Source organism: Variovorax sp. 38R (assembly GCF_014843395.1).
Taxonomy (GTDB): domain Bacteria; phylum Pseudomonadota; class Gammaproteobacteria; order Burkholderiales; family Burkholderiaceae_C; genus Variovorax; species Variovorax paradoxus_H.
Genome location: NZ_CP062121.1, coordinates 1306541 through 1421883, shown reverse-complemented (window position 1 = coordinate 1421883; position 115343 = coordinate 1306541). Strand labels below are relative to the sequence as shown.

98 protein-coding genes (2 of these 98 running past the window's edge) are annotated in these 115343 nt (G+C 68.5%); 50 read left to right on the top strand and 48 right to left on the bottom strand.

The window, feature by feature from the left end:
• The 11 genes from IG196_RS06310 to accD all read left to right on the top strand — a co-directional run.
• Positions 1–425, top strand: the 3' end of a protein-coding gene (locus IG196_RS06310) for a LysR substrate-binding domain-containing protein (RefSeq protein WP_192195454.1). The gene continues 529 nt to the left of window position 1, outside the view; 425 of the gene's 954 nt are visible here — the last part of the coding sequence; the start codon falls outside the window, past its left edge; it ends in the stop codon at positions 423–425.
• Positions 426–471: 46 nt separating this feature from the next.
• Positions 472–1893: a 3-isopropylmalate dehydratase large subunit gene (gene leuC / locus IG196_RS06305; RefSeq protein WP_192195453.1), complete on the top strand. Its 1422-nt coding sequence runs from the start codon at positions 472–474 to the stop codon at positions 1891–1893.
• A gap of 16 nt (positions 1894–1909) precedes the next feature.
• Positions 1910–2560 (top strand): 3-isopropylmalate dehydratase small subunit, encoded by a 651-nt coding sequence (gene leuD, locus IG196_RS06300; RefSeq protein WP_101493321.1) that lies wholly within the window; start codon positions 1910–1912, stop codon positions 2558–2560.
• A 43-nt stretch (positions 2561–2603) separates the two neighbouring features.
• Positions 2604–3692, top strand: coding sequence for a 3-isopropylmalate dehydrogenase (leuB, locus tag IG196_RS06295; protein WP_192195452.1), 1089 nt, complete (start codon positions 2604–2606; stop codon positions 3690–3692).
• Positions 3693–3782: 90 nt separating this feature from the next.
• The gene (gene asd / locus IG196_RS06290; RefSeq protein WP_070062265.1) at positions 3783–4928 is read left to right on the top strand and encodes an aspartate-semialdehyde dehydrogenase; all 1146 of its coding nucleotides are present in this window, start codon (positions 3783–3785) and stop codon (positions 4926–4928) included.
• Between the two features lie 181 nt (positions 4929–5109).
• Positions 5110–7899, top strand: a complete 2790-nt coding sequence (locus tag IG196_RS06285; RefSeq protein ID WP_412556370.1) for a FimV/HubP family polar landmark protein — start codon at positions 5110–5112, stop codon at positions 7897–7899.
• 31 nt (positions 7900–7930) lie between these two features.
• On the top strand, positions 7931–8755 hold the full coding sequence (gene truA / locus IG196_RS06280; protein ID WP_192195450.1) for a tRNA pseudouridine(38-40) synthase TruA: 825 nt from the start codon (positions 7931–7933) through the stop codon (positions 8753–8755).
• Entirely contained in the window at positions 8752–9495 is a 744-nt protein-coding gene (locus IG196_RS06275) for a phosphoribosylanthranilate isomerase (RefSeq protein ID WP_192195449.1), read from the top strand. Before truA ends, IG196_RS06275 begins: the two co-directional genes overlap by 4 nt.
• A gap of 48 nt (positions 9496–9543) precedes the next feature.
• Positions 9544–10830 carry a tryptophan synthase subunit beta gene (gene trpB / locus IG196_RS06270; protein ID WP_101493316.1) on the top strand — a complete coding sequence of 429 codons (1287 nt, stop codon included), beginning with the start codon at positions 9544–9546 and terminating at the stop codon, positions 10828–10830.
• Positions 10830–11675, top strand: a complete 846-nt coding sequence (gene trpA / locus IG196_RS06265) for a tryptophan synthase subunit alpha (RefSeq protein ID WP_192195448.1) — start codon at positions 10830–10832, stop codon at positions 11673–11675. The genes trpB and trpA overlap by 1 nt, the downstream gene beginning before the upstream one ends.
• A gap of 24 nt (positions 11676–11699) precedes the next feature.
• Positions 11700–12572, top strand: a complete 873-nt coding sequence (accD, locus tag IG196_RS06260) for an acetyl-CoA carboxylase, carboxyltransferase subunit beta (RefSeq protein ID WP_101493314.1) — start codon at positions 11700–11702, stop codon at positions 12570–12572.
• Positions 12573–12654: 82 nt separating this feature from the next.
• Here accD and IG196_RS06255 read toward each other — a convergent pair whose 3' ends face one another.
• Positions 12655–13215, bottom strand: coding sequence for a YggT family protein (locus tag IG196_RS06255; protein ID WP_056572059.1), 561 nt, complete (start codon positions 13213–13215; stop codon positions 12655–12657).
• A gap of 49 nt (positions 13216–13264) precedes the next feature.
• Between IG196_RS06255 and IG196_RS06250 the strand changes: the two genes are divergently transcribed.
• The 4 genes from IG196_RS06250 to IG196_RS06235 all read left to right on the top strand — a co-directional run bounded on the left by IG196_RS06250 (position 13265) and on the right by IG196_RS06235 (position 19709).
• Complete coding sequence (locus IG196_RS06250; RefSeq protein WP_192195447.1) at positions 13265–13909, top strand: LON peptidase substrate-binding domain-containing protein; 645 nt, start codon at positions 13265–13267, stop codon at positions 13907–13909.
• 13 nt (positions 13910–13922) lie between these two features.
• Complete coding sequence (locus tag IG196_RS06245; RefSeq protein ID WP_192195446.1) at positions 13923–17195, top strand: glycosyltransferase family 2 protein; 3273 nt, start codon at positions 13923–13925, stop codon at positions 17193–17195.
• A gap of 151 nt (positions 17196–17346) precedes the next feature.
• Positions 17347–18894: a lysine--tRNA ligase gene (gene lysS / locus IG196_RS06240; RefSeq protein ID WP_192195445.1), complete on the top strand. Its 1548-nt coding sequence runs from the start codon at positions 17347–17349 to the stop codon at positions 18892–18894.
• A gap of 20 nt (positions 18895–18914) precedes the next feature.
• Complete coding sequence (locus IG196_RS06235) at positions 18915–19709, top strand: class I SAM-dependent methyltransferase (RefSeq protein WP_192195444.1); 795 nt, start codon at positions 18915–18917, stop codon at positions 19707–19709.
• Between the two features lie 49 nt (positions 19710–19758).
• On the opposite strand, the gene IG196_RS06230 is transcribed toward IG196_RS06235, so the two are convergent.
• Positions 19759–21096 (bottom strand): galactosyl transferase GMA12/MNN10 family protein, encoded by a 1338-nt coding sequence (locus IG196_RS06230; protein WP_192195443.1) that lies wholly within the window; start codon positions 21094–21096, stop codon positions 19759–19761.
• Positions 21097–21195: 99 nt separating this feature from the next.
• Between IG196_RS06230 and IG196_RS06225 the strand changes: the two genes are divergently transcribed.
• The 3 genes from IG196_RS06225 to IG196_RS06215 are packed head-to-tail and all read left to right on the top strand — an operon-like array spanning position 21196 to position 24919.
• Positions 21196–22461: an Hsp70 family protein gene (locus tag IG196_RS06225; protein WP_192195442.1), complete on the top strand. Its 1266-nt coding sequence runs from the start codon at positions 21196–21198 to the stop codon at positions 22459–22461.
• 7 nt (positions 22462–22468) lie between these two features.
• Entirely contained in the window at positions 22469–22996 is a 528-nt protein-coding gene (locus IG196_RS06220; RefSeq protein ID WP_101493307.1) for a YgjP-like metallopeptidase domain-containing protein, read from the top strand.
• Between the two features lie 24 nt (positions 22997–23020).
• Complete coding sequence (locus IG196_RS06215) at positions 23021–24919, top strand: glycosyltransferase (protein ID WP_192195441.1); 1899 nt, start codon at positions 23021–23023, stop codon at positions 24917–24919.
• On the opposite strand, the gene nagZ is transcribed toward IG196_RS06215, so the two are convergent.
• The 23 genes from nagZ to IG196_RS06100 form a co-directional block, all read right to left on the bottom strand.
• Entirely contained in the window at positions 24889–25986 is a 1098-nt protein-coding gene (nagZ, locus tag IG196_RS06210) for a beta-N-acetylhexosaminidase (protein ID WP_192195440.1), read from the bottom strand. The genes IG196_RS06215 and nagZ overlap by 31 nt on opposite strands.
• 48 nt (positions 25987–26034) lie before the next feature.
• Positions 26035–26427, bottom strand: a complete 393-nt coding sequence (acpS, locus tag IG196_RS06205; RefSeq protein ID WP_101493304.1) for a holo-ACP synthase — start codon at positions 26425–26427, stop codon at positions 26035–26037.
• Positions 26424–27203: a pyridoxine 5'-phosphate synthase gene (locus tag IG196_RS06200; RefSeq protein ID WP_192195439.1), complete on the bottom strand. Its 780-nt coding sequence runs from the start codon at positions 27201–27203 to the stop codon at positions 26424–26426. The genes acpS and IG196_RS06200 overlap by 4 nt, the downstream gene beginning before the upstream one ends.
• A gap of 26 nt (positions 27204–27229) precedes the next feature.
• Positions 27230–28105 carry a hypothetical protein gene (locus tag IG196_RS06195; RefSeq protein ID WP_192195438.1) on the bottom strand — a complete coding sequence of 292 codons (876 nt, stop codon included), beginning with the start codon at positions 28103–28105 and terminating at the stop codon, positions 27230–27232.
• 44 nt (positions 28106–28149) lie between these two features.
• Positions 28150–28920 carry a DNA repair protein RecO gene (recO, locus tag IG196_RS06190; protein ID WP_192195437.1) on the bottom strand — a complete coding sequence of 257 codons (771 nt, stop codon included), beginning with the start codon at positions 28918–28920 and terminating at the stop codon, positions 28150–28152.
• A gap of 132 nt (positions 28921–29052) precedes the next feature.
• Entirely contained in the window at positions 29053–30018 is a 966-nt protein-coding gene (gene era / locus IG196_RS06185) for a GTPase Era (protein ID WP_101493300.1), read from the bottom strand.
• 7 nt (positions 30019–30025) lie between these two features.
• On the bottom strand, positions 30026–30712 hold the full coding sequence (rnc, locus tag IG196_RS06180; RefSeq protein ID WP_101493344.1) for a ribonuclease III: 687 nt from the start codon (positions 30710–30712) through the stop codon (positions 30026–30028).
• 20 nt (positions 30713–30732) lie between these two features.
• Entirely contained in the window at positions 30733–31104 is a 372-nt protein-coding gene (locus tag IG196_RS06175) for a DUF4845 domain-containing protein (protein WP_192195436.1), read from the bottom strand.
• Between the two features lie 41 nt (positions 31105–31145).
• The gene (gene lepB, locus IG196_RS06170; protein WP_192195435.1) at positions 31146–32111 is read right to left on the bottom strand and encodes a signal peptidase I; all 966 of its coding nucleotides are present in this window, start codon (positions 32109–32111) and stop codon (positions 31146–31148) included.
• Positions 32112–32122: 11 nt separating this feature from the next.
• On the bottom strand, positions 32123–33934 hold the full coding sequence (gene lepA, locus IG196_RS06165; RefSeq protein ID WP_099795567.1) for a translation elongation factor 4: 1812 nt from the start codon (positions 33932–33934) through the stop codon (positions 32123–32125).
• 522 nt (positions 33935–34456) lie between these two features.
• Complete coding sequence (locus tag IG196_RS06160; RefSeq protein WP_192195434.1) at positions 34457–35935, bottom strand: DegQ family serine endoprotease; 1479 nt, start codon at positions 35933–35935, stop codon at positions 34457–34459.
• Between the two features lie 108 nt (positions 35936–36043).
• Positions 36044–37123 carry a MucB/RseB C-terminal domain-containing protein gene (locus IG196_RS06155; RefSeq protein WP_192195433.1) on the bottom strand — a complete coding sequence of 360 codons (1080 nt, stop codon included), beginning with the start codon at positions 37121–37123 and terminating at the stop codon, positions 36044–36046.
• A gap of 23 nt (positions 37124–37146) precedes the next feature.
• The gene (locus IG196_RS06150; protein ID WP_192195432.1) at positions 37147–37821 is read right to left on the bottom strand and encodes a sigma-E factor negative regulatory protein; all 675 of its coding nucleotides are present in this window, start codon (positions 37819–37821) and stop codon (positions 37147–37149) included.
• 17 nt (positions 37822–37838) lie between these two features.
• The gene (gene rpoE, locus IG196_RS06145; protein ID WP_225616939.1) at positions 37839–38513 is read right to left on the bottom strand and encodes an RNA polymerase sigma factor RpoE; all 675 of its coding nucleotides are present in this window, start codon (positions 38511–38513) and stop codon (positions 37839–37841) included.
• 9 nt (positions 38514–38522) lie between these two features.
• Positions 38523–39005 carry a hypothetical protein gene (locus tag IG196_RS06140; protein WP_192195431.1) on the bottom strand — a complete coding sequence of 161 codons (483 nt, stop codon included), beginning with the start codon at positions 39003–39005 and terminating at the stop codon, positions 38523–38525.
• A 13-nt stretch (positions 39006–39018) separates the two neighbouring features.
• Entirely contained in the window at positions 39019–40263 is a 1245-nt protein-coding gene (gene fabF / locus IG196_RS06135) for a beta-ketoacyl-ACP synthase II (RefSeq protein WP_099795561.1), read from the bottom strand.
• A gap of 96 nt (positions 40264–40359) precedes the next feature.
• The gene (gene acpP / locus IG196_RS06130) at positions 40360–40599 is read right to left on the bottom strand and encodes an acyl carrier protein (protein WP_007830471.1); all 240 of its coding nucleotides are present in this window, start codon (positions 40597–40599) and stop codon (positions 40360–40362) included.
• Between the two features lie 100 nt (positions 40600–40699).
• Positions 40700–41443: a 3-oxoacyl-ACP reductase FabG gene (fabG, locus tag IG196_RS06125; protein ID WP_153282465.1), complete on the bottom strand. Its 744-nt coding sequence runs from the start codon at positions 41441–41443 to the stop codon at positions 40700–40702.
• 32 nt (positions 41444–41475) lie between these two features.
• Positions 41476–42429: an ACP S-malonyltransferase gene (gene fabD, locus IG196_RS06120; RefSeq protein ID WP_192195430.1), complete on the bottom strand. Its 954-nt coding sequence runs from the start codon at positions 42427–42429 to the stop codon at positions 41476–41478.
• Positions 42430–42480: 51 nt separating this feature from the next.
• Complete coding sequence (locus IG196_RS06115; RefSeq protein ID WP_099795559.1) at positions 42481–43458, bottom strand: beta-ketoacyl-ACP synthase III; 978 nt, start codon at positions 43456–43458, stop codon at positions 42481–42483.
• Entirely contained in the window at positions 43458–44555 is a 1098-nt protein-coding gene (gene plsX, locus IG196_RS06110) for a phosphate acyltransferase PlsX (protein ID WP_192195429.1), read from the bottom strand. The genes IG196_RS06115 and plsX overlap by 1 nt, the downstream gene beginning before the upstream one ends.
• A gap of 61 nt (positions 44556–44616) precedes the next feature.
• Positions 44617–44799 (bottom strand): 50S ribosomal protein L32, encoded by a 183-nt coding sequence (gene rpmF / locus IG196_RS06105; protein WP_007830466.1) that lies wholly within the window; start codon positions 44797–44799, stop codon positions 44617–44619.
• A 173-nt stretch (positions 44800–44972) separates the two neighbouring features.
• The gene (locus IG196_RS06100; protein WP_192195428.1) at positions 44973–45530 is read right to left on the bottom strand and encodes a YceD family protein; all 558 of its coding nucleotides are present in this window, start codon (positions 45528–45530) and stop codon (positions 44973–44975) included.
• 86 nt (positions 45531–45616) lie between these two features.
• Here IG196_RS06100 and IG196_RS06095 point away from each other — a divergent pair, with 86 nt between their 5' ends.
• From IG196_RS06095 to IG196_RS06085, 3 genes are read left to right on the top strand one after another with little or no spacing between them, the layout of a single operon-like run.
• On the top strand, positions 45617–46198 hold the full coding sequence (locus tag IG196_RS06095; RefSeq protein WP_101493289.1) for a Maf family protein: 582 nt from the start codon (positions 45617–45619) through the stop codon (positions 46196–46198).
• Positions 46195–46962 carry an SAM-dependent methyltransferase gene (locus tag IG196_RS06090; RefSeq protein WP_101493288.1) on the top strand — a complete coding sequence of 256 codons (768 nt, stop codon included), beginning with the start codon at positions 46195–46197 and terminating at the stop codon, positions 46960–46962. Before IG196_RS06095 ends, IG196_RS06090 begins: the two co-directional genes overlap by 4 nt.
• A gap of 2 nt (positions 46963–46964) precedes the next feature.
• Positions 46965–48131, top strand: coding sequence for an MFS transporter (locus tag IG196_RS06085; protein WP_192195427.1), 1167 nt, complete (start codon positions 46965–46967; stop codon positions 48129–48131).
• A gap of 12 nt (positions 48132–48143) precedes the next feature.
• On the opposite strand, the gene IG196_RS06080 is transcribed toward IG196_RS06085, so the two are convergent.
• The 4 genes from IG196_RS06080 to IG196_RS06065 are packed head-to-tail and all read right to left on the bottom strand — an operon-like array spanning position 48144 to position 51341.
• On the bottom strand, positions 48144–49184 hold the full coding sequence (locus IG196_RS06080; protein ID WP_192195426.1) for a S49 family peptidase: 1041 nt from the start codon (positions 49182–49184) through the stop codon (positions 48144–48146).
• A gap of 1 nt (position 49185) precedes the next feature.
• Positions 49186–49554: a Rieske (2Fe-2S) protein gene (locus IG196_RS06075; RefSeq protein ID WP_192195425.1), complete on the bottom strand. Its 369-nt coding sequence runs from the start codon at positions 49552–49554 to the stop codon at positions 49186–49188.
• 10 nt (positions 49555–49564) lie between these two features.
• Positions 49565–50248 carry an HAD family hydrolase gene (locus IG196_RS06070; RefSeq protein WP_101493285.1) on the bottom strand — a complete coding sequence of 228 codons (684 nt, stop codon included), beginning with the start codon at positions 50246–50248 and terminating at the stop codon, positions 49565–49567.
• Complete coding sequence (locus IG196_RS06065; RefSeq protein ID WP_192195424.1) at positions 50241–51341, bottom strand: RluA family pseudouridine synthase; 1101 nt, start codon at positions 51339–51341, stop codon at positions 50241–50243. Before IG196_RS06065 ends, IG196_RS06070 begins: the two co-directional genes overlap by 8 nt.
• A 547-nt stretch (positions 51342–51888) precedes the next feature.
• Here IG196_RS06065 and IG196_RS06060 point away from each other — a divergent pair.
• Positions 51889–55143 carry an Rne/Rng family ribonuclease gene (locus tag IG196_RS06060; protein WP_192195423.1) on the top strand — a complete coding sequence of 1085 codons (3255 nt, stop codon included), beginning with the start codon at positions 51889–51891 and terminating at the stop codon, positions 55141–55143.
• Positions 55144–55203: 60 nt separating this feature from the next.
• Here the strand turns inward: IG196_RS06060 and IG196_RS06055 are convergent, their stop codons facing one another.
• On the bottom strand, positions 55204–56082 hold the full coding sequence (locus IG196_RS06055; RefSeq protein WP_192195422.1) for a LysR family transcriptional regulator: 879 nt from the start codon (positions 56080–56082) through the stop codon (positions 55204–55206).
• A gap of 110 nt (positions 56083–56192) precedes the next feature.
• On the opposite strand from IG196_RS06055, the gene IG196_RS06050 reads away from it, so the two are divergent.
• Positions 56193–57761 carry an MFS transporter gene (locus tag IG196_RS06050; RefSeq protein WP_192195421.1) on the top strand — a complete coding sequence of 523 codons (1569 nt, stop codon included), beginning with the start codon at positions 56193–56195 and terminating at the stop codon, positions 57759–57761.
• A 31-nt stretch (positions 57762–57792) separates the two neighbouring features.
• Here the strand turns inward: IG196_RS06050 and IG196_RS06045 are convergent, their stop codons facing one another.
• From IG196_RS06045 to hemC, 4 genes are read right to left on the bottom strand one after another with little or no spacing between them, the layout of a single operon-like run.
• Positions 57793–59079 (bottom strand): heme biosynthesis protein HemY, encoded by a 1287-nt coding sequence (locus tag IG196_RS06045; protein ID WP_192195420.1) that lies wholly within the window; start codon positions 59077–59079, stop codon positions 57793–57795.
• 7 nt (positions 59080–59086) lie between these two features.
• Positions 59087–60193 carry a uroporphyrinogen-III C-methyltransferase gene (locus IG196_RS06040; protein WP_192195419.1) on the bottom strand — a complete coding sequence of 369 codons (1107 nt, stop codon included), beginning with the start codon at positions 60191–60193 and terminating at the stop codon, positions 59087–59089.
• Positions 60190–60960, bottom strand: a complete 771-nt coding sequence (locus tag IG196_RS06035; protein WP_192195418.1) for a uroporphyrinogen-III synthase — start codon at positions 60958–60960, stop codon at positions 60190–60192. The genes IG196_RS06040 and IG196_RS06035 overlap by 4 nt, the downstream gene beginning before the upstream one ends.
• A 19-nt stretch (positions 60961–60979) precedes the next feature.
• On the bottom strand, positions 60980–61933 hold the full coding sequence (hemC, locus tag IG196_RS06030; protein WP_192195417.1) for a hydroxymethylbilane synthase: 954 nt from the start codon (positions 61931–61933) through the stop codon (positions 60980–60982).
• A gap of 57 nt (positions 61934–61990) precedes the next feature.
• Here hemC and ppc point away from each other — a divergent pair, with 57 nt between their 5' ends.
• From ppc to IG196_RS06005, 5 genes are all read left to right on the top strand, one after another.
• The gene (ppc, locus tag IG196_RS06025; RefSeq protein WP_192195416.1) at positions 61991–64837 is read left to right on the top strand and encodes a phosphoenolpyruvate carboxylase; all 2847 of its coding nucleotides are present in this window, start codon (positions 61991–61993) and stop codon (positions 64835–64837) included.
• 166 nt (positions 64838–65003) lie between these two features.
• Entirely contained in the window at positions 65004–65222 is a 219-nt protein-coding gene (locus IG196_RS06020) for a hypothetical protein (RefSeq protein ID WP_153282450.1), read from the top strand.
• Complete coding sequence (locus IG196_RS06015) at positions 65219–73441, top strand: GH36-type glycosyl hydrolase domain-containing protein (protein ID WP_192195415.1); 8223 nt, start codon at positions 65219–65221, stop codon at positions 73439–73441. The genes IG196_RS06020 and IG196_RS06015 overlap by 4 nt, the downstream gene beginning before the upstream one ends.
• A 35-nt stretch (positions 73442–73476) precedes the next feature.
• The gene (locus IG196_RS06010) at positions 73477–74019 is read left to right on the top strand and encodes a hypothetical protein (protein ID WP_192195414.1); all 543 of its coding nucleotides are present in this window, start codon (positions 73477–73479) and stop codon (positions 74017–74019) included.
• A 211-nt stretch (positions 74020–74230) separates the two neighbouring features.
• The gene (locus tag IG196_RS06005) at positions 74231–75490 is read left to right on the top strand and encodes an MFS transporter (RefSeq protein ID WP_192195413.1); all 1260 of its coding nucleotides are present in this window, start codon (positions 74231–74233) and stop codon (positions 75488–75490) included.
• A 16-nt stretch (positions 75491–75506) separates the two neighbouring features.
• Here IG196_RS06005 and IG196_RS06000 read toward each other — a convergent pair whose 3' ends face one another.
• On the bottom strand, positions 75507–76433 hold the full coding sequence (locus IG196_RS06000) for a LysR family transcriptional regulator (RefSeq protein ID WP_192195412.1): 927 nt from the start codon (positions 76431–76433) through the stop codon (positions 75507–75509).
• Positions 76434–76481: 48 nt separating this feature from the next.
• Between IG196_RS06000 and IG196_RS05995 the strand changes: the two genes are divergently transcribed.
• On the top strand, positions 76482–77006 hold the full coding sequence (locus IG196_RS05995) for a GNAT family N-acetyltransferase (protein ID WP_192195411.1): 525 nt from the start codon (positions 76482–76484) through the stop codon (positions 77004–77006).
• Positions 76993–78312 carry an MFS transporter gene (locus IG196_RS05990; RefSeq protein ID WP_192195410.1) on the top strand — a complete coding sequence of 440 codons (1320 nt, stop codon included), beginning with the start codon at positions 76993–76995 and terminating at the stop codon, positions 78310–78312. The genes IG196_RS05995 and IG196_RS05990 overlap by 14 nt, the downstream gene beginning before the upstream one ends.
• Here IG196_RS05990 and IG196_RS05985 read toward each other — a convergent pair.
• Complete coding sequence (locus IG196_RS05985; protein WP_192195409.1) at positions 78230–79159, bottom strand: nitrilase family protein; 930 nt, start codon at positions 79157–79159, stop codon at positions 78230–78232. The genes IG196_RS05990 and IG196_RS05985 overlap by 83 nt on opposite strands.
• 121 nt (positions 79160–79280) lie before the next feature.
• On the opposite strand from IG196_RS05985, the gene IG196_RS05980 reads away from it, so the two are divergent.
• On the top strand, positions 79281–79739 hold the full coding sequence (locus IG196_RS05980) for a winged helix-turn-helix transcriptional regulator (protein ID WP_192195408.1): 459 nt from the start codon (positions 79281–79283) through the stop codon (positions 79737–79739).
• A gap of 9 nt (positions 79740–79748) precedes the next feature.
• Here the strand turns inward: IG196_RS05980 and IG196_RS05975 are convergent, their stop codons facing one another.
• Genes IG196_RS05975 through IG196_RS05965 form a run of 3 tightly spaced genes read right to left on the bottom strand, consistent with a single transcriptional unit; the run spans position 79749 to position 82857 of the window.
• Entirely contained in the window at positions 79749–81026 is a 1278-nt protein-coding gene (locus tag IG196_RS05975; protein ID WP_192195407.1) for an AI-2E family transporter, read from the bottom strand.
• Entirely contained in the window at positions 81023–81775 is a 753-nt protein-coding gene (locus IG196_RS05970) for a LytR/AlgR family response regulator transcription factor (RefSeq protein WP_192195406.1), read from the bottom strand. The genes IG196_RS05975 and IG196_RS05970 overlap by 4 nt, the downstream gene beginning before the upstream one ends.
• Entirely contained in the window at positions 81772–82857 is a 1086-nt protein-coding gene (locus IG196_RS05965; RefSeq protein ID WP_101493340.1) for a sensor histidine kinase, read from the bottom strand. The genes IG196_RS05970 and IG196_RS05965 overlap by 4 nt, the downstream gene beginning before the upstream one ends.
• A gap of 57 nt (positions 82858–82914) precedes the next feature.
• Between IG196_RS05965 and argH the strand changes: the two genes are divergently transcribed.
• Positions 82915–84312 (top strand): argininosuccinate lyase, encoded by a 1398-nt coding sequence (argH, locus tag IG196_RS05960; RefSeq protein WP_153282438.1) that lies wholly within the window; start codon positions 82915–82917, stop codon positions 84310–84312.
• Between the two features lie 33 nt (positions 84313–84345).
• Complete coding sequence (locus tag IG196_RS05955) at positions 84346–85824, top strand: rhomboid family protein (RefSeq protein ID WP_192195405.1); 1479 nt, start codon at positions 84346–84348, stop codon at positions 85822–85824.
• Positions 85825–85870: 46 nt separating this feature from the next.
• Here IG196_RS05955 and IG196_RS05950 read toward each other — a convergent pair whose 3' ends face one another.
• From IG196_RS05950 to IG196_RS05925, 6 genes are all read right to left on the bottom strand, one after another.
• On the bottom strand, positions 85871–87217 hold the full coding sequence (locus IG196_RS05950) for an MFS family transporter (RefSeq protein WP_192195404.1): 1347 nt from the start codon (positions 87215–87217) through the stop codon (positions 85871–85873).
• A gap of 145 nt (positions 87218–87362) precedes the next feature.
• Positions 87363–87983: a response regulator transcription factor gene (locus tag IG196_RS05945; RefSeq protein ID WP_101493265.1), complete on the bottom strand. Its 621-nt coding sequence runs from the start codon at positions 87981–87983 to the stop codon at positions 87363–87365.
• Positions 87980–90172, bottom strand: a complete 2193-nt coding sequence (locus IG196_RS05940) for an ATP-binding protein (protein ID WP_192195403.1) — start codon at positions 90170–90172, stop codon at positions 87980–87982. The genes IG196_RS05945 and IG196_RS05940 overlap by 4 nt, the downstream gene beginning before the upstream one ends.
• Positions 90173–90243: 71 nt before the next feature.
• Positions 90244–91545 carry a hypothetical protein gene (locus tag IG196_RS05935; RefSeq protein ID WP_192195402.1) on the bottom strand — a complete coding sequence of 434 codons (1302 nt, stop codon included), beginning with the start codon at positions 91543–91545 and terminating at the stop codon, positions 90244–90246.
• Positions 91546–91570: 25 nt separating this feature from the next.
• Entirely contained in the window at positions 91571–92110 is a 540-nt protein-coding gene (locus IG196_RS05930; protein WP_192195401.1) for a hypothetical protein, read from the bottom strand.
• A 97-nt stretch (positions 92111–92207) separates the two neighbouring features.
• Positions 92208–92768 carry a DUF3455 domain-containing protein gene (locus tag IG196_RS05925; protein ID WP_192195400.1) on the bottom strand — a complete coding sequence of 187 codons (561 nt, stop codon included), beginning with the start codon at positions 92766–92768 and terminating at the stop codon, positions 92208–92210.
• Positions 92769–92955: 187 nt separating this feature from the next.
• Here IG196_RS05925 and IG196_RS05920 point away from each other — a divergent pair, with 187 nt between their 5' ends.
• The 3 genes from IG196_RS05920 to IG196_RS05910 are packed head-to-tail and all read left to right on the top strand — an operon-like array spanning position 92956 to position 95122.
• Complete coding sequence (locus IG196_RS05920; RefSeq protein ID WP_225616938.1) at positions 92956–93531, top strand: RNA polymerase sigma factor; 576 nt, start codon at positions 92956–92958, stop codon at positions 93529–93531.
• 16 nt (positions 93532–93547) lie between these two features.
• Positions 93548–94306: an anti-sigma factor domain-containing protein gene (locus IG196_RS05915; protein ID WP_192195399.1), complete on the top strand. Its 759-nt coding sequence runs from the start codon at positions 93548–93550 to the stop codon at positions 94304–94306.
• Positions 94307–94348: 42 nt separating this feature from the next.
• On the top strand, positions 94349–95122 hold the full coding sequence (locus IG196_RS05910) for an SGNH/GDSL hydrolase family protein (protein WP_192195398.1): 774 nt from the start codon (positions 94349–94351) through the stop codon (positions 95120–95122).
• On the opposite strand, the gene IG196_RS05905 is transcribed toward IG196_RS05910, so the two are convergent.
• Both IG196_RS05905 and opgC read right to left on the bottom strand, forming a co-directional pair.
• Entirely contained in the window at positions 95123–95947 is an 825-nt protein-coding gene (locus IG196_RS05905) for a hypothetical protein (protein WP_192195397.1), read from the bottom strand.
• A 47-nt stretch (positions 95948–95994) separates the two neighbouring features.
• The gene (gene opgC, locus IG196_RS05900) at positions 95995–97137 is read right to left on the bottom strand and encodes an OpgC domain-containing protein (protein ID WP_192195396.1); all 1143 of its coding nucleotides are present in this window, start codon (positions 97135–97137) and stop codon (positions 95995–95997) included.
• Between the two features lie 183 nt (positions 97138–97320).
• Here opgC and IG196_RS05895 point away from each other — a divergent pair, with 183 nt between their 5' ends.
• The 8 genes from IG196_RS05895 (at position 97321) to IG196_RS05860 (ending at position 107341) form a co-directional block, all read left to right on the top strand.
• Positions 97321–103311 carry an alpha-2-macroglobulin family protein gene (locus tag IG196_RS05895; RefSeq protein ID WP_192195395.1) on the top strand — a complete coding sequence of 1997 codons (5991 nt, stop codon included), beginning with the start codon at positions 97321–97323 and terminating at the stop codon, positions 103309–103311.
• Positions 103312–103405: 94 nt separating this feature from the next.
• A complete protein-coding gene (locus tag IG196_RS05890) occupies positions 103406–104050 on the top strand; it encodes a hypothetical protein (protein ID WP_192195394.1) in 645 nt (214 codons plus the stop codon).
• A gap of 42 nt (positions 104051–104092) precedes the next feature.
• The gene (locus tag IG196_RS05885) at positions 104093–104605 is read left to right on the top strand and encodes a tyrosine-protein phosphatase (RefSeq protein ID WP_192195393.1); all 513 of its coding nucleotides are present in this window, start codon (positions 104093–104095) and stop codon (positions 104603–104605) included.
• Positions 104602–105438: a hypothetical protein gene (locus tag IG196_RS05880; RefSeq protein WP_192195392.1), complete on the top strand. Its 837-nt coding sequence runs from the start codon at positions 104602–104604 to the stop codon at positions 105436–105438. Before IG196_RS05885 ends, IG196_RS05880 begins: the two co-directional genes overlap by 4 nt.
• Before the next feature lie 19 nt (positions 105439–105457).
• Positions 105458–105805: an NIPSNAP family protein gene (locus IG196_RS05875; protein ID WP_192195391.1), complete on the top strand. Its 348-nt coding sequence runs from the start codon at positions 105458–105460 to the stop codon at positions 105803–105805.
• 75 nt (positions 105806–105880) lie between these two features.
• Entirely contained in the window at positions 105881–106246 is a 366-nt protein-coding gene (locus tag IG196_RS05870; RefSeq protein ID WP_101493252.1) for a nuclear transport factor 2 family protein, read from the top strand.
• 114 nt (positions 106247–106360) lie between these two features.
• Complete coding sequence (locus IG196_RS05865; RefSeq protein WP_192195390.1) at positions 106361–106651, top strand: DUF2277 domain-containing protein; 291 nt, start codon at positions 106361–106363, stop codon at positions 106649–106651.
• A gap of 63 nt (positions 106652–106714) precedes the next feature.
• Positions 106715–107341, top strand: coding sequence for a LysE family translocator (locus IG196_RS05860; RefSeq protein WP_139702390.1), 627 nt, complete (start codon positions 106715–106717; stop codon positions 107339–107341).
• An 80-nt stretch (positions 107342–107421) separates the two neighbouring features.
• On the opposite strand, the gene IG196_RS05855 is transcribed toward IG196_RS05860, so the two are convergent.
• Positions 107422–107628, bottom strand: coding sequence for a hypothetical protein (locus IG196_RS05855; protein WP_056572175.1), 207 nt, complete (start codon positions 107626–107628; stop codon positions 107422–107424).
• A 182-nt stretch (positions 107629–107810) separates the two neighbouring features.
• Here IG196_RS05855 and IG196_RS05850 point away from each other — a divergent pair, with 182 nt between their 5' ends.
• The 6 genes from IG196_RS05850 to IG196_RS05825 form a co-directional block, all read left to right on the top strand.
• Positions 107811–108257 (top strand): helix-turn-helix transcriptional regulator, encoded by a 447-nt coding sequence (locus tag IG196_RS05850; RefSeq protein WP_192195389.1) that lies wholly within the window; start codon positions 107811–107813, stop codon positions 108255–108257.
• Between the two features lie 28 nt (positions 108258–108285).
• Entirely contained in the window at positions 108286–108696 is a 411-nt protein-coding gene (locus IG196_RS05845) for a VOC family protein (RefSeq protein WP_192195388.1), read from the top strand.
• Between the two features lie 90 nt (positions 108697–108786).
• Positions 108787–111189, top strand: a complete 2403-nt coding sequence (locus IG196_RS05840; RefSeq protein WP_192195387.1) for an ATP-binding cassette domain-containing protein — start codon at positions 108787–108789, stop codon at positions 111187–111189.
• Positions 111190–111278: 89 nt separating this feature from the next.
• Positions 111279–113540, top strand: a complete 2262-nt coding sequence (gene pbpC, locus IG196_RS05835; RefSeq protein ID WP_192195386.1) for a penicillin-binding protein 1C — start codon at positions 111279–111281, stop codon at positions 113538–113540.
• Positions 113540–114994, top strand: a complete 1455-nt coding sequence (locus tag IG196_RS05830; protein ID WP_192195385.1) for a TPM domain-containing protein — start codon at positions 113540–113542, stop codon at positions 114992–114994. The genes pbpC and IG196_RS05830 overlap by 1 nt, the downstream gene beginning before the upstream one ends.
• A gap of 113 nt (positions 114995–115107) precedes the next feature.
• Positions 115108–115343, top strand: partial view of a FadR/GntR family transcriptional regulator gene (locus tag IG196_RS05825; RefSeq protein ID WP_192195384.1) — the 5' end (the start) only. It continues 445 nt past the right edge of the window; the window shows 236 of its 681 coding nt (coding positions 1–236); the start codon lies at positions 115108–115110; the stop codon falls past the right edge of the window.

Sequence of the window (115343 nt, the reverse complement as noted above, 5' to 3'; positions counted from 1 at the left end):
CGCTGATCGTGCCCGAGGGGCACGCGCTGGCCGCACAGGAAGCGATCGATTTCATCGACTCGCTGGCCTTCGACCATGTCGGCCTGCACACCAACAGTTCGATCTACGTGGCGATGCACGAAGCGGCGCTCAGTGCCGGCCGCAGCGTCAAGCTACGCATCCACGTCACGGGCCTGGACGCCATGTGCCGGATGATCGAAAACGGCCTGGGCATCGGCGTGATGCCGCAGCGCGCCTTCGAACTCATGCACAACGGCATCGGCCGCGGCCTCGTGAGCGTGACGCTCAACGACGCCTGGGCCGCGCGCGAAATCCGGCTGGTGGCGCGCGACTTCTCCACCTTGCCGGTGGCGGCGCGCACGCTGGTGAACCACCTGCACGCGGCGGCCGATTCGGCCGACGCCACCGAACGACTCGCGGCCTAGACCGCGTCGACAGACAATCCATTTCCCCACGAAAGAAGAGACCGACATGGCACGCACGCTCTACGACAAGATCTGGGACGAACACGTCGTCCACACCGAGGAAGACGGCACCGCGATCCTCTACATCGACCGCCACCTTGTGCACGAAGTGACCAGCCCGCAAGCCTTCGAAGGCCTGCGCGAAGCCGGCCGCAAGCTGTGGCGCATCAGTTCGGTGGTGGCCACCGCCGACCACAACACGCCGACCACCGGCTGGGAGCTGGGCTACGAAGGCATTGCCGACCCGACCAGCAAGGAGCAGGTCACCACGCTGGACCACAACATCGCCGAGTTCGGCGCCGCCGCGTTCTTTCCGTTCCTGAGCAAGCGCCAGGGCATCGTGCACGTGATCGGCCCGGAAAGCGGCGCGACGCTGCCGGGCATGACCGTGGTCTGCGGCGACTCGCACACCTCCACGCATGGCGCGTTCGGCGCGCTGGCGCACGGCATCGGCACCAGCGAGGTCGAGCATGTGATGGCCACGCAGACGCTGCTGGGCAAGAAGGCCAAGAACATGCTCGTGAAGGTCGAAGGCAAGCTGCCGCTCGGCTGCACGGCCAAGGACATCGTGCTGGCCATCATCGGCAAGATCGGCACCGCCGGCGGCACGGGCTACACCATTGAATTCGCGGGCTCGGCCATTCGCGACCTGAGCATGGAAGGCCGCATGACGGTCTGCAACATGGCCATCGAAGCCGGCGCGCGCGCCGGGCTGGTGGCGGTCGATGAGAAGACCATCACCTACGTGAAGGGCCGTCCGCTGGCGCCCACGGGCGTTGAATGGGACCAGGCCGTGGGCTACTGGCGCACGTTGCAGTCCGACCCGGGCGCGGCCTTCGACGCCGTGGTCGAGCTCGACGCCGCGCAGATCCCGCCGCAGGTGACCTGGGGCACCTCGCCCGAGATGGTGGTCGACATCAACGGCCGCGTGCCCGATCCCGACAAGGAAAAAGACGCGAGCAAGCGCGGCGCCATCGAGCGCGCGCTGGTCTACATGGGCCTGGAACCCAACAAGGCCATGAACGACATCTTCATCGACAAGGTGTTCATCGGTTCGTGCACCAACAGCCGCATTGAAGACATGCGCGAAGCCGCCGCCGTGGTGAAGAAGCTCGGCCAGAAGGTCGCGAAGAACGTGAAGCTCGCGATGGTCGTGCCCGGCTCGGGCGTGGTGAAGGAACAGGCCGAGCGCGAAGGCCTCGACCTGATCTTCAAGGCCGCGGGCTTCGAATGGCGCGAACCCGGCTGCTCGATGTGCCTGGCGATGAACGCCGACCGGCTCGAGCCCGGCGAGCGCTGCGCATCGACCAGCAACCGCAACTTCGAAGGCCGCCAGGGCGCGGGTGGCCGCACCCACCTCGTGAGCCCGGCCATGGCCGCCGCTGCTGCCGTGCACGGCCACTTCGTCGACGTCCGTACGTTCGCCTGAACCCAGAGAGATTCACATGCAGAAATTCACCGTGCACAAGGGCCTCGTGGCCCCCATGGACCGCGAGAACGTCGACACCGACGCGATCATTCCCAAGCAGTTCCTCAAGTCGATCAAGAAGACCGGCTTCGGCGTGAACCTGTTCGACGAATGGCGCTACCTGGACGCCGGCTTTCCGGGCCAGGACCCGGCCAGCCGCAAGCCGAACCCCGACTTCGTGCTGAACCAGCCGCGCTACGCCGGCGCCTCGGTGCTGCTGGCGCGCAAGAACTTCGGCTGCGGCTCGTCGCGCGAACACGCACCGTGGGCGCTCGACCAGTACGGCTTTCGCGCGATCATCGCGCCAAGCTACGCCGACATCTTCTTCAACAACAGCTTCAAGAACGGCCTGCTGCCGATCGTGCTGTCCGAGGCGCAAGTGGCCCAGTTGTTCGATGAAGCGCTGGCCTTCCCCGGCTACGCGCTGACCATCGACCTGGAGCGCCAGGTGGTCGTGAAGCCCGACGGCGGCGAGCTCGCGTTCGACGTGCAGGCTTTCCGCAAGTACTGCCTGATCAACGGGCTGGACGACATCGGCCTGACGCTGCGCCACAAGGACAAGATCAAGGCCTTCGAGACCGAGCGCCTGGCGCAGAAGCCCTGGCTCGCGCACACGATGATCTCGTGATCGCTCACCGCATTTCCGCTTTCAAAAAAACTCAGACCAACTTATGAAAATCGCAGTTCTCCCGGGTGACGGCATCGGCACCGAAATCGTGGCGGAAGCCGTCAGGGTGCTCGAAGTCCTCGACCTGAAGTTCGAGATGGAGTCGGCGCTGGTCGGCGGTGCGGCCTACGAGGCGCACGGCCACCCGCTGCCCGAAGCGACACTGAAGCTCGCGAAGGAATCCGACGCGGTGCTGTTCGGCGCCGTCGGCGACTGGAAGTACGACAAGCTCGACCGCCCGCTGCGTCCCGAGCAGGCCATCCTGGGGCTGCGCAAGAACCTGGGCCTGTTCGCGAACTTCCGTCCGGCCATCTGCTACGAGCAGCTGGTGGACGCCTCGAGCCTGAAGCCCGAGCTGATCGCGGGCCTGGACATCCTCATCATCCGCGAACTCACCGGCGACATCTACTTCGGCCAGCCGCGCGGCCGCCGCATCGCCACCGACGGCCACTTCCCGGGCGCTGAAGAAGCCTTCGACACGATGCGCTACTCGCGCCCCGAGGTCGAGCGCATCGCACGCGTCGCCTTCGAAGCGGCCCGCAAGCGCAGCAAGCGCGTGACCAGCGTGGACAAGGCCAACGTGCTCGAGACCTTCCAGTTCTGGAAGGACATCGTGACCGAGGTCGGCAAGGAATATCCGGACGTCGAACTCGACCACATGTATGTCGACAACGCGGCCATGCAGCTCGTGAAGGCGCCCAAGAAGTTCGACGTGGTCGTCACCGGCAACATGTTCGGCGACATCCTCTCGGACGAGGCCGCGATGCTCACCGGCTCCATCGGCATGCTGCCCTCGGCGTCGCTCAATGCGAGCAACCAGGGCCTGTACGAGCCCAGCCACGGCAGTGCCCCCGACATTGCTGGCAAAGGGGTTGCCAATCCTTTGGCTACAATCCTGTCCGCTGCCATGATGCTCCGCTTCTCCCTGAACCAACCCGAAGCTGCCGACCGAATCGAGTCGGCGGTCAAGCACGTGCTCGCCTCCGGGCTGCGCACGGGCGACATCTGGTCCGAAGGCACGAAGCGCGTCGGCACCCGCGAAATGGGCGACGCGGTCGTAGCAGCCATCACCAAAAAGACGATTACCGGCTAACCGCAGCCCGCTTCGTCACGCCCTCCCCCGGCCGACGAGTCGGGGGCAAAAAAGACTGATTTTTTCTTTCTTCACTAAGGGCAAACTGAAATGGCGAACGCATCCAAGCAACCTCTGGTCGGCCTCGTAGGCTGGCGCGGCATGGTCGGCTCGGTCCTCATGGACCGCATGCAGGCCGAAGGCGACTTCGGCCTCATCGAGCCGGTCTTCTTCTCGACCTCCAACGCCGGCGGCAAGGCCCCGGCGATGGCCAAGAACGAAACCGCGTTGAAGGATGCGAACGACATCGAGGCACTGAAGAAGTGCGACATCGTCATCACCTGCCAGGGCGGCGACTACACCAGCGAGGTGTTCCCCAAGCTGCGCGCCGCGGGCTGGAACGGCCACTGGATCGACGCGGCCTCCACGCTGCGCATGAACGATGACGCGATCATCGTGCTCGACCCCGTCAACCTGCCCGTGATCCAGAACGCGCTCGCCAAGGGCGGCAAGAACTGGGTCGGCGGCAACTGCACCGTGAGTTGCATGCTCATGGGCGTGGGCGCCCTCTACAAGGCCGGCCTGGTCGAGTGGATGACCAGCATGACCTACCAGGCGGCCTCGGGCGGCGGCGCGCAGCACATGCGCGAGCTGCTGACCCAGTTCGGCACCCTGAACGCCGAAGTGCGCGCCCTGCTCGACGACCCGAAGTCGGCCATCCTCGAGATCGACCGCAAGGTGCTGCACAAGCAGCAGAACCTGAGCGCCTCCGAAATCGCCAACTTCGGCGCGCCGCTGGGCGGCTCGCTGATCCCCTGGATCGACAAGGACCTGGGCGACGGCATGTCCAAGGAAGAGTGGAAGGGCGGTGCCGAGACCAACAAGATCCTCGGCCAGGGCGCGGGCTTCGGCACCGCTGCCACGCCGGTCGACGGCTTCTGCGTGCGCATCGGTGCGATGCGCTGCCACAGCCAGGCGCTGACCTTCAAGCTCAAGAAGGACGTGCCGGTGGCCGACATCGAAGCGATGATCGCCGCCGACAACCCCTGGGCCAAGGTCGTGCCGAACACGCGCGAAGCCACGGTCAAGGACCTGACGCCAGTCGCCGTGACCGGCACCATGGACATCCCGGTCGGCCGCATCCGCAAGCTGGCGATGGGCCCCGAGTACGTCGGTGCCTTCACCATCGGCGACCAGCTGCTGTGGGGCGCGGCCGAACCGCTGCGCCGCATGCTGCGCATCCTGCTCGAAGCCTGATGCGGGTTGCTCAGGCCTTGAAATACAAAAATGTTGCCAAAAGGCAACAAAGGATGTCATCGGAAGTATGCGCGCACTGGGTAGATCAGGCGCATTGCCTTGTCAGTGCATGTTGATGATGCTAACGTCCTCTTACAAATTCAGGGCCTGAGCCGCCCCTATCAGCATGACAAGACATCTGTTGCCCGCGGCCCGCCCTTCGGCCGCCCGCCCCGCCCTGCCGTCAAATGGCTGGCGCCTTTCCATCCTGGGCGCTGCCGCCGCCCTGACGCTGGGGCTCGCCAGCCCTGACGCCAGCGCTTTCGCGCTCGGGCCGCTGCGGGTGCAGTCGGCACTGGGCGAACCCTTGCGCGCCGAGATCGATGTCACCGAAATGGCCGCCAATGAAGCGGACGGCCTGAAGATCAACATCGCCACGGCCGAAGCCTTCAAGAACGCGGGCATCCCGTACAACGCGGCCCTGGGCGACGTGAAAGCCACGCTGCAACGCCGCGCCGGCGGTCAGTACGTCGTGCGCCTGGCCGGCAACCGCCCGCTCAACGACCCCTTCATCGACCTGCTGCTCGAAGCCAATGGCGCCTCGGGCCGCATCGTGCGTGACTACACCGTGCTGCTCGATCCGCCGGCCACGCGCCAGGCGGCAGCCACGCCGGTGACGCCCATCGCGCCGCAGATCGCCACGCCGGTCGAGCGCCCCGCGCCGGCCCCGCGCGTGCGCCGCGAACCCGCGCCCGCAGTTGCCGCAACGCCCGCACCCGCTGCGACTGCGCCGGCCCCTGCTGCCGCACCGGCTCCTGCGCCGACACGTGCCGCCGTCGCCGCGCCCAGCGGCGGCAGTGGCGAGCAAGTCACAACGCGCCGTGGCGACACCGCCGGCAAGATCGCCTCCGCTCACAAGCCCGCCGATGTGTCGCTCGACCAGATGCTGGTCGCACTGCTGAACGCCAACCCCGACGCCTTCGTCGGTGGCAACGTCAACCGGATGAAGGCCGGTGCCGTGCTCGACCTGCCGAACGCCGCCGCAGCGAGCGCCGTGCCGGCCGCCGACGCGCGCCGCACGATCACCGCGCAAAGCCGCGACTTCGGCAGCTACCGCCAGCGCCTCGCCGAGAACGCCCCGACCACCAACGTGGCCGCCGCAAGCCGCCAGGCCTCGGGCAAGCTGCAGGCCAGCGTGGAAGACCGCAATGCCGCCGCCAGCGCACCCGACAAGCTCACCGTGTCGCAAGGCAACGCCGCCGCGCGCGCCGCTGACGAAAAGGTCGCGCAGGCCCGCCAGGCGCAGGACAGCAGCAACCGCGTCGCCGAACTCGCGAAGAACATCAACGAGCTGAACAAGCTCAAGGCCGGTGCGGGCACCGGCACCGCCGGATCGTCCGCTGCTGCCGCAGCGCCGGCCGCCACCACGCCCGGCATCGCCGTTCCCGCGCCGCTGACCGGTGCCACGACGCCGTCGCCGGCGGTCACGGCCGGTCCTGCGCCCGTCGCAGCACCTGCAGCCGCTGCCACCGCACCGGCAACGCCAGCTCCGGTCGCTGCACCAGCCGCTCCCGCTGCAACGGCCCCTGTCGCCGCTGCCTCTGCTGCTGCACCCGCTGCAGCAGCCGCACCGTCCGCCACAGACGCGGCCGCCCTCCCCGTGGCAGCCGCTGCCAGTGCCGCGGCCGCCGCAGCCCCCGTCGTCGCGCCCAAGCCTGTGGTGAAGGCCGCTCCGCCGCCGCCCCCGCCGGAGCGCAGCTTCCTCGACGAACTGCTCGACAACCCACTGATGCTCGCCGGCGCCGCGCTGATCGCGCTGCTGATCGGCTTCCTGCTGTACCGCGTGCTGGGCCGCCGTCGCGAAGAGATGAGCGAAAGCGTGTTCCTCGAGAGCCGCATTCCCAAGGACTCGTTCTTCGGCGCCAGCGGCGGCGAATCGGTCGACACCAAGAACCGCGGCGATTCCACCGTGTCGTCGCTGTCGTACTCGCCGAGCCAGCTCGACGCGGGCGATGTCGACCCGGTCGCCGAAGCCGACGTGTACCTCGCCTACGGCCGTGATCTGCAGGCCGAGGAAATCCTGCGTGAAGCGCTGCGCCTGAACCCGGACCGCACCGCGATCCACCTCAAGCTGCTCGAGATCCACGCCAAGCGCCGCGACGTGCGCGCCTTCGACGGCCTCGCCACCGAAGTGCACAAGCTGACCAACGGCGCGGGCTCCGAATGGAACCGCGTGGTCGACATGGGCAAGGACCTCGATCCGGGCAACCCGCTGTACGAATCGGGCACGGGCACCGCGCGCGGCGCCAGCCAGGCCGAAACCGCCGCATTCGCCGGCGCGCTGGCAGCCGCGGCCAAGCCGGCTGTCGCAGCCGCAGCAGCCGTCGTGGCACCGCCGCCCCCGGCCGCACCGCCCGTCGCGTCGGCCCCGCCGGCCTTCATGCCCTCGGTCGCGCCGCTGGACTTCGACCTCGACCTGACCCAGCCGCCCGCACCGGCGCCTGCCCCCGTGGGCGCCAGCCTGCCGAAGTCGGTCTACGCGCCGACGGCCGCACCGGCCCCGCTGAGCAACGGCCACGCCGCGGCCCCTGTCGATCTCGAAAACGACTTCGACACGGCCCCCGGCGCATTGACCGCCCACACGCGCCCCTCGTCGCTGAACGATGCGGAGCACAACACCCGCCCGGCCATGCTGCGCGACACGCTGCCCGCCGATTCGGGCTTCATCGAGTTCGACATGAGCGCCCTCGCCGGCCTGCCGGCCCGCTCGGCTGCCGCCGAAGCACCGCGTTCTGCGGCTGTGGCCACCTCGCCGTCCGCACTGGACGACGACGGCGACGACAACCCGCACGCCGTGAAGCTCTCGCTGGCCCGTGAACTGCAGGCCATCGGCGACGTCGAAGGCGCGCGCTCGCTGGTCGAGGAAGTCGAAGCCGAAAGCGCTGGCGACCTCAAGTCGCAAGCCAAGCAGCTGCTCGCCGAACTGCGCTGAGCCGGTTGCCGACTGCCCTTCTGATCGCTTCGTGAGGCTGGCACTCGGCATCCGCTACAACGGCCAGGCATACGAGGGCTGGCAGAGCCAGCGCTCGGGCCGCACGGTGCAGGACAAGCTCGAAGCCGCCCTCGCGAAGTTCGCCGGGCTGCCCGCCGGCAGCAGGGTCAGCACCCTGTGCGCCGGCCGCACCGACGCCGGCGTGCACGGGCTCATGCAGGTGGTGCACTTCGACACCGACATCGAGCGCGACCCGTTCTCGTGGATGCGCGGCACCAACCGCTACCTGCCCGACGACATCGCAGTGCAGTGGGCGCACCCGGTGCCCGCCGAATTCCATTGCCGCGCCAGCGCCCTGGCGCGTCGCTACGTCTACGTGCTCTCGCAGTCGCCCGTGCGGCCCAGCCTCGATGCGGGCCGGGTCGGCTGGTCGATGTACCCGCTCGATGGCGATGCGATGCGCACCGCGGCGGCGCTGTTGGTGGGCCGGCACGATTTCAGCTCGTTCCGCGCCTCGGCCTGCCAGGCCCTCTCGCCGGTCAAGGACCTGCGGCGCCTCGAAATCACGCGCGTGGGCGACGGCGAACGCTGCCGCTGGCACTTCGAGTTCGAGGCCGACGCCTTCCTGCACCACATGATCCGCAACCTGATGGGCAGCCTGGTGCGCATCGGCCGCGGCGACGAGCGGCCCGAATGGATCACCGAGGTGCTCGAGGCGCGCAGCCGCAAGGTCGCGGCGCCCACCTTCTCCGCCGATGGCCTCTACTTCCTCGGCCCGTTGTACGACGCCAAGTGGGGTCTGCCGGCCGAGGCCACGTTCCAGGGCGACCGGGCTTCGTATGATGGCCCGCCATGACATCCCCCGCTCCCCTCGCCCCGCGCACCCGCATCAAGATCTGTGGCCTCACGCGTGAGGCCGACGTGGACGCGGCCGTCGAGGCCGGTGCCGACGCGATCGGTTTCGTGCTTTATCCGAAGAGCCCGCGCGCCGTGAGCGCCGAGCGCGCCGCCGAACTGGCCTCGCGCCTGCCGCCCTTCATCACGCCCGTGCTGCTGTTCGTGAATGCGGATGCTCCCGAAGTCATAGCATCGCTGGCCCGTGTGCCGGGCGCCATGGCGCAATTTCACGGCGAAGAGACGCCTGCCCAATGCGAGGAAGCCACCGGTCCGGGGCGCTTTCGCTACCTGCGCGCCGCCCGCATTCCGCTCGGCGCAGCCGGGGCCGGCTTCGACCTCGTAAAATACGCGTCCGATTACTCCCACGCCCAGGCCATCCTGCTCGACGCCCATGTCGAAGGTTATGGTGGAGGCGGCAAGGCTTTCGATTGGTCACTTCTTCCACCCGCCGTCGACGCTCACCTCGTCTTGAGTGGTGGGCTCACACCTGCAAACGTGAGCGATGGCATTCACAGCCTGCGGACGCGCTGCAAGACGCTGTCCGTTGATGTGAGTTCGGGCGTCGAAATCGACGGTCCCGGGCACAAGGGCCTCAAGGACGCCGGAAAGATCCGGGCATTCGTCGCTGCCGTGAGAGCCGCAGATGCGGCGAACACTGTCAAAGCCTCGGCAGCCGACGCTTCGTCCTTCTCCAGTTAGCCGCCGCACCCGATCGCAATTCGGGCTGCGGCCCATCGATCGAGAACCATGCAAAGCCAATTCCAGGACTACCAGCAACCCGACGCCAGCGGCCACTTCGGCCCCTACGGCGGCACCTTCGCGAGCGAAACGCTCACCCACGCGATCAACGAGCTGCGCGACGCGTATGCCAAGTTCAAGGACGACCCGGCCTTCCTCGCCGAGTTCCACTACGAGCTGAAGCACTTCGTCGGCCGTCCCTCGCCGATCTATCACGCCGCGCGCACCAGCCGCGAAATGGGCGGCGCGCAGATCTACCTGAAGCGCGAAGACCTGAACCACACCGGCGCCCACAAGATCAACAACGTGATCGGCCAGGCGATGCTCGCGCGCCGCATGGGCAAGCCCCGCGTGATCGCCGAGACCGGCGCCGGCCAGCACGGCGTGGCCACCGCCACGATCTGCGCGCGCTACGGCCTCGAATGCGTGGTCTACATGGGCAGCCAGGACGTGAAGCGCCAGAGCCCCAACGTGTATCGCATGAACCTGCTCGGCGCCACCGTGGTGCCCGTCGAATCGGGCAGCAAGACGCTGAAGGACGCGCTCAACGAGGCCATGCGCGACTGGGTCACGAACGTCGAAAACACCTTCTACATCATCGGCACCGTAGCCGGCCCGCACCCCTACCCGACCATGGTGCGCGACTTCCAGAGCGTGATCGGCACCGAGTGCGTCGACCAGATGCCTGCCATGCTCGCGGCCAACGGCATCACCGGTGAAGCCGAGGGCAAGCAGCCCGATGTGGTGGTCGCCTGCGTGGGCGGCGGCAGCAATGCGATCGGCATCTTCCATCCCTACATTCCGTTCGCGGGCACGCGCCTCATCGGCGTGGAAGCGGCCGGCGAAGGCCTGGACAGCGGCAAGCACGCCGCCTCGATCCTGCGCGGCAGCCCCGGCGTGCTGCACGGCAACCGCACCTACCTGCTGCAGAACGACGACGGCCAGATCACCGAGACGCACAGCATCAGCGCCGGCCTCGACTACCCGGGTGTGGGCCCCGAGCACGCCTACCTGGCCGACATCGGCCGCGCCGAGTACGTCGGCATCACCGACATGGAAGCGCTCGAAGCCTTCCACTACCTGTGCCGCACGGAGGGCATCATTCCCGCGCTCGAATCCAGCCATGCCATGGCCTACGCCATGAAGCTCGCCAAGACCATGCGCCCCGACCAGTCCATCCTCGTGAACCTCTCAGGCCGCGGCGACAAGGACATCGGCACAGTCGCCGACCTGTCGGGTGTCGACTTCTACGACCGGCCCTCGATGCGCGGTCTGAGCGTGAAGGGAGGCAAGTGATGAGCCGCATTGCTGCCAAGTTCCAGGCCCTGCAAACGCAAGGCCGTCGCGCGCTGATCCCTTACGTCACCGCCGGCTTCCCCTTTGCCGACATCACGCCCGAACTCATGCACGGCATGGTCGAGGCCGGTGCCGACGTGATCGAGCTGGGCGTGCCCTTCTCTGACCCGATGGCCGACGGCCCCGTGATCCAGAAGGCCGGCGAGGCCGCGCTGGCGCTGGGCGTCGGCATGAAGCAGGTGCTCGCCATGGTGGCCGCGTTCCGCGCCCAGGACACGACCACGCCGGTCGTGCTCATGGGCTACGCCAACCCGGTCGAGCGCTACGACCTCGTGCACGGCAAGAAGGCCTTCATCCGCGACGCGGCGGCGTCCGGCGTCGATGGCCTGCTGGTCGTCGACTACCCGCCCGAGGAATGCGAGGACTTCGCCGCCGACCTCAAGGCCGCCGGCATCGACCTGATTTTCCTGCTGGCCCCCACCAGCACCGCCGAGCGCATGGCGCAGGTGGCGCGCATCGCGAGCGGCTACGTGTACTACGTGTCGCTCAAGGGCGTGACCGGTGCCGGCCACCTCGACACCGAGGCGGTCGGACGCATGATCCCGCGCATCCGCGAGCACGTGAGCATCCCCGTCGGCGTGGGCTTCGGCATCCGCGATGCGCGCACGGCGCAGGCCGTCGGCTCGGCGGCGGACGCCGTGGTCATCGGCACCAAGATCATTCAACTCATCGAAGACCAGCCCCGTGAAAACGTGGTGCCCACGGTGCGCGAATTCCTGGCCGGCATCCGCGAGGCGCTCGACGCCCTGCCGGCTGCCACGGCCAAGAACGCGGCTGGTCGATAATCACTGCCCTCACAAGGAGCCCCCATGAGCTGGCTTGAAAAACTGCTACCCGCCAAGATCGCACAAACCGACCCGTCCGAGCGCCGCCAGGTGCCCGAGGGCCTGTGGATCAAATGCCCGGCCTGCGAGACCGTTCTGTACAAGACCGACCTCGAGCACAACCAGAACGTCTGCCCGAGCTGCAGCCACCACCACCGCATCGGCGCCCGCGCGCGCCTGGATGCCTTCCTGGACGCCGAAGGCCGCTACGAAGTCGGCCAGGAAGTGCTGCCGGTCGATGCCCTGAAGTTCAAGGACAGCCGCAAGTACCCCGAGCGCCTGAAGGAAGCCCTGGAGAACACCGGCGAGACCGACGCACTGGTCGTGCTGGGCGGCTCCGTCCACAGCATCAGCGTGGTCGTGGCCTGCTTCGAGTTCGAGTTCATGGGCGGCTCCATGGGCAGTGTGGTCGGCGAGCGCTTCGTACGCGGCGTCGAGACCGCCATCGAGCAGAAGGTGCCCTTCATCTGCTTCACCGCCACCGGCGGCGCGCGCATGCAGGAAGGCCTGCTCTCGCTGATGCAGATGGCCAAGACCAACGCCGCGCTCACGCGTCTGGCGAAGAAGGGCCTGCCCTACATCAGCGTGCTGACCGACCCGACCATGGGCGGCGTGAGCGCCGGCTTCGCCTTCGTGGGTGACGTGGTGATTGCCGAGCCCAAGGCTCTGATCGGCTTTGCCGGCCCGCGCGTGATCGAATCGACCGTGCGCGTGACCCTGCCCGAAGGCTTCCAGCGCGCCGAGTTCCTGCAGACCAAGGGCGCGATCGACTTCATCAGCGACCGCCGCGAACTGCGCAAGACCATCGCCAGCACGCTGGCCATGCTGCTGCGCCAGCCCGCCGACGCGGTGCTCTGACCGCTACAGGCCTCGGCCTGAACGCCCGCACGCTGTGAAAGGCGATGCGGGCGTTTTGCTGTCTGGGGTGAACGCCCTCAGGTCAGGCGCCGAGCCTGAACGCGAAGACCAGCAGGTTGCCCAGCACGATCGCCACCACCTGCAGCACCACGATGGCGGCCAGCGGCGACAGGTCGACGCCGCCGATCAGCGGAATGAAGCGGCGAAAGGGCCGCACCAGCGGCTCGGCCAGGCGCGAGATCAGGTCGAGCAGCATCGGCGAGGCGCCCGGAATCCACGACAGCACCGCGTACACCACCAGCAGCGCCGTGAGGCCCGACACCGCCAGCTGCAGCAGGCCGACCAGCGACACCAGCGGCAGCGCCGTGATCCGCGCCAGGCTGCCGGCCAGCAGCCACAGCACCAGGAACTTGAGCATCACCAACAGCCAGGCCGCGATCAGGCTCGCGAGGTCCCAGCGCTTCACGGCGGGCACGATGCGCCGCAGCGGCAGCACGATCCAGTCGGTGATGGCGAACACGAAACGCCCCAGCGGATTGCCGAAGGGCACGCGGTGGTACTGCATGTACAGGCGCAGCAGGCAGGCGCCGCCGAGCAGGCCGACGATCACGTCGAGAAGGAACGAAGGAATCTGATAGAGCATGGGACGCAGCCGTGAGCGGAATGCGATGATAGCCACGCAAGGTTCTTAGATGACGACACCACCCCTTCTGTACTCACTGCCATTGTTCCCGCTCGGCACGGTTCTCTTCCCCGGTGGACTGCTTCCTTTGCGCATCTTCGAGGTCCGCTACCTCGACATGATCGGCAAGTGCCGCAAGGCCGGCACCCCGTTCGGCGTGGTCAGCCTGACGAGCGGCGCCGAGGTGCGCAAGGCCGGCGCCGAGGCCGAAAGCTTTGCCGCCGTCGGCACGCTCGCCGACATCCGCGCGTTCGACGCGCCGCAAAGCGGCCTGCTGCAGATCGAATGCGTCGGCACGCAGCGCTTTCGCGTGCGCAGCAGCGAGCTGCAGAAGCACGGCCTGTGGATCGCCGAGGTCGACGCCATCGCCGACGACGTCGCGCTCGAGATTCCCGACGACCTGCAGCACACCGCCACCGCGCTGCGCCGCCTGCTCGACACCCTCGAAGAGCGCCGCCGCGCGCAAGGCGACACGGTGCGCCTGCCGATCGGCGCGCCCTACCGCCTCGACGACTGCGGCTGGGTGGCGAACCGCTGGTGCGAGCTGGTGCCGATGCAGCTCACGCTGAAGCAGCGCCTCATGGAACTCGACAGCCCGCTGATGCGCCTGGAGCTCGTGAGCGACCTGCTGACGCGCACCGGCATCACCGAATGAATCGGTCGGCGAGATGAGCCCGGCGCCGGTCCGCTTCCACTCGATCATGCTGCGCGCGGGTTCGGACGCCTTCGCGGACAACCACCGCGCCTACTGCGCCCGCTGGGGCTACGCGCACCGCCTGCACGCCATCGGCACGCCGCACAACAGCGCGCGCACGCTGCTGGTCTACAAGTACAGCGTGGTGAGCGCCGCGCTGGCCGATGCACCCGACGGCACGCTGCTGGTCTTCGCGGACGACGACGCGGCTTTTCTCGCCCCGCTGCCGGCGCCGGCCGTGATCGGCGACGCAGCGCACTGGATCGCCGAGAACGAGCACCACCACCGCCCCGAGGGCAGCTGCTTCATGCTGCGCGCCGGCCCCGAGGCCACGGCCTTGGTGGCTTCCGTGCTCGACCGCCTGCGCATCGCGCCCGACGCAGGCGCCGACCGCTGGGCACACCGCGAACTCGAAGGCCTCACCGCCCATCCGCACCACCAGCTCATCGACGGCCGGCACTACCCCAACCTGCTGTTTGCCCGCTTCGGCCACTACCTGCCAGAAGTTTCGGCTTTCGTGCTCTCGTTCAACCCGGCGGTCCACGTCGATGTCCAGGACTGGCGGGTGCGGGGCCTCTTCGTGGCCTACCTCAACACGGTGCTGGCACGCGACGGCCAGCTCTACGACGACCTCCCGACCGCGCCCACGGGCCAGCCTGACTACGAGGTGCGCAACGCCGGCCGCCCTGTCGCCTTGCTGACCAGCTACACGCCCAACATTGCCGCGTACGCCCACCTCGGCGAGCGCAACATCGCCGCATACGCCGACCACCATGGCTACGCCCACCACGTTTACCGCGACCTGCCTGCCGATCTGCGGGGCCGGGTGGCCGGCAACTGGATCAAGCCCCGGTTGCTGCTCAAGCACCTGGCCGAGCACGAACAGGTGGCGTGGATCGATGCCGACATCCTGATCCACGACCGCACGCGGCCCATCGCTTCCCTGCTGCGCGGCCGGCCGGTGGCGCTGGCGCGCGACGTGTCGGACTACGCGTTCAACAGCGGCTTCATGGTGTTCTCGAACACGCCGGCCTGCATCGCGTACCTGCAACGCGTGCAAGCCTTGATCGACGAGGTCACCGACAAAAGCGGCATCTACCTGTCCGGCGGCGATCAGTCGTTCTTCGTGGCCGCCTGGCGGGAAGCCGGCGGCGAGGCGGCGATGCCGCTGTCGGATGGCGTGTCTTTCAACTCGCACCCCGCGCTGCATGACGCCGACAGCTTCATGCTGCACTACATGGGGTACCCGGATCGCTTTCGCGCGCTGGTCATGCGCCATGACGCCCAGCAGATCGAACGCCGGGCCAGCGGCCCGCACGGCACGACAGCCCTGGTGCCCTTCCGGCCCGCGCGCCCCAAGCAGCGGCTGCATTTCACGCACCTGCACGGCATCCCGGACGTCGATCAGTTCGACGACATCGTCGAGTCGTACCGGCTGGCGGCGGAAGCGCTCGGCTACGAAACGAGCTTCACGCCGCACCAGCTCGATCCCGAGGTCGTGAACGTCGTGTTCTTTGCCTGGCGCACCAACTGGCAGTGGTTCGACAAGCTCCATCCGCGCTGCATCATCGTCAACTTCGAGCACCTGACGCCGGGCAATTTCTGCTTCTCCGAGGCCTACCAGGCGACGCTGCGCAACTGCTATCTGTGGGAGTACAGCCTCGCCAACTTCCAGAAGAACGTCGAGCTGGGCTTCACGGCGTCCGACCACGTGCCGCTCGCCTACCAGCGCGGCGCCGGTGCCGAGCCGGCCGCGGAAACCGTGCTGCCCGATGCGCAGCAGGACATCGACGTCGTCTTCTTCGGCGCCACCACGCCACGCCGCGTGCAGGTGCTGGAAGCGCTGATCGCGCGGGGCGTTCGTGTGGTCCTGCCCATGCCGCGGCCGTGGCGCAATGCCGAGCGCGATGCCCACCTGCGGCGGGCCAAGGTCGTGATCAACATGCACCAGCTGGACAACTCGCGCATCGTCGAGATACCCCGGCTGACGGTCCTGCTGCGCAACCGCAAGGCAGTGGTCTGCGAGCTCTACCCGGACAGCGACATCGACCCCAGCTTGCGCGGCGCGGTGGAAGGCGCGCCGTGGGAAGGCCTGGTCGATGCCACGCTTCGCCTGCTGGCCAACCCGGCACGGCGGGCCGAGCTGGAACGCGTCGGGTACGAACGCCTGACCGCCCGGGCGCAGACACACTGGCTCGGACCGGCGCTGGACCGCTACTTCCAGTGGCAAGCGCAGCAGCCCGGCACCTGGAGCGAGGCGACGCAGACGCAGCGATTCCGGGTGGCGGTCGTGATTGCGGCGGCGCACGCAGCGCCCCAACCCCTGCCCAGCCTCGTGGCACAAGAACAATGCGAGCTGGCGGTCATCCGTTTCACCGCCGCTGTGCGCGTCGGCGAGATGGCGGCTCACCCCGACGACACCCTCATCCTGCTGCCCGGCAAGTTCAGCCGGGCCAGCGCCCGCGACGCCGCCATCCGCCAGGCCGATGCCGACTACCTCGTGTTCTGGGACGAAGGCGACACCGCCAGTCCCGACCGGCTTCACCGCCAAGCCGCCTTCCTGGCCGCGCACCCGGAGATCGACATCGTCGGCAGCTGGCTCGAGGAAGGCACAGGCGAGGCGATGCAGCTGCACCGCGCGCCCGAACTCGACCACGAAATCCGCGCCGAGTTTCTCGGCACCGACCGCGTGCTGCGCGCGCGTACGTGCATGTACCGACGCGAATTCCTCCTGCGGCACCGCCTGCACCACGACGATGCCTTCGACGGCGACCTCGAAGCGCAGTACTTCCTGCACCGCTGCGCCACGGCGGGCGCCCGCCTGGCTGCCATCGCAGCACCGCTGTGCCGACGCGTCGTATCGATGCCGAGCGACGACGAGGCGCTCGCAGCCAGCGATGCCGCTGTTCGCTCGCAGCACGCCTTGCTGCGCGGGTACTTTCCGTCGCTCGCTGCCCACGAACACGAACAGCTGGCGCAGATGCGCGCCGCCTACTGGCCGCCCGGTGCCGCGTTTGCCGCATCCGCGCTAGCGCTGATGGCGCAGGTGGCCGCAGGGCCCGCGCTCTCCCCGGACCTGGAGCGCGCCACGCTGGCACGCGTGCTCCGGCGCGAGGCCGTGCGGTTGATCCTTCGCTACCGCATGGCCGGGCTGATCGACGCCGCCTGGCTGGCGCAGCGCATGGACACCCCGGAAGTCGCGTACTTCCTCGCCCCCGCGCGCGATCAACTGATCGGAAAAATCTGACCCGCGCAGGGAGCACCGTTGACTACGGCGCTCCTTTTTTAGTAGCGCGTTGCGCAGAACCGACGGGCGCTCGCTGCGGCTTTTGCGCAAGGCCTATCGGCTAAAATGCCAACCCCCGCGCACGCTCCCGGTTGCGCCTCACCCGCCTCCCATGTCCGACTCACAGACCCCCCCCGTTTCCACGCCCGCCGTCGACGACAACCAGCTCATCGTCGAACGCCGCGAAAAGCTCAAGCTGCTGCGCACGGCGCAGACCGAAGGCAAGGGGGTCGCGTTCCCGAACGACTTCAAACCCGGCCACCGCGCTGCGGCGCTGGTCGCGCAGCACGACGGCACCGAAGCCGAGGCGCTCGAAGCGCAGGCCGTTTCCGTGAGCGTGGCCGGCCGCATGATGCTCAAGCGCGTGATGGGCAAGGCCAGCTTCGCGACCGTGCAGGACGCCACCGGCCGCATCCAGCTGTACGTGACGCGCGACGCCATCGGCGAAGAGGCGTACGCCGACTTCAAGCGCTGGGACCTCGGCGACATCCTCGGCGCCGAAGGCATGCTGATGAAGACCAAGACCGGCGAGCTGTCGGTCAAGGTGACCAAGCTGCGCCTGCTCACCAAGAGCCTGCGCCCGCTGCCCGACAAGTTCCACGGCATGGCCGACCAGGAGCAGAAGTACCGCCAGCGCTATGTCGACCTGATCACCGACGAATCGGCCCGCGTGCGCTTCACCGCGCGCAGCAAGGCCGTGAGCGCACTGCGCGAGTTCATGGTGTCGCACGACTTCCTCGAGGTCGAAACGCCCATGCTGCACCCGATTCCGGGCGGCGCCAACGCCAAGCCCTTCAAGACGCACCACAACGCGCTCGACCAGGAAATGTTCCTGCGCATCGCGCCCGAGCTGTACCTCAAGCGCCTGATCGTCGGCGGCTTCGAGCGCGTGTTCGAGATCAACCGGAGCTACCGCAACGAAGGCATCTCGGTGCGGCACAACCCCGAGTTCACGATGATGGAGTTCTACGCGGCCTACTGGAACTACCGCGACCTGATGGACTTCACCGAGACGCTGATCCGCACCATCGCCGACAAGGCCGTGGGCACGCAGCAGCTCACCTACGGCGGCAAGCCGGTCGACCTGACGCAGCCCTTCGAGCGCCTGACGATCCGCGAAGCGATCCTGAAGCACACCGATGCCGAGGGCGTGGCTCAGGGCGTGGACGACACCACCTGGCTCATCAACGCCCTGCGCAAGCTCGGCCTGAGCGAAGAAAAAGACAAGCTCTCGCAGCGCAGCCTCGCGAGCCTGCAGGTGATGTACTTCGAGGAAACCGTGGAAGAGAAGCTCTGGCAGCCGACCTTCATCATGGAGCACCCGACCGAGATTTCGCCGCTGGCGCGCGCCAACGACGATCGCCCCGAGGTCACCGAGCGCTTCGAGCTGTACATCACGGGCCGCGAATTCGGCAACGGCTTCAGCGAGCTGAACGACGCCGAAGACCAGGCCGCGCGCTTCAACGCGCAGGTGGCCGCCAAGGACAGCGGCGACGACGAAGCCATGTTCTACGACCACGACTTCGTGCGCGCGCTCGAATACGGCATGCCGCCCACCGGCGGCTGCGGCATCGGCATCGACCGCCTCATGATGCTGCTGACCGATTCGCCGAGCATCCGCGACGTGATCCTGTTCCCGGCGCTGCGCCGCGAACTCTGACCCACCCACACGGGGACGCTGTGACCGCCTTTCTCTGGCAAGACCGCGACAAGAAAGAGTACGTCTACCCGTTCAACCCCAGGCCCGAGTGTCTGGCCATGATCCAGCGTCCTCCAACGGTCGCCCTCGACATCGGTTGCGGTTCCGGCGGCGTCGGCCACGCGCTGCGCCAGCGCTTCCCCGACTGCCAGCTCTGGGGGTGCGAGTTCAACGCCACGGCGGCGCAGGTGGCGCGCGAACACTTCGACCAGGTCGTCGAGCAGGACGTGGAAACCGTCGACTTCGCCGCGCTGGGGCTCACCCACCCCTTCGACCTCGTGTGCCTGTTCGACGTGCTCGAGCACCTCGTCAATCCGTGGCAACTGCTCAGCGGCCTGAAGCGCATCGTTGCGCCCGATGCGCACGTGCTGGTGAGCCTGCCGAACGCGTCCAACCTGCCCATGCTGTACGACGCCCTGCGCGGGCACTGGCGCTACACCCACTGGGGCCTGCTCGACTTCACGCACCTGCGCTTCTTCACCGATTTCGACGCGCGCAAGATGTTCTATCAAACGGGCTTTCGCGTGATCGACCACCGGTTCAGCTTTCCCGGCCCCGGCCGCGACATCTACGAACGCCACCAAGCGGATGCATTTCCAGCCACCCTGTCGCTCGAAGGCCTGACGCTGCAGGTGCAGTCCGCGGCCGACCTGGCCCGGCTGTGCGCCGAACAGAACCTCTACGTGCTGAGTCCGCACCACGGCGAGTTCCGCGATGCGGCCGAGCAGGAGATGGCGTCCAACGCCTATCCGCCGACCTACGCCTACGGCGGGTGATGCGCCGACGCATCCCGCTCGCGCCGCAGCGCAGGGGATGCCGCGTCGATCAGCCGGCCAACCGCTTGGACCGCGCGTCAACGTCCGCCATGTACACCGACCGGTAGGGCTCGCCGAGCCCCACGAAGTGCACCAGCAGGCTGTCATCGCCCGCCAGGTGCGGCGGCGTGTTGATGCTCAGGAGATCGGTCACGGTCGCATCGCCGATGAGCCCTTGTTGGGACAGCACCTCGTTCGTGTAGTACTGGTCGCCCTGGCTCGCGTACACGGTCGACTTGTCGTCGACGCGCGTGATGCGCTCCCACAGCATCGTGAGCAGTTCGAGGTTGCGCTCGGTGTTGCGGAACGCCATCACGCCCGAATTCACGTCCCACGCGCCGATGTCCTTGGCGAAGAGCAGGTCGCGGCCTTCAAGCAGCGGCTCGATGCGTTTCGCCTGGTTGACGAACAGGGTGTCGGCGTCGACCCACACCACCCACTGGTGCTGCGCGAGGTGCCGCTTCACGAGCCAGCTCTTCACCCAGGCGCCGCTGATCGACGGGTCGAGCTCGTCCGGGATGGCGCGGTAGACGTGGTAGCCGTGGCCGTGCCGCTCGCAGTAGCGCCGCACGTTGTGCTCCGACACGCGCGCATAGACGTTGATGTGGTGCGTGTAGAGCGTGACGAAGGCGATGGGCGCCTGCGGGTTGAGGCACGAATACGCATCCTCCGAGATCGCCGGGTAGGCCGGCGGCGGCAGCACGGGCTCGCCGTCGATCAGGGCCGCGTTCACGCGGCGCACCAGCAAGCGCTGCAGGTTGGCATCGTGCAGCAGCTCCTGCGTCACGCGGCCTTCGGCGTCCAGCGCGCGCAGACCCGCCAGGTGAACCACGAAGATGCGCGCGTTGAACCAGGTCGCGACCCGCCACGAGATGTTCACATAGCAATCGCCGATCTGTCCGTAGCACGGCAGCATGCCCGCCGGTCGCAGCAGTTCCGCCTCGTCGAGGTGGGGCGTGACGAGCGCAACGACCCGGCTCGCCGCCTGGATGAACGCGTGCAGCAGCGCGCGGTTGGCCGCCGTGTTGCGCAGGATCATCAGGTTGCCGAGCGCGAGGCCTTTGGGGCCATCCACCGCGAGCAGGTCGCGGCCTTCCATCAGCACCTCGACAGCCACAGCGTGAAACACCACCGAATCGCCGTCGAGAAAAAGCAGCCAGTCGCCCTCGTCGAGCCCGCGCAGGCGGCGCAGCATCTCGGCGTACTTCGCGCAGTCGCGCAGCGCGGGGTGCGCGAGGCGGTCGCTCTCCACCCAGGCATGGGGATAGCCGAACTGGCGGCAGTAGTGCCCGTGGTTGCGCAGGACCGGCTCGTCGAAGCGGTCGAAGAAAGTCAGGCACAGCGGCATCGGCGGCGTCCCGTGTCCAGAGGTAGGTGATTGGGCCGCAGTCTATCGTGCCCCCCGCCCGACCCTCTACACTCTTGGGCCCTGCGATTTCCTGCTTGAATGAATCCCCTACGCACCCCGGCCATCGGCATCGATTTCGGCACGTCGAATTCCGCGGTCTCCTACGCCTCCCCCGGCGAGGCCGCGCGCCTGCTGCCCATCGAAGGCAGCGCCACCACCCTGCCGACCGCCCTCTTCTTCAACGCCGAGGACCGCAGCACGCACTTCGGCCGCGACGCCATCGCGCTGTACCTGTCCGGCATCGAAGGCCGGCTCATGCGCTCGCTCAAGAGCCTGCTCGGCAGCCCGCTGATGCAGGAAAAGACCGCCGTCTATGACGGGCTGGTCAGCTTCGAGGACATCATTGCGCGCTTCCTGCACGAGCTGGTGTCGCGCGCCGAACGCGAGCTGGGCACGCGCCCCGAGCGCGTGGTCATCGGCCGCCCGGTGCACTTCGTCGACGACGACGCCAAGCGCGACCAGCGTGCCGAGGAAAGCATGCGCCACGCCGCGCGTGCCGCCGGCCTGCGCGACGTGTCCTTCCAGTACGAGCCCATTGCCGCGGCCTTCGACTACGAGCAGCGCGTCACGCGGGAGTCGCTGATCCTGATCGTCGACATCGGCGGCGGCACCTCCGACTTCACCGTGGTGCGCCTGGGCCCCGAGCGCATGGCACGCGCCGACCGTGCCGACGACGTGCTGGCCACCAGCGGCGTGCACATCGGCGGCACCGACTTCGACCAGCGCCTGAACCTGGAGCGCGTGATGCCGATGCTCGGCCTGCGCCACCTCGGCCCGGCCGGGCGCGAGGTGCCCAGCAAGGTGTTCTTCGAGCTGTCGTCCTGGCACCTGATCAACTGGCTCTACGCCCCGAAGGCCGTGCGCCAGGCGCGCGAGCTGCGCACCAGCTACAGCGACCGGCAACTGCACGACCGCCTGATGACGGTGCTCGAGGAGCGCCACGGCCACCGCATCGCCAGCGAGGTCGAACAGGCCAAGATCAATGGCTCGGTCAGCGACGCCGAGGTGCAGATCGACCTGTCGTGCATCGAAGCGGGGTTGGTTTCGGCGCTGACGCCGGCCGACATGGCGCAGCAGCTCGCGGCGCCGCTCGAGAACGTGGTGGCCTGCGCCCACGCCTGCGTGAAGCGCGCCGGCCTGCGCAGCGGCGACCTGGACGCCATCTATCTCACCGGTGGTTCGTCGGCCCTGCGCCCGTTCCAGCGGGCGCTGCGCGCGAGCTTCGCCGGCGTGCCGCTCATCGAGGGCGATCTGCTCGGCGGCGTGGCGGCCGGGCTCGCCTATTCAGCGCGCACGGCGGGCTAAGCCACAGATGAAGTACCTGTCCGCGTACCCGCCCGCGCTGCTGGCGCAGGTGAGCGAGCTGATGGCCGCCGACAAACTCGGCGCGCTGCTGCGCGGACGCTACGCCGGACTGCACGACATCCGCACCGACCGCGCGCTGTACGACTACGCCTGCGAGCTCAAGGGCGAGTACATGCGCAAGGCCGAGCCGCTGGCCAAGGCGGTGTTCGACAACAAGCTGCACGTGGTGCGCCATGCGCTGGGCACCCACACCACCATCGCGCGCGTGCAGGGCAGCAAGCTCAAGACCAAGCGCGAGATCCGCGTGGCCAGCCTGTTCAAGACCGTGCCGCTCGAATGGCTGCGCATGATCGTCGTGCACGAACTGGCCCACTCGCGCGAGAAGAACCACGACAAGCCCTTCTATGCGCTGTGCACGCACATGGAGCCCGAGTACCACCGCTTCGAGTTCGAGCTGCGGCTGTACCTGACGCACCTGGAGGCAGGCGGCGCACCGCTGTGGCCTTCTGCGGTGGGCGCGCCGGGTTCGGATTGACCTGACCCGCTACAGTCGTCGCTCATGACCCTGCCACGGCTGCACTTCACGTCACTGTCCGAGGACGCGGTCTGCGGCGACATCGTGCAGACCTACCGGCTGGCGGCCGAACGGCTGGGCTACCCGACGACGTACACCCGGAACAACATCGATCCGGGCGCAATCAACATCCTGTTCTTCTTCTGGGACATTCCGTGGAAGAACATCGCGCCGTTTCACCCGAACTGCATCGTCGTCAACTTCGAACCGATGGTCGAAGGCTCGCATGCCTGGAACGCCAACTACCTCGACCTGCTCCCGCGCGCCTACCTGTGGGAGTACAGCAAGACCAACTTCCATCGCCACCGCGAGCTCGGCTACCAGAACGCCGACTACGTGCCGCTCGGCTGGGAACCTGACGCGGCGCGCATCCTGCCGTTGTCGGAAGTGCTGCCCGAGGTGGAGCGCGACATCGACGTCTGCTTCTTCGGCTCGTTCACGCAGCGCCGGATCGACGTGCTCGAGGCGCTGATCGCACGCGGTCTGCGCGTCGAGACGACACGCGGCGGGTTCTGGACCCAGGCCGAGCGCGAAGACCGCATGCGCCGCGCCAAGGTCATGCTGAACCTGCACAACTGGGAAGACTCGCGCGTGGTCGAGACGCCGCGGCTGTCGATCCTGCTGCGCCACCGCAAGGCCGTGGTCTGCGAGCTCTATCCCGACAGCGAGGTCGATCCCGCCTTCCGCGATGCGGTGGTGGGCGTGCCCTACGACCAGCTGGTCGACACCGTGGTGGCATTGGTCGCCGATGCGCCGCGCCGCGCGCAGCTTGAGCACGACGGGCTCGACAAGCTCCAGCGGACCTTCGCGCCGCCGGACATCGGCCCCGCGCTGGAGCGCTACTTCGCCTGGCGCGCCCAACAGCCCGACCGCGTGCCGCCCGTGGCGATGCCGCGCGTGACGGTCTGCCTCACCGTCAGCCTGGCGCCCGACGGCACCCGCGACGACTGGCTGCAGGACCTGCGCGACTGGACGGCGCAGGCCGACGTGGCGCTGGAGCTGGTCGTGGTGGCGGCGGGTCTGCCTGCGGCGGCCGAAAGCGAGGCCCGCGCCATCGCCCCCAACCTGCGATGGATCGCACTGCCCGTGGCCTGCGACCGCGCCACCTTGCGCAACCTCGCGCTCGCACAGGCCACCGGCGACCACGTCGTCTTCACCGCTGCAGGCGACCGTGCCCTGCCCGGCCGCCTGCAGCGGCAGGCTGCGCTGCTCGCCGCCTGCCCGGACCTGGACATCGTCGGCTGCTGGAGCGAGACGCCAACCGGCCCGCTGAAATACGCCCAACGCCACGACGAGATCGTGGCCGAAGCCTTGGGCTCCGAGCCGCTGCGGCTGTCGACTTGCCTGGTCCGCCGCCATTTCCTGCAACGCACCGGCGTGCGCCACGACCCCGAGTTCGCGGTGCACGACGACCTGCAGATGCTCTGCCGCTGCATCGTGGCCGGCGCGCGCTTCGCGGTCGTTCCGGAGCTGCTGCACCGCGCAGCACCGGTCGCGCCGCCGGCCGATCTCGCACAGGCCGCCTCGCTCGCCATGCGCGCGCGGCGCGCGGTGCTGCGTCACCTGCTGCCGCGCAGCCGCGTGGAAGACATCGATCGGATCGCCCAGCTCTACGCCCACCTGTGGCCGCCGCAGCGCGACTTTGCCGAGCAGTTGCTGCGCACTGTGGCGCAGGCCTGCGCCGCGCCTGCTGGCGCGCCGCGGATCGACGCTGAAATGCTGGCGCGCGCGCTGCGCACCGAGTCCTTGCGGCTGCTGCAGGTGTTCTTCCAGGCCGGCCTGGCCGACAAGCCCTGGCTGGAGTCGCTGTTCGAGACGCCCGAGGTGGCCGCGTTGCTCGGCCCCGCGGCGAATCAGCTGCCGGCGCGGCCCTTCCGGGGCTGAGCGCCGGCCAGCAGGCGTTGTGCCTGCACGTAGCGCGTCGAGGCCGTGAGCGCCAGCCAGTCGAGTGATTCATCGCCCGGCAGCAGCGACCGGCGCCGCGCTTCGCTGGCCGCATCGCCCTGCCAGCGCCCACTGGCTGCCGCCGCGGTGAAGCCATCGAGCATCTCGTCCAGCGGACGGCCTTCGCCGATGCTCTGGTTGCACAGCAGTGCCAGGTCGCAACCCGCCGCGAGGGCCGCCAGCACGGCGTCGGTGTAGCTCAGCAGTTCACCGTCGATGTAGCGCCCCGCCTCCATGCTCAGGTCGTCGCTGAACACGGCACCGTCGAACGCGAAGCGCTGGCGCAGGATGTCCTTCAGCCATTTCTCGGAGAAACCCGCCGGCCGCTTGTCGACCTTCGGGTAGATCACGTGCGCGGGCATCACGGCCGCGAGCGTACCGGCCAGCCAGTCGTAGGGCTGCGCGTCGTCGGCCAGGATGGCCTTCAGGCTGCGCCGGTCGACCGGGATCTCGACGTGCGAATCGGCCTGCACGAAGCCGTGCCCCGGAAAGTGCTTGCCGCAGTTGCGCATACCCATGTGCAGCATGCCGTGCATCACGCTCTTGGCGAGCAGCGCGACCACGCGCGGGTCGCGGTGAAAGCTGCGGTCGCCGATCACGCTGCTGCCGCCGTAGTCCAGGTCGAGCACGGGCGCGAAGCTGAAGTCGACGCCGCAGGCGCGCAGCTCGCCGGCCAGCACCTGCCCGGCGGCGGTGGCGACCTGCGTGGCACGCAGGGCATCGCGCATCCACAGTTCGCCCAGGCTACGCATCGAAGGCAGCCGCGTGAACCCGTCGGTGCGAAAGCGCTGCACGCGGCCGCCTTCGTGGTCAACGCAAATCAGCAGGTCAGGCCGGATCGCCTTGATCTCGGCGTTGAGCGCTGTCATCTGCGCGCGGTCCTGCCAGTTGCGGGTGAAGTGGATCACGCCGCCCACATGCGGGTTGGCGAGGCGCCGGCGGTCGGCGGCAGTGAGTTCGGTGCCGGCCACATCGATGAGGAGCGGCGCGTGGTTCAGTTCGGTCATGTCTGTCGATCGATCAGTCGGCAAGGCGCGACGGCGCCGGAGATTCGTTCAGGCCTTTTCCACCACCACGAAGCTGGCGGCGTATTCGGTTTCGTCGGTGACGGTCACGTGCGCCGTCAGGCCCTGCGCCTCGAACCAGTCTTTCAGCTCGCCGTGGAGCACGATCACTGGCTTGCCGCTGCGCAGGTTGGCGATCTCGCACGAGCGCCAGGTCATCGGCATGCGCATGCCCAGGCCAATGGCCTTGCTGAAGGCTTCCTTGGCGGAAAAACGCGTGGCGAGGTAGCTCAGGCCGCGCTTGGGCCAGCGCGCGGCGCGGGCCTGCCAGATGGCGAACTCGGCATCGCTCAGCACCTTGCGGGCAAAGCGCTCGCCCTGGCGCTCGAAGGTGGCCGCGATGCGACGCACGTCGCAGATGTCGGTCCCGATGCCGTAGATCATGCAGCGTCGGCGATGCAGCGCAGGTAGTCGCGCGTGGTGGCGGCGTACCCGAGTTCGAGTGCATCGGCGACGAAGGCATGGCCGATCGACACCTCGTGCACGCCGCGCACTGCACGCAGGAACGGCGTGAGGTTGTCGCGGCTCAGGTCGTGGCCGGCGTTGACGCCCAGGCCCGCCGCATGCGCGGCCTGCGCCGTGGCCACGTAGCGCGCGAGCACGGCGGCTTCCTGCGGCGTGCCGCGCGAGGCGGCGTAGCCTTCGGTGTAGAGCTCGACGCGGTCGGCGCCCACGGCCTTGACGGCGGCCATCATCTCGGGAACCGGGTCCATGAACAGGCTCACGCGCACGCCCAGCGCCTTCGCCTCGGCGATCAGCGGGCGCAGGCGCTCGGCGTCTTCGGGGAAGCTCCAGCCGTGGTCGCTCGTCGACTGGGTTTCGCTGTCGGGCACGAAGGTGGCCTGGTGCGGCTTGAACTCGCGCACGAAGTCCATCAGGTTGTGGAAGGGGTTGCCTTCGATGTTGAACTCGATGGCCGGCCAGTCGCGCGCCAGCAGTTCCGACAGGTCGCTGACGTCGTGCGCGCGGATGTGGCGCGCGTCAGGCCGCGGGTGCACGGTGATGCCCTGCGCGCCCGCGGCCAGGCAGGCCTGGGCGGCGCCCACCACGCTCGGGATGCCGAGGTGGCGCGTGTTGCGCACCAAAGCCACCTTGTTGAGGTTGACCGACAGGGCCGTGGTGGCGCGAGGGAGGGAGGAGGTGCCGGAGGTATCGCTCATGGACGCAATCGCTTTCTTCTCTTCGTTCATGCGCCGCCCGCGCCGGCCCGGAGGTCGTCGGTGGGGGTGACGGCAAGCCAGTGACAGTAGCCGCCGAGCGTCGTCCTGTCGATGTCGCCGGGCGCCATGTGGTCGTAGGCGCCGGCACGGAAATGATGCTTCGACCAGTACTGGTCGGTGTGCCAGCCGTGGATGTGCAGCACGTCGCCGCCCAGGGTGCGGTCGGCGTACGGCAGGTGGTCGAGCAGGCCCAGCGAGCAGCGCTGCGGGTAGGTGCGCCGCAACGCCAACTCGCCGGCGTACATGGTGAGCACGTTCTTGCACCAGCCGGGCCACTCGCCCTGGACGTCGCGAAACTCCTCGTCGAGCAGCTTGTGGCAGTAGTCCAGCTGGGCCTGCACGAAGTTGCCCACGAACTCGGTCGGCCCGAGCACCGACGCGCCCACGTTGTGCAGCCCAGAATGCGGAAAGCCCCAGCGCGCGCTGCACTCGGACAGCTTGCGGCGCACCTCTTCCTGGTACGCGTAGGCGCCGAAGCCGAAGCACAGGCCGGTCGGCTCGAAGCTGGCCAGCGCCGGCGCGACGAAGGTGTCGCAGTCGGTCTTGAGAATGGCGTCGTAGCTGCGGCACACGGCGAGCACCGCCGGGTCGCACAGGTTCGCGATCGAATTGATGTAGCCGTAGCCTGCCCACTCGGCGTGCTGGTCGGCGAAGGGCAGGCCCGGAATCACGACGATGCGGTCGTCGGTCGGCAGCTGCGCGATGACGTTCGGGTGGCACACCGCAATCAGCTCGCCACCACGCGCAAAGACGCCGGAGACGATCATGCTCCGGTACAGCCAGTGGAACTCGTCGACGATTTCTTTCTTGTCGTCGACGTAGACAAGGACACCCAGACGCATGGCTTCGGTTCTCAGGTTGGCGGTTCGATCGATCGTGCGCCGGGCTAGAGCGCTTGCAGATCTCTCATCATTTGCCGCGTGCGCAGCGTGGTCACGCCGCAATGGTAGTTGAGCAAGGTGCGCAGCTGGTTTCGCAGGGCACTGTTGCTGCCGACGCTCATCGTCGCGACCTCGCGCAGGGTGGCGGTGAACGGCGTGCGATCGTCGAGCACGTCTTGCAGCGCCCGCCAGTCGGCGCCGGCCAGCGCGGCCTCGTCCTTGGCTGCCTGCCGCAGGCCGGCTTCGGGCACGAGGCTGTAGCGGGTGCGGGCCGCCAGGGGTTCCAGGGTGAGCGTCTGCACGTCGAGCGAAGGCAGCAGGCCGACCGAACGCAGCAGCAGCAGCTCGAAGGCACGCAGCGCGGCGGCCTGCGTCGCCGCCTGGGCGCCCGCGTGGTCGCCGGCCAGCACCTGCACCACGCCGGCATAGGCGTCGAACAGCGCCTCGTGCGCATCGTCGCGCGCCAGCAGGCGCAGCAGCAGTTCGTTGACGTAGTAGCCCGAGAGCAGCGCCTCGCCGGTCGGCATGACGTGGCCGCCCATCCACTCGGCGCCTTTGAGCGTGCGGATCTCGGCGTCGCCGCCGTAGTTGAGCTGCAGCGGCTGCAGCGGCAGCAGCACCGGTCGAAAGTTGGAACTCGGCCGCTTCGCCCCCTTGGCCACGAGCGCGATGCGCCCGTGGTGGCGGGTGAAGACTTCGAGGATCAGGCTCGACTCGCTCCAGTCGTAGCGATGGAGCACGTAAGCCGGTTCATGCGAAACGCGGTGGGTGGCCATGTCAGTGCACTAAGGAACATCGAGGCTTGAGGCCAGCAAACGCCGCGGAACCGGCTTTGCCGGGCCGCTGGCGTTGCCCCCTGCAGGGGGTTGGAGGCTTCGCGAAGCGAGCAAGCCTGGGGGTGTGCCTGCTTATTCGTAGCCGAAGGAGCGGACGCGCGCCTCGTCGTCGGCCCAGCCCGAACGCACCTTCACCCACAGCTCGAGGAACACCTTGGCATCGGCCAGCTTCTCGAGCTCGACGCGGGTTTCCATGCCGATGCGCTTGATGCGTTCGCCCTTGTCGCCGATCACCATGGCCTTGTGGCCGTCGCGCTCGACCACGATGGTGGCGGCGATGCGCAGCAGGCGCTTCTGGCCCTTCTTCTGGGGTGGCTCTTCCTCGAACTTGTCGATGATGACGGTCGAGGTGTAGGGCAGCTCGTCGCCCGTGAGGCGGAAGAGCTTTTCGCGCACCAGCTCGCCGGCAAGGAATTTCTCGCTGCGGTCGGTGAGTTCGTCCTCGGCGTAGAACCAGGGCTGCTCGGGCAGGTACTTCTCGCAGATGCCGAACAGGCGCTCGACGTCTTTCGCGTTCTTGGCCGACATCGGCACGAACTCGGCGAAGGCGTGCTTGGCCTGCATGGTCTGCAACCAGGGCGCGATGTCACCGCGGCGGTGCACGTTGTCCAGTTTGTTGGCCAGCAGCACGGTCGGGATGCCCTTGCCGAGCAGCTTGAGCACGCGCTCGTCGGCCGGCGTGAAGCTGCCGGCTTCGACCACGAAAAGAATCAGATCCACATCGCCGACCGCGCCCTGCACGGTCTTGTTCAGCGACTTGTTCAGCGCGTTGGCATGCAGGGTCTGGAAACCCGGCGTGTCGACGAACACGAATTGCGTGGCGCCCAGCGTGCGCATGCCGGTGATGCGGTGGCGCGTGGTCTGCGCCTTGCGCGAGGTGATGCTGATCTTCTGGCCGACCAGCGCATTGAGCAGCGTCGACTTGCCCACATTGGGCTTGCCGACGATGGCGATCAGGCCGCAGTGCTGCGGCCCGGTGGCAGGCGTGTCGCCTGCGGTGTCTTCGGGTCCCGTTTCGGGATGGGTCACATCGTTCATTCTGATTTCACGCGGCGCCGCGTGCCTTGAGCCGGATCAACATGGCGGCCGCGGCAGCTTGCTCGCCGGCGCGGCGCGAGCCGCCGATGCCGCGCTCGCGAAGGCCCAGCTCGGGCACCTCGCACTCGACATCGAAAGTCTGCTTGTGCGCTGCACCCAGCGTCGCTGCCACGCGGTACACCGGCAGCTTCATTTTGTGGCCCTGCAGCCATTCCTGCAATTCGGTCTTCGGGTCCTTGGCGGCGGCTTCCATGCGCGGATTGATCGCGACCGCCTCGTAGAGCCGGTGCACCAGCGATTGCGCAGCAGCGAAGCCGGCGTCGAGGTAGACCGCACCGATCAGCGCTTCGAGCGCGTCGGCCAGGATCGAAGGACGGTTCGGGCCGCCCGAGCGGGCCTCGCCCTCGCCCAGGCGCAGCAGCGGCGACAGCGCCAGCCCCAGCGCGAGCTGGTGCAGCGTGTCCTGCTTGACCAGGTTGGCCCGCACGCGCGACAGGTCGCCCTCGGGCAATTCCGAGAGACGGATGTACAGCAGGTGCGAGACGGCCAGGTTCAGCACCGAGTCGCCGAGAAACTCGAGGCGCTCGTTGTGGTCGGCCGAGAAACTGCGGTGCGTGAGCGCGAGCTGGAGCAGCCGCGGGTCCGAGAACGTGTACTGAAGGCGCGCCTGCAGCGCGACGAGGCTGCCGTCCACCTTCTTATTCGACACCGCGGTCAGCGGGTCTGGCCCTTGTATTTGAGCGTCAGGTAGGCCGGCCCAAACAGGGGAATCTCGCGTTCGTACGCATATCCCACGACGACCTTGTCGCCCACCTTCTTGATCTCGAGGTCCCGGCCGCTGACCGACTTGAAGTCGTCGATGGCCTGGGCACGGTCGAAGATCGCGCGGATCTCGGGCACCGTGGCGCCTTCCTTGGCCTTGTTGGCGGCCTTGTCGATGGCTTGCCATTCGATCAGCGTCGGAATGACCTGCGCGACCACAACGCCGAGGCAGCCCAGCACCGCCGCGACGAACACCAGGCCAATGAACGAGATGCCGCGCTGGTGCGCAGCACTGCCACGGACGGACCGACTGTTGGTTCTCATGCCCTCTTACCCCTCGAACAGTAACGTTGACTGTTGATTAATTATTGAAACGGACCGATGCGACCGAGATCGCCGAAGTTCATCCAGACAAAGAAGGCCCTGCCCACGATGTTCTTGTCCGGTACGAATCCCCAGAAACGGGAGTCGGCCGAATTATCGCGGTTGTCGCCCATCATGAAGTAGTTGCCTTCGGGCACCTTGCAGACCACGCCCTCGACCGAGTAGCGGCAGTTCTCGCGGAACGGGAAGTCGCTGGCGCCCGGCACGAAGGCGGGGGCGTTCTCGTCGTTGAGGATCTTGTGCTGCTTGCCGCCGAGGTCTTCGTCGAACTGCTTCAGGATGCGCATCGACTCGCCATCGAGGTAGTCGGCGATCGGAGCCTTGCCCACCGGCTGGCCGTTGATCGTGAGCTTCTTGTTCAGGTAGGCCACTTCGTCGCCCGGAATGCCGACCACGCGCTTGATGTAGTCCATGCTGGGCTTGGGCGGGTAGCGGAACACCACCACGTCGCCGCGCGCCAGCGGCGTGCCGTCGGTGAGCTTGGTGTTGATGACCGGCAGGCGCAGGCCGTAGGTGAACTTGTTGACCAAGATCAGGTCGCCGGTCAGCAGCGTGGGCATCATCGAGCCCGAGGGAATCTTGAAGGGCTCGTACAGGAACGAGCGCAGCAAAAACACCACCAGGATCACAGGGAAGAGGCCGGCGGTCCAGTCGAGCCACCAGGGCTGCATCAGCAGACGCTCGCTGGCCTTGGCGTCGGTGGTGTCGACCTGGGTGATGCCCTGCCCCGCCAGCCGCGTGTTGCGTTCGGCGATGGAGCTGTCGAGTGCGGCGGCGGCGCGTTCGCGCGCCGGCAGGAAGTAGAAGCGCTCGGCCAGCCAGTAGACCCCGGTGACCACCGTGGCCACGAACAGCAGCAGCGCGAAGTTGCCTTCGAGCGCGCCGAAATACCAGGCGCCGACATAGCTGGCGAACGCCGCGAGAACCAGGGTGGTGAGGTATGCCATGTTCGTGGTGATCAGTCTTCGACTTGCAGAATCGCGAGGAAGGCCTCTTGCGGGACTTCGACGGAGCCGATCTGCTTCATTCTTTTCTTGCCCGCCTTCTGCTTCTCGAGCAGCTTCTTCTTGCGGGAGATGTCGCCGCCGTAGCACTTGGCGAGCACGTTCTTGCGAAGCGCCTTGATTGTCTCACGCGCAATGATCGTGACCCCGATGGCCGCCTGGATCGCCACGTCGTACATCTGGCGCGAAATGATCTCGCGCATCTTCGACACCACGGCCCGGCCACGGTACTGCGACTGGCTGCGGTGCACGATGATCGACAGCGCATCGACCTTGTCGCCGTTGAGCAGGATGTCGACCTTCACCACGTCGGAGGCGCGGTACTCCTTGAACTCGTAGTCCATGGAGGCGTAGCCACGGCTCACCGACTTCAGCTTGTCGAAGAAGTCGAGCACGATTTCGCCGAGCGGCATCTCGTAGGTCAGCATGACCTGGCGGCCGTGGTAGGCCATGTTCAGCTGCACGCCGCGCTTCTGGTTGGCCAGCGTCATGACGGAGCCGACGTATTCCTGCGGCATGTACAGGTGCACCGTGACGATGGGCTCGCGGATTTCCGCCATCTTGCCGACGTCGGGCATCTTGGACGGGTTCTCGACCATGATGACTTCGCCGTCGTTGCGCACCACTTGGTAGACCACGCTCGGCGCGGTCGTGATCAGGTCCTGGTCGAACTCGCGCTCCAGGCGCTCCTGCACGATCTCCATGTGCAGCAGGCCGAGGAAGCCGCAGCGGAAGCCGAAGCCGAGCGCCTGGCTCACTTCGGGTTCGTAGCGCAGCGACGAATCGTTGAGCTTGAGCTTCTCGAGCGCGTCGCGCAGCGAGTCGTACTCGCTGGCTTCGGTCGGGTACAGGCCTGCGAACACCTGCGGCTGGATTTCCTTGAAGCCGGGCAGCGCCTCGGTGGCCGTGGCGGCCGCACCGCCGGTGCCGGGCCGGATCAGCGTGACCGTGTCGCCGACCTTGGCCGCCTGCAGCTCCTTGATGCCCGCGATGATGTAGCCCACCTCGCCGGCTTCGAGCGAAGGGCGCGGCTCGTTGCCGGGCGTGAACACGCCGACGCTGTCAGCGTTGTACATCGCGCCCGACGCCATCATCTTGATGCGCTCGCCCTTCACGAGGCGACCGTCGACCACACGCACCAGCATGACGACGCCGACGTACGCATCGAACCAGCTGTCGACGATCATCGCGCGCAGCGGACCGTCGGGGTTGCCGCGCGGTGCGGGCATGCGCGCGACGATGGTCTCGAGAATCTCGTCGATGCCGACGCCGGTTTTTGCGGAGCACGGAATCGCGTCGGTCGCGTCGATGCCGATCACGTCTTCGATTTCGGTGCGCGCGTTGTCGAGGTCTGCATTCGGCAGATCGATCTTGTTGAGCACCGGGATCACTTCGACGCCGAGGTCGAGCGCGGTGTAGCAGTTGGCCACCGTCTGCGCTTCGACGCCTTGCGATGCATCGACGACGAGCAATGCGCCTTCGCATGCCGACAGCGAGCGACTCACTTCGTACGAGAAGTCGACGTGGCCCGGTGTATCGATCAGATTGAGGTTGTAGACCTGTCCGTCGCGTGCCTTGTAGTGCAGCGCGGCGGTCTGCGCCTTGATGGTTATCCCACGCTCTTTTTCGATGTCCATCGAGTCGAGCACCTGCGCTTCCATCTCGCGTTCAGCGAGACCGCCGCAACGCTGGATCAAACGGTCTGCGAGTGTCGACTTGCCATGGTCGATGTGCGCAATGATCGAAAAATTTCTGATGTGATTCATCAACGGGAACGCTTAAGTACTTGAATTGGCTCGGGCGCCGAGGGGCGAGGCCAAGAAAAAAGGGCGCGTCTTCTGGAGACGCGCCCTGAACCAACAAGCAATGGCAACTGCAGTAGTTGGAACTTCATTGTAGGCAAAAAGGGAAGCACGTACATCCGGGAACAGGGTCCAAAGGGCTCGTTGCAGGTCCACAACATTAAAGATACAAACAGGTTATCCACAGGAACGGTGGAGCACTCACTGAACAACTTGTGGGCGATCTGTGGAGCACCGGTGGACGGCTGTCTGACATCTCGCATCGTGAAGGCCTTCGCCCTCTTTATGCGCTGACTGGCTACCGAGAGCTGCCTATTCTACCGAAATCCATCCTTAGTCCTTTTATAAGTTAGTGCGCGCAAACAAATATTGGCATTTTGGAGGCCCCGGATTTTTTTAGAGGCCGGCGCCGAAGCGTCGTAAACGCCTCGAAAAAATAGCCCCAAACCCGACTGCCGGGTGGGGCCACTTGACGCCGGCGCCGTATCAGCGTGCGGGTCGGATCAGCGCGTACTGCGCCCAATCGCCCCGGCGGTAGAGCACGCTCAGCGACTTGGCCTTGTCCGCCTTGGCCACCGCCGCCTCGAATTCGCGGGCATTCGCCACCTCGAGATTGCCCACGGCCAGGATGACGTCACCCTCGCGCAGGCCGGCCCGTGCAGCGGCGTCGTTCGCGGCATCGACCTTCACGCCGCCCTTCAGCTTGAGTTCTTTCTTCTGCGCATCGCTGAGGTCGCTGACCGCGAGACCGAGCGACTTGAGCGCTGCGGAGGCAGACGGCTTCGCAGCCGGCTCGTCGCGGTCGGTCGCGCGCTTGGCGGGCTTGTCCGGCTCGATCTCGGCGATGGTCACGCTCAGGTCGCGCGAGTTGCCGCGGCGGAACACGGTCAGCGTGCTCTTGGTGCCCGGCTTGGTGTTGCCCACGAGGCGCGGCAGGTCGCTCGGCTTTTCAATCGCCTTGCCGTCGAACTTGGTGATGACGTCGCCCGGTTCCACGCCAGCCTTCTCGCCCGGCGAACCGGCTTCGACGCCGCGCACCAGTGCGCCTTGCGCCTTGCCCAGGCCGATGGCTTCGGCCACGTCCTTGGTGACCTGGTCGATCTGCACGCCGATGCGGCCGCGCGACACGCGCCCCGCGGTGCGCAGCTGCTCGCTGACGCGGATCGCTTCGTCGATCGGGATCGAGAACGAGATGCCCATGAAGCCGCCCGAGCGCGAATAGATCTGGCTGTTGATGCCCACCACTTCGCCGCGCATGTTGATGAGCGGGCCGCCCGAGTTGCCGGGGTTGATGGCCACGTCGGTCTGGATGAACGGCAGGTACTCGCCGGTGTCGCGCTGCTTGGCGCTCACGATGCCGGCTGTGACGGTGTTCTCGAGGCCGAACGGCGAACCGATCGCCATCACCCATTCGCCGACGCGCAGCTTGGAGATGTCGCCCACCTTCACCGCGGGCAGGCCCGTGGCTTCGATCTTGACCACGGCCACGTCGGTGCGCTTGTCGGCACCGATGATCTTGGCCTTGAACTCGCGCTTGTCGGGCAGCGTGACCAGCACCTCGGAGGCGTCTTCCACCACGTGTGCATTGGTCATCACGTAGCCGTCGCCTGTCAGGATGAAGCCCGAGCCCACGCCGCGCGGGCGCTCTTCTTCCTGCTGCGGACGGTTCGGGCGCGGCCCCTGGCGCGGGGTGCCCGGCGCCGGCTGGCCGAAGAAGCGGCGGAAGAACTCCTGCATCTCCTCGTCCATCTCGCCATTGCCGCCGCCGCGTTGCGCGACCTTCTCGACGGTGCGGATGTTGACCACGGACGGGCCGACCTGATCGACCAGGTCGGTGAAGTCGGGCAGCGTGCGCGTCTGCGCATGCACCGACTCGACCGGCAGGAAAGTGGCACCGGCCGTCAGCGCCAGCGCAAAGGCCAGCAGACCGGAACGAAGCTTGTGTCCCTCGACTTTGAACATCATCGGTTGTCTTTCCAAAAGAACAGAGCTGCAAATAGCGACAGAGGCTATGAGTAGGCTACGTCGGCTTGGTTCAGCATGAACGCCTGCATGGCGTCAGCCCATGGCCCGTCAGCGCGTGCGCGCGAGGCTCTGGGCAAAGGCATTGAGCGTTTGCTGGGGCACTTCGCCGACCGCCGTCAGCCACCAGTCGCTGGCCGGTGCGGGCAGTCGCCGGCGGATCGCGTTGGTGGCGCCGATGGTCAGCACGCCATCGCTGGGCGTGCGCGTGGGGTCGTAGCGTTCGATGAAGAGCGAGACCGTTGCCAGGCCATCGGAGAAGGTCCACTGGACGGTGGTCGCCTCGGGCTTGGGCGGTTTGCCGTCGCTGGCGGGCAACGCGGGGCGGCGGTAAAAGCTTCGGGGCTTGAATCCGGCCACGGGTGTGCGCAGCATCCAGCCTTCGTCCTGGGCGGTGCTGCGCTCGAGTTCGAGCTTCTCGACGCGGTAGCCGTTCGTGTTGGCCATCATCTGCGCCAGCGCCTGCGCCTTCACGGGCGCATCGAGCTGCAGCTCGGAAAACGCCGACTGCTCGACCACGCGGGTGTCGCTGTCGACGGTCTGGAGCTTGACCACGAGGCCGGAGCGACGCTCGCTCCAGATGCGGTAGCCGAAGCGCAGGCCGTCGCGCGGCACCAGCTGCACCACGTCGGCATCGAAGCCCGCGACGCGGTCCTTGCCGATGGCGCGCACGTCGTAGTAGTCGCCCACCGACGAATCGGGCTTGTCGGGCAGATTGGGGAAGAGGTCGAGGTTCTCGCGCTTCTCGACCTTCACGACCTTTGCCTCGGGCAGGAAGGTCATCACATTGCGGTTGCGCCGGAAGGTCGAGCGCGGAGGTCCCGACAGCGCCTCGATGCGCTCCAGCTGATGATCGCCGTCGCGCACATGCCAGATGCGCGCGCTCGACAGGTCACCGCCCGGGGCCGACACCACGAAGGTGCCCACGTAGCTGCGTTGGCGCGCGCCGGCATGCATGCGCTGCAGCCACTCGGTCACGCCCATGGCTGGCGGCTCGTCGTTCTGCGCCGAGGGAACGCTCTTCGTGTTCGCCGCACCGTAGCGGGTCTGCGCGGCGGCCATCTGCCCCAGGCAGAGAACGGCGAACACGAGCACGAGGGTGCGTGCGGAAATCGGCATTTGAACGGTCATTGCAGGCGGCGACGGGCGCGCAATCAGCGCGTGGGGCCCTCGAAGGTGGCGTTGCGCAGGAAACCGGACGGCATTTGCGAGGCACCACCAGCCTGCTGGTGAGCTTCAAGCAACTGGTCCAGGCGCGGATCGCGCAGCATGACCTGCGGATTGCCATTGCCGACCAGCACACGGGTCGGCGTCAGGGCGCCATTGCCCGGCAACGCGCTGCCACCGGCCGCAGCCGCGAGCACCGAATTCGCCACGGGCGGTTGCACCGCGGCCAGTTGGGCACCGCCGTTTGGCACCGCGGCGCCGTTGCCGACCAGCGTCCAGCTGATGGCCGCCACGGCCATCAACGACGCGGCGCCCGCCACCAGCTTCCATCGGAACACCGGCTCGTTGGCTGCCTCGGCGCGTTGCCGCATGGGCATCGCGGCCGGCACGGCGGCGAGCGGCGCCACGGTCGCCGGCGGAGCGATCACGACCGATTCTTGCGCGATCCGCTGCTGAAAACGCGCCAGGAAGGCCGAGGTATCACTACAGCGCGAATGCGCCGACGAACGCAGCACATCGCCCACCACGTGGTAAGCGTGCCAAGCGTCGCGCGAGTCGTCTTCGCCGCAGACGGATTCGATCGCACGCGCGAACGCTTCGCCCTGCAAATGGCCGTCCGCGAGTGCGGACACCTGTTCCCGAACCGTCATCGTCTGATTCATGTCATTCACCTGCTGATCTACCAACGCTTGCCGGACTGGTTGTCCAGCAGCGGCTTGACCCTGGCCGAAATGGCCTCGCGCGCCCGGAAAATACGCGAGCGCACCGTGCCGATCGGACAATCCATGACCTCGGCAATCTCTTCGTAACTCATCCCCTCGATCTCGCGCAGCGTGACCGCCTGGCGCAACTCGGTGGGGAGCGCTTCCATGGCAGCCTCGACGGCACTGGCGATTTCGTTCGCCGCCATGACCGATTCGGGGGTTTCATCGGTGGTTGGTTCGTTTCCGGGACGGTAAGTTTCATCTTCGTCGTCCGATGACGAACGCAGTGCGCTTTCGGAGACGGTCGGATCGCGCTTCATGTCCACCAGCGCCTTCTTGGCGGTGTTCACTGCGATCCGGTACAGCCAGGTGTAGAACTGCGCCTCGCCGCGGAACTGGTGCAGCGCGCGGTAGGCACGGATGAAGGTTTCCTGGGCGATGTCCTCGACCAGATCCACGTCGCGCACCATGCGACCGATCAGGCGTTCGATGCGTCGCTGGTACTTGATGACCAGCAATTCGAATGCCTTCTGGTCGCCCGCGACGGTGCGCTGGACCAGCTGGAAGTCGACCTCACCCGGGCGCGGCGCCTCCGCAGCCCCATCGGGCAGCACGGACTCCGGGGGCACGGGCGGCAGGGAAGTGGTCATCGAAACGGGTCAGGGCGCATCGGCCGGAGCGGTCGCGCGCCAGGGGTCGCCAGCCGGCTCAGCCGCCGGGGGCCGCGCATAGACCGCGCGGCGCACGTCGCGCCAGCGTTCGGGCATGGCCCGCTGCTCGAGCCAGACCCAGCGCGCCGCGCGGCCGGGTTCGGCCAGGCGGATCAACAGCAGCGACTGGAAATCGAGCGCCACGACGGCGCGTGCAGCGAGCACGCCGCGCGACGGATCGGCACCGGTCAGCGACCAGTGCAATCCATCGAAATGCAGCGTAGCCGCACCGTCCCGCCGCAGACCGAAGCCCGCAGCGACACCAGAAAAGACGACGCTGAGCAGCAGCAGCAACTGGCGCCAGCCATTGCTATCGAACAGATAGCAGGCCGCGCCCGCGCAGCAAACGCCCAGGGTCCAAAGGGCCAGAAGAATCCGGGTCGCGCCGCGGGTGCGCCCCACCGGATAGGTCACCGACGGTGCGCTGTGCATGAAAGAGCGACGCTCAAGCGCGCTTGAACACCAGCGTACCGTTGGTACCGCCGAAGCCGAAGTTGTTCTTGACCGCGACATCGATCTTCAGATCGCGCGCCTCGTTGGCGCAGTAGTCGAGATCGCACTCCGGATCCTGGTTGAAAATGTTGATCGTCGGCGGGCTCTTCTGGTGATGCAAAGCCAGCACCGTGAACACCGATTCGATGCCGCCCGCGCCGCCCAGCAGGTGGCCGGTCATGGACTTGGTCGAATTCACGACGAGCTTCTTCGCGTGATCGCCGAAGGCGAGCTTGACCGCGTTGGTCTCGTTGAGGTCACCGATCAGCGTCGAGGTGCCGTGCGCGTTCAGGTACTGAACCTCGTCGGCGTTGACACCCGCATTGGCCAGCGCCATCGCCATCGAACGGCGGGGGCCATCGACGTCGGGCGCAGTCATGTGGTACGCGTCGCCGGTCATGCCGAAGCCAGAGACTTCGGCGTAGATCTTGGCGCCGCGCGCCTTGGCGTGTTCGTACTCTTCGAGCACCAGCACACCGGAGCCCTCGCCCAGCACGAAGCCGTCGCGGTCCTTGTCCCACGGGCGCGAGGCCGTGGCGGGATCGTCGTTGCGCGTGCTCAGCGCGCGAGGCGCGGTGAAGCCACCGATGCCGAGCGGAGAGATGGTCGATTCGGCGCCGCCCGCGATCATGACGTCGGCATCGCCGTACTCGATCATGCGTGCCGACGTGCCGATGGCATGCAGGCCGGTGGTGCAGGCGGTGACCACGGCGATGTTCGGGCCCTTGAAGCCGTACTTGATCGACACGTGGCCCGAGATCATGTTGATGATCGACGCCGGCACGAAGAACGGCGAAATGCGGCGCGGGCCGCGGCTCGCGTATTCGCCGTGCGTCTGTTCGATCATCGGCAGACCGCCGATGCCCGAACCGATGTTGCAGCCGATGCGCACGGCCTTTTCATAGGGCAGCGCGTCGCCGGTCGGCAGTCCGCTGTCCTGCACCGCCTGGATGGCGGCGGCAAGTCCCAGATGAATGAAGCGGTCCATGTGACGCGCTTCTTTCTCCGAGATGTATTGGGTGATGTCGAAACCCTTGACCTCACCGGCGAACTTGCAGGCGAAGGCGCTTGCATCGAACGCGGTGATGTTCGCAATGCCCGACTTCCCGGCCAACAGGTTGGTCCAGGATTCGGTTGCGGTGTTTCCGACAGGAGCGATGCAACCGAGTCCGGTCACGACGACGCGGCGTTTGGTCATGCCGGCAAACCTTTCTGGAAGCGCTGGACAGCTGCCGATCGGCGCGGGCGGTTGATAAAAGAGCCGCCGGCCGTCGTTGCAGTGTCAGCTGGCCGATCAGGCCTTTTGATTCTTGGTGGCGTAGTCGACGGCGTTCTGCACCGTCGTGATCTTCTCTGCATCTTCGTCCGGGATCTCGATGCCGAACTCGTCTTCGAGTGCCATCACGAGTTCGACCGTGTCGAGCGAGTCAGCGCCGAGGTCGGCCACGAAAGCCTTTTCGTTCGTCACTTGGGACTCTTCCACGCCGAGCTGCTCGGCGATGATTTTCTTGACACGTGCTTCGATATCGCTCATTTGATTCCCTCTAAGGGTTGTAGGTAACTGGTGGATTTTAGCCGGGCGGCCCGTGGCATTTGCCCTGGGCTCCGGTACGGAAAAAGATTGCGCCTTTCGGCTACATGTGCATGCCGCCGTTGACGTGCAGTTCCTGCCCCGTCACGTACGACGCCTGCGGCGATGCAAGGTAAGCCACTGCATGCGCGATGTCGGCCGGCTTCCCCAGATGGCCCAGCGGGATCTGCGAGAGCAGCGCCTGTTGCTGGGCTTCCGGCAGGCTGGCCGTCATGTCGGTTTCGATGAAGCCCGGCGCGACGCAATTGACCGTGATGTTGCGGCTGCCGAGTTCGCGGGCCAGCGCACGGGTCATGCCCGACACGCCCGCCTTGGCGGCCGCGTAGTTAGCCTGGCCGGCATTGCCGGACGCGCCCACCACGCTCGTGATGCTGATGATGCGGCCATAGCGCTGCTTCATCATCGGGCGGATCACCGCGCGCGAGAGGCGGAACACGGCCTTGAGGTTGGTGTCGAGCACCGCATCCCAGTCGTCGTCCTTCATGCGCATGGCGAGCGTGTCGCGCGTGATGCCAGCGTTGTTGACCAGCACGTGGATCGCGCCGTAAGCCTGCACGATCTCATCGATCAGGGCTTCGACGGCAGCGCCGTCGTTCACGTCGAGCGCACGGCCGCGGCCGTCGAACGCGCTCAGCGCCTGGGTGATCTTGGCGGCGCCGTCGTCGGTGGTGCCGGTGCCCACGACCTTGAGGCCGCGCTGCGCCAGCTCAAGCGCAATGGCAGCGCCGATGCCGCGCGTTGCGCCGGTGACCAGGGCGACCTGGCCTTCGAATTTGGGAATGCTCATAAAAGAGAAAGAGTATCGGTGCCTGGCGGCGTTCAGCCGGCGAGCGATTGTCGGACGTCCGCGAGGGTGGCCGGGTCGTACACCGACGCGGCGTCCAGTTCGGGGGCGATGCGCTTCACCATGCCGGCCAGCACCTTGCCGGGACCGCACTCGATGATGGCGGCTACACCGCGCAGTTTCAAGGCCTGAACACTTTCGACCCAGCGTACCGGGCCGGCAGCCTGACGCACCAGGGCGTCGCGGATGCGGTCGAGGTCGGTTTCGACGGCCACGTCGATGTTGTTGAGCACTGGAATCTGCGGTGCGGCCAGTGCCACGCTCGCGAGCTTCTCGCGCAGGGCTTCGGCCGCCGGCTTCATCAGGCTCGAGTGGAACGGTGCCGACACCGGCAGCGGCAGCGCGCGCTTGGCGCCGTTGGCCTTCAGCAGTTCGCAGGCCTTGTCGACCGCGGCCTTGCTGCCAGCGATGACGGTTTGCATCGGATCGTTGAAATTCACGGCCTCGACCACCTCGGCGCTGCCGGGGCCGAACGTGGCGGAGGCTTCCGCGCAGCCGGCAATGACCTTGTCAGACGCCATGCCAAGAATTGCCGCCATCGCGCCAACGCCGACGGGCACCGCCTGCTGCATGGCCTGCGCACGGAAACGCACCAGCGGCGCGGCCTGCGCGAGCGTCAGCACGCCCGAAGCCACCAGCGCCGAATACTCGCCCAGCGAATGGCCAGCCACGACGGACGGCGTGGCGCCGCCCTCGGCCAACCAGGCGCGCCATGCGGCCACACCGGCCACCAGCATCACGGGCTGCGTGTTGGTGGTGAGCGCCAGCTCTTCCTTGGGACCGTTCTTGATCAGTGCACCGATGTCTTCGCCCAGCGCTTCGGAGGCTTCGCGCAGGGTCTCGGCCACGGCCGGGTGATCGCCCCAGGCGTCGAGCATGCCGACCGCCTGCGAGCCCTGACCCGGAAAGACAAAAGCAAAGGATTTCATTGTTGTTTCTTCGTCACCGCGCCGACGCCCGCCCCGGGGCGCCGCGACGCACTACAGATTCAATAGCACCGCGCCCCAGGTGAAGCCACCGCCCACGCCTTCGAGCATGAGGGTCTCACCCTTCTTCACCTTGCCGGAGCGCACCGCTTCGTCGAGCGCCAGCGGAATCGAGGCGGCCGAGGTGTTGCCGTGCTCGTGCACCGTGACGACCAGCTTCTCGCGCGGCAGCTTCAGCTTCTTGGCCGTGCCTTCCATGATGCGGATGTTGGCCTGGTGCGGGATCAGCCAGTCGATGTCGGCCTCGGTCTTGCCGGCCTTGGCGAGCGTGGCGCGCGCGGCTTCTTCGAGCACACGGACCGCCAGCTTGAAGACGGCCTGGCCGTCCATGTGCAGCAGCGGCGTGCCGAGCACGTTGCCGCCCGACACATGGCCCGGCACGCACAGGATGCCGACGTGCTTGCCGTCCGCATGCAGATCGCTGGCCAGGATGCCGGGCTCGTCGGAAGCCTCGAGCACCACCGCGCCCGCGCCATCGCCGAACAGCACGCAGGTGGTGCGGTCGTTGAAGTCGAGGATGCGGGAGAACACTTCGGCGCCGATCACCAGCGCACAGCGCGCAGTGCCCGTGCGAATCATCGCGTCGGCCACCGTCAGTGCATAGACGAAGCCGCTGCAGACCGCCTGCACATCGAAGGCCGGGCAGCCAGCAATGCCGAGTTTGTGCTGCAGGATCGCGGCCGACGACGGGAACACCATGTCCGGCGTCGAGGTCGCGACGATGATCAAGTCGACATCGCTCGCCTTGCGGCCGGCGGCTTCCAGCGCGTGCTTCGCGGCTTCGAGGCCGAGATCGCTGCTATTGACATCGGGCGCCGCGAAGTGGCGCGCGTGGATGCCAGTGCGCTCGACGATCCACTGATCGGAGGTTTCGATGCCGCGTGTCGCCAGATCCTTGGCAAGGTCGTCATTGGTGACGCGGCGTGGGGGCAGGTAGCTGCCGGTGCCGGTAATGCGCGAAAAAGGGGTCATCAAGCGTGAAGGGCTGTCGCGTCGACCGGCGCCGCCGACTCCTGCCGCGCGAGCAAAGGCGCGGCGTGGGCGATGCGGGCCCGCACGCGATCGAGCAGGTTGTTGCGAGCGGCATCATAAGCGCGATCCAACGCATGACCGAAAGCCACTTCGTCGGCCGAGCCATGGCTCTTGAACACCAGCCCGCGCAAGCCCAAAAGGGCTGCACCGTTGTAACGACGGTGATCCAGACGACCTTTGAACGCTTTTAGAACCGGGTAAGCGACAACTGCGACCAGTTTGGTGAAGATGTTCCGCGAGAATTCGACGCGAATGAACTCGCCGATCATCGAAGCGACGCCTTCACTGGCCTTCAGCGCCACATTGCCGACAAATCCATCGCACACGACGATGTCGGTCGTGCCCTTGAAAATGTCGTTCCCTTCCACGTTGCCGTAGAAGTTCAGATCCTTGGAGTTGGCAGCCGCACGCAGCAGTTGGCTCGCCTTCTTGATGGTTTCGCTGCCCTTGATGGCTTCTTCGCCAATGTTGAGCAGGCCCACCGAAGGCGACTCGTTGCCGGTCAGCGCCGAAACAAGCGCCGAGCCGAGCACAGCGAACTGGAGCAGGTCTTCCGCGTCGCAGTCGACATTCGCACCGAGGTCAAGCACGGTGGTCGCCCCGCCCTTCACGTTGGGCAGTTGGGGCGCAATGGCGGGACGGTCGATGCCATCGAGCGTTTTGAGCAGATAGCGTGCAATCGCCATCAATGCACCCGTGTTGCCGGCAGATATGGCCGCTTGCGCAGAACCATCTTTCACCTGCTGAATCGCGACGCGCATCGAAGAGTCCTTCTTCTTGCGCAGGGCGATTTCGATGGGGTCGTCCATGCCGACCACTTCACTGGCCGGCACGATGCGGGCGCGCGGATGGTCGGCAAACCCCGCCAGTGCGGCCGGCGCACCGACGAGCAGCAACGAAGCTTCGCTGTGCCGCTCGAGAAACGCGCGGCAGGCCGCAAGCGTGACGCGCGGCCCATGGTCGCCCCCCATGCAATCCACGGCGAGCGTGATTGCAGCGGGCGCAGCAGTGGGTTCGGGAGAAAAAGGCGCAGCCATCAAAACAAAGGCCCGACGCTACAGCAAAAGTAGCTTCGGGCCTTGGCCTTGGGGTTCGAGATCAGGCTTCGGACTTGTTCTTGAGCACCTGACGGCCACGGTAGAAACCGTTGGGGCTGATGTGGTGGCGCAGGTGCGTTTCGCCAGTGGTCGGCTCCACGGCGATGCCGGGAACAACCAGAGCGTTGTGTGAACGGTGCATGCCGCGCTTGGAAGGCGACTTTTTGTTTTGCTGGACGGCCATGATGGCTCCTGGACGGTTAGGTGGGTGACTGGATGCGGGCTCAAGCGGTGGCAATGAGGCGAAAGCTCCGGCGGCATGCATGGAATGCCACGTTCTGCCTTTGCCTTGTATGCATTGCTGCTCACGGCGGCGCGCGCGAAGCCCATGATTATAGCCTAGCCGCAGAGAAAGGGCTACTTGCCCTCTTCGGGCTTGCGCGGACGCAACGCACCGAGCACGGCAAAGGGGTTCGGCTTGGCCTCTTCAGCCGCCTGAAAATCGTCGTCGCTCGACGACAGGCGAACCGGTGTCGGGCACACGTCGTGGACCGGCGTGGTGGGGATTTCCATCAGCAGTTCGTCCTCGATGAGCTCGCGCAGATCGAAATCGCGGCTGATGACCAGCAGGTCTTCGTCGGACTCGTCGTCTTCCGCCTCGGCCGTGGCCTCGTCGGCCACGAAACGGAACCAGCGGTCCACAAACAGTTCGGTATCGACCGGCGACAGGCAGCGCTGGCACACCAGCGGCACGGTGGTTTCGACGTCCAGGTGGAGCCAGGACGTCGCCTTGCCGTCGGCGCCGGGGCGCTCCTCGCCGGTCGCTTCCCAGCGGACCATCGCGTCGGCGGCCGGCGTTGCCAGTTCAGCGACGAGGCGCGCAAAGCCCGGAACCGGGTCGTCGCCTTCCAGCGTGGCGGCCGCCGCGGTGAACGCGGGCACATTGAGCCTTTCGGGGGCAAATTCTCTCTTCATCCGTCCCAGTCTAGCCTGCCGGCCTGCTTCTCAGGCGAGCAACCCACCGGACGGGTCGGGTCCGGGCGCTCACGCACAATCGCTTCATGCAACGCACCGTGATCCTCGCCTCGACCTCGCGCTACCGCCGCGAACTGCTCAACCGCCTCCATCTGCCCTTCGAGGTGCACGCCCCCGACGTCGACGAAACCCCGCATGCCGGCGAAACGCCCCGCGCGCTGGCCGAGCGCCTGGCGCTGGAAAAGGCCAACGCCGTGGCCGTGCGCTTTCCCGACGCGGTGGTGATCGGCTCCGACCAGGTCGCCGACCTGGCGGGCGAAGCGCTCGGCAAGCCCGGCGACCACGCACTGGCCACCACCCAATTGCGCCGGATGCGCGGCCAGACGCTGATCTTCCAGACCGCCGTGGCCGTCGTCTGCCATGCGACGGGCTTCGTCCAGCGCGACATCGCCCCCGTGCGCGTGGTGTTCCGCGACCTCTCGGACGCCGCCATCGAGCGCTATCTATTAGCGGAACAGCCCTACGACTGCGCCGGCAGCGCCAAGAGCGAGGGCTTCGGCATCGCGTTGCTCGACGCCATCGACAGCGACGACCCCACCGCGCTGGTCGGCCTGCCTCTGATCCGCACCTGCCGGATGCTGCGCGCCGCGGGGGTCGACCTGCTGTGACCACAAAAGGCAAGCTCTACCTCGTCCCCGCGCCGCTCGATTTCGGCTGCGATCTCCAGGCACCGCTGCAGGACGCCCTGCCGCTGGGCACGCTGCAGACAGCCGCCGGCATCACGCATTGGATCTGCGAGAACGCCAAGTCGGCGCGCGCCTACCTGAAGCGCATCGACGCGATCGCCCCACTGGCCGCGCCGCTTCAGGCCCAGAACATCCAGGAACTGCCGCGCGAAGTGCACAAGAAAGGCGACCACGCGGGCCAGTTCGACGCCCGCCCGCTGCTGGCCGCCGCGCTCGAAGGCCATGACGTTGGCCTGCTGAGCGAAGCCGGCATGCCCGCCGTGGCCGACCCGGGCTCGTCGGTGGCACGCGCCGCGCACGACCTGGGCATCACCGTCGTCCCGCTCACCGGACCGGTGTCTTTGCTTCTGGCCCTGGCCGCGAGCGGCCTGAACGGACAGAACTTCGCCTTCGTCGGCTACCTGCCGCAGGACGGCGGCGAGCGCCAGACGCGCATCCGCGAGCTCGAGGCGCTCGCACTCAAGACCGGCCAGACCCAGCTCTTCATCGAGACGCCGTACCGCAACGCCGCCCTGCTGCAAGCGCTGGTGCAGACACTGCAGCACAACACCCGCCTCGCCGTCGCGCGCGGCCTGACGCTGGCGACCGCGCAGGTGCGCAGCGAGACGGTGAAAGCCTGGCGCGCCGCCAAGCCGCAGGCCACGACCGACGAGCGCCTGCCCGCCGTGTTCGCGATCGGGCGCTGACGGTGGGGCCAGGCGTCACCGCTGGTACGCGCTGGGCGTCGCGCGCCCAGTTCTTCGCGTCGGGCTTCATCTTTGCGACCTGGGGCGTGCACGTGCCGACGGTCAAGGCGCACTACGCCATCGACGAGGCGCAGCTCGGGCTCGCCATGCTTGCAGCGGGCGCCGGCGCGATGGTCGGCCTGACCAGCGCCGGGCGCTGGATCGGCCGCCACGGCCCGCGCCGCATGGCCGCGCTCTGCGGCTGCATTTACGCGCTGTTGATTGCCGGCCTCATCGCGATGCCGGGCTACGCCGCGCTGCTGGGCCTGCTGGCGGTGTTCGGCCTCGTCACCAGCGTGTTCGACGTGGCGATCAATGCCGAGGCCGCGCAGCTCGAGTTGCGCGGCAATCAGCCGTTGATGAGCGGCATGCACGGCATGTTCAGCCTCGGCGGCATGGTCGGTGCCGCGAGCGGCAGCGCGGCGCTGGCCGCCGGCATGGCGCCGCAGACGCACTTGTGGACGGTGGCCGTGGTGATGATCGGGGTGGTCGCGATTGCCTCGACGCGCATGCTGCCCACGCCGACCGCCCCCGCCGACGGCACGGCCGCAGCGGACCACGGCTTTCGCCTGCCGCGTGGCGTGCTCGCGGTGCTCGGCGTGCTGGCCGCGCTGGGGCTGATCGCCGAGGGCGCCATCTACGACTGGAGCGTGCTCTACATGCAGCAGGAACTGGGCAGCCCGCAGCAACAGGCCGCGCTGGCCTATGCGAGTTTTTCCGCCGCAATGGCGGCCGCGCGTTTCGGTGGCGACGCGATGCGCGCCCGCTTCTCGCCCACGGCCCTACTGCGCGGCAGCGGCCTGCTCGCGGCGGCGGCCATGACACTGGTGCTGCTGACCGACCTGCCCTGGCTCGCATTGCTGGGCTTCGCGGGGGTCGGCGTCGGTTTTGCGAACGTGGTGCCGATCCTGTTCGGGGCTTCAGCCCGCGTGCCCGGCGTGGCGCCTGCCAACGGCATTGCGGCCGTGTCGGCCATCGCCTATCTGGGGTTCATGGCAGGGCCCGCGGTGATCGGCCTGCTGGCGCGGGTCAGCTCACTGACCGCCGCGCTCTATGTGGTGGTGGCCTTTGCCGCTGCGCTGGCGGCCTCGGCCAAGTTCACCGGCAGCGGCGACAACAGCGCCGCCTGAAGAAAGCCGCGCTCAGCGCAGCGCCGGCGAGGTCTTCAGTGCGCTCACCGAGGCCGCGCCCATGGCGGCGCCGAACTTCTTGGCCAGCTTCTCGGCCACGTTGTCGCGGCGCGTGTAGTCGATGACTTCCTCGGCCTTGATCACCTCGCGTGCCACGAAGTCGACATTGCCCAGCTGATCGGCCAGGCCGAATTCGACAGCCTGCTCGCCGCTCCAGAAGAGGCCGCTGAACAGGCCCGGGGTGTCGAGCTTGAGGCGGTCGCCGCGGCCGGTCTTCACCACGTTGATGAACTGCGTGTGGATCTGGTTGAGCATCGACTGGGCATGCGCGCGCTGCGCATCGCTCATCGGGCTGAACGGGTCGAGGAAGCCCTTGTTTTCGCCGGCCGTCAGCAGCCGACGCTCGACGCCGACCTTTTCCATCACGCCGGTGAAGCCGAAGCCGTCCATCAGCACGCCGATGCTGCCGACGATGCTGGCCTTGTCGACGAAGATCTTGTCAGCCGCGGCGGCGATGTAGTACGCCGCCGAGGCGCAGGTTTCTTCGACCACCGCATAGACCGGCTTCTTGTGCTTGGCCTTCAGGCGCCGGATCTCGTCGTTGATGATGCCGGCCTGCACCGGGCTGCCGCCGGGCGAGTTGATCAGCAGCACCACGCCCTTGGCGCCCTCGTCCTCGAAGGCCGTCTTCATGGCGGCGATCACGAACTCGGCGCTGGCGTCGCCGCCGTTGGCGATCTCGCCCTTGATCTCGACGACGGCCGTGTGGGCCGTGGTCTTGGCGGTGCTGGGCGTGCTGCGCGAGAACGCGAACCACGCCAGGAACACGAAGAAGGCCAGCCAGCCCAGGCGCACGAAGGTCTTCCAGCGGCGCGTGGCCTTCTGCTCATTCAGGGAGGCAAAAGCGAGTTTTTCGAGGGTGGCGCGCTCCCACCCGGGGCGCTGCGTGGGATCTTGGGCCATGGTGCGGGGGCTGTCTTGGGATGTCGTAAGGGGGACGGCCGGCTCCAGCGGTTCGAAACCCTGGGGTTCCCTGCGGTTCGGATCGGTCATGTCAGAAGGAAAGAGGTTGGAGGTTCCAGTCAGTATGCCAGTGCACCACGCCATCTTCTTCGCTCAGCGCGATCTTCACGAGCCCGCCGCGGCACGGCCCGCCCGCGCATTCGCCGGTGTCGGGCGTGTAGACGGCGCCGTGGGTGGCGCACAGCAGCCACTGGCCGGAGTCGTCGAAGAAGCGGTCGGGCTGGAAGTCCATCTCCATCGCCACGTGGCTGCAGCGGTTGAGGTACGCATGCGGCAGGCCCTCGAAGCGCACCGCGAAGGCGCGGCAGGTTTCGCCGCCGTGGACCACGTCGAAGGGCACGGCGTTGCCGCCTTCGACCAGATCCGAGGCATTGCACAAAGGGATGCGCTGGTCGCTCATGCCCTGATCCTCAGGCGTTGTCGAGCAGCCAGGCCTGCAGCTCGGCGATCGACTGCGCCACGTACAGCGGCTTGAATTCATCGAAGGTCGACGACGCGTGCGCGCCGAAGCCCACGCCCACGCTGGCGCAGCCGGCGTTCTGTGCGAGCTGCAGGTCGTGCGTGGTGTCGCCGATCATCAGCGTGCGCTCGGCCGGCACGTCGAGCTCTTCCATGAGCTCGAGCAGCATGCGCGGATGCGGCTTGCCGAAGGTTTCGTCGGCGGTGCGCGAGGCGTCGAAGCGGTCGCGCAGCGCCACCGTCTTCAAGGCCTCGTTGAGACCGCGGCGCGACTTGCCCGTGGCCACGGCCAGCTTGTGGCCGCGCGCGCGCAGCGCATCGAGCATCGGCAGCACACCGTCGAACAGCACGAGGTCGTCCTGGTGCTGCAGGAAGTGATAGCGGTAGCGGGCGCCAAGTTCGGGGTACTTTTCCTTGGGCACGTCGGGCGCCGCGCGCGCGAGCGCCTCGGCCAGGCCCAGGCCGATCACCCAGGCGGCATCGTCCTCGCTGGGCTTGGCGCCGCCGACATCGACCACGGCCGCCTGGATGCAGCGCACGATCAGGCGGGTGGAGTCGTAGAGCGTGCCGTCCCAGTCGAAGGCGATCAGGTCGAAGCGAGGGGGACGTGCAGGACGGGCGGAAGAATCAGTCATGGGCCGTGGGAGTGGGGTGTTGGGCCATCGCCTCGAGCGCCGCACGCGACATCAGTGCATGCAGCTCGGGCGGCAGTCCGGCCTGCAGCGCGATGCGCTCGCCGCTGGCCGGGTGGTTGAATTGCAGCCGCCACGCATGCAGGAACATGCGCTTGAGGCCGAGCTTCTGCAGGGCACGCTGCCGATCGGACTCGCCGTACTTGTCGTCGCCGGCAATCGGATGCCCGGCCGAGGCCAGGTGCACGCGGATCTGGTGGGTGCGCCCCGTCTTGATGGTCACGGCCAGCAAGGACAGCGGTGTGGCGTCGCCCGGCAGGCTGAGGCGGGCCAGCACGCGCACCAGCGTGATGGCGCGCATCGCATCGGGGTGGTCCTTGGCGACCACGCGCACGCGGCGTTCGCCGGCACCGGCGCCCGAGCCGTCGGGCAGCAGGTACTTGGCCAGCGGCGCGTCGAGCACCTTCTTGTTGGCAGGCCAGTCGCCTTCGACCAGCGCCAGGTAGGTCTTGCCGGTTTCGCGCTCGCGGAACTGGTCCTGCAATGCCACCAGCGCGCTGCGCTTCTTGGCGACCAGCAGGATGCCGGAGGTTTCGCGGTCGAGCCGGTGCACCAGTTCGAGGAACTTGGCGCTCGGTCGCGCCGTGCGCAATTGCTCGATCACGCCGAAGCTCACGCCGCTGCCGCCGTGCACCGCGACACCGGCGGGCTTGTCGATGGCCAGCACGGCCTCGTCTTCAAGCAGCACCGGAAACTCGCGCGCCGGCGCGGGCGGCGTGGCGCCCTCTTCGGCGCGCGGCGAAATCCGCACCGGCGGAATCCGGACCTGGTCACCGTCTTCGATGCGGGTGTCGGCCTGGGCGCGGCCCTTGTTGATGCGCACTTCGCCCGACCGGATGATCCGGTAGACGTGCGTCTTCGGCACGCCTTTCAGATGGCGAAACAGGAAGTTGTCGAGCCGCTGCCCAGCGGATTCGGCGTCGACGGTCAGGAAGTGGATGGCCGCATGCGGCGTGCCGGCGTCGGCGCCCGCAGGTCGATCCGCGGGATTTGGAGCCCCCGTGGGGCTTTTCTTCGCACCTATAATGTTTTTCACCAGCGCGGTCGTGTAAGTGCTTGATTAGACAGAAGTTTAGAGCACTGACGACCATGCTGTGAGGTCGATGCCGCTTTGGCGTCCAGCCCGCAAACCCCGCGCAATCGCGCAAAGTGGCAGGCCAGGCACCCAAGTCAAGCCGACACCCACGAAACACCGATACGGAATACCCAGCCTGCAGCTTCCAAGCTGCAGGCGGATCGAAGCGAGTCCCTTGTTGTGTTGATGCTGCTGATTCAAATATGCCTGCGCTGGTCGACCTGGTTTCGACCAGTCGCCTCAGGCATTGAATTGCCCGCAGTGCGCGCCACCCTTGCGCAACCGGCTGTCAATAAGACAGCCACCCAACACCGAATCTGGCTCGCGCCCATCCACGCGCCCCCACCCCGGCTGTCTTCTTGAGCTGACGCTCAAGAGGCCTGCTCGCGCTTGGCGCGGCAGTTACAGCATCCGGGGCCAAGCGGCAATTCCCTGGTTTCGCGGGCGTCGTCCGTGCATCGTTGGCTCGTCAAGAGCCGGTAAACGATACATATAAGGACAACGCATCATGAAGCGGATGCTGATCAATGCCACGCAGCCGGAAGAACGGCGCCTGGCCATCGTCGACGGGCAGAAACTGCTCGACTACGAAATCGAAATCGAAGGGCGCGAACAGCGCAAGGGCAACATCTACAAAGCCGTCGTGACCCGCGTCGAGCCTTCGCTCGAAGCCTGTTTCGTCGACTACGGCGAAGACCGCCACGGCTTCCTGCCGTTCAAGGAAATCTCCAAGCAGTATTTCGCCGAAGGCGTGTCGGCCAGCCAGGCCCGCATCCAGGACGTGATCCGTGAAGGCCAGGAACTCACCGTCCAGGTCGAAAAGGAAGAGCGCGGCAACAAGGGCGCCGCCCTCACCACCTTCATCTCGCTGGCCGGCCGCTATGTCGTGCTGATGCCGAACAACCCCCGTGGCGGCGGCGTGTCGCGCCGCATCGAGGGTGACGACCGCGCCGAGCTCAAGGAGGCGATGGACCAGCTCGAGTACCCGAAGGGCATGAGCATCATCGCGCGCACCGCCGGCATCGGCCGCTCGGCGCCCGAACTCCAGTGGGACCTGAACTACCTGCTCAAGCTCTGGACCGCCATCGACGGCGCAGGCAAGGGCGGCAAGGGCGCCTTCCTGATTTACCAGGAATCGTCGCTCGTGATCCGCGCCATCCGTGATTACTTCAATCACGACATCGGCGACATCCTGATCGACACCGACGACATCTACGACCAGGCGCAGCAGTTCATGGCGCACGTCATGCCCGAGCATGCCGCCCGCGTGAAGCGCTACCGCGACGACGCGGCGCTGTTCAGCCGCTTCCAGATCGAGCACCAGATCGAGTCGGCCTACGCCCGCACCGTGCAACTGCCCTCGGGCGGCGCCATCGTGATCGACCACACCGAAGCACTGGTCTCGGTCGACGTGAACTCGGCCCGCGCCATCAAGGGCGGCGACATCGAAGAAACCGCGACCCGCACCAACCTCGAAGCCGCCGACGAAGTGGCCCGCCAGATGCGCCTGCGCGACCTGGGCGGCCTGATCGTCATCGACTTCATCGACATGGACGAGTCGAAGAACCGCCGCGAAGTCGAAAGCCGCCTGCGCGACGCGCTGCGCCAAGACCGCGCCCGCGTGCAGTTCGGTTCGATCAGCAAGTTCGGCCTGATGGAAATGAGCCGCCAGCGCCTGAAGCCGGCGCTGTCCGAAGGTTCGTCGATCCCCTGCCCCCGTTGCGGCGGCTCGGGCCACATCCGTGACACCGAATCGAGCGCCCTGCAAATCCTGCGCATCATTCAGGAAGAGTCCATGAAGGACAACACGGCGGCCGTGCATGTGCAGGTGCCCGTGGAAGTCGCTTCGTTCCTGCTGAACGAAAAGCGCCCTGAAATCGCCAAGATCGAGCTCAAGCAGCGCGTCACCGTGCTGATGGTGCCCAACAAGACGCTCGAAACGCCGAACTACAAGCTCGAGCGCCTGAAGCACGACGATCCGCGCCTCGATCACATCGAAGCCAGCTACAAGATGGCCGACGAGATCGAAGACCCGACCTCGGTCACGCGCCGTTCGCAAGAACCCACCAACAAGCAGACGCCGGTCATCAAGGGCGTGCTGCCCGACGCACCCGCGCCGGTGGTGCCGCCCAAGCCCGAAGCGGTGCGCGCAACTGCGCCCGCCCCGGCACCGGTGGCCCCGCCCGTGGTGGCCGCTCCGGCCCCGGCACAGACCGGCTTCATGGCCTGGATCAAGAGCTTCTTCGGCGGCTCGCCGGCCACCGCACCGGCGCCTGCGCCGAGCGCGATTCCGGTCGAAGCACCGAAGCCCCGCCGCGATGGCGGCCGTGGTGCAGGCCGTGACGGCGAAACGCGCGGTGCGCGCGGCGCCGACGGCGAACAGCGCCGCGGCGGACGCGGCGGCGAAGGCCGTGGCGAAGGCGGCGGCCGTTCGGGCGGACGCGACGGCGAGCGCCGTGGCGGACGCGGCGGTGAACGCCGTGAAGGCGGCGGTGAACGCCGCGGCGAGGCTCGCAACACCGAGCAGCGCAACGACAGCACCAACCCGGCACGCGAGCAACGCGAACCGCGCGAAGCACGTGAAGCACGCGCCCCGCGTGACGGCGAACAGCGCCGTGGCGGTCGCGGCGAGCGCCGCGAAGGTGGCGAAGGCCGCAACGCGCCGGCCGAAGCCCTGCTCGACGGCAACCTGAACCTCGACGCCCAGCAACAGCAGCCGGCACCCGGCGGCGACGAGAACGGCAATGCGGCAGCGGAACGCGCACCGCGCGCCCGCGGCGAGCGCCGTGAACGTGGCGAGCGCGGCGAGCGTGGTGAACGTGGCGGCGACCGCAACGAGCGCGGTGAGCGCAACGGCGACGCGCAGCAGCAACAGCCGCGCGACGACGAGGCAGCACCCGCCGGCGACGGCGAGCGCCAGCCCCGCAACGGCCGTGGCGACGAGTCGCGCGGCCCGCGCGGTGAGCGCAACGACGGCCGCCGCGAGCGCCGCAACGACGCGCCTGCAGCCAATGAAGGTGACGCACGCGTGGCCGAATCGGCTGCCGCTGGTGATGCCGAGCAAGGCAACAACGAAGGCAACGAGCAGCAAGCCCCGCGCCGCGAAGGCGAAGAGCGCCGTGGCCGCTCGCGTGACCGTTACGGCCGTGACCGCCGCGAACGCGGTCCGCGTGACGACGCCGGCAACGGTGGCAACGAAGCCAATGCCGCAGAAGCCGCACCGGTCGCCGAAGGCGCCGTGGCTGCTGCCGAAGGCCAGGCCGAGCGCCAGCCGCAGCAGCAACTGCCGCTGGTGTCGGAAGCCGCTGCAGTGGCAGTGGTCGCTACCGCTGTCGAAGTGCGTGAACCCGCCCCGCAAGTGCAAGAGCAGCCGCGCTTCGAGCGCCCTGCTGCGCCCGCACCGGCGCCTATCGCAGCAGCACCCGTCGTGGTCGAAACGGCTGCCGCCAAGCCCGCAGTAGCGCCCGCCAGCAATGGCCGCGCACTGCCCAAGGTGCAGTCCTTCGAACTGCCGCTGAACGAACTCGCGCAGATCGCCGAGAGCTCGGGCCTGCAGTGGGTCAACTCGGATGCCGACCGCATCGCGCAAGCGCGCGCCGCGATGGCCGCCGAGCCGAAGCCGGTGCACGTGCCGCGCGAGCGCCCGCCGGTGATCGTGCTCGACGAAGGTCCGCTGGTGCTGGTCGAAACCCGCCGCGACCTCGGTTCGATGGCGCTGCCGTTCGAACAGCAGCAGCCGCAGGAACAGCAGCGCTCGCTCTGAGCCCTGCTTCCTCGCAAATGAAAACGGCGCCTTCGTGGCGCCGTTTTTTTGCTTCGGAGTTTAGGCCTGCTGCGGCAGCGCCTCGACGCCGGGCAGGTCCGGCATCTCCAGGATCAGTTGTCCGAAGCGGCAGGCGCACGGCGTCTTGCCGTTCTCGCTCCAGATCAGCGAGAAGTTCACGCTCGGCAGCGGCGGCAGGCCGTAGCGACCGTCGACGATCTTCATGCCCGGCTCCACCTCTTCGCGCGTGAGCACCGTCACCGCGAGCCCCGCCAGCACCGCCGCGCGAATGCCCTGCGGACTGGCCGAGGTGAAGACCACGTGCCAGTCGAGCGACGCCAGGTCGAGCGCCGAACCGGCCACCTGCCGGTTGACGCAAGGCTTCGGAAAAAAAGCCAGCGGCAGCGACGCGCCCCTCGGCGCCTCGAAGGTCTCGGCCGCGGCCCACACGAGCTGGGTGCGCCGCAGGCACGTGCCCTCCACCACCTCGGGCGGCGACATCACGACCGCAAGATCGAGCTCGCCGGCGCGGATGGCCGCGCGCAGGTCGATGTGCATGCTCACGCAGACCTCCATGCGCACCGCCGGGAACCCGCGCGCGAACTGCGAGAGCAGCGGCGGCAGTCGGTCGCCCATGAAGTTGTCCGGCACGCCGAAGCGCACCACGCCCGAGATCGGCGAGGGCTGAAAGCGCCGCGTCATCGCATCGAGCGTGTCGAGAATCTGCTGGGCATAGCGAAGAAAGTCTTCCCCGTCTTCGGTCACCGTGAGGCGGCGCGTCGTGCGATGCAGCAGCGGCCGGCCCACCTGCGCCTCGAGCTTGCGGATCTGGTGGCTGATGGCCGACTGGGTCAGGTGCAGGCGCTCGGCGGCGCGCGTGAAGCCGCCGGTTTCCTTGACGGCCACGAAGGCGCGCAACAGCGTGGGGTCGAAGTCCATGGCGATCCTGGATAAATGATGGTTCCTAATGAATTCTAGGAAATCAAATCATTTCCATCATGAAGAGGGTTTCAACAGAATCAGCTGAACCTCTTCTGGAAAGCTGCTCGATGCCTCTCTCTCCCGCCGGCAAGAACCGGATCGCCCTGTCCGCGGTCTGCCTCATTGCCTTGATGTTCGGCCTGGAAATCTCCAGCGTGCCGGTCATTCTTCCCACGCTCGAAAAATCACTGCACGGCGACTTCAGCGACATGCAGTGGATCATGAACGCCTACACCCTCGCCTGCACCACGGTCTTGATGGCGGCCGGCACCGTGGCCGACCGCTACGGCCGCAAGCGCGTGCTGATCGTCGGCGTGGTGCTGTTCGGCATCACCTCGCTGGCGTGCGGCATCGCAGGCAACGCAGCGGTGCTGATCGTCAGCCGCTTCCTGCAGGGCCTGGCCGGCGGCGCGATGCTGATCTGCCAGCTCGCGGTGCTGTCGCACCAGTTCCAGGAAGGCAAGGAGCGCAGCAAGGCATTCGCCATCTGGGGCGTGGTGTTCGGCATGGGGCTGGGCTTCGGGCCGATCGTCGGCGGCGCGATCGTGGCGCTGTCGAGCTGGCAGTGGGTGTTCCTGGTGCACGTGCCGCTGGCCGTGGTGGCGCTGGCGTTGGTTCTCGGCAGCGTCGAAGAGTCGAGCGACCCCGACGCGAAACGACTGGACCTGCCCGGCATCGTCACGCTGTCGTTGGCGGTGTTCGGCCTCACCTACTTCATCACGCAGGGGCCGGGCCTCGGCTTCGGGAGCCCCGTGGCCATCGGCATCCTCGTGGCGACGCTGGCCTGCTTCGCGGTCTTCCTGTGGGTCGAAAAGATCAACCCGCACCCGATGTTCGACTTCTCGGTCTTTCGCATCCGCAATTTCTCGGGCTCGATCGTCGGCTCCATCGGCATGAACTTCAGCTTCTGGCCGTTCATGATCTACCTGCCGATCTACTTTCAGAGCGGCCTGGGCTACGACGCCGTCACGGCCGGCTCGGCGCTGCTGGCCTACACGCTGCCCACGCTCGTGCTGCCGCCGCTGGCCGAGCGGCTGTCGATGCGCTACCGGCCCGGCGTGGTCATTCCGGCGGGGCTGTTCGTGATCGGGCTCGGCTTCATCGCGATGCGCTGGGGCAGCGGCGTGGCGCACGCGAGCTGGCTCACGCTGCTGCCCGGCTGCCTGCTGGCCGGCATCGGGCTGGGACTGACGAACACGCCCGTCACCAACACCACCACGGGCTCGGTGTCGAGCGCGCGCGCAGGCATGGCCTCGGGCATGGACATGAGCGCGCGGCTGATCACGCTGGCCATCAACATCGCGCTGATGGGGTTCCTGCTGCTCGAAGGCATTCATGCGCACCTGAAGAGCGCCCTGTCCACGTCGCTCGATGCGGTGCAACTGCGCGCGCTGGCAGAGAAGGTCGCGGCAGGCAGTTCCGCGTCGCTGCCCGAGAGCTTTCCGGCGCTGTCGCAGGCCGACCCGTCGGGCGCAGCGGTGCATGCGGCGCTGGTGCAGAGCTTCGGATGGGTGATGCTCTACGGCGGCATCGGCGTGTGGGTGCTGGCCGGCCTGAGCCTGTTGATCTTCGGCAACGGCAAGCCATCGGTGCAAACAGCGGGCCTGACGGCCGCCAAGGAATCCGCGTGCTCCTGAGGCCAGGACGCACGACGGACCCAGCCAACGCTCAGGGCGTGTTGTCGATCTGCGCCGCGCGCTTCCACGCGTCGGCGGCCTGCGCGTGGTCTTCGCGCGCCTCGGCCAGCTGGGCCAGCGCGAGCCAGGCGCGCCGGTAGAGGTCGGGGTCTTGCAAGCCGAGCCCGGCCTGCGTGAGCAGTTGCTGGGCCTTGCCCCACAGCTGGCGCTTCATGCAGGCCATGCCGGCGAGGTACTGCAGGTTCGGGTCGCGCGGGTTGTTGCGCTGCGCGCTTTCGATGCGTGCGAGCCAGTCGGCGTCGACCGAATCGAGCCCCGCTTCGAGCGCGCGCGTGAGCTTCACGCGCAGCGCATCGCCGAGGCCGCGCGGGTTCGCCACCATGCGTTCCCAGGCCGGCAGCAGCCAGCCGCGTGCCAGCGCCAGGTCACCGCGCAACGCGACCATGCGCTGGGCCGCGTGGATGGCCACTTCAGGCATCTGACGCTCGGAGGAATCCAGCTCGGACCACGCACGCAGCAGCTGCGCCGGGTCGTGCGCGCCGGTCAGCAGCTCGGTCGCGAGGCCGCGCACGATGCTTTGCGCCGCCGCGTCGGAGAAGGCGCGGTGCTTGGCCAGCAGGCGCGCGGTGTCGAGCGCCTCGACCGTGCGACGGTCTTGCCGCGCGGCCTTGAGCCGCAGCCGCAGCGCCAGCGTGCGGCGCTGCGCGCCTTGCGGCAGTTCTTCGAGCCGTGCGAGCGCGGCCGTGGGGTCGCGGTCGTCGAGCGCCCAGCGTGCGGCGCGCAGCTGCACGCCTTCGCGGGTTTCCGGGCTTGCGAGCACGGTGCGGTCGGCGCTTTCGTTGAGGGCCTGCTGCAGGTGGGCATCACGCGCCGCCTTGTCCTGCAGGGCCTGCGCGCTTTCGGCGGCCAGCAGGTGCGACAGCACGCGCACTTGCTGCGCCTGCGGCAGTTCGGCGCCGAGCGCGGCCAGTGTCTTTTCTTGCGTGAGTGCGGCCTGCGCGGCCTTGCGTGCGCGCGAGAAGCGGCCGGCAATCAGCTGCACCATCGCATCGAGCAAGGCGGAGTGCAGCATGCGTTCCTTCTGCTGCAGCCGCCAGTGGCGCGCCTGCGTGGGCAGCGAGAACAGCGCCGCGAGCGCGCGCAACGCGACGTGCAGCAGCACGAAGGTCAGCAGCAGGATCACGAGCACGAGGTTCAGCGAGAGATCGACCCGCCACGGCGGCCAGAACACGGTGATCGTGCCCTGGTTGTTGCCAGCGAACAGCGCCACCGCCGCAGCGACGGCGAACAGCGCGAGGAGCCAGATTGCAGCGCGCATGAACGGATCAGCGCCCTGCGGCCGCGGTGGTCAGCGCGGCCAGTGTGTCGTCGATGCGCACCGGCTCCGTGCTGCGCGCGAGCTGCTGCAGTTGCTGCAGCTGCGTGGCGGCGGCCTGCGTGCGGCGCGAGGCCGGATCGAAATAGCGGTTGAGCGACGCGGCCACCTGGCCCAACTCGCCGCGTGCGGCGTCCATCTGGCGCGACAGCAGCGACAGCCGTGCATTGAGCAGCTTGAGCTTGAGGTTCTCGCGCAGGAAGTACGACTGCTCGGGCGCCAGCAGCACCGCCTCGGGGCTCTCGATGCGGCCCACGCGCACCAGCGAGCGCGCCTCGCCACGGATGGTCAGCAGCACGCGCTGCCACCAGGGCGCATCGGCGGGAATGGGTTCGGGACGCCAGGCGTTGACGCCGTTACCGCGCACGGCCACTGCGTTGAGCGTGGGCAGGTCGTCCACGCTGCGCACCAGCTCGTCGAGCTTCTGCAGGGCCTCGGCGCTGTCGGTGCTGGCGCTGGTACGCAGGCGGTCGGCATCGCGCTGCATGGCGCGCTGCACGGGCGCGAGCCGCGGTTGCGCGGCGCGTGCGATGCGCAGGTCGCCGGCCTTCAGCGCAGCGAGCAGTGGCTCGAGACTGCCCGTAACCTGCGCCTGCTGCAGCGCGAGGCGCACGGCGGATTCGATGTCGATCACGAGGTTCTCGTCGCGCGAACGCGAGAGGCTTTGAATGAGTTCTTCCAGCTGCGAGCGCTGCAGCGTGACTTCGGCCACGCGGGTCTCGATGAGCGCCACGCGGGCGGCGGCGTCGCGCACCGTGTCGCTGGCCTGACGCGCCAGCGTGCGCGCTTCCATCGATTGGGCGGTGGCCTCGGCGCTCTGGCGCGCGAGCTGTTCCTTCATGCCGCTGACCTTCTGCCACAGCGCGATCGTCGACAGCAGCGCGATCAGCGCCACGAGGGCCACGAGGCCCACGCCGATGCGCGCCAGCAGCGTGGCTGCGGCCGCCTGGGCGGCGGGCGTCTGGTGCGGCGCCACCGTGGCGGGCACATGCGCCGTCGGGTGCGCCGTGGGGGCGGAAGGGGGAGAAAGGTCGTCGGACGGGGACGCGGCGCTCATGCGAAGGATTCTATCGACGCGATCAGCGCTTCCCGCAGGGGTGTGCAGACACGCAACGCCCCGAAACCCGCGGCCTGTGCGGCTTCGCCGATGCGTGCATGCGTGACGATGGCGCGCGCGGCCTGCCACGAGGTGCCCGGCAGTGCGCGCTGCAGGTTTCCGATGGCTTCCGAGCTGCTGAAGAGCCAGATGCCGTGCCCCGCTGCGGCGTCGGTCGCGATGCGGCGCTGTGCATCGTCGAGTGCAGGCGCCAGGCGCCGGTAGGCCACGACGGTGTCGCGCACGCCGCCGGCGGCATCGATCTCCTGTGCGAGCCACTGGCGACCGGCGGGCTGGCCCGCTTCGTCGCCGCCGCGCACGATGAGCACGCGCACGCCCGGCGACACCTGCCCGTGCGCCAGCGCCCACAGCGCCTCGGAGTCGAAGCGCGTGGCGCCGGGTGGCGGCGCGTCGATGGCGGCGGGCGGCACGCCGGCGCGCAGCAGCGCGCGCTCGGTGCCGGGGCCAGTGGCCCAGAAGCGGCAACCGGCGAGTGCCGAGGTGTCGCGGTGCTGGAAGAAATGATCGACGGCGGTGGCGCTCACGAACATCAGCGCCGCGTAGTCCGCGAGCCGTGCCCAGGCGGCGCGCAGCGGCTCGACATCGAGCGCAGGTGCGATGGCGATCAGCGGCAACGCCACGGCCTCGAGGCCGGCCGACTGGAAATCACGAACCCACGCCGCCGCTTCATGCGCGGGCCGCGTGACGATGACGGGCCCCGCGCTCATCGCTCAGCGCCCACGGCGATCAGTGGGCACCGGCGTCGCGCAGCAGGCTCGCGGCGTGTTGGCCAAGGGCATCGGCCGTCGCGAAGTCGCCGGCCTCGGCCTGCGCATGCACGCGCACCAGCGGCGCATCGCCTTCCGGGTCGCCCCAGGCGGCGTCGATGCGCAGCGTGCCGTCGGCCTGCCGACGCGCATGGGCCGCGAGCGGCATGGAGCAGCTGCCGCCCATCGCGCGGCTCACGGCGCGCTCGGCGGTGGTCGAGAGCCAGTCGCCGCGGTGCGCCAGCGGGGCCAGCAGGTCGATGAGGTCCTGGCGGTCGGCGCGCACCTCGATGCCGAGGGCGCCCTGCCCCGCGGCGGGCAGCATGGTGTCGGGGTCGAAGGCGACGCGGATGCGGTCTTCGAGGCCCAGCCGCTTGAGCCCGGCCGCCGCGAGCACGATGGCGTCGTAGTGGCCTTCGTCGAGCTTGCGCAGGCGGGTGTCGAGGTTGCCGCGCAGCGGTTCGATGCGCAGGTCGGGCCGCTGCGCGCGCAGCAGCACCACGCGGCGCAGGCTCGAGGTGCCGACCACCGCGCCCTGCGGCAGTGCGTCGAGCGAGGCGTAGCCCGGCGACACCAGCGCGTCGCGCGGGTCTTCGCGTTCCAGCACGCAGGCCAGCGTGAAGCCCTCGGGCAGCTCCATCGGCACATCCTTGAGCGAATGCACGGCGATGTCGGCGCGCCCGTCTTCGAGCGCGGCTTCGAGTTCCTTGACGAAGAGTCCCTTGCCGCCGACCTTGCTCAGCGTGCGGTCCAGGATCTGGTCACCGCGGGTCGTCATGCCCAGCAGGCTGACGGTGTGGCCGCGTTCTTGCAAAAGCGTTTGCACGTGTTCGGCCTGCCACAGGGCCAACCGGCTTTCGCGCGTGGCGATCACGATGTTGCTCAAGATCGCTCCCAAAAAGTACGTGGTTTCTGACCTCCGGAATGCTAGCATGTTGCGCCGCAGCAACGGAGGCGGCGCGTCCATTCAAGTCCCCAGGAACAACATCGAATGAAAGCCAGCAAGACTCCTGCCATCCCCGCCAAGCGCCGCCAGACCGAAGACCAGCCATTGATCGACGACATCCGGCTGTTAGGCCGGATCCTCGGCGACGTGATCCGGGAGCAGGAGGGTGACGAAACCTACGCGCTGGTCGAGAAGATCCGCACCCTGTCGGTGTCGTTTCGGCGCGACGCCGACCACGCCGCCGACCGCGCACTCAAAAACCTGCTCAAGGGCCTGAGCGCCGCCGAAACGGTGCGCGTGATCCGCGCCTTCACCTACTTCAGCCACCTGGCCAACCTGGCGGAAGACCGCCACCAGATCCGCCGCCGCACCGAGGCCGAACGCGAAGGCGTGCAGGCCGACGGCGACCTGCAGACCGCGCTGGTGCGCATCCGCAAGGCCGGCATCAAGCCCGACGACATCGTCGCCTCGCTGGCCCACAGCTACGTGTCGCCCGTGCTCACGGCGCACCCGACCGAAGTGCAGCGCAAGAGCATCCTCGATGCCGAGCGCGCCATCGCCCTGCTGCTCACCACGCGCGACGAGATCAAGCTGCGCCAGAACGCCTACGCAGGCGGCAAGGACGCGCTCTCGCCCATCGAGCTGGCCGAGAATGAAACCCAGATGCGCATCCGCGTCACGCAGATCTGGCAGACGCGCCTGCTGCGCTTCTCCAAGCTCACCGTGGCCGACGAGATCGAGAACGCGCTGAGCTACTACGAAGCCACGTTCCTGCGCGAGATCCCGCGCGTTTATGCGGATCTTGAAAAGGCGCTGGCCCAGAGCGGCGTCACGCCCTCGGTCGCGACCTTCCTGCGCATGGGCCAGTGGATCGGCGGCGACCGCGACGGCAACCCCAACGTCACGGCCGAGACGCTCGAGTACGCGTTGAGCCGCCAGTCGGAACTCGCGCTGCGCCACTACCTCACCGAGGTGCACTACCTGGGCGGAGAGCTGTCGCTGTCGGCCACGCTGGTCGACGTGTCGGTCGAGATGCAGGCACTGGCCGAGCGTTCGCCCGACACCAGCGAGCACCGCAAGGACGAGCCCTACCGCCGCGCGCTCACCGGCGTGTACGCGCGCCTGGCGGCCACGCTGCGCGAGCTCAGCGGCGGCGAGGCCGCGCGCCATGCGGTCGCACCGCAGAACCCGTACGCCAACGCCGAAGAATTCCTGGCCGAGCTGCGCACCATCGAGGAGTCGCTGGTCGAGAAGCACGGCACCGTGCTCGCGGCGCCGCGCCTGCGTCCGCTGATCCGCGCGGTGGAAGTGTTCGGCTTCCACCTGGCCACGGTCGACCTGCGCCAGAGTTCCGACAAGCACGAGGCCGTGATCGCCGAGCTGCTGGCCACCGCGCGCATCGAGCCCTCGTACGCCTCGCTGGCCGAAGAAGCCAAGCAGACGCTGCTGCTCAAGCTGCTCGACGACGCGCGTCCGCTGCGCGTGCCCGACGCCGACTATTCGCCGCTCGCCAAGAGCGAGCTGGCCATCTTCGCGGCCGCGCGCACCGCGCGTGCGCGCTACGGCGCCGCAGCCATTCGCCACTACATCATCAGCCACACCGAAACGGTGAGCGACCTGCTCGAAGCGCTGCTGCTGCAGAAGGAAGTGGGCCTGCTGCGCGGCGCGATGGACAGCAACGCGACCTGCGACCTGATCGTCGTGCCGCTGTTCGAGACCATCGAAGACCTGCGCAACGCCGCGCCCATCGTGCGCGCCTTCTACGCGCTGCCGAACATCCAGGCGCTCATCGAGCGCTCGGGCGGCGAGCAGGACGTGATGCTCGGCTACAGCGACAGCAACAAGGACGGCGGCATCTTCACCAGCAACTGGGAGCTGTACCGCGCGGGCATCGCGCTGGTGTCGCTGTTCGACGAGTTGAACAAGAAGAAAAAGAACCCGATCCGCCTGCGCATGTTCCACGGCCGCGGCGGCACGGTGGGACGCGGCGGCGGCCCGAGCTACCAGGCGATCCTGGCGCAACCGCCCGGCACGGTGCGCGGCCAGATCCGCCTCACCGAGCAGGGCGAAGTCATCGGCTCGAAGTACGCCAACCGCGAGATCGGCCGGCGCAACCTCGAGACGCTGGTGGCCGCCACGCTCGAAGCCACGCTGCTGCCGCAGGGCAAGCCGGCGCCTGCCACCTTCCTCTCGGCCGCGGGCGAGCTGTCGACCGCGAGCATGGCTGCGTACCGCAAGCTGGTGTACGAAACCCCGGGCTTCGGCGACTACTTCTTCGGCTCCACGCCGATCCGCGAGATTGCCGAACTCAACATCGGCTCGCGCCCCGCCTCGCGCAACCCGAGCCACAAGATCGACGACCTGCGCGCCGTGCCGTGGAGCTTCAGCTGGGGCCAGTGCCGCCTCACGCTGCCGGGTTGGTTCGGCTTCGGTTCGGGCGTGGAGCAGTTCCTGGCCGCCGCCGGCAACGGCGCGGGCAAGAAGGAGCGCGTGGCGCTGCTGCAGCGCATGTATGCGCAGTGGCCGTTCTTTCGCACGCTGCTGTCGAACATGGACATGGTGCTCGCCAAGAGCGACCTTGCGCTGGCCTCGCGCTATGCCGAGCTGGTCACCGACCGCAAGCTGCGCCAGAAGGTGTTCTCGATGATCGAGAGCGAATGGCAACGCACGTCGGACGCGCTCACGCTCATCACGGGCGCGAAGCAACGGCTCGAGGGCAACGCCGAAATGCAGCGCTCGGTGCGCCACCGCTTCCCCTACATCGACCCGCTGCACCACCTGCAGGTCGAGCTGATGCGGCGTTATCGCGCGGGCGACGGCGGCGAACGGCTGCAACGCGGCATCCACATCTCGATCAACGGGGTGGCTGCAGGGTTGCGCAACACGGGCTGATCTGCACGCAGCCTCGATGAACGAAGGGCGCCTTGTGCGCCCTTTCTTACGAGGGCTGTCGGCAATGAGGTACCCGTAAGGTCATTTAAAAGGGTACGGTCGGGACACGTTCCCAGTTCTCGCAATCGCGCGGCAGCTCGAAGTCGTTTCACAGGAGCCCGTTGCAATGTCCGTCCCGCAGTCCCTTTCCCATTCGCAGATCGATTTCGTCGGCAGCGATTTCGAAGCCCTGGCTTCACACATGCACCACTGTGCACGTGCCCACGGGCGATGGTTCTCGGTGCGAAGCCACATGCAACGTGTGCGCGCGCTCGCTGCGGGCCGTATCGTCACGATGGCCTGCGTGGCCGCGGTGCTGGGCATCGGCCTGTTCGCCGTCACTTGAGCGCCGCTGCCGTCGTCGACCGCCTCCAAGGGCTCAGTTACTACGCCAGGTCTCTCCTGCTCGGTCCGCACGACCCGGTAGCCCTCGCTATTCGCGCCGAACTCTTCGGTGCCCAACGTTTTGAACAGCACGGCCACAGCCTGGCCCGCGCCCAGGTGGTGGAAGACGAACACCACCGCGCGCGCGAAGGCGCGCCCTTCTTTCCGCGGGTCGACGAAAACCTCGAATCGCTGCGCGCGGCCTTCGACTACATCGCGCTGATCTCGCGCAGCGGGCGCTACGTGTCGCCGGCGGCCGAGTGGCTGCTCGACAACTTCCACCTCGTCGAGGCGCAGCTCCAACAGATCCATGACGGCGTGCCGCGCAGTTATTACGCGCGGCTGCCCAAGCTCGTCACGCCGCCGCTGGCAGGGCTGCCGCGCGTGTACGGCATTGCGTGGGCCTATGTGGCGCACACCGACAGCGTGCTCAACAAGACGCTGTTCACCGCCTTCCTCAACGCTTATCAAGACATCGACGAGCTCATGCTCGGCGAACTGTGGGCGCTGCCCACCACCTTGCGCGTGGTGCTGCTCGAAAACCTGCGCCGCGTGGCCGAGCGCATTGCCGAGAACAAAGTCGCGCGCGAGATCGCGCATGCGGCCTGGGACGCAGCGCCGCATCTGTCGGTGCAAGACCTCGACGTGCTCTACCGCGCGCTGCAAAGCCATGGCCTGCAGGACAACTACCTCACGCAGCTGTGGCAGCGCCTGCCCGTCGAGCACGGCGACGACATGCCCGCGCTGGTGCGCTGGACCGAGCAGCACTGCCCCAACGGCCCGGCGCTGATCGACGACGCGCAGAACGCACAGGCCGCGGCCAACCTCACGGTCGGCAACATCATCACGACCTTGCGCATGATCGGCCAGGTCGAGTGGAGCGACCTCATCGAACCGGTGAGCCGCTCGCTGCGCGTGCTGCGCGAACTGCCGAGCTATGCGAACGAGAGCGAACTCACGCGCCAGCAGATCACACATGCGATGGAACAGGTGGCGCGCAACACCGAACGGACCGAGCGCGAAGTGGCGCAGGCCGTGGTCACGCTGGCCTCCAGCGCGCCGGCCGACGAAGCCGGCGCCGAAACCGACCGCGCCGACGGCACCGCCGGCTATTACCTCTTCGGCCAGGGCCGGCCCGCGCTGATCGCTTCGCTGCAGGCGAACGCACCGGCGGGCCGTTCCTCACGCGCAGCAAACACGCGGCCCGCGCGCAGCCATCGCGGCTGGCGCTTGCCCGTCTACGTGGGTTCCGTCGCCGTCGGCACCGCGCTGCTGCTGGCGGCCGTGGTGCACGGCCTGCCGCATCGCGGCGACTGGACCATCGTCGCGGCGTTGCTGCTGCTCGCATGGCCGCTGTCCGAAGCGCTGATTGCGCTGGCGCAGCGCATCATGGCGGAGTCTGTGCGCGTGCAGGCCCTGCCACGTCTCGATTTTGCGAACGGCATTCCCGAGCGGCACCGCGCGCTCGTCGTCATGCCCACGATGCTGGGTTCGACCGCGAACAACGCCAAGCTCGCGCACCGGCTCGAACTGCACTGGCTCGCCAACCGCGAGGCGCACGTGCAGTTCGCGCTGCTGACCGACTGGGCCGATGCCTCGCAAGCGTCGATGCCCGACGACGCACCCTTGCTCGACGACGCCCAGCAACGCATCGCCGCGCTCAACGCCAAGTACCCCCCGGCGGAAGGCACCTCACCGCGCTTCCTGCTGCTGCACCGCCCGCGCAGCTGGAGCGAAACCGAGCAGCGCTGGATGGGTTGGGAACGCAAGCGCGGCAAGCTCGAAATGCTCATGCGCCTGCTGGCCAGCGGCGACGCCAACGGTTTTCTTCCGCTCGCACCGGGCCAGCAGCTCGCGCCCGGCCGCACGCCCTACGTGCTCACACTCGACAGCGACACCGGCCTGCCGCCCGGCGCGCTGCGCGACCTCGTGTCCATTGCCGCGCATCCGCTGAACGCGCCCGAGATCGACATGCAAAGCCGGCGCGTGGTCGCGGGCTTCGGCATCCTGCAGCCGCGCATCGTCACGCCGTTTCCGATGCACAGCGAGCGCTCGTTCTTCCACTGGGTGTTCGCCGGCCAGTGCGGGCTCGACCCGTACGGCAGCGGTGCGTCCGACATCTACCAGGACGTGTTCGGCAGCGGCTCTTTCACCGGCAAGGGTTTGCTCAACGTGCGCGCGGTGCACGCCACGCTGAACGACCGCCTGCCCGACAGCGCCGTGCTGAGCCACGACCTGCTCGAAGGCAGCGTCGCGCGCTGCGCGATGGTCAGCGACGTCGTGCTGGTCGAAGACCATCCGCACCACGCCGGCGTGGCCGCCTCGCGCGTGCACCGCTGGGTGCGCGGCGACTGGCAACTGCTGCCGTTGATGTGGCGCGCGCGCCGTTTCGGCATCGACGCGCTGGGCCTCTGGAAAATGTGCGACAACCTGCGCCGCTCGCTGGTCGCGCCGGCATCTTTCGCACTGCTGGTGCTGGTGATCTTCACGCAGGCCATGCCGCTGGGCTGGGCACTGGCCGCCGTCGGCGCGGCGCTCACGCTGGGCCCGCTGCTCGGCGCGCTGGCCGGCCTGGTGCCGACGCGGCGCGCGATCGAGCTGCGCCACTTCTTCGACGTGGGCGCGGTCGAGCTGCTGCGCGCCATGGCCGGTGCGGCCTGGCAGTTCGTGCAGCTGGCGGCGCAGACACGGCTGCTGCTCGACGCGGCCTTCCTCGCCACCTGGCGGCTGCTCGTGAGCCGCAGGCACCTGCTGCAATGGACGACGGCCGACCAGGCGCAGGCGCAATCGAGCCAGCGCCTGAAGCCCTTCGTGCGCAGCGCGGCCCTCAGCAGCGCGGTGTGCCTCGTGCTGGCCGTCCTCGCGAACTGGAGCGCCTACCCGGTGCTCGGCCCGCTGCTCTTCGTGCTCTGGGCGCTGGCGCCCATCGCTTCCTGGTGGGGCAGTCGCGTCGACGCACACGCCGAAGACCCTCTCGCGCCCGCGCAGCGCAGCTACCTCGACACGCTGGCGCACGACACCTGGCGCTTCTTCGAGCATGTGGTGGGCCCGGACGACAACCACCTGCCGCCCGACAACCTGCAGCTCGAACCGCAGCCGACCCTCGCGCACCGCACCTCGCCGACCAACATCGGCATGTACCTGCTGGCCGCCTGCTGCGCGCGTGAATTCCGCTGGATCGACACGGCCGGCCTGCTGGCGCGCCTCACGGCCACGCTCGACACCGTCGACCGCATGCAGAAGCACAACGGCCACCTGTTCAACTGGTACGACACGCAGACGCTCAAGCCGCTGCCGCCCGACTATGTGTCCAGCGTCGACAGTGGCAACTTCGCGGGGCACCTAGTGACCGTGGCGCAGGCCTGCCGCGCCTTCGCGGCGGACGCAAGCTGCCAGCCCCACGAAGCACCCGCGCTGGAAGCCCTGGCCCAACGCTGCGACGCGCTGCACGACGGCATGGACTTCAGCGGCCTCTACGACGCCAAGCGCCACCTGTTCCACATCGGCCTGCGTGTCGAAGAGAACGTGCTCGACGCCAGTTACTACGACCTGCTGGCCTCCGAGTCGCGCCTGCTGAGCTTCCTGGCGATTGCCAAGGGCGACGTGCCGCGCCGCCACTGGATGGCGCTGGGCCGGCCGTTCCTGCTGGTGGGCTTCCAGCCCAGCCTGAAGTCGTGGTCGGGCTCGATGTTCGAGTACCTCATGCCGGCGCTCGTGATGACCGAGCCCACCGACGGCCTGCTGCAGGTGGCCAACGCCGCGGCCATTGCCGAGCAGCAGGCCTTCGGCCGTGCGCAGAACATGCCGTGGGGCGTGTCCGAGTCGGCCTACTTCGCGCAAGACCATTCGCTGGCCTACCAGTACTCGCCCTTCGGCGTGCCGCGCCTGGCGCTGCGGCGCACGCCGCCGACCGACCGCGTGGTGGCGCCCTACGCCACGCTGATGGCCGCGCCCTTCGCGCCCGCAGCAGCGGTGCGCAACCTGCAGCGGCTCGAAGCGCTCGGCGCGCGCGGCGAGTTCGGCTTTCTCGATGCGGTCGACTTCACCACCTCGCGCCAGGCCCAGGGCCAGGACTTCACCGTGGTGCGCAACTTCATGGCGCACCACCAGGGCATGTCGCTGGTCGCGCTGTGCAACCTGCTGTGCGCCGACGCGCCGCGCCGCTGGTTCGGCAGTGCCGCCCTGGTGCAGGCGCACGAGGCGCTGCTGCACGAGCGCACGCCGCGCCAAATCATCGGCAGCGCCGACCCGCGCACGCCGCCCGAGCCCAGCCAGGCCGAACTGGCGCCGCTGTTCCAGCCACGCGTGGTCGATCCGATGGGGCCAGGCTTCCAGCCCACGCACCTGCTGTCGAACGGCCGCTACACGGTGGCGCTGCGCGCCAACGGCGCGGGCGTGAGCCGCTGGCGCGCGTTCAACGTGACGCGCTGGCGTGACGATCCGCTGCGCGACAGCTACGGCACCTTCTTCTATGTGCGTGACGAAGGCCACAGCGAACTCACCTCGCTCACCGCCCTGCCCGCGCCCGGCGCCGACTGGCTCTACCGCACGCGCTTCCTGGCCGACCAGGTGCAGTTCGACGCGGCCGGCCCCGGCCTGCAGGTGCGCACCACGGTGCTCATCAGCCCCGAGGACGACACCGAGCTGCGCAACATCACGCTGCACAACTCGGGCGACGAAACGCGCACGCTCGAACTCGTCTCGTACTTCGAGCCCGTGCTGTCGAACCCCAAGGCCGACGAGGCGCATCCGGCCTTTGCCAACCTGTTCGTCGAATCGCGCTGGGAGCCCACGTGGCGCGCGCTGCTGCTGTCGCGCAAGCCGCGCCTGCATGGCGACGCGGTGGTGGCGGCCGTTCACTTCCTGGCCTCGGTCGATGCCAACGTGCTGTCGATCGACTGCATGACCGACCGACGCGCCTTCATCGGCCGCAACCGCACGCTGGCCGACCCCGCGCTCGATGCGCAACCGCTCACCGCCCAGGGCAAGCAGGTGAACGGCCTGGACCCCATCGCCTGCCTGCGCGTGCGCCTGTCGATCGCGCCGGGCACCACCGCGCGCCTGAGCTTTGCCACCGCCGCCGACGAGAGCATCGAGGCACTGATGCCCAGCATCGACCGCTACCTGCAGCCGATGCACGTGGAGCGCGCCACGCGCATGGCCGCCACGCTGGCGCAGGTGCGGCTGCGCGACCTGAGCATTGCGCCCGCGCAGAACCTCGCGCTGCAAGACCTGACGACCATCCTCACCTACACCACGCCGCGCGTGATGAGCGACCGTGGGCTGATCGACCTGCGCCAGATCTGGCGCTTCGGCATCTCGGGCGACAAACCCATCGTGCTCGTGTACATCCACTCGATGAACGGCATGGGCCTCATCAACACGCTGCTGCGCGCGCAACCGTGGTGGGGTTTCGGCGGCGTGGCTTGCGACCTCGTGGTGCTCAACAGCGAACCGAATTCGTACCTGATGCCGCTGCAGCGCGAGATCGAAACGCTGCGCTCGCGCGTCGCGCAGCAGACGCAGAACAGCTTTCCGCGCAACGACACGGCCGGCTTCTACCTGTTGCGCGACCAGGATGTGGTGCCGTCGGAAAAGGCCGCGCTCTCCAGCCTGGCCCGCGTGGTGTTCACGGCCGACGGCCGCGCGCTCGAAGTGCAGGTGGCGGCGTTGCATGAGGCACGCAGCCCGACGATTGCGGACGACAGCAGCGCGCCGGTGCAGCACCGCACGCCGCTGTTGACGCGGCAGACGGCCTCGTCGACGTCCACGCCCGCCACCGGCGACTTCGATGCCGAGAGCGGCGAGTTCCGCTTCGAGGTCGGCCCCGACCGTCGCACGCCGCGGCCCTGGATCAACGTGATCGCCAACGCGGCCTTCGGCTTCCAGGTGTCCGAGTGGGGCACCGGCTACACCTGGGCCGGCAACAGCCGCATGCACCAGGTCACGCCGTGGTCGAACGACCCCGTGCAAGACCCGGCCTTCGAGCACTACCTGCTGCAGGACGTGACGACGCGCGAGATGCTGCCGCTCACGCCTGCCGGCGGTGGCGACGGCGCCACCCGCCATCTCGTACGGCACGGGCAGGGCTACTCGGTTTTCGAGGTCCGCCAAGGCGACCTCGTGCTCGAAACCACCTTCTTCGCGGACCGCGACGAAGCCGTCAAGCTGGTGCATGTGCGCGTGCGCAACGAAGGTGCCGGCCAGCGTCGCCTGCGCGCGCTCGCGATGGTCGAGTGGCAACTGGGCGCCGCGCGCGGCGAACGGCGCACCGTGCATTGCTGGAAGCCCGAAGACCAGCCGGCCGTGTTCGGCCAGCAGCGCGAATCGAGCACGGGCTTCGGCGGCAGCGCCGCCTTCCTGCTGCTTGCCGGCCTGCAGGGCGCGACGACCGGGGCCACGCAATGGACCTGCGACCGCAGCGAATTCTTCGCCGGCCGCGGCATCGTCGAAGTGCCCGACACGCTGGCGCGCCGCGCCGGCAGCGGGCTCGATGCCTGCGCGGCGATTGGCGGTGAGTTCGTCGTCGCATCTGGCGAAACCGCGAGCTTCACTTTCGTGCTCGGCCACGCCGGCACAGCCGACGCGGCGCTCGAGCTCGCACGCCGCTGGCGGCAGCGCGACGTGCCCGAGGCGCTGGCGCAGGTGCGCGGCTTCTGGGACGACCTGCTGGGTCGGCTGCAGGTGCGCACGCCCGACCCGCTGTTCGATGCGCTGGTCAACCGCTGGCTCGTGTACCAGACGCTGGCGTGCCGGCTCTGGTCGAAGGCCGGCTTCTACCAGGCCGGCGGCGCCTTCGGCTTTCGCGACCAGCTGCAGGACGCGATGGCCTTCGCGCTCACCGACCCGCCGCGCCTGCGCGAGCAGATCCTCGTGAACGCGGCGCGCCAGTTCCCCGAAGGCGACGTGCAGCACTGGTGGCACATGCCCGGCGGCGCCGGCGTGCGCACGCATTTCTCCGACGACCTGTTGTGGCTGCCCTACGCGTCGGCGCACTACGTCGAGGTGACGGGCGACGCCTCGCTGCTCGACGAGATGGTCGGCTTCATCGAAGGCCCCGGCATTCCCGAGGGCGCCGAAGACGCCTACTACGCGCCGCAGCACAGCGGCCGCATGGCCACCGTGTTCGACCACGGCGCGCGCGCCATCGACCGCAGCCTGACCACCGGCGTGCACGGCCTGCCGCTGATGGGCACCGGCGACTGGAACGACGGCATGAACCGTGTCGGCCACGAAGGCCGCGGCGAATCGGTGTGGCTCGCGTGGTTCCTGTGCAGCGTGGTCGAGCGCTTTGCGCCCATCGCAGAGGCACGCGGCGAACACGAACGCGCCGCGCGCTGGACCGAGGCACGCACCGGCTGGATCGCCGCACTGCACGACGCCGGCTGGGACGGCGCCTGGTTCCGCCGCGCCTTCTTCGACAACGGCGCGCCGCTGGGCTCGTCGACCAACGACGAGTGCCGCATCGACCTGATCGCGCAGGCCTGGTCGGTGCTGTCGGGCGCCTCGGACGCGGCCCACACCGGCCCGGCCATGGCCGCCATCCGGTCGCAGCTGCACGACGAACCGGCCGGCCTGCTGCGGCTGCTGGTGCCGCCGTTTGCCCAGTCGACCCACAACCCGGGCTACATCCAGGCCTACCCGCGCGGCGTGCGCGAGAACGGCGGCCAGTACTCGCACGGCGCCGTGTGGGCGCTCATGGCGCAGGCGCTGCAGGGCGACCATGAAGCGGCGTGGCAGAGCTTCGAGGGCCTGAGCCCGGCCCACCGTTCGCAGCACCCCGAGCGCGGCCCGGTCTACGAACTGGAGCCCTACGTGATGGCGGGCGACGTCTACGGCGCCGCGCCGTATGTGGGCCGCGGCGGCTGGAGCTGGTACACCGGCTCGGCCGCGTGGCTGCACCGCGCGGCGGTCGAGACCTTGCTGGGCCTGAGCGTGAAGGGCCGGCAGCTGTCGATGACGCCGCACGTGCCCACGCACTGGCCCGGCTTCGAGCTGGCGCTGCGGCTCGGCACGCACCGGCTGACGCTGCAATGGGGCAGCGTCGAAGGCGCCGCCGCGCCCACGCACCATGTGACGGTGGGCGATTGGATCGACTGGCAGGCGCTGCCGGCGGATGCGGTGCTGCGGGTCGCTGAAGCGGCAGGTGAAAGGGCGGGTGACGGGCAGATGACGGCGTAGGTTATGGTCCGGACCCGCTTTCACCCCGCGCATTCATGACCAAAATCCAGTTCCGCCGACGACTCATCGTCATGATCCTGCTGTGCGTGGCCGTGGGCGGCGCCATCGTGCGGCACTACGCGACGCCCGGCTCCACCACGCGCGACATCGGCACGCTGCTGATGGTGCTGTGGGTCCCGATCATCGGCAACGTGATCGCGTGGCTCATCGGCAAGCTGCCGCGCCGCGCGGCCAAGCAGCCCCCCCCCGAGGGCTTCGACACGCTGCCCGAATTCACGCCGCACCTGCAGGCCGAGCTGACCTTCCGCCGGCCGTCGGTGCCGGCACAAGACGTGCCGCTGGGCCCCGGTGAGTACCGCGGCGCGCTGGTGCTCGGCACCGAAGGCTTCTCGGCGCGCTGGCGCGTGCCGCAGGGCACATCGCTCGCGCGCGGCACACCGGTCGCGCTCGACATCGAGTTCCTCTCGCCGGCCGTCGCGCAACCGAAGTTCGTGCAGGGCACGGCCTTCCGCGTGCTGGTCGACGAATCGTTCGTGGCCGATGGACAGGCGCTGCAGTTGCGCCACGCCCACACTTAATCTCGGCCACTCAAAAAGACGGTGATGGCGAAAGGCGCCATTGCCGCATCCCCGGGCGGCTTCAGGCGGCAAAAGGGTCGATTGTTCGCCGCAGGGAAACTGTCTACTGCTCCACCGCCCCTTGGTCGCAAGGCGGCCCGCTCGCACACTCCAATGCCCCCACACCGGCATTGGCGCCTTCATCGCCGATGCGTTCAAGGACAGCATCTCCATGATGAATTCTTCCGGCAGCAACCCCTGCATCGACGACCTGGCAGCGCCCGCGCGCGAGGCCGCCACGTCTGACGCCGCCCCCACCCGCTCCGCCTGGCTCGCGGTCGGCTCCATCGCCGTCGGCACCTTCGCGATGGTGTCGACCGAGTTCATGCCCATCGGCCTGCTCACCGACATCGCGCGCGGCCTGAACGTGTCGGACGGCACGGCCGGTCTCATGATCACGATGCCCGGCGTGCTCGCCGCCTTTGCCGGGCCGGCGCTGATCGTCGCTTCGGGCCGGCTCGACCGGCGCACGGTGCTGATCGCGCTCACGCTCTTGCTGATCGCCTCGAACCTGCTGGCCGCGTTCGCGCCCAACTTCACGACGATGGTGGTCGCGCGCCTGATGCTCGGCCTGGCCGTCGGCGGCTTCTGGACCTTCGCGCCCGCCGCCGCCACGCAGCTGGTGCCCGACGCCTCGAAGCCGCGCGCCATGTCGCTGGTGCTGGCCGGCGTGTCGGCCGCCACGGTGCTCGGCGTGCCCGCGGGCTCGTGGCTGGGCACGATGTTCGGCTGGCGCGCCTCGTTCGCCGTGACCGGCGCGCTGGCCGCGGCCGTGCTGCTGGTGCAGCTGTGGCTGCTGCCCGCGATTCCGCCGCAACGCGCCATCGGTGCGCGCGACCTGCTCACGCCGCTCACGCGCCGCATGGCGCAGGTCGGCCTGCTCGCGGTGCTGTTCTTCATTGCCGGCCACTTCGCGGCCTACACCTACCTGAAGCCGCTGCTGCAGCAGGTGTTCGGCCTGCAGGCCAACGAGGTCTCGACGCTGCTGCTGGTCTACGGCGCCGTCGGCTTCATCGGCACCTTCCTCGGTGGCAGCCTGGTGGCGCGCAGCGTGCGCGGCACCACCTTGCTGGCGGCGCTGATGCTCGCGACGGCGCTGCTGCTGTCGACGCTCATCGGCACCGGCATGGTGGCCGGCGCGGTCGTGGTGGTGATCTGGGGCGTGGCCTTCGGCCTGATCCCGGTGGCGCTCACCGGCTGGATGATGGAAGCCGTGCCCGACGCACAGGAAGCCGGCCAGGCCCTGCTGGTGACGGGCTTCCAGGTGGCGATCGCCTCGGGCGCGCTGATCGGCGGCCTCATGGTCGACAGCCGCGGCATCTCGCCCACGATGGTGCTCAGCGGCGTGCTGGTGCTGATCGCCGCGCTCATCGTCGGCACGCTGGGCCGCGCACGCGGCGGCGCGGCGCCGCTGGCGGCCATTCCGGAATAAGCGCTCCTAACCGCTCCTAGCGGCGGCCGGGCTTCTTGCCGGCCGCCACGATCGCCTCGAGCACCGTGCGCAGCGCCTTGTTGAGCGGCTTGTCGCGGCGCACCACCACCGCCAGCGTGCGGTGCATGCGCGGGGCCAGGCGGCTGACCTTCAGCGCCGGGTGGGCACCGCGCCCCGCCATCGACATGCCGGGCACCAGGCCATAGCCCAGCCCTGCGGCCACCATCTCCTTCATCGCCTCGACGCTGCCCAGCTCCATCACGGGCTGCGGCTGCAGGCCCTCGGCGGCAAACCATCGATCGACCAGCTTGCGCGTGTTGGCCGCGGGCTCGAACAGCACCAGCGGCAGCGTCGCCAGGTCGGCCGGCGTCACGCGGGCCTTGAGCGGCGCGAGGTCGGCGCGGCCGATGGCGACGAACGCGTCGTCGCACACCGGCATCACGCTTAGCGAACGCCCGGCCGCGGGCAGCGTGACCAGCGCGAGGTCGATGCTGTTGTCTTCCACCTTGCGCACGTGCTCGTCGGTGTTGCCCGTGCTCACCACCACGCTGAGCGCGGGGAACGCCTCGCGCAACTGGCGCAGCACAGCCGGCAGAAAGTACAGGCAGGCCGTGGCACCCGTGCCCAGCCGCACGCGGCCCGTGACGCCGCGCGCGTGGTCGGCCAGCGCGTCGATCGCATTCTCGACCGCCGCCTCGATCTGCGGCACATGGCGCAGCAGCTCCGCACCGGCCGGCGTGGCCCGCGCGCGCTTGCCGACGCGCTCGATCAACCGCACCGCGAGCCGGCGTTCGAGCTGGCGCACCTGCAGGCTCACGGCCGGCTGCGACAGGCCGAGCCGGTCGGCCGCGGCGGAGAAGCTGCCGGTTTCGATCACCAGGCCGAAGGTGGCGAGCTGGTCGAGGTTGAGGTTTTTTTCCAAAGTATTTCTTATGCGTTGCATAGGTGGACCCAGCTTCACTTATAGCTCTCGCCTCGTCAAGATCGAGTCATGTCCTCCCCCACCCTTGCTTTCACCGCGCTCGACATCGCCGATGCCGAGCCCCACCACATGGCCCGCGTGCAGGCCATCTACAGCCACTACGTGCAGCACGACCTGTGCTCGTTCGAAGAAGAAGTGCCCACCCTCGCGCAGATGCAGACGCGCCGCACCGACGTGCTGTCACGCGGCCTGCCGTATCTCGTGGCCCTGAAAGGCGGCGAGGTGGCCGGCTACGCCTACGCCAGCCCCTACCGCGCGCGCTCGGCCTACCGGCACACGGTGGAAGACTCGATCTACGTCGCGCCCGACATGCACGGCCACGGCATCGGCACGGCGCTGCTGCAGGCGGTGATCGACCGCTGCACCGAGGCCGGCTTCACGCAGATGGTCGCGTGCATCGGCCACAGCGGCAACGCGGGCTCGCAGCGGCTGCATGCGCGCCTGGGCTTCGAGACGGTCGGCGTGCTGCGCAACGTCGGCTTCAAGTTCGGCCAGTGGGTCGACACCGTGCTGATGCAGCGTGCACTGCACTGACCACACCCCAGCGTCGCCGCAGCGCGGATGGCTCGCGCTGCTGTGCGCGAGCCGCCTGCTGCAGGGAATGATCGTCACCGCCTACTCGGGCGTGCTGCCGTTCATGCGGGACGACTGGCAGATGACGGCCGCGCAGGCCGGCTCCATCCAGAGCGCCTGGCATGTGGGCTACATGAGCTCGCTGTTCGCCGTGGGCCTGCTGGCCGACCGCTTCGGCCCGCACCGCATCTTCGCGGTCGGTGGCGTGATCGGCGCGGCCGCCTCGCTGGCCTTCGCCCTCTTCGCGCACGACCACCGCTCGGCCCTGCTGCTGTACGGCCTGGCGGGCCTGTGCGCGGGCGCCTCGTACACGCCGGGGCTGCAGCTGCTGTCGCTCAACGCCGGGCCGGCGGTGCGGGGGCGCGCGATGGGGCTGTTCCTCGGTGCCGCGTCGATGGGCTATGCGCTGTCGCTCGCGGTGGTGGCGGGCTTCAGCGTGGTCGCGCACTGGCGCACCGGGCTGCTGGTGGCGGCGGGCTGCACGGTGATGGGCGTGCTGCTGGCCGTGCTCGCGCTGCGGCGCATGGCACCGCCCGTGCCACCGGTCGCCGGTGCGCCGCGCGAAGGCGTGCTGCAGGCGCTGAACGCAACCGTGCGCGACCGGCCCGCGATGGCCGGCAACTGGGCCTACGCCTTCCACTGCTGGGAGCTGATGGCGCTGTGGGCGTGGCTGCCCGCCTACCTCATGGCCTCGTCGCGCGGCGGCGCGACCACGTGGCCAGCCGCGGGCATCGCGCTGGCGGCGTTCGCACATCTCGTGAGCGTGTTCGGCAGCGTGGTGGGCGGCGCCGCGTCCGACCGGCTGGGCCGCGCGCGCGTGATGATGATCGCCACCGTCGCCAGCCTGAGCCTGTCGTTCACCTTCGGCTGGATGTGGACCTGGCCGCTGTGGGCGCTGGCCGCGATGGCGGCGCTGTACAACCTGCTCGCCATCGCCGATTCGTCGGTCTACTCGACCGCCCTGGCCGACGTGGTGGCGCCGCACCGGCTCGGCGTGGCGTTCTCGGTGCGCTCGGTGATGGGCTTCGGCGCGGGCGCGCTCAGCCCCTGGGTGTTCGGGCTCGCGCTCGACTGGGGACAAGCGCAGTTCGGCTTCGGCAGCACGTATGCGTGGGTCGCGGCGTGGAGTTCGGTCGGGCTCGGGGCGCTGCTCGGGCCGTGGATGATCATCCGTTTTGCGCGGCTCAGCGCGGCAGTGCCACCCCGCCTCGATAGCCCAGCATCGCGTCGTACAGATCGGTTCGCCGGTCGCGGTGCAGGTCGTTGAGCGGTGTCCAGATCGGCGCCGAACGCGCGGCGCCCAGGTCGACGTCGGCGTAGAGGATGGTTTCTTCCTCGGGCCCGGCGATGCGCCCCATCGGCCAGCCGTTGGTGCCCGCGATCAGCGAGTTGCCCATGAAGCCCGTGCCGCGCTCCTGGCCCACGCGGTCGGCGGTGGCGATGAAGACGTTGTTGGTGTGCGCGGCCGCCATCGTCAGGTAGGCCGGCATGCAGACGCCGCTGGCGTCGTACAGCGGCGGCGGCGTCCAGACCCAGCCCGTGGGCACGCAGATGATGTCGGCACCCTGCTGCGCCACGATGCGCGGCGCCTCGGGAAACCAGATGTCCCAGCACACGAGCAGGCCGATGCGGCCGATCTTCGTCTCGAACACCCGGTAGCCCTCGTTGCCGGGCGTGAACCAGAGCTTCTCGTTGTTCCACAGGTGCGTCTTGCGGTAGCGGCCGATGTAGCCCTCGGGGCCGACGAGCACGGCCGTGTCGAACAGCTGCATGCCGTCCTGCTCGGCGAGGCAGCCGACAAGGTAGACGCCGTGCTTTGCCGTGAACGCGACCCAGCCCTGCACCGTGGGGCCATGCGGCACGGGCTCGGCATGGGCGAAGGCCTCGGCGCGGCCATTGAAGCAGTAGCCGGTGGTCGCCAGCTCGGGCAGCACGATGAGCTGCGCGGCGCCGGCCACGGCAGCCTCGAGCTGTTGGTGCACGGCGGCGGCATTGCGCGCGAGGTTCTCGACGCCGACCTGCGGATCGAACTGCACGACGGCCACGCGCACGGGGCTGGCGCGCAGGCCGGGCACGGCGTCGCCGCCGGAAGGAATGTTTGCTGGGTCGGTCATGGTCATTTCAGGTTTCAAATTAAAACCAGATGGATGCTAGCCGTATCAGTTTTAATTTGCAACCAATCCGGCGCTACGGTCTAATCCCGCCATCCCCGAGGACGCACAGGACAAGCACACGATGGCCAGGAGAAAAAGTCTGAGGTTCGACGCCTGTCCGATGGCGCGCGCCCTCGAGATCGTCGGCGACCAGTGGTCGCTGCTGATCGTGCGCGACGCCTTCGACGGCATGCGGCGCTTCGGCGAGTTCCAGCAGAGCCTGGGCGTGGCGAAGAACATCCTGGCCGACCGGCTGAAATGGCTGGTGCAGGAAGGCGTGTTCGACCTCGTGCCGGCGTCGGACGGCTCGCTCTACCAGGAGTACGCGCTGACGGCCAAGGGCCGCGGCCTGTTCCCCGTGGTGGTCGGCCTGCGGCACTGGGGCGAGGCGAACCTGTTCGCGCCCGGCGAGCCGCATTCGGTGCTGCTGGAGCGCGGCAGCGGAAAGCCCGTGACGCCGATCGAATTGCGCACGCGCGACGGCCAGCCGCTCGACGCGGCCGACACCGTGGTGCAGAAGCTGCCCGTGCCCGCCGCCTGAGCGGGCCTGCTATTCGCCCAGCAGCTCGCCGATCGGCTGCAGGTCTTCCACCCGGTCGCAGATCGACTTGATGACCATGGTGATCGGGATGCCCAGCAGCAGGCCCCAGATGCCCCACAGCCAGCCCCAGAAGATCACGCCCACGAACACCGCCACCGGGTTCATGCGGCTGGTGCGGCTGGTGAGCCAGGGCATCAGCAGGTTGCCCACCACCGTGTGGATGGCCAGCGAGACGCCGCCCACCAGCAGCGCCATCTCGATGCTGCCGAACTGCAGGAAGGCCATGAGCCCCGCCGCCACCAGCACGATCACCGAGCCGATGTAGGGAATGAGGTTGGTCACGGCCGCGATGATTCCCCACACGGCCGCGTTCTCCACGCCGATGAGCCAGAACGCGAGGCCGGTGGTGAGCCCCACCAGCGCGCTCACCAGTATCTGCACCAGCAGGTAGCGCTCGATGTTGCGCGTGATGTCGTCCAGCACGTGCACCGTGACCTTCTTCTTCTGCAGACTGGGCCCGGTGATCTTGATGAGCTTGCGCCGGAAGGTGTCGCCCGAACACAGCGCGAAGTAGGTGAGAAAAGCCACCAGCGTCAGCTGCCCCATCGCGTTGAGCAGGCCGACGGTGCCGCTCACCAGGTAGTCGCGCACGTTGAAACCTGGCCGTTCGATGACGACGCGCGCCACGCCCTTGCGCGAGGCGACGCGCGCGGAGTTTTCTTCGGCCGCTTTCTCGAGCTGGGCGGCGGCCTGCTGCACGCTGTCCAGCGGCGTGGCGCTGGCGTTCTTGTTGCGGCGCATGGCCTGGCCCAGCTTCTGCGCGGCGACCGGCAACGAGTCGAGCAGCTGCGAGGCGCTGCCCGAGAGCGAATAGCCGGTCCACCCGAGCCCGCCGAACAGGCCCAGCAGGATCGCCGCCGCGCCGATCCAGCGCGGCACGTACCAGTCGTGCAGGCGCTCGACCAGCGGTGACAGCGCGTAGTTCAGCAGCAGGCTCAGCATCAGCGGCACGAACACGGCCTGCCCCCAGCGCAACGCGAAGACGCTGGCGAGCACGGCCAGCACCACGAGCGAGGCGCTGCGCACGTCGACCGGCATGTGCAGCACGAGGCGTTTGCGCAGGGCGGAGGTGGCCTCTTCCTTCGGCTCGACCGGCGCAGCGGGCGCTACGGGTTCGACCGGCGCAGCCGGCGGCACCGGCACCGGTGCGGGCGCAGGCGGCGGTTCTTCAGCGGCCACGGGCCGCTCGGGCGCGGGCTTCGGGCCGGCCGGGGTTTCGTCGGTCATCGCGACTCCTTCAGCATCTCGCGCACCGCGGCCAGCTGGCGGCGCGACACCGCCACGGGCTCGGGCACCGAATCGAGCCGCAGCGCCCAGCCTTCGGCGTCTTCGCCGTCGTCGTAGCGTTCGAGCGCGCGGATCGCCGAGCGCGCCACCAGCGCGTTGCGGTGCACGCGCAAAAAGCGGTTCGGGTAGCGCTCTTCAAAATCGTTGAGCGAGCCGTCGAGGATGTGGCTGCGCGTGGCGGTGCGCACCGTGAGGTACTTGTATTCGGACTTGAGATACAGCACCTCGGACAGCGGCACGCGCTCGGCGCGGCCCCGGTCCTGGATGAGTACGGATTCGGGCGTGGCCTCGGCGGCCGGCTGCGACGCACGGCGCTCCTTCAGGAAGCGCTCGGCCTTCTGCAGCGCCTGCTGCAGCCGCTCGGCGCGCACGGGCTTGGTGAGGTAGTCGACCGCTTCCAGCTCGAAGGCCGTGACCGCGTGGCTGGCATGCGCCGTCACGAACACCACGGCCGGCGCGTCGGGCCGGCTGCGCAGCGCGCGCGCCACCTCGATGCCGTCGACGCCGGGCATGTGCACGTCGAGCAGCACCAGGTCGAGGTCCATCGCGGCCAGGTGCGCCAGCGCCTCCTCGCCCTGCGCGGCCTCGGCCGTCACCTCGGCGGCGGGCGAAGTGCAGTCGCGCAGCAGCGTGCGCAGGCGCGACCGGGCCAGGGCTTCGTCGTCAACGATCAGGGTCTTGAGGCTCATGGGGATTCGGCGGAGTCTGCGGGAATCGCGATGCGTACGCGGTAGTTCTTCTGGTCCATGCCGGCGCTGAACTGCATCTGCATGTCGTGCAGCAGGCGCAGCCGCTCGCGCACGTTGTCCAGGGCGATGCCATGGCCGCGCGGCAGCGGCTCGTCGGCCCAGCGCAGCGGCGGCAGGCTGTTGACCACCTCGATCACGACCATGCCGCCGCGCCGCTCGGTGCGGATGCGCAGCTTGCCGCCGTCGGGGCTGGGCTCCACGCCGTGCTTGATGGCGTTCTCGACCAGCGGCTGCAGCAGCAGCGGCGGCAGCCGCGCGTCGCTGGCGGCGGCATCGAGGTCCCAGCGGATGCGCAGGCGGTCGCCGAAGCGCACCTGCTCGATGGCGAGGTAGCGCTCGGCCAGCGCGATCTCGTCGGCCAGCGTGCCCGATTCGCCGGGCACGGTGAGCGCCTGGCGGAACAGCTCGGCCAGGTCTTCGAGCATGGTCTCGGCCTTGGCGGGCTCTTCGCGCACCAGCGCGATGGCGCTGTTGAGCGTGTTGAACAGAAAGTGCGGGCGGATGCGCGACTGCAGCTCTTCGAGCCGGGCCGTGGTGGCGGCCGGCGTCTGGCCGCGCGCGCGCAGCACCATCGCCGCCATCACCAGCCCCGCGAACAGCGCACCGGCCAATGCACTGGCCAGCCAGGGGGCGCTGGCGATCACGCCGGTCAGGCGCAGCAGGCCGCAGCCGTAGAGCGAGGCCACGGCGCCCAGCACGGCGCCCGCGGCGTACTGCCCGGGGGGCGGCAGGCGCCGCAATTGCTTCTTGAGCCCGCAGGCTGCCACCAGCCACAGCAGCGTGGCGGGCAGTGCGCCGCCGGTGACCGTGGCCGCCTGCACCAGCCATTCGCCGAAGGAGCCGACCACGAACAGCGTGGCCACCGCCACCACCGCTTCGACGAACACCACGGTGCGCAGCACCACGCCGATCTGGCAGGCGTCGAACAGCGCCGGGCCGCCGCGCACAGGCGCGCGTACGCGTTCCGGCGACGAAGCGGACGTGGAGGGGGAGCTGGCCGATAAAATCGCCGGGTTGCGCATCGCAGACATCAGATCCATCGGGTGACCAACCCATTATTGCCTTCCTGGACGGCTCCCATGACCCAAAACCAACTCGACAAGAAATCCGAAGCCTGGTCGGCCCTGTTCTCCGAACCGATGAGCGACCTGGTGAAGCGCTACACCTCCAGCGTCTTCTTCGACAAGCGCCTCTGGCAAGCCGACATCGAGGGCTCGCTGGCGCACGCCGGCATGCTCGCGGCCCAGGGCATCATCAGCGTGACGGACCACGCCGCCATCGAGCGCGGCATGACGCAGATCCGCGGCGAGATCGAGGCCGGCAGCTTCGAATGGAAGCTCGACCTCGAAGACGTGCACCTGAACATCGAGGCCCGCCTGACCCAGCTGGTCGGCGACGCCGGCAAGCGCCTGCACACCGGCCGCAGCCGCAACGACCAGGTCGCCACCGACGTGCGCCTGTGGCTGCGCGGCGAAATCGACCTCATCGGCGACCTGCTGGTCGACCTGCAGAAAGCGCTGGTCGACATCGCCGAGAAGAACGTCGAGGTGATCCTGCCCGGCTTCACCCACCTGCAGGTGGCCCAGCCCGTGAGCTTCGGCCACCACATGCTGGCCTACGTGGAAATGTTCAGCCGCGATGCCGAGCGCATGGGCGAGGTGCGCCGCCGCGTCAACCGCCTGCCGCTGGGCGCCGCCGCCTTGGCCGGCACCAGCTACCCGCTCGACCGCGAACTCGTGGCCCGCACCCTGAAGATGGACAGCGTCTGCCAGAACAGCCTGGACGCCGTGAGCGACCGCGACTTCGCGATCGAGTTCACCGCCGCCGCCAGCCTGTGCATGGTGCACGTGAGCCGCCTGAGCGAAGAACTCATCATCTGGATGAGCCAGAACTTCAGCTTCATCAACATCGCCGACCGCTTCACCACGGGCTCGTCGATCATGCCGCAGAAGAAAAATCCCGACGTGCCCGAGCTGGCGCGCGGCAAGACGGGCCGCGTGGTCGGCCACCTGATGGCGCTCATCACGCTCATGAAGGGCCAGCCGCTGGCCTACAACAAGGACAACCAGGAAGACAAGGAGCCGCTGTTCGACACCGTCGACACGCTCAAGGACACCCTGCGCATCTTTGCCGAGATGATCGGCGGCATCACCGTGAAGCCCGAGGCCATGGAAGCCGCCGCGCTGCGCGGCTACGCCACCGCCACCGACCTGGCCGACTACCTTGTGAAGAAGGGCCTGCCCTTCCGCGACGCGCACGAAACCGTGGCCCATGCCGTGAAGGCCGCCACCTCGCACCAGGTCGATCTGTCGGAGCTGCCGCTGTCGGTGCTGCAGCAGTTCAACCCGAACATCGAAAAAGACGTGTACGACGTGCTGAGCCTGCGCGGCTCGCTCAACGCACGCAACGTGCTCGGCGGCACCGCGCCCGTGCAGGTCAAAGCGCAAGTCGCCCGCCACCGCGCCCGTCTGGGCTGAAGCCCGCGGCCACACCACCGAGGGCCGCACTTCATGTTCTACGCCATCCCGCTCGAAAACAAACCGAGCTGGCACAACCCGCCGTGGATGACGGTGCTGCTGATCCTCTTGAACATGATCGTGTTCTGGGGTCCGCAGCGCAGCGAAGACAACGGCCGCGAGCGCGCCGCGCAGTTCTACGTGCAGAGCGTGCTGCCTGAACTGGAGCTGCCACCCTTCGTCGAGTGGCTCGAGAAGACCGACCCGAAGCGCGGCAAGACGGCGCGCCGCGCGCTGCGGCATGAAGAGGCCTACCCGCAGCTGCTCGAAGCGCTGCAGAACGACCAGCCCTTCCTGAAGAAGCTGCGCGCCGACGAGGTCGTGACGCCCGCGAACCCGCGCTTCGACGAGTGGCAACGCGAACGCCGCCAGTACGAGGCGATGCTGCCCGCGCCTTTCACCGAGCGCTGGTCGCTCGACCAGAACAAGGGCGCCGCGTTCAAGCCCTGGACCTGGATCACCGCGGCCTTCCTGCACGCCGACACCGGCCACCTGCTGGGCAACATGCTGTTCCTCTTCCTGTTCGGCTTCTCGGTCGAACTGGCGCTGGGGCGCGGCACCTACCTGTGCTTCTACCTGCTCGGCGCCGTCGGCTCGTCGCTGCTGGCCAGCTGGGCCTATGCCGGCAACGGCGGCCATGGCCTGGGCGCCTCGGGCGCGATCTCGGCGCTGATGGGCATGTACGCCGTGATGTACCGGCTGCGGCGCATCCGCTTTTTCTACCAGCTGTTCTTCTATTTCAGCTACGTCACCGCGCCCGCCCTGCTGTTGCTGCCGGCCTGGATCGCCAACGAGCTGCTGCAGCAATGGATGGGGGACCAAGGCGTCGGCTACATGGCCCACCTGGGCGGCCTGCTGACGGGCGCCGCGCTGATGGCCGGCGCCATGTGGCTGGGCCGCGTGAAGACGCCCGAGACCGTGAAGTCGGAAATGGTGACCGACGACCACCGCTTCAACCAGCACGTGGCCGCGGCGCGCAAGCTGTCGGCGGCGATGAAGTTCGAACCCGCGTGTGCCGAATGGCGCGCCGCCGCCGCCCTGCGCCCCGGCGACACCGACACGCTGCGCGCCTGGTTCAACACCGCGCGCCTGCAGCCCGCCAGCGACGACTTCCACCAGGCCGCGCGCCGCATCTTCCGCCTGCCCGCCACCGATGAAGACACGTTGGCGCTGCAGCACAGCAGCTTCACGACCTACCTCGACCAGGCCAAGCCGGGCGTGCGCCTGAAGCCCGACGACATGGCCCGGCTGGCCCGCCGCTTTGCGCGCATCCGCCAGTTCGGCGACGCCGACAAGCTCTGCCGCATCCTGCTGAAGACCGCGCCCGACCACCCCGAGCTGGCCGACACGCTCTCGGTGTGCGCCAACGGTCTGCTGCACGCGGGCGAACGCGAGCGGGCGATGGGCCTGCTGCCGCACCTGCTGCGGCTGGCGCCCAACGACATGGTCACGCGCGCGTTGCAGCGCACGTAAAAAACCCGGCGCGAGGCCGGGTTCGGTTGACGAAGCGCCGCAGCGCTTACTTGTCGTTGTGCAGGTACGTCGCCTGCTTCGGCAGCAGCAGGCTGACCAGGAAGGCCACGCCCATCATCGCCGTCACGTACCAGTAGAAGTACGACTCGTGGCCGATCGACTTCAGGCCCAGCGCCACGTACTCGGCGCTGCCGCCGAAGATGGCGTTGCCCACCGCGTACGACAGGCCCACGCCCAGCGCGCGCACTTCGGGCGGGAACATCTCGGCCTTCACGATGCCGCTGATCGAGGTGTAGAAGCTCACCACCGCCAGCGCCAGCGTGATCAGCACGCCGGCCATCAGCGGGCTGCTCACGCTTTGCAGGTTGCTCAGCACGGGCACCGTCATCAGCATGCCCAGGGCGCCGAACAGCAGCATGTTGCTGCGACGGCCGATGCGGTCCGACAGCGCGCCGAACAGCGGCTGCATGCACATGTACAGGAAGAGGCAGGCCGTCATCACGTTGCTGGCCGTCTTGATCGACATGCCGGCCGAGTTCACCAGGTACTTCTGCATGTAGGTGGTGAAGGTGTAGAAGATCAGCGAGCCGCCGGCCGTGTAGCCCAGCACCACGAGGAAGGCGCGCTTGTGGTGCTTGAACAGCTCGGCGACGCTGCCGGCGCCCTTGGCGGCGCGGGTCTTGGTGCTGGCGGTCTCGGTCAGCGTGCGGCGCAGCATCAGCGCCACGACGGCGGCCAGGGCGCCCAGCACGAAGGGAATGCGCCAGCCCCAGGCCTTGAGCTCGGCCTCGGTGAGCAGCTGCTGCAGCACCACCACGGCCACCACGGCCAGCAGCTGGCCGCCGATCAGCGTGACGTACTGGAACGACGAGAAGAAGCCGCGCTGGCCGCGCATCGCCACTTCGCTCATGTAGGTGGCGGTGGTGCCGTACTCGCCGCCGACCGACAGGCCCTGCAGCAGGCGCGCGGCCAGCAGCAGCGCGGGCGCCCAGGCGCCGATCTGCGCGTAGGTGGGCAGGCAGGCAATGATCAACGAGCCCACGCACATCATGACGACCGAGGTCACCATCGACGTCTTGCGGCCCTTGCGGTCGGCCAGCCGGCCAAAAATCCAGCCGCCGATCGGGCGCATCAGGAAGCCGGCGGCGAACACGCCGGCGGTGTTCAGCAGCTGGACCGTCGGGTCCGACTTGGGGAAGAACGAGGGCGCGAAGTAGATCGCGCAGAAGGCGTAGACGTAGAAGTCGAACCACTCCACCAGATTGCCGGACGAGGCGGCAAAGATGGCGAAGATGCGCTTGCGCTTTTCCTCGAAGGTGTAGGGGGTGGTGTCGCGGGTCGCGTCCGGGCTGGAAGCGCCGGCGCTCGTGCTGCTGCTGGCAATGGCGGTCATGCGAGGGGGTCCTTGTCTCTGGCTTCAGCCCCCGCGAAGCCCGCGGAAAGCCGTGCCGGGGAGTCTGGTCCGCCGGGGGCGCGCTGTCGTCCGTAGGCCCCCGCCGCGGGACTGCGTACCCGTACGCAGGGGTAAACCCTAAGTTCTAGAGCCCGTGCTCACGCAGGAAGCGGTCCAACTCCAGGCTGCTCGAAAAACCCAGCTTCGCGAACATGTGCGCCCGGTGCGTTTCCACCGTGCGCAGCTCCAGCGGCGCCAGCTCCTGCGCGATGCGCTTGTTGGGCAGGCCTTCGGCCACGAGCCGTGCGACCTGCATCTCGCGCGGCGTGAGCTTGGCCCACAGCGCCTGCGCGGCCTGCCGGGCCTGGCGGCGCACGGCGACCTCTTCGGCCTTCTGCAGCGCCTTGGCGATGCTGTCGAGCAGGCGCTCGTCGTTGCAGGGTTTTTCCAGCCAGCCGAAGGCGCCGTTCTGCACCGCCTCGACCGCCATCGGAATGTCGCCGTGCCCGGACAGGAAGATCACGACCAGCGGGCTGTCCTGCGCGCGCAGCGCGTCGAACACCTGCAGGCCGCTCATGCCTTCCATGCGCAGGTCGAGGATGGCGCAGCCCGGGCGCTGCAGGTCGGCGCCGGCCAGGAAGGCCTCGCCCGAGGCAAAGGCCTGCACCGCATGGCCGCGCGACAGCAGCAGCAGGCCCAGAGAACGGCGCACGGCCTCGTCGTCGTCGACGACGCACAGGTGGTTGGCAAGCAGGGGTGCGTTCACGGGGAAGCCTCCAGTTCGAGGGTGAAGACCGTGCCGCCGCCGGGCCGGTCGGCAAAGGACAGCCGGCCGCGGTGGGCCTCAACGATGGTGCGGCAGATGTTCAGGCCCAGCCCGAGGCCGCCGGCCTTGGTGGTGAAGAACGGCGCGAAGACCTGCTCGGCCAGCGCGGCGTCGATGCCGGGGCCGTGGTCGGCGATGCGGATGTGCACGCGCCCTTCATGCAGCTCGGCCTCGACCTCGACCACGCGCCGGTCGGGCGGCGTGCCCTGTTCCATCGCCTGCAGGCTGTTCGACAGCAGGTTCAGCAGCACCTGCTCGAGCAGCACGCGGTCGCCGCGCACCGGCGGCAGCGCGGGCGCCACGCGCACCTCGGCGCGCACCTGCCGCTGGCGCATCTCGCCCTGCAGCAGCGCCAGCACGTTGGCCACCAGCGCGGCCACCGCGCAGTCTTCAGTGCCGGCGGTGCGCTGGCGCACGAAGCCGCGGATGCGCCGCACGATCTCGGCGCTGCGCTTGGCCTGCGCGACGGTCTCGTCGAGGCTGCTGGCCAGCAACGACTGGTTGCCCTGCTCGGCGAAGGCCTTGGCGGCGCTGGCGAAATTGCTCAACGCCATCAGCGGCTGGTTGAGTTCGTGGGCCAGCGTGGAGGCCATCTCCCCCAGACTCGCCAGGCGTTGTGCGTGCTGCAGCTGCTCGTCGTTCTGGCGCTGGCGCAGCTCGGCGCGCTTCTGCTCGGTGATGTCGACCACCGAACTCATCCAGCCGCTGTGGCGGCCGTCGGCGTCGATGAGCCGCGCGGTGTAGACCATGGTGATGACCTCGTGCCCGTCGCGGTGCCGCAGCCGCGACTCGAAGCCGGAGCGCGCGGGTTGCCCGCTCATCATGGCCTCGTAGTGGAACCAGTGCTGCGTCACGTCGTCGGGGTGCCAGTAGGGGTACGGCGGCAGCCGCCCCAGCAGCTCGTCGGCGCCGTAGCCGGTCATCTCGCAGAAGGCCGGGTTGACGTAGATGATGCGGCCCTGCAGGTCGCGTGCGCGCATGCCGACCAGCAGCGAGTCTTCCATCGCCTTGCGGAAGGCGTGGGCCTGGTCCAGCTCGTGGGTGCGCTCGCGCACGCGCAGCTCGAGGTCGCGCCGCGCGTCGCGCTGCTCGGCAAAGCGGCGCTCGCGCAGCCGCCAGTACAGCGCGCCCAGAAGCAGCACGCCGGCGCCCAGCAGGCCGAGCATCCAGGTGCGCTCGCGCGCGCGGGTGACTTCGGCGTGGTCGGCCATCACCGTCAGGGTCCAGCCCAGGTCGGGCAAGGGCTCGTCGACGGCGAGAAAACGGCGCGCCTTGCCGCCGACCGTCGTGCGCACCAGGTAGCCCGGCGCGTCCTCGATGGGCTCGACACGCCACGGCAGCGGCGCGAAGCGGGTGTGCGCGCCGTACTGCTGGTCGTGCGCGATGCCCGCCAGGTCGGCGGGGCTCAGCGGCCGCGTGGCCTGGTACATCCAGCCCGGCACCGAGCTCAGGAACACGATGCCGCGCGCGTCGGTCAGCAAGATCGGATCGCGCACGAAGGCCCAAGCGTCGTGCAGCTGGCGCAGGCTCACCTTGACGGTGATCACACCCAGCACCTCGCCCCCACCGCCCTCGGCACGCACCGGCGCCGACATGAACAGCCCCGGCTCGCCCGTGGTCTGGCCCACGCCGTAGAACAGGCCGTGGCGCCCGGCCCGCGCGTCGAGAAAGTACGGCCGGTTGGCGTACGACTCGCCCACGAAGCTCTGCGGCGTGGCCCAGTTGCTTGCGGCCAGCGTGAGGCCCTGCGGGTCGGTCAGGTACAGCGCGTCGGAGCCCGCGAGGCGGTTCACTTCCTCGATGTAGTGGTTGGCGCGCTGCCGCGTGGCGGGGTCCTGCGGACGGGCCAGCACGGCGAGCACGTCGGGGTGCATGCCGGCGGTGAACGGCAGGTAGCCGTACTTGCCGGCGGCATCGCGCAGGCCGAGCACGTGCACTTCCATGGCGCGGCGGATCGAATCGGCCTGGAAGTTCGCCTCGCGTCGCGCGGCCCACTGGCCGGCCACGGCGATCAGCAGCAAGACCAGCGCGAGAACAGCCGCCCAGGCCACCAGCGCGCGGCGGCGGGAGCGCGTCGGCGATGGGGAAGCAGGAGCAGGAAGGGACGGTTCGGGCGTGAGGGGCGGCATGGGAGGCGGGTCCGCAGGTCCGGCCGGCGCGGCGTGCGGAATTTTGCCCTGATCCGTGGGCCGGCCTCCCGTCAGGCCGCCGGCCGCAGCAGCCAGCGCACTTCCTGCGTCTGCTCGCTCTCCGGGTAGCGGGCCTCGAGCGTCGTGAGGATCGGTTGCGCCATGTCCGCGCGGCCCAGCCCCTGCACCAGCGCACGCGCGGCCAGCTCGTAGGCCTGCGGGATCGCCGCGTGGCCGCGGAAACGCTTGTCGAAACCCGACAGCAGCGCGAGCGTGCCGTGGGCGTCGCCGCCGCGCCATTCGGCGCGGGCCATGGCGATGACCATGGCCGGGTCGTCGAGCACGAAGGTCTTGTCGATCGTGCGGCAGGCCTTGAAGACTTTCAGCGCGTCCGACGTGAGGTCGCGGCGCATCAACAGCGGAATGAAGCGGCGCGCGTGGTCGAACAGCGTGTCCTTCTTGTCGGGCATGAGCGCCAGCACGCGGTGGTAGCGGCGCTGCGCGGCCAGGTCGTCGGCGTCGGCGGTGCGCTGCGCCTCGTAGGCAATGCCCAATGCGGCGGCCAGGTCGCCGTCGGTGATGCACTGCGCCACCTCGGCGTCGGTGCGCTGCGCGGCGATCTGCGCGGGCGTGCGGCGGTCGGCCGGCGCGCCCTCGTCGGCACCTGCGCCGGGCACGAGGTCGATGCCGAAGGCGTCGTGGTGCTGGTACATCACGTAGCCCAGCAGGCTCGCCATCACCCAGCCGAAATAGATGAACGCGAAGTTGACGATCGGCAGCACGATGCGCCCGTCGAACACCGGCAGCACCATCGAGATCGCCACCTGCGCGCCCGTGCTCAGCAGGAACAAGAAGAAGCACAGCAGCGCATAAGGCCAGCCGATGGTGCGCATCGCGTCCATCACGTAGGCCGGGTTCATGGCCTGGAAGAAGCTGCCCGACTGCACCAGCACGATGACCGCCGCCGGGAAGGTGAAGGACATGATGAACAGCCCCACCGTGCCCAGCACCGGCTCGTACCAGGCGAGCCAGCCGATGAGCATCGTCTGCACCAGCGAGATGGCAAAGAGCTTCCACGGCAGGTAGGTCCACTCGTCGCTCGATTCGCGGCCGAAGTCGGCCGAGTCGCGGATGCCGCGCGCGCCCAGCGCAATGACCTTGAAGCCGTAGCGGCTGGCCGCCAGGATGATGCCAACCTCGATGACGATGAAGGCCAGCGCATCGGGCAGGAAGAACACGGCCTCGAACAGCAGGCTGCAGAACGACAGCACCAGGCCGTAGGCCAGCGGCCGCAGCTGGAACGGAAAGGCGAAGAAGCTGTTGAGGCGGTGCCAGAACGGCGGGGGCGGCGGCAGGGAGTCGCGGTCGATCATGGCGGGGCCTGTTCTGCTGGCGCGGCTACTTGCGGAAGAAATCGCTCTGGCTCATCGCGCCTGCGCCGCCCAGGCGCACCACGGTGACGCCATTGGAATGCACGAGGCGCATCTGGCCGAGTTCGCGCTCCAGCCGCTGGGTGAAATTGCTCTTGTACTGCAGCACCGACTCGCCCATCTTCAGCACGCTGGTGCCGGTGACGGTCGCGCTCTTGCGGTCGGTGGCCACTTCGATGCTGTCGATGTGGTAGTCGTACTCGATGGTGAGGATGCCGCCCATGCGGTCGCCGACGGTGCGAAACAGCTCGATGTTTTCCTTCACCGAGTCGCAGGCTTCGTCGCGGTTCTGGGTGGTCTCGAGGGTGCGGCCCATGGCCGTGACCTTGCTCTCGATCACCGCCTTGCGGCTGAGCTTCTTGCAGATCGCATCGGCGTCGCGCGAGTAGATGGCGTGGGCGTCCTTCTGGTAGTAGTCGCGCACCATCGCCTCGTCGAGCTTGCGGCCGCCGACAAAGAAGAACCACGCGCCCACGCAGAGCGCGATCACGATCGCAATTTGCTTCATTCCCGCCCCCGCGCGCACGCGGTCCCACTCCGTTTTGCGGCGCAGTATACGTTGCCGAATGTTTCCAGACGGCGGCGCGGCGGGGGCTCAGCCGGCCTTAGATGGCGCGGTAGAAGATGTAGTCGGCCTGGTACTTCACGACCTGTTTCTGGCCCATGTTCGTGGCGCCGCAAGCGGCGGCAGGGGCCACGCCGCCCTGCGTGGCCACGCGCTGGATGTAGCTCACGCCCTGCATGGCGCCCATGCCTGTGGCGGGGTTGGCCTTCACCAACTGGTGGGGAATGTTGCCGGTGCCGTTCGGCGCCACCGCCACCTGCGTGGCCGTGACCTTCGAGCCGTCTGCGTTCTCCCAGGTGGCGGGCGGGCCGTAGTACGTGCCCACCTGCTTGCCGGCGCGGTCCGTGAGCTTGGCGTCGGGGCCGACGAACACCCATTCATGCTGGCCCGGCGTGTTGGCCTTGGCGCGGCATTCGTAGGTGATGTCGCCGGCGCCCACGGTTTCCATGGCCACGCGGTGGCCGGCGGGCACTTTCACGGCATCGGGCAGGCTGGCCTGCGAGAACATCGGCAGGGGCTTGGCGCCCATGCCGGAACAGGCGGCCAGGCCAAGCGCCGCTGCAAGGGTGGAAGCCAGGACGGTCAGGGTGCGGATGTGCATGGTCGTTTCCTTGGTGTCTGATCGGTGGTGAAAAAGAAAGAGCCGCCGTCTGGAGTTCTGCATGTCGACGCCCCCCTGCCCCCTGTACGCAGCCCGACGCCCGTTGGATTCAGACCGGTCGCACTGAATCCGCCGACGCGGCCGGGCCGTACCTCGGACATGCGCACCGATGCCCCACAATCCGCCGATGACCGCACCCAGCCCCGACGCCGAACTGATGGCGCTGATCGACCGGATCGGCCATCGCGACGAAGCCGCCCTGCGGCAGCTGTACGACCGCACCTCGCCCCGCCTCATGGGCCTGGCGATGCGCGTGGTGCGCCAGCGCGAATGGGCCGAAGACGTGCTGCAGGAGTCCTTTCTCACCGTCTGGCGCGTGGCCGGCGACTACCGCGCCTCGCTGAGTCCGCCGCTGGCCTGGCTGGGGCTCATCGTGCGCAGCCGCTCGCTCGACCTGCTGCGCCGCCGCACCGCCGACCGCGCCCAGCTCACGCAGGAATTCGACGAGCTGATGGCCGACACCTTCGAATCCGACACGCCCAACCCGGCCGACATGGCCGATGCGAGCGAGCAGGCCTGGGCGCTGCACCAGTGCCTGAGCCAGCTCGAGGGCCGCCAGCGCGAGGTGGTCAGCCTGGCCTACCTGCGCGAGCTGAGCCACAGCGAGCTGGCCGAGCAGCTCAAGCTGCCACTGGGCACCGTGAAGACCTGGATCCGGCGCGGGCTCGACAAGCTGCGCACCTGCATGGGCCGCTTCGCCTGACCACGAGACCCGCCCCATGAACCTCCTTGCCCATCCCGAACTGCTCGAACTGCTGGCCGCGAGCCATGCGCTCGGCACGCTGCGCGGCGGCGCCCGCCGCCGCTTCGAAACCCTGGCGCGCGAGCAGGCGCCCGTGCGCGCCGCCGCGCTGGTCTGGCAGGGCCGGCTGGCCGGCATGACCGAGCTGCAGCAGCCCGTTACGCCCGACCCGGCCGTCTGGACGCGCATCCGCAACCTGATCGACGCCGAGCAGGCGCAGCAGGCCCTCGCGCGGCAGCGCGACGCCGCCACGCCCATCACCGCACCGGCGACCACCACCGGCGGCTGGCTGCGCAGTCTCGCGCTGTGGCGCGGCGCCGCCGCGGCCGGCGCGCTCGTGGCCGTGCTGGCCGTGGGCGTGGGCCTGAACCTGCGCGAGCAGCTGATCAACGCACCCGCCGTGCAGTACGTGGCCGTGCTGTCCGACGACAAGGCCGCCGCCTCCATGCTCGTGACCTTCGACCCGAAGAAGAAGCAGCTCGTGCTGCAGCGCGTGGGCAACTTCCGCGAAGGCACCGACAAGTCGCTGCAGCTGTGGGCCCTGCCACCCGGTGGCGCGCCGCGCTCGCTCGGCGTGCTGGACAATGCACCGGCGCTGCGGCTGGCCGCCTCGGAATCCGATGTGCGCGTGCCGGCGCTGGCGATCAGCCTGGAGCCCAAGGGCGGCGTCCCGAGCGCGGGCGGCCCGACCGGGCCCGTGCTGTTCCATGGCCCGCTGATCGAAAAAACGCTCTGATCCTGTCCTGAATTTCCTGCTTCTGTCCGTTCGATGCCTTCGATGAAATCCGTCCGCGCGGCGGCGCTGCTTCTGGCAGCCGCCCTCGCCTTCACCGCCCAGGCCCAGACCGCGGCCGCCGCCTTCCCCTACGAAGCCGATGGTTCGACGGCCGCCGACACCGCCCCCGCGTACCTCGCCGCCAAGGCCCGCTGGCACAACGAACTGGCCGCCTTCGCGCGCGCCGACCAGGAACGCTTTCCGCAACCCGGCGGCGTGGTGTTCGTGGGCAGCTCGACCGTGCGCATGTGGACCCGCCTGTCGCAGGATTTTTCCCGCGTGCCGGGCGGCATCGTCAACCGCGGCTTCGGCGGCTCGACGCTGGCCGACTGCGCCCTGTTCGCGCGCGACCTCGTGGTGCGCTACAAGCCCCGCCAGGTGGTGCTCTATGCGGGCGACAACGACCTGGCCGAAGGCCGCACGCCGCTGCAGGTGCTCGACAGCTTCGCGCGTTTTGCCAACACGGTGCGCGCCGAGCTGCCCGACGTGCGCATCAGCTTCATCTCGGTCAAGCCCAGCCCATCGCGCGAGCAGCTCATGCCGCAGATCCGCGAGACCAACCACGTGATCTCGGCCTACCTGAACCTGCTGCCCAACAGCGAGTACATCGACATCCACACGCCGATGCTCGGCGCCGATGGCCGCCCGCGCCCCGAGCTGTTCCGCGGCGACCGGCTGCACCTGACGGACGAGGGTTACCGGCTGTGGCAGTCGGTGGTGGCGCCGCACCTGCCGATGCCGCCTTCGGTGCCGACCTCACCTGCCAACGCGCCCTGATCAGGGCGGCGGCAGCAGGTCCTGGTATTCGGGGACCGTGAAAATTTCCAGTTCTGGGAACTTGCGCACCGCCTCCTGAATGTTCTTCAGCGTTTGCGCCATGCGAGCACGCACCTCGTTGCGCACCCAGGCATGCTCGTCGGCCGGCAGACCGGCCAAGTGGTAGTCGCTCGGCGCGCAACTACGCAAAAACCCCTCTGCCCTCGATTCGGCCTCGCGCAACCGCTCCGCGTGCAATTGGGCTATCAACTGGGCAATGTCCGCCTCCGGTGACGCCTTGCGCAGCATGTTCACCGCGTTCATCACGGGTCCGCCGCTGGCGAATGATGCCGGGTGGCATTGGACCCACGACAAGAACATCCGGTCGGCCACTGACTGACGATCGAGCCTGCCGAGCCCCTCCCGCTCGATGATTCTGTTCAGTTGTCTCGCCGCGTCGGCCTTCCCGTGCTCAGCTGCCAACCAGCGCCAAGGCAGGCTCTTGCGTAGACCGACATCACGGGCGACAAAGATCCCGATCCATTCGTAGGCGGGCGGATAGCCCTCTCTCGCCGCGGAAAGAAGGCCATCCATTGCGCGCGCATAGGTCGTGGTACCGATCTTCGAGCCACCCAACAAGCGTCCGGAGTCGCGGTGCACACGGCCGAGGGTGGAGCCGCTCTCGCCGAGTGCGATTTCGCAGTCCCCCCAAGAGACCGCGCTGTAGCAATCCAGCCACCGCTGCACTTCCTGCTGCACCGCCTCCGGCAGCGCCGAATGCGCCGCCGCGCCCCACGCCAGCACGCAGGCCAACAGTGCACGTTTCCAAAGCACGGAATCGATCATCGCCCTCTCCCTCTTCTCAAAAAATCGAGTGGCGCCCCGACAGGCGCCTACGCCGGCGCAGGCTGCGAAGGCACGTCGTCCGCCGGCGGCGGCACGTCGGCGCCGCGCGTGAAGCGCGCCACGAAGTACATCCCCGCGAACACTACCGCCAGCAGCAGGCCGTCGCCCCACCAGGGCCGCGCCATCTGGTTGTCGCCGTAAAAGGCCAGCACCAGCAGCACCGCCACGAGGTGCGCGCAGAACACCGGCAGCGAGGCCGAGCCCATGGCTTCGAGCCAGTGCAGGCGCGGGATCTTGCGCATGAGCCAGGGCCCGAAGCCCACCGCCAGGATGCCGAGGGCGACGAGGTTCACGATCCGCAGCGGGCCGAGCTGCCACTTGTCGAACAGCAGGTTCATTTCCACATCGCCGCCGAACGGCGCCTGGCCGTTGATGCCGGTGTGGCGCCAGTAGAAACCGTAGAGCGCGATGCCCGCCGCCAGCACCAGCAGCCAGGCCGGAAAGCGCAGCGGCCGGGCGTCGGGCGCGTTGCGGCTGGCGCCCAGGCACAGGCCGGCGAACCACAGGAACTGCCAGGCGTAGGTGTTGAAGGCGCCCATCTCGTGGAACGGCACCGGCACGCCGAGGTAGCGCACCGCCAGCCCGTAGACCCATTCGCTGAGCCCGAACTGCGCCATCGCCCAGACCGTGGCGCTGGCCACCATCACGAGCGTCCAGCCGTGGCGCATGGCGAAGGCCAGCACCCACGGGCTCATGAGCATGAAGAAGATGTACATCGGCAGGATGTCCAGCAGCGGCGGCTCGTAGATCAGCAGCAGCCCGAACAGGAAGCCGTCGCGCGGCTCCGCCAGGTAGTACGACACGAGGTTCTTGACCGCCGGCTGGTCGATGTGCACGCCGAGCGCCGCAATCACCGTGAACAAGAAGAGCAGGATCGCCGCCTGGCACAGGTAGACCTTGAGCACGCGCCGCCAGAAGGCCTGGCGCATCGAGTCGACGCCGCGCACGTGGCCGATGCGGCTGTAGACCAGCCCCGCCACGAAGGCCGACAGCAGCACGAAGCCCTCGGCGGCCGACACGAAGCCAAAAGGTTGACCCAGCGGATCGGTCAGCCGCGTGGGCAGGTGGGTGACGGTCATCAGCACGAGCATCAGCCCGCGCAAGGCGTCTATTTCCCAGTAGCGTTTCATTCGGTCGGCGGCGAGGTCTTGGTGGCGGTCTGCGCAGCGCACGCACGACGTCTGCGATTGTAAGAAGACCGGCGTACGTCAACAGAACGCGCGCTCAAAGCACGCACGGCCTATGACGCTTGGCACTCCCGAAGCGCCACGCAAATCGGCTACGCTGCGCGCTGCCTCAAGGTGGAGAACTCCGTGAACCGTTTCATTCCGACATTGCTACTGGCCGCCGGCACGCTCGCGGCGGGCCCGGGCCATGCACTTCAGATCACCAGCCTGACCCCGCAGGGCGAAGTGGCGCGCGTGCGCCAGGTCGTCGCCAAATTCGATCAGGCGGCGGTCAACTTCGGCGACCCCAAGGCGCCCGCCCCGCTCACCGTGAGCTGCTCGGACGCACAGGCCGGCAAGGGCACCGGCCGCTGGACCGACGCCAAGGCCTGGGTCTACGACTTCGAGAACGACCTGCCGCCCGGCGTGCGCTGCTCGGTCACCCGCATTCCCACCTTCAAGCCGGCCGGCGGCGGCGAGCTGACCGGCCCCGAACGCTATCAATTCAATAGCGGCGGCCCGTTCGTGCGCAACTACATGCCGGGCACCTATGCCCGCATCGACGAGCAGCAGATGTTCGTGCTCGAGCTCAACGGCGCGGCCACCATCGACAGCGTGCGCCAGAACGTCTGGTGCGCGGCCGACGGTGTCGGCGAACGCATTCCGGCCAAGCTGCTCGAGGGCGAGGCGCGCACCGAGCTGCTCAAGGCCTTCCACCGTGAGAAGGAAGCCGCGAAAGACCCGCTGCGCTTCATCACGATGCAGTGCAACCGCACGCTCACGCCGGGCGCCAAGGTGCAGGTCGTCTACGGCAAGGGCGTGGCCACGCCGTCGGGCGTCGCCAACGCCACGGAACGCCGTTTCGATTACCAGGTGCGCGAGCCCTTCGCGGTGTCGTTCAGCTGCGAGCGCGAGAACGCGCAGGCCGCCTGCCTGCCGCTGCGCCCGATGCAGCTGCAGTTCAACGCACCGGTGACGCGCAAGGTGGCGTCGCAGATCGAGCTCAAGGGCGACGGCAAGACGATCAAGGCCACGCTCGAGAGCGGCGGCGGCTCGCAGAACGACGACGACGTGGTCAACAGCGCGAGCTTCGGCCCGCCGCTGGCCGAGAGCGCGCAGTTCAGCATTGAGCTGCCCTCCGGCTTCCAGGACGCCTCGGGCCGCCCGCTGGGCACGCCCGGCAGCTTTCCGCTGAAGGTGGCGACCGGCGCGATGCCGCCGCTCGCCAAGTTCGCCGCCTCGCCCTTCGGCGTGATCGAGCGCCTCGCCGAACCCGACACCCCGGCCATGATGCCGGTCACGGTGCGCCGTGTGGAGCCGCAGCTCATGGTGCAGGCCCTCACGCCCGGCAAGGTGAGCGACCTCAACCCCAAGACCGACGCCGAGATCATTGCGTGGTACCGCAAGGTGCGCCGCTACGACAACTACACGATCAGCCGCGACACCGCGCGCCGCGACGTGAAGGGCGCCCTGCCCCCGGTGATCGACAAGAACGAACGCTCGCACGTGCAGACCCGCATGCTGTCGCTGCTCGGCGGCCAGCCGGGCGTGAAGGCGCTCGACATGCCCAAGGCCGAGAGCGGTGACCCGCGCCCGTTCGAGGTCATCGGCATCCCGCTGACGCCGGGCTTCCACGTGCTCGAAATCGCCTCGCAGAAACTCGGCGAAGCCCTGCTCGACGAACGCTACAACGCCGGTCGCACGATGTACGTGCGCACCACCGCGCTGGCCACCAACCTGGCCGTGCACTTCAAGCTGGGCCGCGAGAACTCGATGGCCTGGGTCACCACGCTCGACAAGGGCAAGGTGGTGGCGGGCGCCGAGGTGCGCGTGTCCAGCTGCGACGGCAAGGCCGTGGCCACCGGCACCACCGACGCCAGCGGCATCGTGATGCTCAACGGCGTGTCGCCCGATGCGCCGAGCTGCAACGGCCCGAACGAGTACGAGACCAGCGCCTGGTTCGTGAGCGCGCGCGCCAAGGACGACAAGGGCGTGGAAGACCTCGCCTTCACCTGGAGCGACTGGCAGCGCGGCATCGAGCCCTGGCGCTTCAACGTGCCCACCAGCCTGGACGTGCGCCCCGACGGCATCGCCCACACCATCTTCGACCGCACGCTGCTGCGCGCCGGCGAAACGGTGTCGATGAAGAGCCTGCTGCGCACGCAGACCAGCAAGGGCTTCGGCCTGCCGGCAGACCGGCCCGACACGCTGGTCGTCACCCACATGGGCAGCGGCCAGCGCTTCACGCAGCCGCTGGCCTGGCGCAAGACCGCCACCGGCGGCCTGAGCGCCGAGAACAGCTTTGCCATTCCGCCGGCCGCCAAGCTCGGCGTGTACCAGGTCGAGCTGCGCTCCGGCGATGGCACCAGCGACGAGGGCAACAACCGCACCTACTCGACCGGCATCTTCCGCGTCGAGGAGTTCCGCCTGCCGGTGCTCGAAGGCCGCATCGCGCCCACCGAGAAGAAACCGCTGGTGGCCGCCACGAGCGTGCCCACCGACGTGCAGATCAACTACGTGGCCGGCGGCGGCGCCGCCAACCTGCCGGTGCGCGTGTCGGCCATGGTGCGCGGCAAGGGCCTGAGCTTTTCCGACTACGACGCCTTCAGCTTCAACCCGCCGCGCGCTTCCGGTGATGGCAGCGAAGCCGCCACCGCCGCCGACACGGGCGCCGGCGAGGAAGACCTGAACAGCGTGAACGACACCCGCGTGATCGCCGACAAGCTGCCGCTCACGCTCAACAAGGACGGCGCCGGCAAGGTCACGATCGACAAGGTGCCTAAGGTGAAGGCCGCGCGCGAGCTGTTGCTCGAAGCCACGTACGCCGACCCGAACGGCGAGGTGCAGACGATCCGCAGCACGCAGACGCTGTGGCCCGCATCGGTCATCGCCGGCATCAAGACCGAAGGCTGGGTCTCGACCAGCCAGAAGCTCAAGTTCCAGGCGCTCGCGCTCGACCTCACGGGCAAGCCCCAGGCCGGCGTGACGCTCAACGTGCGCGCCGTGGCGCGCATCACCACCACCAGCCGCAAGCGCATGGTGGGCGGCTTCTACACCTACGACAACAAGACCGAGACGAAAGACATCGGCACCGTCTGCTCCGGCAAGAGCGACTCGCGCGGCCTGCTGCTGTGCGAATCGGAGCTGAAGGAAGCGGGCGAGGTCGAACTCATTGCCAGCGCCACCGACAGCGACGGCCGCAGCGCCAGCGCCGTGAGCTCGGTCTACGTGACCAAGCAGGGCGAACTCTGGTTCGGCGGCGAAGACAACGACCGCATCGACGTGCTGCCCGAGAAGAAGAGCTACCAGCCCGGCGAGGTCGCCAAGTTCCAGGTGCGCAGCCCATTCCGCTTTGCGACCGCACTGGTGGCCGTGGAACGCGAGGGCATCATCGAGACGCACGTGGTGCAGCTCGACGGCAAGGACCCGACCGTCTCGCTGCAGGTCAAGCCCGAGTGGGGCCCCAACGCCTACGTGAGCGTGCTCGCGCTGCGCGGGCGCCTGCGCGAAGTGCCGTGGTACAGCTTCTTCACCTGGGGCTTCAAGGCGCCGCGCGAGTGGTGGACCGCCTTCTGGTACGAGGGCAAGGAATACGTCGCGCCCACGGCCATGGTCGACCTGAGCAAGCCTGCCTATCGCCTGGGCATGGCCGAGATCCGTGTCGGCACGCGCGCGCACCAGCTCGACGTGACCGTCACCAGCGACAAGCCCAGCTACCCGATCCGCAGCAAGGCGCAGGTCACCATCACCGCCAAGCTGCCCGACGGCAAGCCGGCCGCCGGCGCCGAAGTGGCGCTGGCCGCGGTCGACCAGGCGCTGCTGGAGCTCATGCCCAACGACAGCTGGAACCTGCTCAACGCGATGCTGCAGCGACGCAGCTGGGGCGTGAGCACCTCCACCGCGCAGATGGAAATCGTCGGCCGGCGCCACTACGGTCGCAAGGCCGTGCCCGCGGGCGGCGGCGGCGGCAAGGGCCAGACGCGCGAACTGCTCGACACCCTGCTCGTGTGGAACCCCAAGATCGTGCTCGACGCCAACGGCCAGGCTGTGGTGACGGTGCCGCTGAACGACGCGCTCACCACCTTCAAGATCGTGGCCGTGGCCGATGCGGGCACCAGCCTGTTCGGCACCGGCCAGGCCAGCATCCAGGCCACGCAAGACCTGCAGATCATCAGCGGCCTGCCGCCGCTGGTGCGCGAGGACGACCAGTTCCGCGCGCAGATCACCTTGCGCAACACCACGCAGAAGCCGATGAAGGTCGAGGCCACGCCGCGCGCCACGCTGCTCACGCTCGAAACGCAGACCGTGGACATTCCGGCCGGCGAATCGCGTGAAGTGGCCTGGAACGTGACCGCGCCCGCGCAGCTCGCGCAGACGCGTGCCGAAGCCATCCTGTGGGAGATCGAAGCGAAAGACACGGTCGGTGGCGCGCGCGACGCACTCAAGGTGCGCCAGCGCATCGTGCCCGCCGTGCCGCTCACGGTGCAGCAGGCCACGCTGGTGCAGATCGACGGGCCGTTCACGCTCGACGTGGCACCGCCCGCCGACGCCCTGCCCGGCCGCGGCGGCCTGAAGATGTCGCTGCAGCCCAAGCTCGCCGAAGGCCTGCCGGGCGTGCGAGACTGGTTCGCGAACTACCCCTTCAGCTGCCTCGAACAGAAGACCAGCAAGGCGGTCGGCCTGCGCGACGCCAAGATGTGGCAGGGCGTGCTGGCCACGCTGCCCACCTACCTGGACAGCGACGGCCTCGCCAGCTACTTCCCGCCGCGCGACGGCGAAGCCAACCGCGGCAGCGACATCCTCACGTCGTACCTGCTCGCGGCCACGCACGAAGCGGCCCAGCTCAACCCGGCCTTCGCGCTCGCCGACGACGCGCGCGCGCCGATGGAATCGGGCCTGATCGCGTTCGTCGAAGGCCGCGTCACGCGCGAGTTCTGGAGCCCACGCAAGGACCTGGACGTGCGCAAGCTCGCCGCGCTCGAAGCGCTCTCGCGCTACGGCAAGGCCAAGGGCAGCATGCTCGGCAGCATCACCATCGCGCCGAACCAGTGGCCCACCAGCGCGGTGATCGACTGGCTCAACATCCTCAAGCGCGTGAACGACGTGCCGCAGCGCCAGCAGCGCCTGGACGAAGCCAACAACGTGCTGAAGGCGCGCCTCTCGTACCAGGGCACCAAGCTCATCTTCAGCACCGAGCAGGACGACTACTGGTGGTGGCTCATGACCAACGGCGACGTCAACACCGCGCGCCTGCTGCTCACGGTGATGGAAGACCCGAGCTGGAAGGACGACATCGGCAAGCTCGCCAACGGCTTCATCGGCCGCCAGCAGAACGGCGCCTGGCACACCACCACCGCCAACCTGTGGGGCGGGCTCGCGCTGGAGAAATTCAGCAAGGTGTTCGAGAGCACCCCGGTGGCCGGCGTCACGGCCGCCACGCTGGGCGCGGTGAAGGCGCAGGTCGACTGGAGCAAGGTCGAGCGCGTGAAAGCCAGCGACGCGTCCGGTGCGCCGAACCAGACCACCATGTTCGGTGCGCCCGCCTCGCCGGGCAACCTGCGCAACAACACGATGTTCCTGCCGTGGTCCGCGTCGCCGTCGGGCGCACCCGTGCGCGACACGCTGCTGGTCACGCAGCAAGGCACCGGCAAGCCGTGGCTCACGCTGCAGTCGCTGGCCGCCGTGCAGCTGAAGGCACCGTTCGCGGCGGGCTATGCGCTCAAGAAGACCATCACGCCGGTCGAGCAGGCCGTGGCCGGCAAGTACACGCGCGGCGACGTGCTGCGCGTGAGCATCGAGGTCAACGCCAGCACCGACATGACCTGGGTCGTGATCAGCGACCCGATTCCGGGCGGCGCCACCATCCTGGGCAGCGGCCTGGGCCGCGACTCGCAGATCGCCACGCAGGGCGAGAAGAAGAGCGGTTCCGGCTGGCCGGCGTTCGAAGAGCGCAGCTTCGAGGCCTTCCGCAGCTACTACGAGTACCTGCCCAAGGGCGTCGTGAAGATGGAATACACCGTGCGCCTGAACAACGTCGGCGACTTCGCGCTGCCGCCGAGCCGCGTCGAAGCGATGTATGCGCCCGAGATGTTTGGCGAGACGCCGAATGCGCGGGTGAAGGTGGAGGCGGCGAAGTAACGCAGCCACTGAGGAACAACGGTGAAGGCGGGCCGTCATCCCGCCTTCACCCGTCCTCGTCACCATCGCAGCGAACCCACTACTGGAGAACCCCATGGGCCTGGCCATTAGCGTCGGCATCCTCGCCGACCTGATCGAGAACGATCCCGAGAGCGTCGAACACTTCGAGGCCGATTTCGCCGCCGCGAACCGCAAGCTCGCCGAAGCCGGCCTGCCGCCGCACGTCGAGCCGCGCACCTTGCCGCCACTCGAATCCCGCGCGCCGCTCGACGGCCTGCCCTACTCGTTCATCCACTACCTGCGCCGCGCCTACGCGCACCGCGTCACGACGCCCGACTGGATCGCCACGCCGCTGCCGGAAGACACCGATCCCACGGAAGACGAGACGCTCGAAGACGTGGCCGGCATGTTCGAAAGCCACCTGCTGTGCCACTCCGACGCGGAAGGCTTCTATCTGCCGGTCGACTTCCAAGAGGTGATCTTTGCCGAGGAAGACGAGACCGACCTGCCCGGCGGCATGCTCGGCTCGTCGTACCGCCTGCTCGAAGAACTGGTGCTGGTGGCTCCCGCGCTCGGCATCACGCTCTCGGACGGCGAGCTGTCCGACGAGGAAGCCGCGCGGCTCGGCGACAGCATGGGCGAGGACGAAGGCCTCTACCGGGAGATCGAGTCATGGCTGCTGCTGTATGAGTCGGCGCGACTGAGCATTGCGCACAAGACGGCGATTGTTTTCACCTGAGAGACACAAGCCCGATTCGATCGGCTACCGGAAGCAGAGGCCATGTTCGAGACCACCATCCACTGGGTCCGCGGCATACCGCCACATCGGCTGGGCCTGATGGCACGTCCGCGCGGCGGTGACCTGCTGCGCGGGGACGTGGCGTCCTGGCAGCGTGCCTCGCTGAACATCGTGGTCTCCCTGCTCGAGGCGCAGGAAATCAGGGAACTTGAACTCCAGGAAGAGCCTGCGCTCTGCGCCGAACATGGGATCGTGTTCCGGCATTTCCCGATTCCGGACCACGGCATCCCGGCATCGCAACGGGACGCGGCGGCCTTCATTGCCGAACTGGGCGTCGAACTGGCGAGCGGCAAGGCCATCGCGATTCACTGCCACGCAGGCATCGGCCGCACGGGCCTCATCGCGGGCAGCCTGCTCCACGGGCTCGGCGTTCCGGGCCAGAACATCTTCCATCTGCTGAGCCGCTCCCGGGGCATCGAGATGCCCGATACATCGGAGCAGGCGGAATGGGTCGCGCAGTACGTTTTCGGGACCCGCCGCCCACCGCCTCCATGAAGAAGTCCATCCGCATCGGTCGCGCGCCGGTCGATCCACAAGCGCCGTCGAGAAGCGCGCACGACGGATCACTCTCGTGCCCCAAGCCCTGGGACGCACTCGAAGAAACCGCCACGCCCGGCGTCCGGTACTGCAGCGATTGCCGCAAGAACGTGTTCCAGGTGGACACCGAGCAAGAGGTGCGCGAGGCCGGCCTGCTGGACCGCTGCATCGCGATCGCGGACGACAGCGCCTATGCCCGCACACACGACGGCGCAACGAAAACTCCTCCCATGACACGCCCCCAAGACCGCATTCACTTCGCCGGCAACCCCTGGCCCGAAGGCCATCCCGTCAAGGAATTCCGCTGGACCGCGTCCGTTCGGGACAACGAGGTGTGGTTCGACCTGCACCTGCGCAGCGAAGACTACGACGCCGAGCGCGAGATCGACGAGCCCGAAGACGAGGACATCGACCACCCGTCCGATTGGGAGGCACCCGGGGTCTGGAACAACTACCACCGCTGCACGCTGTCGTCGACCGCCTGGGGCGACGGCGGCGGCTTCGCGGTCTGCGCACTGCCCGACTTCAGCCTGGCGCGGCTCGACGGGCTCGAGGTCAGCATCGACCTGCCACCGCCCGACGACATGGAAGACAACGTCTTTCACATCTACCTGCTCGGACACGACGCCGCGGCCCAGCATCGCATCCGCTTCGACCGCATCGCGGGCACCGACCGCTTCCACATCACGTGGACGGGAAAGATCGCGCTGGCTTACACGGGCGACTACGAATACAGGTACGACTTCAGTGCGCAGCTGCACGACGTCGAAGCGCCGCGCATTCCCGCATGAACGCCGGAGTCCATTCCTCATGAAGCGCCTGCTCGAAATCCGCACCTACCGCCTCAAGCCCGGCACCCTCGACGACTTCCACCGCGCGATGCATGAACGCGCGGTGCCCATGCTGCGCAGCAAGGGCATGGACGTGGTGAGCTACGGCAAGTCGGACCACGAGGAAGAGAGCTACTGCATCGTGCGTGCCTACGCGAGCCGCGAGGCACTGGAGGCCGAGCAGGCGGCGTTCTACGGTTCCACCGAATGGCGCGAGGGCCCACGCAGCGCGCTGGTCGACCGCATCGAGACCTACCTGAACACGCTGCTGTGGCTCTCGCCAGAGGGCGTCGACAGCCTGCGCGCGCTCAACGACCCGGCGCGCTGAACGGCTGTCGACGCCGCGCGGTGCGCGGGCCTACACTGCGCCTCCCGTCATCCCCCGACCTCACTGGAGAAACGCATGAACACCCAGGAAATCGCCGCGAAGCTCGTGGCGCTGTGCAACGCAGGGAAAATGGACGAAGCCCAGGTGCTCTACGCGCCCGAGGCCGTCAGCGTCGAGGCCAGCGCGCCGCCCGGCATGTCGCGCGAAGCGGTGGGCCTCTCGGCGATCCGCGCCAAGGGCGAATGGTGGGTGGCCAACCACGAGGTGCATTCGTTCCAGGTGGCCGGCCCCTGGCCGCACGGCGACCGCTTCATCGTCGGCTTTCGCTTCGACGTGACCATGAAGCCCACGGGCCAGCGTTTCACGATGGAAGAAATGGCGCTGTACACGGTCAAGGACGGCAAGATCGTGCGCGAAGAGTTCTTCTACGAAGGCAGCTGAGCGGGGTGTCCCGGGCCTGTGGCAGGCCTTCCCCGGCGGGTGCTGCGCAAGAAGACGTGGTTTCGCTAGACTGGCCGCGCGGCCCCTGCGCCGCGTCTGACCGGAGCATCCGCCATGTGCCGCAGCATCAAGACCCTCTACAACTTCGAGCCCCCTGCCACCGAGCAGGAAATCCGCGCCGCCGCCCTGCAGTTCGTGCGCAAGCTCAGTGGCTTCAGTGTGCCCTCGCGCGCCAACGAGCAGGCCTTCGAGCGCGCCGTCGACGAGGTGGCTGCCACGGCCGGGCGGCTGATCGAATCGCTGGTGACCACGGCCGAGCCGCGTGACCGTGCCATCGAGGCTGAGCGCGCCAAGGCGCGGTCCGCACTGCGCTTCGGAGCGCCCGCGTCGACGTCGGACGCATGAAAAAGACTTCGTTCCCGCGCTGAACGGCGCGCCCTTCCCACACCATCAGGAGCATCCGTCCCCATGCCCATCGAACTCTGGCTCGCCTTCGTCGCTGCCTCTGCGTTGCTCCTCATCATTCCGGGGCCGACCATCCTCACGGTGATCAGCTATTCGATGTCGCACGGCCGCCGCGCCAACGTGCCGCTGGTGGCCGCCGTGGCGCTGGGCGATTCGACCGCGCTGGTGGTGTCGCTGCTGGGCCTGGGCGCGCTGCTGGCCACGTCGGCCTTCTGGTTCACGGTGGTGAAGTGGGTCGGCGGCCTGTACCTGCTGTACCTGGGCATCAAGCTGCTGCGCGCCGGCATCTCGTCCACCGAGACCGCCGCGCCGGCCGCGCCCGCCTCGCGCTGGCGCCTGTTCGCCAACACCTACCTGGTGACGGCCCTGAACCCCAAGGGCATCGTGTTCTTCGTCGCCTTCCTGCCGCAGTTCATCCGCCCGGGCGCCGACGTGTCGCACCAGATGTGGGTGCTGGCCCTGACCTTCGTGGCACTGGCGACGCTCAATGCCACGCTCTATGCGGTGTTCGCCAGTTCGGCGGGCCGGTTGCTGGCCTCGCCGCGCGCGCAGCGGCGCTTCCACCTGGCGGGTGGCTCGCTGCTGAGCGCGGCCGGCCTGTGGGCGCTGATGGCGCGCCGCGCTGCCTGAGTACACGTCCGGCACACAAAAGAAAGACCGCGGGGCTGTGCGCCTCGCGGTCTTTCTTTTGGGGGGCTTCGGCCCAGGTGTCAGTTGCGATACGGGTTGTTCGGACGGCGGTCGTAGCGATTGGGCACGCCGTCGTTGTCGCGATCGCGGTCATAACGGTTGGGCACGCCGTCACGGTCGCGGTCGTAGCCATGGCCACGCGGGGGCGGGCCCCGGTCGTAGGGGGCGACCACGCAACCAGCCAGGATGGCCGAGGCGGCCAGCAGAAGCGCGAGTGTTTTTGTCATGCGGAGTTCTCCTTGGGTGAGCTGTACGGTCGGGCGCACCTGCTGCGAGCCCGTACCGTATTGAAGCCCCGCCGCGTTCGCTTCGGGTTTCCAGATGCAGGTGCTTGTGTGAAGTTCGTTACCGGATGTGGAACCTTTGCCTGCGCTTGAGCACGCCGGAGCGACGTGGCACGATCCCGCCGATGAGCGCCACGCAGCCCCAACCCTCCCTGCCCGACCTCGCACGGCTGCGCCGCGTGCGCGACCGCATCGACCGCGAGCACGCGCAGCCGCTCGACGTGGAAGCGCTCGCGCGCGACGCGAACATGTCGGCCGGGCACCTGAGCCGCCAGTTCCGGCTGGCCTACGGCGAATCGCCCTACGCCTACCTGATGACGCGACGCATCGAGCGCGCGATGGCACTGCTGCGCCGCGGCGACATGAACGTGACCGAGGTCTGCTTCGAGGTCGGCTGCGCCTCGCTGGGCACCTTCACCACACGTTTCACCGAGCTGGTCGGCGTGTCGCCCGGCGTCTACCGGCGCGAGGCGGCGCAGGCCACGGCGGGCATGCCGGCGTGCATCGCCAAACAAGTGACGCGCCCGATCAGGAATCGAGAAGCGCGAAACCCCGAGTCGCACCTAGCATGACGGCCCGACACCACTACGGACCCTCACCATGAACCTCAGCATCCATTCGAGCTTTCTTCCGCACACCGACCCCGAGGCCTCGCTGGCCTTCTACCGCGACACCCTCGGCTTCGAGGTGCGCAACGACGTCGCCTATGGCGGCATGCACTGGATCACGGTCGGCCCGGCCGGCCAGCCCGCCACGTCCATCGTGCTGTACCCGCCGGCCGCCACGCCCGGGCTCACCGACGACGAACGCCGCACCATCGCCGAGATGATGGCCAAGGGCACCTTCGCCTCGCTGCTGCTGACCACGCCCGACCTGACCGGCACCTTCGAGCGGCTGCAGGGCCGCAACACCGAGATCGTGCAGGAGCCCACCGACCAGCCCTATGGCGTGCGCGACTGCGCGGTGCGCGACCCGGCGGGCAACCTGATCCGCATCCAGCAGACGCGCTGAGCCGGCCACTTCGCGCCGCAGCCCCTTGACCTCCTGCACGGGCGCCGCCGCCGTGGCGGCCCCGTGTTCCTTCCAAAGACGAAAGACCCGATGAGCAGCAAGGCCCCGAAGAAGGACGCGAAGCCCCCGAAAGACGCGCAGCACAGGCACGCTGCCGACCACCACGACCTCATCCGCGTGCAGGGCGCGCGGGTGAACAACCTGAAGGACATCAGCATCGAGCTGCCCAAGCGGCGGCTCACGGTGTTCACGGGCGTCTCGGGCTCGGGCAAGAGTTCGCTGGTGTTCGGCACCATCGCGGCCGAATCGCAGCGGCTCATCAACGAAACCTACAGCGCCTTCGTGCAGGGCTTCATGCCGACGCTGGCGCGGCCCGAGGTCGATGTGCTCGACGGCCTGACGACCGCGATCATCGTGGACCAGGAGCGCATGGGCGGCGACCCGCGCTCCACCGTCGGCACCGCGACCGATGCCAACGCGATGCTGCGCATTCTCTTCAGCCGCCTGGGCAAGCCGCACATCGGCTCGCCCAGCGCCTTCGCCTTCAACGTGCCCTCGGTGAAAGCCACCGGCGCCATCACCGTGGAGCGCGGCGCGGCCAAGACGGTGAAGCAGACCTTCAGCCGCACCGGCGGCATGTGCCCGCGCTGCGAGGGCCGGGGCGCGGTCACCGACTTCGACCTGAGCGCGTTCTACGACGACAGCAAGTCGCTCAACGAAGGCGCGCTCACCATCCCGGGCTTCAGCATGGAGGGCTGGTACGGGCGCATCTTCAACGGCTGCAGCTTCTTCGACCCCGACAAGCCGATCCGCAAGTTCACGAAGAAAGAGCTCGACGCCCTGCTCCACATGGAGCCGACCAAGATCAAGATCGACGGCATCAACCTCACCTACCAGGGCCTCGTTCCGCAGGTGCAGAAGTCGTTCCTGGCCAAGGACGTCGAGGCGATGCAGCCGCACATCCGCGCCTTCGTGGAACGCGCCGTGACCTTCACCACCTGCCCCGAGTGCGGCGGCACGCGGCTCAGCGAAGGGGCGCGCTCGTCGCGCATCAAGAAGCTCAACATTGCCGAAGCCTGCGCGATGCAGATCAGCGACCTGGCCGTGTGGGTGCGCGGCCTGAACGAAGCCTCGGTGGCGCCGCTGCTCGCCAAGCTGGCGCACACGCTCGACTCCTTCGTCGAAATCGGCCTCGGGTACCTCAGCCTCGACCGCCCCTCGGGCACGCTCTCGGGCGGCGAGGCGCAGCGCGTGAAGATGATCCGCCACCTGGGGTCCTCGCTCACCGACGTGACCTACGTCTTCGACGAGCCGACCATCGGCCTGCACCCGCACGACATCCAGCGCATGAACGAGCTGCTGCTGCGGCTGCGCGACAAGGGCAACACAGTGCTCGTCGTGGAGCACAAACCCGAAGCCATCGCCATCGCCGACCACGTCGTCGACCTCGGCCCCGGCGCGGGCGCGGCGGGCGGCACGGTCTGCTTCGAAGGCACTGTCGAGGCGCTGCGCACCAGCGGCACGCTCACGGGCCGGCACTTGGACGACCGGGCCGCGCTCAAGAAGAAGGTGCGCGAGGCCACGGGCGCGCTGCCGATCCGCGGCGCCAAGGCGCACAACCTGCGAAATGTCGATGTCGACATTCCACTCGGCGTGCTGGTGGTCGTGACCGGCGTGGCGGGCTCGGGCAAGAGCTCGCTGGTGCACGGATCGATCCCGGCCGGCGCGGGCGTGGTGGCGGTCGACCAGGGCGCGATCCGCGGCTCGCGGCGCAGCAACCCGGCCACCTACACCGGCCTGCTCGACCCGATCCGCAACGCCTTCGCCAAGGCCAACGGCGTGAAGCCGGCGCTGTTCAGCGCCAACTCCGAAGGCGCCTGCCCCACCTGCAACGGCGCGGGCGTGATCTACACCGACCTCGCGATGATGGCCGGCGTGGCCACGATCTGCGAGGAGTGCGAGGGCAAGCGCTTCCACGCCTCGGTGCTCGAACACCATTTCGGCGGGCGTGACATCAGCGAGGTGCTCGCGATGCCGGTGACCGAGGCGGCCGCTTTCTTCGGCGAAGGCCCGGCGCGCACGCCGGCCGCGCACGCCATCCTGGAGCGCCTGGCCGACGTGGGCCTGGGCTACCTGAGCCTGGGCCAGCCGCTCACCACGCTGTCGGGCGGCGAGCGCCAGCGGCTCAAGCTGGCCACGCACATGGCAGAGAAAGGCGGCGTGTACGTGCTCGACGAGCCGACCACCGGCCTGCACCTGGCCGACGTGGCGCAGCTGCTGGCCCTGCTCGACCGGCTGGTCGATGCGGGCAAGTCGGTCATCGTCATCGAGCACCACCAGGCGGTGATGGCGCACGCCGACTGGATCATCGACCTGGGCCCCGGCGCCGGCCACGACGGCGGGCGCGTGGTCTTCGAGGGCACGCCGGCCGACCTGGTCGCCAAGCGCGCCACGCTCACAGGACAGCACCTCGCGGCGTACGTCCGCACCTGACGCGCCCGCGTGTGAAGGGCGCCCGGAAAGCATCGCGGAGAATGGGCCGTCTCCGCTTTGCCTGCCGCCCTGCGGCCCCGTCTGCTGCGATGCCTCTTGCGTTCTCGTTTTCTTCCACCGCCCGGCACACCCTGGCCGTGGTCCTGCTGACGGCAGCCGCCGCACCCTCCGCCTGGGCGCTGGCCAGCTTCGAGGAAGTGAAGCGCGACTTCCGTTCCTCCGAAACCGCCGTGCTCGACCGCCAGGGCGAGTTGCTGCAGCGCGTGCGCACCGACCCGACGGTGCGGCGCGGCCAGTGGACCGCGCTGGCCGACGTGTCGCCCGCGTTGCGCGCGGCCATGCTGCTGAGCGAAGACAAGCGCTTCTACGAACATAGCGGCGTCGACTGGCGCGCCGCCTCGGCCGCGGCCTGGGGCAACCTGTGGAACACGCGCACGCGCGGCGCCTCGACCATCACCATGCAGCTGGCGGGCCTGCTCGACGACGACCTGCGCCGCGCGGCGGGCGGGCGCAGCTTCACGCAGAAGATCGGCCAGACCGTGGCCGCCACGCAGCTGGAGCGCCGCTGGCGCAAGGACCAGATCCTCGAGGCCTACCTGAACACGGTGCCCTTCCGCGGCGAGATCGTCGGAATCGACGCGCTCTCGCGCACGCTCTTCAGCAAGGCCCCGAGCGGGCTCGACGCGCGCGAGGCCGCCGTGGCCGCCGCGCTGGTGCGCGCGCCCAACGCCCGCCCGGCGCTGGTGGCGCAGCGCGCCTGCGAGGTGCTGCGCGTGATGGAGCCCGGCGCCAGGACCGACTGCGAGGCGCTCGACATGTTCACCAGCGCGGTGGTGCAACGGCGCGCGTTCGAGCCCAACGAAGGCATCGCACCGCATGCCGCACGGCGGGTGCTGCGCGAGCTGCGTGATGCCCCGGGCACGGCGGGCACTGCAAGCAACGACAAGCCCGTCGCCCCCGCCAGCGTCCGCACCACGCTGCGCGCGCCGCTGCAGCGCTACGCGCTCGACAGCCTGCAGCGCCACCTGCGCGAGCTGCGCGACCGCCATGTCGAAGACGGCGCGCTCGTGGTGCTCGACAACGCGAGCGGCGAGGTGCTGGCCTGGGTCGGCTCCTCGGGCCCGCTGAGCCAGGCCGCCGAGGTGGACGGCGTGACCGCGCTGCGCCAGCCCGGCTCCACGCTCAAGCCGCTGCTGTACGCACAGGCCATCGCCGAGAAGCGCATCACGGCCGCCTCGCTCATCGAGGACTCGTCGGCGCAGATCAGCACCGCGAGCGGCCTCTACATTCCGCAGAACTACGACCGCCGCTTCAAGGGCCCGGTGTCGGCGCGCACCGCGCTGGCCGCCTCGCTCAACGTGCCGGCCGTGCGCACGCTGGTGATGGTGTCGCCCGAGGCCTTCGCGCGCGAGCTGCGCGCCGCCGGCCTGCCGCTGCGCGAGAGCGGCGACTACTACGGCTACAGCCTGGCGCTCGGCAGCGCCGAGGTGTCGCTGCTGTCGCTGGCCAATGCCTACCGCATGGTGGCGAACGGCGGACGCTTCGGGGCGACCACGCTCACGCCCCTCACGCCACGACCGTCTGCCCCGGCCACCAAGGCGAAGCCCGTTGAAGCCGCGCCGCTGCTCGACCCGCGCGCCGCCTTCATCGTCGGCGACATCCTGTCCGACCCGAACGCGCGCACGCGCACCTTCGGCCTGGACAGCATCCTGTCGACCCGCTTCTGGACCGCCGTGAAGACCGGCACCAGCAAGGACATGCGCGACAACTGGGCAGTGGGCTGGTCGCAGCGCTACACGGTCGGCGTGTGGGTCGGCAACGCGAGCGGCGCCTCGATGTGGGACGTGAGCGGCACCAGCGGCGCCGCGCCCGTGTGGGCCGAGGTGATGCGCTTCCTGCACGCCCGCGAACCCAGCCGCGCGCCCACGCCGCCCGCCGGGTTGGTCGAGGCGCCCGTGAGCTTCGGCCCCGGCGCCGACGGCAGCCCGCTCGAAGCGGCGCGCAGCGAATGGTTTTTGCAGGGCACCGAGCAGCCGCTGTTCGCGCTCGACACCGGCATGGCGAGCGACGCGGCCTCGGCGCGCATCACGGCGCCGTCCGACGGCACGATCCTCGCGCTCGACCCCGACATTCCGCCGCAGCGCCAGCGCGTGCGCTTCGAATCCGAAGGGCGCGGCGTGCAGTGGCGCATCGACGGCAAGTTCCACGCACGCGGCAACAGCGCGCAGTGGCTGCCGTGGCCGGGTCGGCACCTCATCGAGCTGGTCGACGCCAGCGGCAAGGTGGTTGATCAGCGCCGCGTCGAAGTGCGCGGCGCGGGTGTGGTGGCAGCGAAGGGAACGCGTAGATGATGAACGGACTGACATGGATGCCCCGCTGGCTGTCGCTGTGCCTCGCCTTGCTGCTCGTGCTGTGCCTCACAGGCCCTCGTGTCGTGCAGGCCAAGCCCGTGCCAGTGCCGCCGATGAGCTCGCGCGTGGTCGACCTCGCACAGGCGCTGTCGCCCCGCGAGGCCGATGCGCTGCGCCAACAGATCGCCGACATCCAATCCCGTACCGAAGCCCAGCTCGCCGTGCTCATCGTGCCGACCACGGGCGAGGACAGCATCGAGGCCTACGCGACGCGCGTGTTCGCCAAATGGCGGCTGGGCCGCAGCGAGGCCGACGACGGCATCCTGCTGCTCGTGGCGCAGAAAGACCGGCGCATGCGCATCGAAGTCGGCACCGGCCTCGAAGGCACGGTGACCGACATCCAGGCGGCCCGCATCATCGACCGCGAGATGGCGCCGCGTTTTCGCGAGGGCGACTTCGGCGGCGGCGTGCAGTCGGCGGTGAGCGCGCTCGCGCGGCTGCTCGACGGCGAGGTGAGCTTCGTCGCGCCCGAGTCGCAGCAGATCGCCATGGACCACGCCGCCGCCCCTGCACCCGCACCCGACGACGAGAAGGTCACCAGCCTGACGAGCGGCGGCCAGGTCACGCCTGAGGGCTGGAGCCTGCTGGGCGTGCTGCTGTGGGGCCTGGGCCTGGGCATCTACCACGGCCGTGGCGTGGAGCGCGACCCGCCGCGCGGCACCTCGGCCTCGCGACGCGCCCAAGAGAAAAAACGCAAGGGCGGGCGCAACGCCAGCGCTGGACCCGAACCCTGGGCCGACGCCCTGGCGGCAATGAAGCCCGAACCGGCGCGTGCGCGCCCTGCCCCGCGCGACCTGCGCCTGGTGCTCGGCCTGCTCGGGGCCGGCCCGCTGGCGGCCGGCGCGGCGCTGCTGAATCCGCCCATCGCACTGGTGCTGGCGATGCCGGCGGCCTTCGGCTACGGGCTGGGCTTTCTCTGCGGCATGTCGCGCACGGCCGCCATCTTCATGGGCGGCTTCGTGGGCGTGATCGCGTCACTGGTCGCCATCGCCTTCACGGTCGGCGCCGAGCGCTTCTGGTGGGGCTTCCTGTGGGCGCTGTGCATCGGCGGCGTGACGCTGTTCGCGGTGGTCATCCTGCGCTGCATGGTCAACACCTTCCAGCGCAGCGTGGTCAGCTTCTTCGTCCGGCTGGTCATCGTGGCGGGCATCTGCGGCTACGTGTTCCACATCACCTCGCCCGGCCCGGTGCCGGACACCTCGTGGATTCCCATCGCGCTGGCGGCGTTCTTCTCGATGCTGTTCGGCTTCCTGCCGCCCGGTGTCTGGGAATCGGGCAGCAGCGACGATGACGACAGCAGCAGCAGCAGTTCGTCATCGTCTTCCTCGTCGTCTTCGTCCTCCTCGGACAGCGGCGGGTCGAGCAGCGGCGGCGGCGCCTCGGGCAGCTGGTGATGCGGGCAGCCGGCCACCCCGACGCGCCGCTTCCATGCCCCTGCCGCCGACTGCGACTTTTCAAGGATGGTTAAATTCATCCAATCATTCAATGAATAAGCCGGCCTGATCCCATGCTCGTCCAACCCCCCCGCACCTCCCTGGCCGACGCCGCCGCGAACAGCATCCGCACCGAGATCGCCGCAGGCCGCTGGCCCATCGGCTCGCGCATTCCCATCGAGCCCCAGCTGGCGCAGTTGCTGGGCGTGAGCCGCGGCACCGTGCGCGAGGCGGTGAAGACGCTGGTCTCGCGCGGCCTGCTCGAGGTGCGCCAGGGTTCGGGCACCTACGTGCGCTCGGGCTTCGACCC

Bases quoted from the DNA above. Each gene is read 5' to 3' on its own strand.
- leuC (WP_192195453.1), top strand. From the start codon at position 472: ATGGCACGCACGCTCTACGACAAGATCTGGGACGAACACGTCGTCCAC.
- leuD (WP_101493321.1), top strand. From the start codon at position 1,910: ATGCAGAAATTCACCGTGCACAAGGGCCTCGTGGCCCCCATGGACCGC.
- leuB (WP_192195452.1), top strand. From the start codon at position 2,604: ATGAAAATCGCAGTTCTCCCGGGTGACGGCATCGGCACCGAAATCGTG.
- asd (WP_070062265.1), top strand. From the start codon at position 3,783: ATGGCGAACGCATCCAAGCAACCTCTGGTCGGCCTCGTAGGCTGGCGC.
- IG196_RS06275 (WP_192195449.1), top strand. From the start codon at position 8,752: ATGACATCCCCCGCTCCCCTCGCCCCGCGCACCCGCATCAAGATCTGT.
- trpB (WP_101493316.1), top strand. From the start codon at position 9,544: ATGCAAAGCCAATTCCAGGACTACCAGCAACCCGACGCCAGCGGCCAC.
- trpA (WP_192195448.1), top strand. From the start codon at position 10,830: ATGAGCCGCATTGCTGCCAAGTTCCAGGCCCTGCAAACGCAAGGCCGT.
- accD (WP_101493314.1), top strand. From the start codon at position 11,700: ATGAGCTGGCTTGAAAAACTGCTACCCGCCAAGATCGCACAAACCGAC.
- IG196_RS06255 (WP_056572059.1), bottom strand. From the start codon at position 13,215: ATGCTCTATCAGATTCCTTCGTTCCTTCTCGACGTGATCGTCGGCCTG.
- IG196_RS06250 (WP_192195447.1), top strand. From the start codon at position 13,265: ATGACGACACCACCCCTTCTGTACTCACTGCCATTGTTCCCGCTCGGC.
- IG196_RS06245 (WP_192195446.1), top strand. From the start codon at position 13,923: ATGAGCCCGGCGCCGGTCCGCTTCCACTCGATCATGCTGCGCGCGGGT.
- lysS (WP_192195445.1), top strand. From the start codon at position 17,347: ATGTCCGACTCACAGACCCCCCCCGTTTCCACGCCCGCCGTCGACGAC.
- IG196_RS06230 (WP_192195443.1), bottom strand. From the start codon at position 21,096: ATGCCGCTGTGCCTGACTTTCTTCGACCGCTTCGACGAGCCGGTCCTG.
- IG196_RS06225 (WP_192195442.1), top strand. From the start codon at position 21,196: ATGAATCCCCTACGCACCCCGGCCATCGGCATCGATTTCGGCACGTCG.
- IG196_RS06220 (WP_101493307.1), top strand. From the start codon at position 22,469: ATGAAGTACCTGTCCGCGTACCCGCCCGCGCTGCTGGCGCAGGTGAGC.
- IG196_RS06215 (WP_192195441.1), top strand. From the start codon at position 23,021: ATGACCCTGCCACGGCTGCACTTCACGTCACTGTCCGAGGACGCGGTC.
- nagZ (WP_192195440.1), bottom strand. From the start codon at position 25,986: ATGACCGAACTGAACCACGCGCCGCTCCTCATCGATGTGGCCGGCACC.
- acpS (WP_101493304.1), bottom strand. From the start codon at position 26,427: ATGATCTACGGCATCGGGACCGACATCTGCGACGTGCGTCGCATCGCG.
- IG196_RS06200 (WP_192195439.1), bottom strand. From the start codon at position 27,203: ATGAGCGATACCTCCGGCACCTCCTCCCTCCCTCGCGCCACCACGGCC.
- IG196_RS06195 (WP_192195438.1), bottom strand. From the start codon at position 28,105: ATGCGTCTGGGTGTCCTTGTCTACGTCGACGACAAGAAAGAAATCGTC.
- recO (WP_192195437.1), bottom strand. From the start codon at position 28,920: ATGGCCACCCACCGCGTTTCGCATGAACCGGCTTACGTGCTCCATCGC.
- era (WP_101493300.1), bottom strand. From the start codon at position 30,018: ATGAACGATGTGACCCATCCCGAAACGGGACCCGAAGACACCGCAGGC.
- IG196_RS06175 (WP_192195436.1), bottom strand. From the start codon at position 31,104: ATGAGAACCAACAGTCGGTCCGTCCGTGGCAGTGCTGCGCACCAGCGC.
- lepB (WP_192195435.1), bottom strand. From the start codon at position 32,111: ATGGCATACCTCACCACCCTGGTTCTCGCGGCGTTCGCCAGCTATGTC.
- lepA (WP_099795567.1), bottom strand. From the start codon at position 33,934: ATGAATCACATCAGAAATTTTTCGATCATTGCGCACATCGACCATGGC.
- IG196_RS06160 (WP_192195434.1), bottom strand. From the start codon at position 35,935: ATGATGTTCAAAGTCGAGGGACACAAGCTTCGTTCCGGTCTGCTGGCC.
- IG196_RS06155 (WP_192195433.1), bottom strand. From the start codon at position 37,123: ATGACCGTTCAAATGCCGATTTCCGCACGCACCCTCGTGCTCGTGTTC.
- IG196_RS06150 (WP_192195432.1), bottom strand. From the start codon at position 37,821: ATGAATCAGACGATGACGGTTCGGGAACAGGTGTCCGCACTCGCGGAC.
- rpoE (WP_225616939.1), bottom strand. From the start codon at position 38,513: ATGACCACTTCCCTGCCGCCCGTGCCCCCGGAGTCCGTGCTGCCCGAT.
- IG196_RS06140 (WP_192195431.1), bottom strand. From the start codon at position 39,005: ATGCACAGCGCACCGTCGGTGACCTATCCGGTGGGGCGCACCCGCGGC.
- fabF (WP_099795561.1), bottom strand. From the start codon at position 40,263: ATGACCAAACGCCGCGTCGTCGTGACCGGACTCGGTTGCATCGCTCCT.
- acpP (WP_007830471.1), bottom strand. From the start codon at position 40,599: ATGAGCGATATCGAAGCACGTGTCAAGAAAATCATCGCCGAGCAGCTC.
- fabG (WP_153282465.1), bottom strand. From the start codon at position 41,443: ATGAGCATTCCCAAATTCGAAGGCCAGGTCGCCCTGGTCACCGGCGCA.
- fabD (WP_192195430.1), bottom strand. From the start codon at position 42,429: ATGAAATCCTTTGCTTTTGTCTTTCCGGGTCAGGGCTCGCAGGCGGTC.
- IG196_RS06115 (WP_099795559.1), bottom strand. From the start codon at position 43,458: ATGACCCCTTTTTCGCGCATTACCGGCACCGGCAGCTACCTGCCCCCA.
- plsX (WP_192195429.1), bottom strand. From the start codon at position 44,555: ATGGCTGCGCCTTTTTCTCCCGAACCCACTGCTGCGCCCGCTGCAATC.
- rpmF (WP_007830466.1), bottom strand. From the start codon at position 44,799: ATGGCCGTCCAGCAAAACAAAAAGTCGCCTTCCAAGCGCGGCATGCAC.
- IG196_RS06100 (WP_192195428.1), bottom strand. From the start codon at position 45,530: ATGAAGAGAGAATTTGCCCCCGAAAGGCTCAATGTGCCCGCGTTCACC.
- IG196_RS06095 (WP_101493289.1), top strand. From the start codon at position 45,617: ATGCAACGCACCGTGATCCTCGCCTCGACCTCGCGCTACCGCCGCGAA.
- IG196_RS06080 (WP_192195426.1), bottom strand. From the start codon at position 49,184: ATGACCGATCCGAACCGCAGGGAACCCCAGGGTTTCGAACCGCTGGAG.
- IG196_RS06075 (WP_192195425.1), bottom strand. From the start codon at position 49,554: ATGAGCGACCAGCGCATCCCTTTGTGCAATGCCTCGGATCTGGTCGAA.
- IG196_RS06070 (WP_101493285.1), bottom strand. From the start codon at position 50,248: ATGACTGATTCTTCCGCCCGTCCTGCACGTCCCCCTCGCTTCGACCTG.
- IG196_RS06060 (WP_192195423.1), top strand. From the start codon at position 51,889: ATGAAGCGGATGCTGATCAATGCCACGCAGCCGGAAGAACGGCGCCTG.
- IG196_RS06055 (WP_192195422.1), bottom strand. From the start codon at position 56,082: ATGGACTTCGACCCCACGCTGTTGCGCGCCTTCGTGGCCGTCAAGGAA.
- IG196_RS06050 (WP_192195421.1), top strand. From the start codon at position 56,193: ATGCCTCTCTCTCCCGCCGGCAAGAACCGGATCGCCCTGTCCGCGGTC.
- IG196_RS06045 (WP_192195420.1), bottom strand. From the start codon at position 59,079: ATGCGCGCTGCAATCTGGCTCCTCGCGCTGTTCGCCGTCGCTGCGGCG.
- IG196_RS06040 (WP_192195419.1), bottom strand. From the start codon at position 60,193: ATGAGCGCCGCGTCCCCGTCCGACGACCTTTCTCCCCCTTCCGCCCCC.
- IG196_RS06035 (WP_192195418.1), bottom strand. From the start codon at position 60,960: ATGAGCGCGGGGCCCGTCATCGTCACGCGGCCCGCGCATGAAGCGGCG.
- hemC (WP_192195417.1), bottom strand. From the start codon at position 61,933: ATGCTAGCATTCCGGAGGTCAGAAACCACGTACTTTTTGGGAGCGATC.
- ppc (WP_192195416.1), top strand. From the start codon at position 61,991: ATGAAAGCCAGCAAGACTCCTGCCATCCCCGCCAAGCGCCGCCAGACC.
- IG196_RS06020 (WP_153282450.1), top strand. From the start codon at position 65,004: ATGTCCGTCCCGCAGTCCCTTTCCCATTCGCAGATCGATTTCGTCGGC.
- IG196_RS06010 (WP_192195414.1), top strand. From the start codon at position 73,477: ATGACCAAAATCCAGTTCCGCCGACGACTCATCGTCATGATCCTGCTG.
- IG196_RS06005 (WP_192195413.1), top strand. From the start codon at position 74,231: ATGATGAATTCTTCCGGCAGCAACCCCTGCATCGACGACCTGGCAGCG.
- IG196_RS06000 (WP_192195412.1), bottom strand. From the start codon at position 76,433: ATGCAACGCATAAGAAATACTTTGGAAAAAAACCTCAACCTCGACCAG.
- IG196_RS05995 (WP_192195411.1), top strand. From the start codon at position 76,482: ATGTCCTCCCCCACCCTTGCTTTCACCGCGCTCGACATCGCCGATGCC.
- IG196_RS05985 (WP_192195409.1), bottom strand. From the start codon at position 79,159: ATGACCGACCCAGCAAACATTCCTTCCGGCGGCGACGCCGTGCCCGGC.
- IG196_RS05980 (WP_192195408.1), top strand. From the start codon at position 79,281: ATGGCCAGGAGAAAAAGTCTGAGGTTCGACGCCTGTCCGATGGCGCGC.
- IG196_RS05975 (WP_192195407.1), bottom strand. From the start codon at position 81,026: ATGACCGACGAAACCCCGGCCGGCCCGAAGCCCGCGCCCGAGCGGCCC.
- IG196_RS05970 (WP_192195406.1), bottom strand. From the start codon at position 81,775: ATGAGCCTCAAGACCCTGATCGTTGACGACGAAGCCCTGGCCCGGTCG.
- IG196_RS05965 (WP_101493340.1), bottom strand. From the start codon at position 82,857: ATGCGCAACCCGGCGATTTTATCGGCCAGCTCCCCCTCCACGTCCGCT.
- argH (WP_153282438.1), top strand. From the start codon at position 82,915: ATGACCCAAAACCAACTCGACAAGAAATCCGAAGCCTGGTCGGCCCTG.
- IG196_RS05955 (WP_192195405.1), top strand. From the start codon at position 84,346: ATGTTCTACGCCATCCCGCTCGAAAACAAACCGAGCTGGCACAACCCG.
- IG196_RS05950 (WP_192195404.1), bottom strand. From the start codon at position 87,217: ATGACCGCCATTGCCAGCAGCAGCACGAGCGCCGGCGCTTCCAGCCCG.
- IG196_RS05940 (WP_192195403.1), bottom strand. From the start codon at position 90,172: ATGCCGCCCCTCACGCCCGAACCGTCCCTTCCTGCTCCTGCTTCCCCA.
- IG196_RS05935 (WP_192195402.1), bottom strand. From the start codon at position 91,545: ATGATCGACCGCGACTCCCTGCCGCCGCCCCCGCCGTTCTGGCACCGC.
- IG196_RS05930 (WP_192195401.1), bottom strand. From the start codon at position 92,110: ATGAAGCAAATTGCGATCGTGATCGCGCTCTGCGTGGGCGCGTGGTTC.
- IG196_RS05925 (WP_192195400.1), bottom strand. From the start codon at position 92,768: ATGCACATCCGCACCCTGACCGTCCTGGCTTCCACCCTTGCAGCGGCG.
- IG196_RS05920 (WP_225616938.1), top strand. From the start codon at position 92,956: ATGACCGCACCCAGCCCCGACGCCGAACTGATGGCGCTGATCGACCGG.
- IG196_RS05915 (WP_192195399.1), top strand. From the start codon at position 93,548: ATGAACCTCCTTGCCCATCCCGAACTGCTCGAACTGCTGGCCGCGAGC.
- IG196_RS05910 (WP_192195398.1), top strand. From the start codon at position 94,349: ATGAAATCCGTCCGCGCGGCGGCGCTGCTTCTGGCAGCCGCCCTCGCC.
- IG196_RS05905 (WP_192195397.1), bottom strand. From the start codon at position 95,947: ATGATCGATTCCGTGCTTTGGAAACGTGCACTGTTGGCCTGCGTGCTG.
- opgC (WP_192195396.1), bottom strand. From the start codon at position 97,137: ATGAAACGCTACTGGGAAATAGACGCCTTGCGCGGGCTGATGCTCGTG.
- IG196_RS05890 (WP_192195394.1), top strand. From the start codon at position 103,406: ATGGGCCTGGCCATTAGCGTCGGCATCCTCGCCGACCTGATCGAGAAC.
- IG196_RS05885 (WP_192195393.1), top strand. From the start codon at position 104,093: ATGTTCGAGACCACCATCCACTGGGTCCGCGGCATACCGCCACATCGG.
- IG196_RS05880 (WP_192195392.1), top strand. From the start codon at position 104,602: ATGAAGAAGTCCATCCGCATCGGTCGCGCGCCGGTCGATCCACAAGCG.
- IG196_RS05875 (WP_192195391.1), top strand. From the start codon at position 105,458: ATGAAGCGCCTGCTCGAAATCCGCACCTACCGCCTCAAGCCCGGCACC.
- IG196_RS05870 (WP_101493252.1), top strand. From the start codon at position 105,881: ATGAACACCCAGGAAATCGCCGCGAAGCTCGTGGCGCTGTGCAACGCA.
- IG196_RS05865 (WP_192195390.1), top strand. From the start codon at position 106,361: ATGTGCCGCAGCATCAAGACCCTCTACAACTTCGAGCCCCCTGCCACC.
- IG196_RS05860 (WP_139702390.1), top strand. From the start codon at position 106,715: ATGCCCATCGAACTCTGGCTCGCCTTCGTCGCTGCCTCTGCGTTGCTC.
- IG196_RS05855 (WP_056572175.1), bottom strand. From the start codon at position 107,628: ATGACAAAAACACTCGCGCTTCTGCTGGCCGCCTCGGCCATCCTGGCT.
- IG196_RS05850 (WP_192195389.1), top strand. From the start codon at position 107,811: ATGAGCGCCACGCAGCCCCAACCCTCCCTGCCCGACCTCGCACGGCTG.
- IG196_RS05845 (WP_192195388.1), top strand. From the start codon at position 108,286: ATGAACCTCAGCATCCATTCGAGCTTTCTTCCGCACACCGACCCCGAG.
- IG196_RS05840 (WP_192195387.1), top strand. From the start codon at position 108,787: ATGAGCAGCAAGGCCCCGAAGAAGGACGCGAAGCCCCCGAAAGACGCG.
- pbpC (WP_192195386.1), top strand. From the start codon at position 111,279: ATGCCTCTTGCGTTCTCGTTTTCTTCCACCGCCCGGCACACCCTGGCC.
- IG196_RS05830 (WP_192195385.1), top strand. From the start codon at position 113,540: ATGAACGGACTGACATGGATGCCCCGCTGGCTGTCGCTGTGCCTCGCC.